Consider the following 113980-nt stretch of genomic DNA (forward strand, 5'->3'; position numbering starts at 1 on the left):
GGTTGCTCGCGCAGTTCCCCCGCCCCTTTTGTGCCCGCAGCGGCCGGCACCGGGCAACAGCGCCCCCGTCGGAAACGGACGGCCGGACCGAGGACGGACACCCCCCACCCCGGCCCCGACCCACAACGAACCGCAGACGCGACGCACGCCACGACGCAACCGCAACGGGCCGCCGCAGGCACAAAAGGGGCGGGGGAACTGCGCGAGCAACCACAACGCACCCGCACCCGAAACACGCCCCCGCGCCGCAGGCACCGTCACCCCCGGATGATCCCCAGCACCTCGTCCCGTACCTTCGTCATCAGCCCCCCGTCACGCGCCTCCGCGTTCAGCCGCAGCAGCGGTTCCGTGTTGGACGGGCGGACGTTGAACCACCAGTCGGCGGCGCTCACCGTGAGGCCGTCGAGCGTGTCCAGGGTCACGTCCTCGCGCCCCTCGTACGCCGCGCGGATCGCCGCGACGCGGGCCCCCTGGTCGGCGACGGTGGAGTTGATCTCCCCGGAGCCGACGTACCGGTCGTACTGCGCCACCAGGGCCGACAGCGGACCGTCCTGCTCCCCGAGGGCCGCGAGGACGTGCAGCGCCGCCAGCATCCCCGTGTCCGCGTTCCAGAAGTCCCGGAAGTAGTAGTGCGCGGAGTGCTCGCCGCCGAAGATCGCCCCCGTACGCGCCATCTCCGCCTTGATGAAGGAGTGGCCGACACGGGTGCGCACCGGCGTGCCCCCGTGCTCGGTGACGACCTCCGGCACCGACCAGGAGGTGATCAGGTTGTGGATGATCATGCCCTTGCCGCCGTTGCGCGCCAGTTCCCGCGAGGCGACCAGCGCGGTGATGGCCGACGGCGACACCGGCTCGCCCCGCTCGTCGACGACGAAGCAGCGGTCGGCGTCGCCGTCGAAGGCGAGGCCGAGGTCGGCACCCTCCTCGCGCACCCGCAGCTGAAGGTCGACGAGGTTGGCCGGGTCCAGGGGATTGGCCTCGTGGTTGGGGAAGGTGCCGTCCAGCTCGAAGTACATCGGGACCAGCTGCACGGGCAGGCCGTCCAGCACGGTGGGCACGGTGTGACCGCCCATGCCGTTGCCCGCGTCGACGACGACCTTCAGGGGCCGGATGGAGGTGAGGTCGACCAGCGACTTCAGATGGGCCGCGTAATCCCCCAACGTCTCACGCGCACCCAGGGTTCCCGGCTTCGCGGCCGGCTCGGGGGCACCCGAGACGCTCCACTGCTCGACCAGCGCGCGGATCTCGGCCAGCCCCGTGTCCTGGCCGACGGGCGCGGCGCCCGCCCGGCACATCTTGATGCCGTTGTACTGGGCCGGGTTGTGCGAGGCGGTGAACATGGCGCCGGGCAGGTCCAGCGCGCCGGAGGCGTAGTACAGCTGGTCCGTGGAGCACAGGCCGATCTCGGTGACGTCCACGCCGCGTGCCGCGGCGCCGCGCGCGAAGGCGCGGGACAGGCCGGGCGAGGAGGGCCGCATGTCGTGGCCGACGACGATTGCGTCGGCACCGGTCACCTGGGCGAAGGCCATGCCGAACAGTTCGGCCAGCGACTCGTCCCACTGGTCCGGAACCACCCCGCGCACGTCGTACGCCTTCACGAGCTGCGACAGATCACCAGCCACGGTCACTTCCTCCTGAACGTCCCCGTCGGTCGCCCCAACCTACCCGCACGTAGCGGCCGCGGAAGGGGCGGACACCGAGTGGACGGCAAGCCGTAACCTCAGGTCAAGCGGGAGATCCCGGGACGACGGGGCGAGTGCCGTGCGGCTCAGTTGTCGGGGGAGCGCAGGACCCGCAGATGGCCGCGGCGGGCGACCTCCATCGGGTCCGCCGAGCGTGCCCCGCCGCCGGCCCCGGCCGCCCGCTCCTGCGGACGGGCCGCCTCGCGGACCGCGTTGGCAAGGGCTTCCAGGTCGTCCCCGCTGGGCCGCGCGGGAGCGGAGCCGTCCAGCAGGCGTACGACTTCCCAGCCGCGCGGGGCGGTGAGGCGCTCGGAATGCTCGGCGCACAGGTCGTAGCAGTGGGGTTCGGCGTAGGTGGCGAGCGGGCCGAGGACCGCGGTCGAGTCGGCGTAGACGTACGTCAGCGTCGCGACGGCGGGTCGGCCGCAGGCGGTGCGCGAACAGCGACGTACAGGGCTCACGATGTTGGACGGTACCGCACTCTTGAGCGGGCCGCGACGACTCTCCACCAGGTCACTCCCCCGTGTCGTGCTGTGAAACGTCCCACACACCCTTCCAGAGGGACCTCGCTGACCTGCGCCGACGTCTGTCTTCCCGGCGTGCGTCGGATGGCGATCCGGTCATTTCTCCATACAAACACCACCAATCGGCTTGAGGTCCGCGGTCACGTAGAGATACGGAAACGAGCCGAAGTTGGCTGGAATGGTCAGCCTGTGACACGGCGTGCACCGCCGACTCCCCGTGGCCGAACCGTCACCCGCAGGTCGGGCGAGCGAGGGCGCCGAGGACTACGCTGCACCAGTGATGGACAACGCCGTACCGCCCCGTGCCACGGGCCCCGGGCCCCGCCGCCGTGATCGCCACGGCCGGGGGATGCGCGGGCCGATCGCGCCGCCGCAGGTGCCGCTCGCGGCGAGCCGCGCCGAGGTGTTCGCGGACCTGGTGCAGGACTCCGTGGACCGTCTCGAGCGGCACTGGCCGCAGCTCGCCGACATCGATTTCCTCGTGCTGGAGGTGCCGCGGCTGGACGGCCCGGGGCAGCCGTGGAACGACGAGGCCGTGCCGCTGGGCGGGATCATCCCGGCGCGTGACGGCCGGCGGGCGCGCGTGGTGGTGTACCGGCGGCCGGTGGAGATCCGCACCAAGGGACGCGACGAGCGGGCGGCGCTGGTGCACGAGATCGTCGTGGAACAGGTCGCCGAGCTGCTCGGGCTGACCCCGGAGACGGTGGACCCCCGCTACGGCGAGGACTGAGCCGGACGCCGCAACGGCGGGTCTTGGCTGCCGCGAGGACTGAGCCCGACGCCGCAACGGCGGATCTCGGCTGCCGCGAGGACTGAGCCGGACGCCGTACGAGCGTCCGGTCCCGCCTGCGTCGCCGCCCTACTTCTGCAGTACCGCCAGGTCCTCGTCCGCCTCGGGCACCGCCACCGTGCCGCGGTCGTTCGGCAGGGTCTGGATCGTGAAGCCCGGAACGCCGTCCTCCGTCGCCGCGAGCATGCGGGAGGCGTAGACGGGACCGCCCGAGACCTGCTCGACCGTCAGCGCGTACGTCCCCTTCAGACCGCTGGGGACGGGAATCTGCACGTCCTGCGTGGTGCCCGCCTTGATCGTGTACGTCTGGGTGGCCGCCGCGCCGCCCTGGCTGCCGGCCGACGCCGTGACCTTGACCTGGGCGCTCGCCGTCGGCGCGGTGAGGGAGAGCGTGGTGCCCTTATCGCTGTTGTCGGCGACCGTCGCGCGTGTGCCCACGGCCGCGGTCGCCGGGATGAACGCCGTCTCCTGCTGGTCGCCCTTGCCGCGGACGACCCGCAGCGCGGCCACCACCGGCACGGCACGGTCCGTCGGCGTCAGCACGAGCGATCCGGCCTCGCCGCGGGTGACGTCGCCGAGGTCGAGGACGCTGGTCAGGCCGGACTTCACGTGCAGCGTCTCGTTGCCGGCCGGGGTGATCAGCCCCGCGGGTGAGGCGAGACGCACCTTCAGGTCGGCGTCGGACCCACCGGGCGTGAAGGCGACCAGGCGGACGGACACCGCGTCCTTGGGGATGCCGGGCAGCACCAGGCTCGGTGCCGGGTCGGCGGCAGCGGGCAGCCAGTCGCCGCCGAGCTTCTGGTCGAGGGCCTGGACGGCGGCGCCGACCCGGCCGCTGCGGACGGTGACGTGGACGGTGAGGTTGTCCTGCCGGTCGTCGGTGAGCGTGGAGAGCAGGATCGGCTCGCCGGCGTGCGGCGGGACGGTGATGCCCTCGCCGACCGTCGACTTCACCGCGCCGTCCTTGCCGTACAGCTCGATGTCGGCGACGGCGGCGGAGTCGTCGGGGTTGGTCAGATGCACGTAGTCGGTGCGGTCGGCGGCGGTGCTGGCGCCCGGGAACCAGAACTCGGTGTCGGGGGCCGTGCAGTCGACGCCCTGCAGGCCGCGCCCGTTGCCGGCGGCGACCTCGGTGGTCTGCTGGACGGTCCAGCCGGGCGCGAACGTGCCCTGGGCGGTGCCGATCAGCGCGGGCGCGTCCGCGCCGGAGGCCTCCGCGGTGGCGGGGGTGCCGGGCTTCTTAGGCGTGAGGCCGGGTGTGCCGCTCTTCGCGGACGCCTTCTTGCCCTTCTTGCCCTTCTTGTCCTTGCCGCTCGCGCCGCTCTCCGACTGCTCGGCGGCGGCCTTGAGTTCGGCCGAGCCGGTGCCCGACACGCCCTGGGTGACGGGCGTGAAGGACGTGTACGCCGTGTCGGCGAGGTCGGACTGGCTGGGTGCCGGGCAGAGCAGCGTGGTGCGCTCCACGGGCCGCTGGGCGGCGGCCTTGGCGGGGTCCGCGCCGGAGGCGTCCGGGGAGCTGAGGGCGGCGAAGCCGGTCACCGCGGCGAGCGCGGTCGCGCCGGCGATCAGGGACAGGGTCGTGCGGTTCACTGCTGGCTCCCGTCGGGGCGCTCATGGCCGCCGTCGTGCGGTTGCGGCTGTGCCTGGCCGTACGCCGTCGCGTCGTACCCCTGGTCGTACGGCTGCTGATAGGCCGTCGGGTCGTAGGCATCGGCCGGGCTCTGGCCGCCGTACCCGTAGGGGTCGTAGCCGCCGGCCTGGTAGGGGTCGGCCGGATACGCCTGCTCGTAGCCGCCGCCCGCCGGGTACGGCTGCCCGCCTGCCTGGTACGGGTCGTAGCCGCCGTATTCCGCGACGGCCGGGGCGGGTGTGTCCCACTGGTCGTAGGACTGCTGCTGCGGGACCGGCACCGGGGGCTGATCGGTGGGAGCGGGCACGGGCTGCTCCTCCCCGGCCGCGGCCTCCGCCTCGGCCTGGGCGCGCAGGCGGCGGGCGCGGCGGCCCTCGCCGGCGACCGGCTGGGCCGGGATCACGGGCTCGTCGGGCAGGTCGTCGTCGACGTCGCGGCGCCGCCCGGGCAGGGCGAGGACGACGAGGACGACGGCGAGGGCGCCCTGGGCCCACAGCCAGGCGGTGTGGCCGAACGGGTCCTCGTAGACGACGTCGAGCTTTCCGCCCGAGGCGGGCAGTTCGAAGCCCTGGGCCCAGCCGCCGACGGTGGTGGCCTTGAGCGGCTTGCCGTCCAGGGTGGCGCTCCAGCCGTCGGCGGCGGCGTCGGCCAGGCGCAGCACGCGCGTGCCCTGGCCGGCCGGGACGGTGGTGTGGATCTCCACGGGGCCGGCCGCGACGGGCTGGGGTGTGCCGGTGCCGGAGGCGGGGACGACTGCGGCGCGGGAGACCTCGCGGTCCACCCGCCACAGCCCGCTGCCGTTCTGCTCGCTGAGCCGGCTCAGACCGGGGGTGGCGTCCAGGACGCGGGTGACGTCGCGGGGCGCGCCCTTGTGGACGAGGACGTAGCGCACGGCGAACGCGCCGAGCTGGTCGGCCTGGTCGGCGCCGGAGCCGGCCACGAGGTTGGCGACGGTCTTGCCGAGCCGGTCGTTCTCGCCGTCGGCGGCGGCGAGTTCGGCGTCGCCGAGGCGGGCGCCGGAGCCGCGGACCAGCATGTAGCTCACATGGGCGGCGGAGTCGCTGTCCAGGACGAGGGTGCGGGCCTGGTCGCGGGTGTTGCTCTCCTCGGCGACGAACGCGGGCACCTGCACCGGGTCGCGGCGCTCCAGCGGCCCGTCGGCGCCGCCGATCATCCAGCCGACGGCGACGAGCAGCGGGCCCGCGGCGGACGCGAACGCGATCAGCGCGGCGACCGGCTGGCGCCAGCCGAAGCTCTGCTCGGCCACGCGCGTGCGTGCGCCGTCGGCGCCGAGCACGGCGGCGGCGAGGAGGGCGAGGCCGTAGACGAGGGTGGCGGGGCCGGCCCAGGTGGAGCTGTTGAACAGGACGGCGAAGACGAGGGCGACGAGAGCGACGGCCCAGGCGGTCCAGATGCCCCGCTGGCGCTCGGAGCGCATCAGGGCGGCGAGCGCTGCCAGCACGATGCCGATGAGCATCAGCCCGTCGACGGTGCCGGGGCCGCCCGGGCTCGCGCCGAGCAGGTCGAGCGCGGTGGCGGAGGACCGGCCGTAGTCCAGGCCGGCCTCGGTGAAGAAGCCGAACGGCAGCAGGGACAGCGACCAGGGCGCGAGGACGAGCAGCGGTGTGCCCAGCTGGGCCAGGAAGCGCAGGCCCTGGGCGATGAGGTCGCCGCGGCGCAGGGCCAGGACCGCGAGGCCGAGGATCAGCGCGAGGGGCCACACGATCGGCGTGAACGCCGTGGTCAGGGTCAGCAGCAGGGCGTAGGCCCAGGTGGCGCGCCAACTGCCCCGTGCGCCGGAGGGGTTCGCGAGGCCGCTTGCGGCGATGCCCGCGCGGGCGATCAGCGGCAGCAGGACGGCGAGGACGGCGGTGCCGATGCGGCCGCCGGCCAGGGCGCCGGTGGCGGCGGGCAGGAAGGCGTACGCGATGGCCGCCCAGGCGCGCAGCAGCCGGGACTCGACGAGCGGGCGGGAGGCGAAGTACGCGGTGAAGCCGGCCAGCGGGACGGAGCAGACCAGCAGGACGGTGACGGCCAGGCCGGTCGAGCCGAACAGCACCGACGCCAGCAGTGCGACGATCGCCAGGTAGGGCGGCGCGGAGGGGGCGCCGCCGGCGCCGACCGGGTGCCAGGCGTCGAGGTAGCGGGACCACAGCTCGGAGGCGTCGGCGGGGGCGGGCAGCAGCGCGCCGCCGGCGAGGGCGCCGCCGCCGAGCAGGTTGCGGCAGGCGACCAGGGAGACGGCCAGCAGCACCAGGAAGAGCACCGGACCCGGCTTGCGGGCGATGCGCTTCAGGCGCGCGAACTGCTCGATCTCCAGGAAGTCGGCGTCGTCTCCGCCGGGGCCGGACTCGACGGCGCCGCCGTGCCGGCCGACCGAGGAGGTCTCCTGGTCGGAGCCGCCGAAGAGGTTGCCCGCGACCTGTTCGAAGGTGGCCCGCACGGTTGCTCCGGGCGGCGGGAACAAGGGCCGTAGTTCGCCCTTGTCGACCGCGGGGCGTCCGCGCCTGCGCCGGCCGGCGATGATCCGCTCGGGCCGCAGCAGGGTGCCCAGCAGGCCGCGGATCTCGTCGACGGCCTGTCCGGGGACCTTGCCGACGAGGTAGGCGGCGGTGCGCAGCAGGGTGCCGAGGACGATGCGCAGCACGATCCAGGGCAGCACGGCGGTGCGGGCGTTGACGAGGAGGGTGTAGACGGCACCGGCCTTGTCGACCTTGTGCGGGGAGGCGGTGGTGCGGCCGGCGCAGTCGACGGCGCGGCGCTCGCGGGAGGCGGCCTCGGCGTGCCGCACGACGGCTTCGGGGGCGATCAGGACGCGGTGGCCGGCGGCGTGCGCGCGCCAGCACAGGTCGACGTCGTCGCGCATGAGGGGCAGGCGGCGGTCGAAGCCGCCGAGGTGCTCGAAGACGTCACGGCGGACGAGCATGCCGGCGCTGGACACCGACAGCACGTCACGCACGTGGTCGTGCTGGCCCTGATCCTGTTCGCGGCGGTCCAGGCCTGTCCAGCGGCGGCCGGAGTTGGCGATGGAGACGCCGACCTCGAGCAGCTGGCGCCGGTCGTACCAGCCGCGCAGCTTGGGGCCGACGACGGCCACGTCGTCGCGGCCGAGCTCCAGTTCGCGGTCGACGACGCGCAGCAGCTCGGCGAGCGCGTCGGGCTCGGGGGCGCAGTCGTCGTGCAGCAGCCACAGCCACTGGACGGGTGCACCGTGCGGCAGGTCGGGCAGGTCGTAGGCGTCGTCGCGCCACGTGCGCGTGACGGGGTCCCAGCCGCTGGGCCGCTTGAGGTAGGGCAGTTCCTCGGGGGTGAGGTGCGGGGCGGTGCGGGTGGCCTCCTCGACGGCCTGGCCGAAGCCGGTGCGGCGGGCCAGGTGGAGCACGCGGTCGGCCCCGAGGGCGGCCGTGACCAGCTCGGCGGAGGCGTCGGCGCTGCCGGTGTCGGCGGCGACGGCGTACTGCACGGGGCGCTCCTGGCCGAGCAGCCCGGCGAGCGCGTCGGGCAGCCAGCGGGCGCCGTCGTGGGAGACGAGGACCGCGGTCACCACGTGACGCGGGAACTCAGGTGTCGCAGCCCCGTCTTGCTGGGCTGCGGTGTGGCTGTGCACGGTCATCGAGGTACGGGCCCCGGTTCGGTGGACTGCGGTGGACGCCTGTGCCGCCTGCGGGCGGTGGGGCGTCTCGGACGAGCGACCACACTATCGGCTGGGCACGACCGCGGCCCGCCGCCTGTGGATAACCCACCCGCGACGGGCCGTTCGACACGTTTGTGCGGAACAGTCCGCGGTTGTTCGGTCAGTAGCCGGTCATACGGCGGTCACACCGCGGCCTTCTTCAGCCGTCGGCGCTCCCGCTCGGACAGGCCGCCCCAGATGCCGAACCGTTCGTCGTTGGCGAGGGCGTACTCCAGGCACTCGGAGCGGACTTCGCACGCGAGGCAGACCTTCTTGGCCTCTCTCGTGGAGCCGCCCTTCTCGGGGAAGAAGGACTCGGGGTCGGTCTGGGCGCACAGCGCGCGCTCCTGCCAGCCGAGTTCCTCGCCCGCGTCGTCGACCAGCAGTTGCTGCACCGTCTCGGTCATGTGCGCCCCTCGTCTGTCTTTCCGCGTCCCCGTGATGTAGCCGTTACCGATTTCGGCTGAACGACACGAGTGAAATTACAAGTGTGCTGCTCCGGGCGAGTCAAGCCGAGATCTGCTATTGGGCCCCTTATTCACTCTGCGGAACCAAGGAGGCGCAGAAAGTGTTCAAATCGGCATAAACCTTGACACGCCGACGGGACCCGGAAGGCTGCCTTCCGCCTCAAGGGCCCCTCGCAGGGCCTGTACGGAGAAAGACGCCCGTGCGTTCGATCCCGTTCCTGTGTGCTCGACGAAGCGAACAAGATCACAGTCGGATCACGAGATCACAACGCGGCTTGCGCACCCGGATGTGCCGCATGTGTCCCGGTGAACGGGTGAGCAAACCTTTCACCTCACACATGCACCGGATGAGGTGAAGCTTGTCCCACATACCGGTCGTCGAGTTGACAGTGAAGGTGTGAACCGCTGTCCTTGGGGGCATGCTCGCGAACTTGGCATCCGTGACGACCCGCGCCGCCGGGTCCCTCGGTGCTGTGCGCGTTCGCTGTAGCTGTTGCTGTCCCAGCTGTTGAGCCGACCGTAGCTCCAGCTGCCCGCCGGGACTTCCGTCCCCGGGCCGCCGTTCCCTCCCCGCCCTCTCCCACGGGGCACCCGTTCCGCACCCTTCGCCAAGGAACCCCCACCCCATGAACAGCGACAGCGACCTCCAGATCGCCGGTGACCTCCTCGAAGTCCCGCATCTGCTGCAGCCCCCGCGTGAGCACCCGGCCACCGTCGCCGACTTCGTCGGCCTGGCCCGCTCGATCGCCGCCGACCGCGCCCAGTGGGAGCACCTGGTCCGGTACGACGCCACCACCCGCTGGTACCACCGGCTGCGCACCGGCCCCGGATACGAGGTCTGGCTGCTGTCCTGGGTGCCCGGACAGGGCAGCGGACGGCACGACCACGGCCCCTCCTCCGGTGTGCTGACCGTGCTGGACGGCACCCTGACCGAGCGCACCGAACGCGGCACGCGCGCGTTGGCCTCCGGCGCCCAGCGCGTCTTCGCCCCGGGCTACGCGCACGAGGTCGTCAACGACACCCTCGAGCCGGCGGTCAGCCTGCACGTGTACTTCCCGGGCCTGACCGAGATGCCGATGCACGCCACCCCCCACTGCGAGGCACGCGAACGGCCGCGTTCCGTGACCGTCTGACGCGTTGTCGTACCCGCCTGCCAGACTTGGCGCATGCGCATTGTGGTTCTGGCAGGCGGCATCGGCGGTGCCCGTTTCCTGCGCGGTCTGAAGCAGGCCGCGCCGGACGCGGACATCACGGTCATCGGCAACACCGGCGACGACATCCACCTCTTCGGGCTGAAGGTCTGCCCGGACCTCGACACGGTGATGTACACGCTCGGCGGCGGCATCAACGAGGAGCAGGGCTGGGGAAGAGCCGACGAGACCTTCCACCTCAAGGAGGAGCTCGCCGCCTACGGCGTCGGGCCCGAGTGGTTCGGGCTCGGCGACCGGGACTTCGCCACACACATCGTGCGGACGCAGATGATCGGCGCCGGGTATCCGCTCAGCGCGGTCACCGAGGCGCTGTGCGACCGCTGGCAGCCGGGCGTGAAGCTGATCCCGATGACCGACGACCGGGTCGAGACCCACGTGGCCGTCGAGATCGACGGCGAGCGCAAGGCGATCCACTTCCAGGAGTACTGGGTGAAGCTGCGCGCGTCGGTCCCGGCCGCGGCCGTCGTGCCGGTCGGCGCCGAGCAGGCCAAGCCGGCGCCGGGCGTGCTGGAGGCCATCGCCGAGGCGGACGTCATCCTCTTCCCGCCGTCCAACCCCGTCGTCTCCGTCGGCACCATCCTTGCCGTGCCCGGCATCCGCGAGGCCATCGCCGAGGCGGGCGTGCCGGTGGTGGGCCTGTCCCCGATCGTCGGGGACGCGCCCGTGCGCGGGATGGCGGACAAGGTGCTCGCGGCGGTCGGCGTCGAGTCCACCGCCACCGCGGTCGCCGAGCACTACGGCTCCGGGCTGCTGGACGGCTGGCTCGTCGACATCGTCGACGCGGGCACCGTCGAGCAGGTCGAGGCGGCGGGCATCCGCTGCAGGGCCGTACCGCTGATGATGACGGACCTCGACGCCACCGCGCGGATGGCCCGCGAGGCGCTGGACCTGGCGGAGGAGGTGCGGGGGCGATGAGCGCGGCGCCCGAAGAGGGCTACCGGGTGTGGGCGCTGCCCGGCATCCCCGAGGTCCGGCCCGGTGACGACCTCGCCAAGCTGATCGCCGCCGCCGAGCCGGGCCTGGCCGACGGGGACGTCGTCCTCGTGACGTCCAAGATCGTCTCCAAGGCGGAGGGCCGGATCACCGAGGCCGCCGACCGGGAGGCCGCGATCGACGCGGAGACGGTCCGGGTGGTGGCCCGGCGTGGCGCCCTGCGCATCGTGGAGAACCGGCAGGGCCTGGTCATGGCCGCGGCCGGGGTGGACGCGTCGAACACCCCCGCGGGCACGGTGCTGCTGCTCCCCGAGGACCCGGACGCCTCCGCCCGCACGATCCGCTCCGGCCTGCGCGACACGCTCGGCGTCAGCGTCGGCGTCGTCGTCACCGACACCTTCGGGCGGCCCTGGCGCGCGGGGCTCACGGACGTCGCGATCGGCGCCGCCGGAGTGCGCGTGCTGGACGATCTGCGCGGCGGCACGGACGCGTACGGCAACCCGCTCAGCGCGACCGTCGTGGCGACCGCGGACGAGCTGGCCGCCGCCGGCGACCTGGTCAAGGGCAAGGCCGCCGGGCTGCCGGTGGCCGTCGTGCGCGGACTGCCCGAGGTGGTGGCGGACGACGACACGGACGGGGCCCGGGCCCTGGTGCGCGGCGCGCGCGACGACATGTTCCGCCTCGGCACCTCCGAGGCGATCCGGCAGGCTGTCACCCAGCGCCGCACGGTACGGGCGTTCACCGACGAACCCGTCGACCCGGGGGCGGTCCGCAGGGCGGTGGCGGCCGCGGTGACGGCTCCGGCGCCGCACCACACCACGCCCTGGCGCTTCGTCCTGCTGGAGTCGCCGGAGTCCCGCACCCGACTGCTGGACGCGATGCGCGACGCGTGGGTCGCGGACCTGCGAGGCGACGGCAAGAGCGAGGAGTCCATCGCCAAGCGGGTGCGCCGCGGCGACGTCCTGCGCAACGCCCCCTGTCTGGTCGTCCCCTGCCTGGTGATGGACGGCTCCCACACCTACGGCGACGAGCGGCGGGACGCGGCCGAGCGGGAGATGTTCGTCGTCGCCGCAGGCGCCGGTGTGCAGAACCTCCTCGTCGCGCTGGCCGGGGAGCGGCTCGGATCGGCGTGGGTGTCCTCGACGATGTTCTGCCGGGACGTCGTCCGGGAGGTGCTGGACCTGCCCGCGCACTGGGACCCGATGGGCGCGGTGGCCGTCGGCCACCCGGCCGAGGAGCCCCGGCCGCGGCCGGAGCGGGACGCGGGGGGCTTCATCGAGGTGCGCTGACCGTAGGCTCGTAGCGTCTTCCTTCCCTCCTCACCCCGGGACCTCGATCGTGGCTGGACGGTTCGCCCCCCGCCCGACGCGCACGACCATGCGCGGCGGCGAGGTCGCCGTACCCCTGGGAGCGGTGCCGCGGCCGGCGCCGGCGCCCGGGCGGGTGCGGACCTGGACCCCGGACGGGCCGCTCGACCTCGGCCTCGTCCTCGGTCCGCTGCGGCGCGGGCCCGGCGACCCGACCTTCCGGGCGATGCCCGACGGGTCGGTGTGGCGGACCAGCCGGACGCCGGGCGGGCCGGGGACGCTGCGCGTGACCGTGCGGGGCGGGGTGGTGCGCGGGGACGCGTGGGGGCCCGGGGCCGAGTGGCTGCTGGAGCAGCTGCCGCGGCTGTGCGGCGCCGAGGACGATCCGTCGGCCTTCGCGCCCCGCCACAAGATCGTGGCGCTGGCCCGGCACCGGCGGCCCGGACTGCGGCTCGGGCGCACCGGGCTGGTGCTGGAGTCGTTGATTCCGTCGGTGCTGGAGCAGAAGGTCACGACGGTCGAGGCGTACCGGGCGTGGCGGCTGCTGGTACGGCGGTTCGGCGAACCGGCGCCGGGTCCCGCGCCCGGAGGGATGCACGTCATGCCCTCCGCGCGGGACTGGGCGCTGATCCCCTCCTGGGAGTGGCACCGCGCCGGGGTCGACGACAAGAGGGCGTCGACGATCCTGCGGGCCGTGCGGGTCGCCGCGCGGCTGGAGGAGGCGACGCGGATGCCTCCGGCGGCGGCGCAGGCCCGGCTGGAGGTGGTGCCGGGGATCGGTCCGTGGACGTCGGCGGAGACCGTGCAGCGCAGTCATGGAGCGGCGGACGCGGTGACCGTGGGGGATCTGCATCTGCCGGGGATCGTGGGGTGGGCGCTGGCGGGGGACCGGCATGCCGATGACACGGAGATGCTGCGCCTGCTGGAGCCGTATGCGGGGCAGCGGCATCGGGCGGCGCGGCTGATCCTGCTGAGCGGGCGGGTACCGGCGCGGCGTGCGCCTCGCTTCCCTGTGGGGGACATCCGCGGGTTGTAGGCGGCGGTACGTCGAGCTGCCCGGTGTTGCAGGTGTGGGGCCGGGTGACCGCAGCCGGCCCAGGGGCGCGGGGAACTGCGCGACCGGCCCCCACCTACCCGCAGACGGCGCACCGGCAGCTGTTACTGGTCGGAAGAGAAGCGCACCGCTCCCGCCGGGATGTGGGCGTCGCACCACACCCGTACGCCCTCGCGGAGTTCGTTGTCGGGGCCGACGGTCGCGCCGTCGCCGATCACCGCGCCCGTCAGAACGGTGCGCTCGCCGACGCGGGCGCGGGTGCCGACGAGGGAGTCGGTGATGACCGCGCCCGGTTCGACGACGGCGCCCGGCAGGATCGTGCTGCCGAAGATGCGGGCGCCCTCCGCGATGAAGGCGCCCTCGCCGATGACCGTGCCGCCGGTGAGCTTGGCGTCGGGGGCGACCGTGGCCGTGGGGAGAATGAGGCGGTCGCCGCAGCGGCCGGGGACGGCCGGGGACGGGGCCCGGCCCAGCACCAGGTCCGCCGAGCCGCGGACGAACGCGGCGGGGGTGCCGAGGTCGAGCCAGTACGTGGAGTCGACCATGCCCTGGAGGTGGGCGCCGGCGGCGAGCAGGTCGGGGAACGTCTCGCGCTCCACCGACACCGGCCGGCCCGCCGGGATCGTGTCGATGACCGAGCGGCGGAAGACGTACGCACCGGCGTTGATCTGGTCGGTGACGATCTCCTCCGGCGTCTGCGGCTTCTCCAGGAAGGCCAGGACCCGGCCGGTGTCGTCCGTGGGGACGAGACCGTAGGCGCGCGGGTCCGTGACCTTCGTCAGGTGCAGGGAGACGTCCGCGCCCGTCGTCTCGTGGGTGCGGACCAGGGCCGGGATGTCCAGGCCGGTCAGGATGTCGCCGTTGAAGATGAGGACGGGGTCGTCGGGGCCGGAGTGGAGCCGCGAGGCCACGTTGCGGATGGCGCCGCCCGTGCCGAGGGGCTCCTCCTCCGTGACGTACTCCAGGTGCAGTCCCAGCGACGAGCCGTCGCCGAAGTACGGCTCGAACACCTCCGCCAGATACGACGTGGCGAGGACGATGTGCTCCACGCCCGCCGCCCTCGCGCGCGCCAGCTGGTGGGTGAGGAACGGCACGCCCGCCGCCGGGACCATGGGCTTGGGGGTGTGGACCGTGAGCGGGCGCAGCCGGGTTCCCTTGCCGCCGACCAGAAGGATCGCTTCTGTCACCTGTCGTCTCTGCTTCCTGCCGGGACCGGCCGAACTCTCTTTCGATCAGCCAGTGTATGTCCCGGCCTCAGCGCCCCTGGTAGCCCGCCGCCTTTGAACGGGCCGTGCCGAGCTTGCCGTAGAGCTGCTTGCCCGGGCAGTCGGTGGCGAAGCCGTCGCGGTGACCGGAGATCACGTTCAGGCGAACGCTCGCGCCCTTGGCGTAGAGGTTGCCACCGCCGGACTTCAGGTATGTCTTGGCGGTCGGATTCATCCCGTACAGACCGAGCTTCCAGGCCGCCAGCCGGGCGACGGCCGTCACCGCGGCCGACGCGGGCTTGGTGGAGCCGAAGGAGCCGATGACGGCGACACCCATGCTGTTGGAGTTGAACCCGAGGGTGTGGGCGCCGAGGACCGGCTTGGCCACGCCGCCGGCCCGGCCCTCGTAGATGGTGCCGCACTTGTCGACGAGGAAGTTGTAGCCGATGTCCCGCCAGCCCATGCTCTTGACGTGGTAGCGGTAGATGCCGCGGATGACCGACGGGGCCTGGGCGCAGGAGTAGTTGTTGCCGGTGGCCGTGTGGTGCACGAAGGCCGCCTTGACCGACTTCGTGTACACGAAGCCCCTCTCGCGGAGGTTCTCGTCCGCACCCCAGCCGGCCCGGGTGACGATACGCGGGCGCGGTCCGATGTACGGCTTCGCGCGCTCCTGCTGGCTCATCCCGGCGCCGCGCAGAGCGGTCATCTCCTGCTCGGTCCCCGCGCGGTCGAGGGCCGGGATCTCGGCGGCGCCCGGGGCCACACCGGTCAGGCCGGTGTTGGCGTCGGCGACCTCCCGTACCTCGGTGGTGTCCTCGCTCTCCTCCTCCTGCTCGTCGAAGGCGCCTGGGCGGGGGGCGGCGACCGGGGCGCGCCGGGGCGGGACGGTGTCACGGCCGGGGTCGACCAGCTCCAGGCGCATTCCGCCGGGCAGCGGGGAGGAGGTGACGGTGACGTTCCTGACGCCGCGTCCGGTCTCCTCGACGTGGCTGCTGGAGACGGTCTCGGCCCGTACCCGGACCTCGACGCCGTCGGAGTCGCCCACCCACAGCGGGGCGGTGGCGCCGTGGACATGGCCGGAGGTGCGTTCGGTGGTGCCAGGGTCCGCGCCGTGGTCGGCGTTGTGCGTGTCGAGGTCCTGCCAGTCGGACCAGATGTGGCTGCCGGCGGTGCGGGTCCGGACCTGCACACGACCGTTCAGCACGGCGTCCGGGTCGTCCCAGACGACGCCGACGAGGGAGAAGTGCCCGGTGTCCCGGCGGGGCACGCCTTGCAGGGCGGAGCCGGGGGCTCGGTCACTGCCGAGCGGGACGAGGGGCAGCGACGCGGTGCTGCCCGGGATCTCGGCGGCCGCCGGGGCCCCGGCCGGTGCCGGGGCCGCCGCGGCGGGCGGGGTCAGCGGAAGGGCGAGTGCGGCTGCGCATGTGACGCCGATCGAAGAAGCAAGCAATCCACGCATGCCAACGATCCTGGACATAGTCAGACATATCTGTCCATCGGGGAATTGACGGGCCGTCGGCTGCCGTTGCGCCAAACCGGTGGCGTACGGCACGCCTCGGGGCCGGGGCGGCGACGGGTGCGCGGGAGGGGACGCGCGTACGCTGATGCGGGTGAACGCCACCGATCGCACCCCTGCCGACCTGCTGAGTTCCGCGCTCGCCGCGGATGCCGCGCGCCCGCTGGTGACCTTCTACGACGACGCCACGGGCGAACGTGTCGAATTGTCCGTGGCCACCTTCGCCAATTGGGTGGCCAAGACCGCGAACCTCCTCCAGGACGGGTGGTCCGCCGAGCCCGGCGACCGGGTCGCCCTCCTGCTGCCCGCCCACTGGCAGACGGCGGTGTGGCTGCTGGCGTGCGCCTCGGTCGGAGTCGTCGCGGACGTGGACGGCGACCCGGCACGGGCGGACTTCGTCGTGGCCGGCCCTGGCGAGTTCGAACGGGGCCTGGCATGCAGCGGCGACCGCTACGCCCTGTCCCTCGCCCCCCTGGGCCGGCGTTTCGTCCCGGCTCCGCCGGAGGGATACGCCGACTACGCCGTCGACGTGCCGACCTTCGCCGACCGCTTCGTGCCGTACGCGCCGGTGAATCCGGAGGAGCCGGCGCTGATCGTGGCGGGGGCGGAGCTGACGGGCGCGGAGATCGTGGAGCGGGCGGTCGGGGACGCGGCGGGGCTGGGCCTGACGGGACCGGGCTCCCGGCTGCTGTCCGGCCTCCCCTACGACACGTGGGAGGGCCTGAGCGCGGGCCTGTACGCGCCGCTCGCCTCCGGCGGCTCGGTGGTTCTGTGCCGGAATCTTTCCCTGCTCGGGGAGGAAGAACTGGCGAAGCGGATCGACACGGAACGGGTGTCTTCTACGGCACGGTGACTCGACCCCGCCGTCACGGCTGACCGGCGTTGCGGCCGGGGGTGGGTGGCGCTGGCCGGGTGCCCGCTGCGCCCACCCGTGCCGCCCTGGGGGTCCCCCCTGCTCGAAGAGCTTGGGGGAGGCACGACTGCGCGCAGCTATGTCGGCATGGCGACCACCCGCAGCTGTGCGCGCACGCGCGGCGCCCGACGGGCAGCTACGACGGCCGGCACCCGCCGACGGCGGGAAGGGGACGGGGTGGGGGGTGTCCGCCCGCAGCGGCCGGCACCGGGCAAGGGCGCGCTCGTCGGAAACGGGCGGCCGGACCGAGGACGGACACCCCCCGCCCCGGCCCCGACCCACAACGCACCGCAGGCGCTAGGCACGCCACGACGCACCGCAACGGGCCGCCGCAGGCATATAAGGGGCGCGGGGAACGGCGCGAGCAACCACAACGACACCCGCACCGTCCCCCATTCGGCCCACCACCCCCCACCCCCCGACCCCCACCCACGGCATCGTCGTAAGCAGGAGCAACGACACAAAGGGGGGTGACAGCAACATGACGCCCATCACCCGCCGCCGCTGGGCACTGCGCACCGGCGTCGGCCTCACCGCCGCCCTCCTCGCCGCCGCCGTCACCGTCGCCGTCCTCTACGCCAAGCTCGACGGCAACATCACCGCCGACGAGGCCGCCGCCCGCGAACTCGCCCGGTACGAAAAGGAGCGCCCCACCGCCCTGAGCAAGGACGCGCAGAACATCCTTCTCATCGGCTCCGACTCCCGCGCCGGCGCGGGCAACGACCGGTACGGCCACGACTCCGGCACCGAGCGCTCCGACACCACGATCCTGCTGCACCTCTCCACCGGCAGGCACAGCGCCACCGCCGTCTCCCTCCCTCGCGACCTCATGGTGGACATCCCCGCCTGCCTACGCCGGGACGGCAACGGCAACGGCACCGCCAACGACACCAGCGCCGACACCACGAAAGACACCGCCGGAGGCACCCGCAGCGAACCCGCGTTCGCCATGTTCAACCACGCCTTCGAAACGGGCGGCTCCGCCTGCACCATCCGCACGGTGGAAAAGCTGACCGGCATCCGCGTCGACCACCACGTCGTCATCGACTTCGGCGGCTTCAAGGAGATGGTGGACGCCGTCGACGGCGTGGAGATCTGCCTGACCCGGCCCATCCACGACACGGCGGCCAAGCTCCACCTCCCCGCCGGCCGCGTCACCCTGAACGGCGAGCAGGCCCTCGGCTACGTCCGCGCCCGCAAGTCCCTGGGCGACGGCAGCGACACCGACCGCATGCACCGGCAGCAGCGATTCCTCGCGGCGCTCGTCAACAAGGTCCGCAGCAACGGCGTACTGCTGAATCCGGTGAAGCTCTACCCCGTGCTGGACGCGGCGACGTCCTCGCTCACCACCGACCCCGCCCTGGCGAATCTGCGCGGTTTGTACCAACTTGTGCGCGGACTGCGAGACATCCCCACCGAACACGTCCAATTCTTGACCGTTCCACGGGAGTCGTATGTCTACAACGCCAATCGCGACCAGTTGGTGGAGCCCGAGGCGGAAAGGCTGTTCGCCCTCCTGCGTAGGGACAAGCCGGTACAAGTCGCCGAGAGTGTCACCGAGAACGCCCCCTCCGACTACACCCCGTCCGGAACGCGCGACGGAAAGCCGTCCGACTCCCCCACCGGCTCCCCCTCCCCCGGCCCCGCCTCCCCCGATCCCACGTTCCGCGGGAACACCGCGGCCCATGACACCTGCGAGTAAAGCGATCGCCAAAGCGGCGAACTCCCGTTCCGGAAATTGAGGCAATTGCCCGCTTGTAGGGAAGTGGAATGTGTCACCGCCGTCGCCCGATGCCGAACGGTGCGGATAGGGTGAGCGATCCGGTGCACCCAACCACGAGGTCCCTCCTGGGGTCGTGCAGGTCGTGCACTGTGAGACCGAGACCGGAGCGCCTCGAGGGGGAAAGGCGCGGCGTGGCCCCGACGGAGGATTCGAGCAACCGTGGACGCGCAAGGCCGTGGGCGGGCGGACAATATCGATCCCGCAGACCAGTGGGTGCTCAACCCGAGCACCGGCGAATACGAACTGCGACTGACCCCTTCCGCAGCGCAGTCGACGGTCGCGCCGCAGTCGGGAGTTCCCTCGCCTCGCAGGCCCCGCACCCCGCAGGGGGGCCGCACGGGCGGCGCCCCGGCATCCGACGCAGCGCGCGCCGCGGCACCGGACACCGCGGCGCGCTCCCGTACCCGCACCCTGTCGGCGCCCGGCCGGGACACCCCGGAACGTGACGTCCCGTCACCCCGCCGGCGTCGCGGCGCTCCGCCGGAGCCGGTGCCGGGCCGGCGCGGACGGCGCCCGGCGAAGAAGAAATCGAAGGCGAAGAAGGCCCTGATCTGGACCGGCGGGACGATGGCGTTCCTGCTGCTCGTCGTCGGCACCGCGGGCTATCTCTTCATCAAGCATCTCGAGGGCAACGTCAGCACCACCGACGTCGGTGACGCCGGTTCGAAGGGCTTCAGCAAGGACGAGGCCTTCAACATCCTGATCATCGGCACGGACAAGCGCACCGGCAAGGGCAACGAGGGCTACGGCGACAAGGGCAGCGTCGGCCACGCCGACACCAACATCCTGCTGCACGTGGCCAAGGACCGCACGAACGCGACCGCAATGAGCATCCCGCGCGACATGATCGTCGACGTCCCGGACTGCCCGACCAAGCAGTCCGACGGCTCCGAGAGGGTCATCTCCGGCACGGAGCGCGTCCGTTTCAACACCAGCCTCGGCCAGGACGGCCGTGACCCCGGCTGCACCATGCGCACGGTGCAGGCGGTCACCGGCATCCACGTCGACCACTTCATGATGGCGGACTTCAACGCGGTCAAGACGCTGTCGAGCGCGGTCGGCGGCGTCGACGTGTGTCTCAAGCACGCTGTCGACGACCCGAAGTCGCACCTCAAACTGCCCGCGGGCGAGAGCAAGATCGAGGGCGAGCAGGCCCTCGCCTTCGTCCGCACCCGGCACAGCTTCGGCAACGCGGGCGACCTGGACCGCATCAAGGTGCAGCAGCAGTTCCTCGGCTCGCTGGCCCGCAAGATGTCCTCCAGCGACACACTGACCAACCCGACCAAGCTGTACAAGCTGGCGAACGCGGCGACCAAGGCGCTCACCGTCGACACCGGCATCGGTGACGTCTCCACCCTCAAGGACGTCGCCCTGGAGCTGAACAAGGTCCCGACCAAGAACATCACCTTCCTCACCCTCCCGGTGATCGACAACCCCGCCGAGAAGGTGGTGCACGCGACGGTGGTCCCGGACCCGAACAAGGCGCCGGCGGTCTTCGACGCCATCAAGAACGACGTCTCCTTCACCGCGGTGAAGGAGAAGGAGAAGGCCGCCAAGGACGCCGAGGCGGCCCGGCTGCAGGGCTCGCAGGCTCCCGCCGACGAGGTGCGGGTGCGCATCCTCAACGGCGGTGCCCAGGCCGGCTCCGCCTCTCAGACGCTGAACTGGCTGCAGAACGACCAGGGCGTGCTGAAGTCGGAGAACGCCGGCAACGCGCCCGCCGCGGCGGCGAAGACGACCCTGGAGTACGCCCCCGACCAGGCGGCCCAGGCCCGCAAGCTGGCCGCGCTGATGGGCCTGCCGGGCTCGGCGCTCAAGCCGGGCCACAGCGTCACCAACGCCCAGGGACTGCCCACGATGACGCTGACCCTGGGCAAGGACTTCAAGGGCGCGGGGGTGTCCCTGACGGCACCGGCGAAGGCACCGGAGGTGGACAACCAGTCCACGGCCGACAAGGTTCAGTGCGCGAGTTGAGCACAGCGGGGCCACCGAACGGGCCTGTCGTACGTCTAACAGGGCGGGCGACAGGCCCGTTCGGCTGACCGGACGGGCTGACACATGCCCCGTTCGATCGACCGGACGGGGCGGACGGGCCCGTTCGATGACCGACGAGGGTGGGGAGGGCAGCTGTGGCGCGCAGCGGCGTCAGGGGGGAGGTGCCGGCGGTCGAGGACACGATGTCCCTGACCCCGCGGACCGGGACCGCGGAAAGCGGCTCCGGCGGCGGCCACGGCGCGAGACGCGGACGGCCCAGGCGGCGCGTGCTGCGCTGGTCGGCGACCGTGCTGGCGGTGGTGATACTCGGCACGGCCTGCGCCGGTTACCTCTACTACGAGCACCTCAACGAAAACCTCCGCAGCGGTGAGCGCAGCAGCGGCGACTCCAAGGCCCGCAAGGCCGATCCGAACGCCGCCGGGCAAACCCCCCTGAACATCCTGCTGATCGGCTCCGACAGCCGTAACTCCGACGCGAACGTCGCGCTCGGCGGCGGCCGGGACGACCGCGGCAACCCGCCACTGGGCGATGTGCAGATGCTGATCCATCTCTCCGCGGACCGGGAGAGCGCGTCCGTGGTGAGCATTCCGCGCGACACCCGCGTCGACATCCCCAAGTGCACGGACCCGGAGACCGGCCGGCAGTTCCCGGCGACGAACAAGATCATCAACGAGTCGCTGGCCCGCGGCGGCCCCGGCTGCACGCTCGCCACCTGGCAGAACCTCACCGGTGTCTACATCGACCACTGGATGATGATCGACTTTGCCGGTGTGGTGCGCATGGCGGACGCGATCGGCGGCGTCGAGGTGTGCGTCAGCCAGAACGTCTGGGACCGCCCGCTGCCGGCCCAGAAGGGCGGCTCGGGACTGAAGCTGACGGCCGGCAGGCACAAGGTGAAGGGCGTCCAGGCCCTGCAGTGGCTGCGCACCCGGCACGCCTGGGGCAGCGACCCGCTGCGCGCCCGCGCCCAGCACATGTACATGAACTCGATGATCCGTACGCTGCGGGAGCAGAACGTCTTCACCGACACCGGCCGGCTGATGGACCTGGCCGAGGCGGCGACCAAGTCGTTGCAGGTGTCGGAGGAGATCGGCACGGTCAAGAAGCTGTACGACCTCGGTATGCAGCTCAAGACGGTGCCGCCGGACCGCATCACCATGACGACGCTGCCCACGGTGCAGGACACGCAGAACTCCGAGCACCTGCTCCCGGCCGGGGACGGGGCGGAGAAGATCTGGCGGATGATCCGCGAGGACGTGCCCTTCGACAAGAAGGGCCCGCAGAGCGGCGCCGGGAAGCCGAAGGCCCCTGAGAAGACGTCCGCCGATCCCGCCGCGCCGGACGCGCAGATCGGGGTCGTCGTGCGCAACGGCACACGGTCCGGCGCGCAGGCCGCGGTCCGTGGCCGGGCGGGTACGATCGCGCAGGCGCTTGTGGACAAGGGCTTCGTGCGCGCGGCGAAGGACAGCGCGCCGCCGGTCGCCGAGTCCGCCACCGTGGTCCGCTATCCGACCGCCGATCTGGAGGGCGACGCCCAGCAGGTCGCCAGGGCGCTGGGGATCCCGCTGAGCGCGGTGAAGAAGTCCACGGACGTCTCCGGCGTCACCGTCGTCGTCGGCGCGGACTGGCGCACCGGCACGGCGTATCCGGTGCCGGCGCCGCCGGAGGCCGGGGACCTGCCCGCGGACGCGGACGCGCTGAGCGGCTCCGACAGCGCCAAGTGCATGGACGTGTACAAGCCGTACCGCTGGTAGCGCGCGGCCTCGACGGCGGGCCGGCACGCGCCGGTGACACACAGAGAACTCTTACCGGACTGCACGATGATGTGGCGGAAACCGGCCGAGGGGGGCCGGTCGGGTGCTCGGCCCAGGGGTGGGGAGGACGGGGAAGTGACACAGAACGACGTGCAGGGGGACGGCACGCTCACGGACATACGTGAGCGTCGGCGACCGGACCCCGACGAGGACGCTCGGGAGCCGGACGACGGCGCGCGGGAGATCGACGAGGACGCGCGGGAGCCCGGATCCGCCGTACCGGAGGAGAGACATACCGTCGCCCGCCCGGGCCGGCGGCGGCGAGCCCTGCGCTGGACCGCGACGGCCCTCGCGCTGCTGCTGCTCTCCACCGCGGGCGCCGGTTACCTCTACTACCGGCACCTGAACGACAACATCAAGAAGGACTACCTCAACCTCGGCGACGCCAAGGACCGGGCGAGTGTGCCGACGGCCAACGCGGCCGGGCAGAAGCCGCTGAACATCCTGCTGATCGGCTCGGACGCCCGGGACACCAAGGAGAACCAGGAGCTGGGCGGCGCGAAGGAGACCTTCGGCGGCCTCCCGCTCGCGGACGTCCAGATGCTCGTCCACGTCTCCGCCGACCGCTCCAACATGTCGGTCGTCAGCATGCCGCGCGACACGCTGCTGCAACTGCCCAAGTGCACCGACCCCGACGGCACGGTCTACCCGGCCACCACCGGCCGGGTGATGACGAACACCACCCTCGGCCGCGGCGGACCGGGCTGCGCGGTGGCGACCTGGGAGAAGCTCACCGACATCCACATCGACCACTTCATGATGATCGACTTCGCCGGTGTGGTGCGCATGGCGGACGCCGTCGGCGGTGTCCCGGTGTGCGTGGACGCCAACGTCTACTCCCACACCCCGGACGGTCACGGCTCCGGCCTGAGGCTCCCCGAGGGCACCACACCGGTCAAGGGCGAGCAGGCCCTGCAGTGGCTGCGCACCCGCTACGGCTTCGAGGACGGCAGCGACCTCGCCCGTGCCAAGGCGCAGCACATGTACATGAACGCGATGGTGCGTCAGCTGCGCCAGAACGCCACCCTCGGCAACCCGGGCGCCCTGCGCGCCCTCGCCGAGGCGGCCACGAAGGCCATCACGGTCGACGACGGGCTGGGCACCATCAAGAGGATGTACGACCTGGCGGTCGAGCTGCGGAAGGTGCCCACCGACCGGATCACCATGACGACGATGCCCAACCGCTATGTCGGCGCCCGGGTGGAGCCCACCTCGGACGCGGCGAAGCTGTTCCGCATGGTCCGCGACGACGTGGCCCTCGACGGCAAGGACACCCAGAAGCCCGCCGCCGCGACGCCGAGTGTTCAGGCGACGGCGGACCAGGCTGCGCCGGATGGAGAGATCGCCGTCCAGGTGCTGAACGGCACCCGCACCGACGACCTCGGCCCGGCGCGCGGCCGGGCGTCCACGGTGGCGGGGCTGCTGAAGGACAAGGGCTTCACCGGGGCCCTCGCGGACTCCTCAGCGGCCACGTCCGAGGAGAACACGGTCGTGCGCTACCCGAGTGCCGATCTGGAGGGCGACGCCCGCCGGGTCGCGCAGGTGCTGGGCCTGCCGGCGAGCGCGGTGCAGAAGTCGACCGACGTGTCCGGCATCACGCTCGTGGTGGGCGCGGACTGGCGCACGGGTACGGCGTATCAGGCGCCGAAGGACGACGGGAAGACGCCGGAGTCGGCGCAGGCGATGAACGCGTCCGACGACAGCCAGTGCATGCACGTGAACCCGGCCTTCACCTGGTGAGGCCGGGTCCGCGGGTGGTGCTCAGCGCTGCGGTTCGCCGCTGAGCACCGCCGGGCGGCGGGAGGCGATGACCCGCTTCGCCAGCGACTTCGGGCTGGTCAGGAAGCCCCAGCCCCACGACATGTGCATGGTGGCGAGCGCGAGGGGGATCTGCAGCCGCGCCTTGAGCGGCAGCCCCTTGCCGGCCGGCAGCGACCCGGCGGCGATCGCCGCGAGATAGCCGCCCGGGACGACGAAGCCCCACGGCGTCAGGACCGCCCCGACCACGATGCCGGCGGCGATGACGCACACCGCCGTCGGCGGGGCGAGGTAGCGCAGGTTGATCGAGCCGGCGTGGTAGCGGGCCACGACGTGCCGCCAACGGCCGTAGTCCTTGTACTGCTTGGCGAGCGCGCGCACCGAGGGACGCGGCCGGTACGACACCCGCAGCTCGGGCGAGAACCAGATCAGGCCGCCCGCCTCACGGATGCGGAAGTTCAGCTCCCAGTCCTGGGCGCGGATGAACTCCTCGTTGTAGCCGCCCTGTTGCTCCAGCGCCTCGCGGCGGAAGACCCCGAGGTAGACGGTCTCGGCGGGGCCGGCCTCGCCTCCGGTGTGGAAGGCGGCGTTGCCCACGCCGATCTTCGAGGTCATCGCGGCGGCGACGGCGTGCTCCCAGTCGTTCTCGCCCTCGGCGTGCATGATGCCGCCGACGTTCTGCGCGCCGGTCTCCTCAAGCAGCCGTACGGCGGTGGCGATGTAGTTCGGCGAGAGCATGCCGTGCCCGTCGACGCGGACCACGATCGGATGCCGGGACGCCTTGATCGCCGCGTTGAGGGCGGCGGGCGTACGGCCCGTCGGGTTGGGCACGGTGTGCACGCGGGGGTGTTCCGCGACGAGCTCGGCGGCGATCTCGTCCGTGCGGTCCGTGGACGGACCGAGGGCGATCACGACCTCCATCTCGCCGGCGTACTCCTGCGCGAGGATCGCTTGGACGGCCCCGCGCAGATGCCGCTCCTCGTTGAGGACGGGCATGATCACGGACACGGCGGGGAGCTGCACGTCGGACTTGGCGTTCATCGGTGCTCACGTTACCGCGAACGGGGGACACCTTTGCGCGCCGCGTGAGCGGGTGACCGGGCTGCAGATCGTATGGACCTACCGTGCTCACGGATCCCGCGTACGGCCTCGTCCGGAGGTGTCCTTCTTGTCCACGCCGCCCCGCTCCACCCCGTCCCGGCCGCAGCGCCGCCCGCAGCCGCCCCGCAGGCCCCGGCAGCCCGTCGGGCGCCGCAGGCCGGGCTGGGCCATGCGGGCGGTGACGACGCTGTCCGTCGTCGTCCTCGCCTCCGCGGGGATCGGGCACGCCGTGATCTCCAGCCTGGACGCGGACATCGCGCGGGTGGACCCCTTCAAGGACATGAAGAACCGGCCCCGCGCGGGCCACGGCATGAACGTGCTGCTGGTCGGCACCGACGGCCGCGACAAGATCACGCCGGAGGAGCGGAAGAAGTACCACCTCGGCGGCGCGCCCTGCCACTGCACCGACACGATCATGATCGTGCACATCTCGGAGGACCGGGACCGGGCCAGCGTGGTCAGCCTCCCCCGCGACTCCTACGCCGAGACGCCCGAGCACGCCGACGCCACCACCGGCGAGCGGCACAGCGGGCACCCGATCAAGCTGAACGCGGCGTACGCGGAGGGCGGGCCGCAGCTGACCGTGCGTACGGTCGAGCAGATGACCCATGTGAAGATCGACCACTACCTGGAGGTCGACTTCACCAGTTTCATGAAGACCGTCGACGAGCTGGGCGGGGTGCGGATCTGCACCGCCGAGCCGCTGAAGGACTCCTACACCGGCCTCGATCTGCCGGCCGGCACGCACATCCTCACCGGCGGCCAGGCCCTGCAGTACGTGCGCTCCCGGCACATCGACGGCGCCTCGGACCTCGGCCGGATGAAGCGCCAGCAGCGTTTCCTGGCCTCGCTGGTGGACCGGGCGACCTCCTCCGGGGTGCTGCTGAACCCGCTGAAGTTCCGCGACGTGACCCGGGCGGTGCTCGGCTCGGTGCGGGCGGACAAGGGCTTCGGCGCGGACGAGCTGCTGGACCTGGGCCGCGCGATGCGCACCTTCTCGCCGTCGTCCTCGGAGTTCACCACGGTCCCCGTCGGGCAGCTGGGCTACCAGGTCAAGGGCATCGGCTCGACGCTGAAGTGGGACGACGCGAAGGCCGCGAAGCTGTTCGAGGCGCTGCGCGAGGACAAGCCGCTCGCCGTGCAGCGGCCGCGCGGCGCGGCCCCGGTGCTGGTCGAGGTCGCCCCGCAGCAGATCCAGGTGCAGGTGGAGAACGGCACCACGACGTCCGGCCTCGGCCGCCGCGTCGACGCCGCCCTCGCGGCGGCCGGCTTCCGCACCACCGGCACGCCCGGCACCGCGCCCCAGCCCGTCACACGCCAGACGGTCATCCTGTACGACCCGCGCTGGGACCGCTCCGCCCGGTCGCTGGCCGCCGCGCTGCCCGGCAGCCGGCTGCGCGCGGCGCCCGGCCGGGGCCCGCTGATGAAGGTGATCGCCGGCACCGATTTCCACCAGGTCCGCACGGTACGCGCCGAACAGCCGGATCAGGCGCAGACGTCGGTGGTGCGGGGCAACGAGGTGGGCTGCGCGTAGGGCGGGGCCGGGGTGTCGTAGGGACCTCCGATGGACGCGGGGCCCTGGGAGGCGTACGACGGAAGGGCACGCACGGGGCCCCGCCCCCGGGGCCCCTCGCACCCCCAGGAGGAGCCATGACCGAGTCCGCCGCGACCCCCATGAGCAAGGAGATGCAGGACTGCGTCGAGGCGTGCATGTCCTGCCACACCGTGTGCGAGGAGACCATGAGCTCGTGCCTGCAGATGGGCGGGCCGGCCCAGATGCAGGTCATGCGGGCGCTCATGGACTGCTCGGAGATGACGCGGATGTGCGCCGACATGATGATGCGGCGCTCGCCGCTGTCGGCCGAGATGTGCGCGATGTGCGCCCGCGCGTGCGACATGTGCGCCGAGGCGTGTATGAGCATGCCGGACGACCCGCAGATGATGCGCTGCGCCGAGTCCTGTCGCCACTGCGCCGAGATGTGCCGCACGATGGCGGGCGCCACGATGTGACACCCCAGGGCACCCCACGGGGGTGCCCTGCGTGGCGGCGACTTCGACGTTCTCGGCGCTGTCGTCGCCACGCTCTCCCGTGCGGGGAGCGGGGCGGCGGCGTATCGCGTCGGACCGGGCGAGCGGGGTCAGTTGCCCGCGACCGTGACCTTCTCGTCGTTGTTCAGTTCGTTGACCAGGGTTTTCACCTTGGTCTTGTCCCAGACCAGGTTGCCGCCGCGGGAGCCCGAGATCGGCATGTTCATGGACGTGCCGTCGCCGCCGTTGACGCCCTTCATCGCGAAGAACATCGAGCCCAGGTCGTACAGGCCCATGTCCTTGTCGACTATCAGGGAGTCCAGGCCCGCGCCCATCGTCGGGTAGAGCTTGAACGGGTTGAGGACCGTGGACGGGGTGGCGACCTGGTGGGCCAGGGCGGCGAGGAACTTCTGCTGGTTCTTCGTGCGCTCCAGGTCGGAGGCGGCGAAGGCGTGCCGGGTGCGGACGAAGGCGAGGGCCTGCTCGCCGTTGAGGGTCTGCTTGCCGGCCTGGAAGTCGGCGCCCGAGTACTTGTCCTTGAACGGCTTGTCGATGGTGATCTCGACACCGCCCACCGCGTCGACGATGTTCGCGAAGCCGGCGAAGCCGATCTCCACGTAGTGGTCGATGTGCAGGCCGGTGTTGTACTCGACGGTCCGCACCAGCAGCTCGGGGCCGTCCTCGGCGTAGGCGGCGTTGAGCTTGGTGTGCCGGCCCGTGGCCGGGTAGGTCTTGCCGGACTGGGACCCCTTGTACGAGGGGATCTCCACGTCGGAGTCACGGGGCAGCGAGATCAGCGTGTCGCCGCTGCTGCCGACGTGCAGGATCATCATCGAGTCCGTGCGCTTGCCCTCGGCGGAGCCGGTGTGCAGCTTCTTCTTGTCCTCCTTGGACATGCCCTCACGGCTGTCCGAACCGACGATCAGGTAGTTCGTTCCCTCGCCGGAGGAGGGCCGGTCGATGACCTTGGACAGGTCGACCTCGCGGCGCAGCTTGGAGTCGGCCCAGAAGTACGTGACGACGGTGGTGACCACGAGCACGGTGGCGAGCGTGATCGCCGTCCACTTGATCGGGCGGCGCCAGTTCGGAGCCGGTCTCGGCCCACCACCGCCCGGGCCCGCGGGGCCGCGGCCGGCGGGGCTGCCGTAGACGTGGCCGGTGTTGTAGCCGGAGTCGTACCCGTCGTCGTAGCCGCCGGGGGCCTCGCCGCCGTCCACGTATGACGGCTGCTGCGGCACCGCGCCGTACTGCGGCGCGGACGGGCCCGGGCGGGCGCCCGGCGCGGGCCGGCGCACCTGCCGCATGACGCGGGCACCCTCCGGCGTCGCGCCGGAGCTGCCGCGTCCGTAGCGGGTGCCGCGGTTGTCGTCGGACCATCCCTCGGGCCAGTCATTCATGCGCCCCAGTGTGCCGGGCCGGACGGTATGCCTTACAAGGGCCGTCGGAAAATAAGGTCAGCGCTGTTGCGAAGCTGACACAAATCCCCCGGATGTCAGCTCGGCATAAGGTGGACGCCATGACAGACCAGGCCCCCGCCGCAGACACGGACACTCCGGAGATCCCGGGCAAGCCGACGTCGGCGTCCCGCACCACGCTGAGCCACATCATGACCCACGCCGACACCAACCTCCTGGGCACGGTGCACGGTGGCGTGATCATGAAGCTGGTCGACGACGCCGCGGGCGCGGTCGCCGGCCGCCACTCGGGCGGGCCCGCGGTCACCGCGTCCATGGACGAGATGGCGTTCCTGGAGCCGGTGCGGGTCGGTGACCTGGTCCATGTGAAGGCGCAGGTCAACTGGACCGGCCGGAGCTCGATGGAGGTCGGCGTGCGCGTCCTTGCCGAACGCTGGAACGAGTCCACGCCTCCCACCCAGGTCGGCTCGGCCTACCTGGTCTTCGCCGCGGTCGACGCCGACGGCAAGCCGCGCTCGGTCCCCCCGGTGATCCCGGAGACGGAACGGGACAAGCGCCGCTACCAGGAGGCCCAGATCCGCCGCACCCACCGCCTGGCCCGCCGCCGGGCGATCATGGAACTCCGCGAGAAGCGTGCGGCGGAGGGCTTCGAGGACTGACGTACAGCGCACCGGCCCCCGGCGCGCGGTGCGCCAGGGGCCGTCATGTCAGCGTTCTCTGTGGAGCGTTACGGCAGGTTGCGGGCCATCACGATGCGCTGGACCTGGTTGGTGCCCTCGTAGATCTGGGTGATCTTCGCGTCGCGCATCATGCGCTCCACCGGGTAGTCGCGGGTGTAGCCGTAGCCGCCGAGGAGCTGGACCGCGTCCGTGGTGACCTCCATCGCCACGTCCGAGGCGAAGCACTTGGCGGCGGCGCCCAGGTAGGTGAGGTCGGCGTCGCCGCGCTCGGAGGCGGCGGCGGCCTGGTAGGTCAGGGCGCGGGCGGCGGAGATCTTCATCGCCATGTCGGCCAGCATGAACTGGATGCCCTGGAAGTCGGCGATCGGCTTGCCGAACTGCTTGCGCTCCTGGACGTAGCCCTTGGCGTAGTCCAGCGCACCCTGGGCGATGCCGAGGGCCTGCGCGGCGATGGTGATGCGGGTGTGGTCCAGGGTCTTCATGGCCGTCATGAAGCCCGTGCCCTCCTCGCCTATCATGCGGTCGGCGGGGATGCGGACGTTGTCGAGGTAGACCTCACGGGTCGGCGAGCCCTTGATGCCGAGCTTCTTCTCCGGCGCGCCGAAGGAGACACCCTCGTCGGACTTCTCGACGACGAACGCGGAGATGCCCTTCGAGCGCTTGGCGGGATCCGTGACCGCCATCACCGTGTAGTACTCCGACACGCCCGCGTTGGTGATCCAGCGCTTCACGCCGTTGAGGATCCAGTGGTCTCCGTCACGGACCGCGCGCGTCTTCATGCCGGCCGCGTCCGAGCCCGCGTCCGGCTCGGAGAGGCAGTAGGAGAACATGCCGTCGCCCTTGGCGAGCGGGGTCATGTACTTCTTCTTCAGCTCCTCGGAGCCGGACAGGATCACCGGCAGCGAGCCCAGCTTGTTCACGGCCGGGATCAGCGAGGAGGAGGCGCAGACGCGGGCCACCTCCTCGATCACGATGACCGTCGCGAGCGCGTCGGCGCCCGCGCCGCCGTAGCTCTCGGGTACGTGCACCGCGTGCAGGTCGTTGGCCACGAGCGCGTCGTGCGCCTCCTGCGGGAAGCGCGCTTCCTCGTCCACCGCGGCGGCGTGGGGCGCGATCTTCGCCTCGGCCAGCGCGCGGACGGCGTCGCGGAGCATGTCGTGCTCCTCGGACGGGCGGTACAGGTCGAAGTCAGCCGATCCGGCCAAGGTCTCTCACGCTCCAAGATGCAGTGATACCGACGCGATACCAACGCTAATTACCGTTAAGTAACTCAAATTTTAGAGCTCTGGACGCCCCATGGGTACGTGACCTGGACGACAGAGGGAAAACCGCCCGGTGAGGGCCACGGGCGCGCCCCGGCTATGCTCGGCACGCGCACCGAACGACCTCGACCCGGGAGCACGCATGGCCCTCAAGATCACCGTGATCGGCACCGGTTATCTCGGTGCCACGCACGCGGCGGCCATGGCGGAACTGGGATTCGAGGTGCTCGGCCTCGACGTCGTCCCGGAGAAGATCGACAAGCTCCAGCGGGGCGAGGTCCCGATGTACGAGCCGGGACTCGAGGACCTGCTGCGCAAGCACGTCGCCGGGATCGAGGGATCCTCCGGCCGGCTGCGCTTCACCCAGGACTGGGCCGAGGTCGGCGCGTTCGGCGAGGTGCACTTCCTGTGCGTGAACACCCCGCAGCGGCACGGCGAGTACGCCTGTGACATGAGTTACGTCGACTCCGCGATCGCCTCCCTCGCCCCGCATCTGCGCGGTCCCGCCCTCGTCGTCGGCAAGTCGACCGTGCCCGTCGGCTCCGCCGACCGTCTCGCCTCCTACCTCGTCGAGCACGCGCCGGCCGGCGGGGACGCCGAGCTGGCCTGGAACCCGGAGTTCCTGCGCGAGGGCTTCGCCGTGCAGGACACGCTGCACCCCGACCGGATCGTGGTCGGTGTGCGCAGCGAGCGCGCGGAGAAGTTGCTGCGCGAGGTGTACGCCACGCCGATCTCCCAGGGTTCGCCGTTCGTGGTCACCGACTTCCCGACCGCCGAGCTGGTGAAGACCTCCGCGAACTCCTTCCTTGCCACCAAGATCTCCTTCATCAACGCCATGGCCGAGGTGTGCGAGGCCGCGGGCGGCGACGTGGCGAAGCTGGCCGAGGCGATCGGGTACGACGACCGGATCGGGCGGAAGTTCCTGCGCGCCGGGATCGGCTTCGGCGGTGGCTGCCTGCCCAAGGACATCCGGGCGTTCATGGCGCGCGCCGGTGAGCTGGGCGCGGACCAGGCGCTGACGTTCCTGCGCGAGATCGACTCGATCAACATGCGCCAGCGCGGGCAGATGGTGGAACTGGCCCGGCAGGCACTGGGCGGCGGCCCCTTCCTGGGCAAGCGGGTCGCGGTGCTCGGCGCCACCTTCAAGCCCGACTCGGACGACGTCCGTGACTCGCCCGCGCTCAATGTCGCCGGGCAGATCCACCTCCAGGGCGGCCAGGTGACCGTCTACGACCCGAAGGGCATGGACAATGCCCGCCGGATCTTCCCCACCCTGGGGTACGCCGACACCGCGCTGGACGCCGTGCGCGGCGCCGACGTGGTGCTGCACCTCACGGAGTGGAAGGAGTTCCGGGAGCTGGACCCGGCCGAGCTCGGCTCGGTCGCGGCGGACCGGCTGATCCTGGACGGCCGCAACGCCCTCGACCCGGAGCTGTGGCGACGGGCGGGCTGGACGTACCGGGCGATGGGCCGCCCCACGGCGTAGACGCCGGCAGACGTATCCGCGCAGACGTATCCGCAGGCGTGTCGAGGACGCCGGTTCGGCCGAGGCTCAGTCGGCCGAACCGGCGTCTGTCGCATTCTGCACCACCACGGCGCCCGCTCACGCCCCCTTCGCCCGGTAGCGCCGCATCTTCGCGCGTGCCCCGCACAGCTGCATCGAGCACCAGCGTCCGCGTCCGGCGGGGCTGCGGTCGTAGTACGCCCAGTGGCAGGTGGCGGACTCGCAGGCCTTGAGACGGTCCCAGGTGCCCGCGACGAGGGCCTCGGCGACGGCGGCGGCGATCCGGGAGAGCAGCGGGCCGGAGTCGGCCGGGGCGAGACGGGCCGAGCCGTCGCCCTCGTCCACGGCGACCAGCAGCGGGGCGGCGGCGAGCAGCTCGCCGAGCGGGGTGACCTCGCGGTGCGGGGGGTGCCCGGCGTGGGCGAGGAGGGTCGCGCGCAGGGACTCGCGCAGTTCGCGGGAGCGCGGCAGGTCGTCCTCGGTGAGTCCGAAGCGGGCCCGGCCCTCGGCGGTGTCGAGCGTGTCGCCGCCCGATTCGAGGTCCAGGGTGTTGACCAGGGACTCCACCAGGGCGAGTCCTCCGGGCGCGACCGATCTCCCACTCATGCTTGCGACGTTACCCCCAATGCGGGAGCATGCAGTAACCGTTACCGGTTACCCGCCCCTACGGGTAACCGCCCGGGTAACGTCACCGATGCCGAGGAGGACGTCATGGCCGTCGCCGAACTGGGAGTCGTCGTTCTGGACTGCCCCGATCCCCGCGCCCTGGCCGGCTTCTACGCCGCCGTGCTGGGCGGCGCCATCGAGGACCAGGGCGAGTGGGTGGACCTGAAGCTGCCGGGCGGGCAGCAGCTGGCGTTCCAGGAAGCGCCCGGTTTCGTCCCGCCGCGGTGGCCGTCCGCCGACCACTCGCAGCAGTTCCACCTGGACCTGAACGTGCCGGACCTGGACGCGGCCGAGAAGGCCGTACTGGAGCTGGGCGCGCGGCCGCTGGACACCGAGGACCGGGCGCGCACCTTCCGGGTTTACGCCGATCCGGCCGGGCACCCGTTCTGCCTGTGCGCCTGCTGAAGGCACCACCGACCAGGGAGGTCTCCATGCCCCGTGTGGCACGTGTGCGATCCGTCGTCGTCGACTGTCCCGACCCACGGGCACTGGCCCGCTTCTACGCCGAGATCGTGGGCGGCGAGCCCGAGAGCGAGGACGCCGACTGGGTCGTGCTCCAGGTGCCCGGCGGGCCCCGGCTGGCGTTCCAGCGCTCGGAGGGCCACACCCCGCCGGAGTGGCCGCGCTCCGACCGCAACGCCCAGCAGTTCCACCTGGACCTGGACGCCGGGTCCACCTGGGACGAGGTCGACCAGGTGGAGAAGCGGGTCCTGAACCTGGGGGCGCGGCTGCTGAAGCGGGAGGAGGGCGACGAGGACTTCCGGGTCTACGCCGACCCGGCGGGCCACCCCTTCTGCCTGTGCGTGATCCCCGAGGGCTGACGCCCGTACATGACCCTGCGAGAGCTGCCTACCCGTCCAGCTCCTCGATCGTCGCCGCCGACGGCCCCCGGCGCTCCTGTGCGGTCCGCGCGGCGAAGTCGGCGCTGCGCAGCACGCGCTGGACGTTGCCCCAGGTCAGCAGGGCGAGATCGGCCTCCGGCCAGCCGCGGCGAAGGAGTTCGGCGATGAGCCGGGGGTAGCAGGAGGGGTCGGCGAGATCCTGCGGGTGGTCGGCGCCGGAGTCGTACGTGCCGGCCAGGGCGACGCAGTCCGGGCCGGCGAGGTTGCGGACGTGGTCGAGGTGGTCGGCGACGTCCTTCAGCCTCGGCCCGGTCCGGTCGGCGGCCAGCGGCACCATGCACAGCCCCTTGGCCGCGCCGAGCCCGCCGAGCAGCTCGTCGGGCAGGTTGTCGGGATGCGGGCACAGGGCGCGGGCGCCGGAGCGGGTGCACAGCACCGGCGTACGGGACAGCCTGAGGGCGCGGGCGATGGTCGCGTCGGAGGCGCCGGAGAGGTCGGCGAGCACGCCGAGCCGGTTCATCTCGCGGACGACCTCCTCGCCGAACCGGCTCAGGCCCGCCTCGCTGGCCCAGCTGGTGCCGGCCAGGGTGACGACGCGGACGCCGAGGGAGTGCAGCACGCGCAGGATGGCGACGGAGTCACCGAGGGCGGCGGCCGGGGCCGGGCCGGGGATCACGGCGACCCGGCCGCAGTTGCGGGCGTCGATGACCTGCCCGGCGGTGCGGGCCAGCCGCAGGCCCTCGGGGTGGCCGCGGACGACGGAGCGGATCAGGTCGAGCTGCTCCAGCGTGCTGACCAGCGCCCGGCCGGCGGCCGGCTCCCCCGGCAGGTGCAGGGACCACAGCAGGGCACCGACGTGCCCCTCGCGCAGCCGGGGCACGTCCGTGTCGACGGAGCTGTCGCCGAGTTCGAGGTCGTACCAGGACAGCTTGCGCAGGGCCCACGACAGCGCGCTGTAGCCGTCGGCGACGGGGTGCTCGGCGAGCAGCGCGCGCACCCGGTCGACGGCGTCCAGCGCGGCGGCGTACGCCTGGGGAAAGGGGTCGTCGACGGGGTCTTCGACAGGCAGGCCGCCGATCTCACTCGTGTCGTGCAGTTCGTCCTGGAGGTCGGCCATGACGGTCTCCGTACGTCGTGATCGGCGGCAGAACGGCAGTACCGTCACGGTGGCACGGAGCGGGAGGTCCTTCCTGGTGGACGGGGCGTTCGGGGGTACCCCGGTCAGCCGCGCGCGGCCGTGTCGATGACCTCGTCCAGGGTGTCGCGGGAACGGACCAGGTCGCGGATCATGCGGTCGATGCGCTCGCGTTCGGCGGTGAGGTCCCGCACCAGCTTCGGTGTGGCGACGGCGGAGGGGCCGCCGTCGCTGTCGCGCATACAGGGCAGCAGCTGGGCGATCTTCGCGCTGCACAGCCCGGCCGCGAACAGCTCCTGGATCCGGATGACCCGGTCCACGGCCGCCTCCGGATAGTTCCGGTGCCCGCCCGCGGTACGGTCCGGGGCGAGCAGCCCCTGCTTCTCGTAGTAGCGCAGCGAGCGCTCGCTGACACCGGTGCGCCGGGCCAGTTCACCGATCCGCATGTCCACCCTCGCGGGACTTGAATCTGACATCAGTGTCAGGTTCTAGCGTACGGACATGACGAACACAACGGCCTGCACATCGTGTACGCCGACCCCGACTCCCCCGTGTTCCGGCGGATCCGCGCCGACTGGCCGGGCACGCTGATCGCCGACCCGCGGCTGACGGCGCTGACGACCGAGGAGGTCACGCGGGCGAGCGAGCGGCTGCTGGACGCCGGTGCGGACCTCGTCGCGCTCGGCCGCCCGTTCCTCGCCAACCCGGACCTGGTCGAGCGGCTGCGCCGGGGCGCCCCGCTCAACGAGGTCCGGGACCGGTACCTGATGTACGTGGGCGGGGCGGACGGCTACACCGACTACCCCACCCTGTCCGGCCAGGCTCAGCCGTCCAGTGACTCGATCGTCGCGTGGGACGGCGCGCGGGTCGCCTGAAGGCCGCGGGCCACGTCTTCCGCCGCGCCCAGCACCCGGACCGCGTTCTGCCAGGTCAGCTTGGCCAGGTCGGACCTGGACCAGCCGCGGTCGAGCAGTTCGGCGATCAGGTTCGGGTAGCCGGAGACGTCGTCGAGGCCCTCGGGGGTGAACGCCGTGCCGTCGTAGTCGCCGCCGATGCCGAGATGGTCGATGCCGGCCACCTCGCGCATGTGGTCCAGGTGGTCGGCGACGGTCGCGACCGTGGCGACCGGGCGCGGGTTGCGCTCCTCGAAGGCGCGGTGGATCTTCATCGCCTCGGGGCTGGTGTCCAGGTGGTGCAGCCCGTGCGCGCGCATGTTCTCGTCGGCGGCGGCCGTCCAGTCCACCGCCGCCTGGAGCACGAACTTCGGCACGAACGTCACCATCGCCACGCCGCCGTTGGCCGGGAGGCGCTCCAGGACATCGTCGGGGATGTTGCGCGGGTGGTCGCACACCGCCCGCGAGGACGAGTGCGAGAAGATCACCGGCGCCTCGGTGGCGTCCAGCGCGTCCCGCATGGTCGTCGCCGCCACATGGGAGAGGTCGACGAGCATGCCCAGCCGGTTCATCTCCCGCACCACCTCGCGGCCGAAGGCCGTCAGGCCGCCCGCCCTCGGCTCGTCGGTCGCGGAGTCCGCCCAGTCCACGTTGTCGTTGTGGGTGAGCGTCATGTACCGCACCCCGAGCGCGTACAGGCCGCGCAGGGTGCCGAGCGAGTTGGCGATGGAGTGCCCGCCCTCCGCGCCCATCAGCGAGGCGATACGGCCCTCACCGCGCGCCGCTTCAAGATCGGCCGCCGTCGTCGCCAGGCGCAGCTCCGCGGGGTGGCGGTCGACCAGCCGCCGTACGCAGTCGATCTGCTCCAGCGTGGCCGGCACCGCGTCCGGCAGGTCGGAGCGGACGTACACCGACCAGTACTGCGCGCCGACACCGCCCGCGCGCAGGCGGGCGAGGTCGGTGTGCAGGTGGGCGGACTGGTCGGCGGCGATGTCGCGGGCGTCGAGGTCGTAGCGGACCTGTTCGCGCAGCGCCCACGGCAGGTCGTTGTGGCCGTCGACGACCGGGAACTCGGCGAGGAGTTCGCGGGCTGTCTCCAGGGACGTCATCGCGTCACTTCCCGAAGCCGAAGCCGTTGCTTCCCTCGACCTTGGTGCGCAGGCGCTTGCCCTTCTCGGTGGCCTGGTCGTTGAGGTCCTGCTGGAAGTCGCGCATCCGGCCCAGCAGATCCTCGTCGTGCGCGGCGAGGATGCGGGTGGCCAGCAGACCGGCGTTGCGGGCACCGCCGACGGAGACCGTGGCGACCGGCACCCCGGCCGGCATCTGCACGATCGACAGCAGGGAGTCCATGCCGTCGAGGTACTTCAGCGGAACGGGGACACCGATGACCGGCAGCAGGGTGACCGAGGCGAGCATGCCCGGCAGGTGGGCGGCGCCGCCCGCACCGGCGATGATCACCTTCAGGCCGCGGTCGGCGGCCTGCTCGCCGTACGCGATCATCTCGCGGGGCATGCGGTGCGCGGAGACGACGTCGACCTCGTAGGCGATCTCGAACTCGTCGAGGGCCTTCGCGGCGGCCTCCATGACGGGCCAGTCGCTGTCCGACCCCATGACGATGCCAACAACAGGGCTCATTCGGTGATGGTGCCTCTCAGGTAGCCGGCAGCGTGACGGGCGCGCTCCAGCACGTCGTCCAGGTCGTCGCCGTAGGTGTTCACGTGGCCGACCTTGCGGCCGGGCTTCACGTCCTTGCCGTACATGTGGATCTTCAGCTGCGGGTCACGGGCCATGCAGTGCAGGTACGCCGAGTACATGTCCGGGTAGTCGCCGCCGAGGACGTTGACCATCACCGTCCACTTGGCACGTGGGCGCGGGTCGCCGAGAGGGAGGTCCAGCACGGCGCGGACGTGGTTGGCGAACTGCGAGGTGATCGCGCCGTCCATGGACCAGTGGCCGGAGTTGTGCGGGCGCATCGCCAGCTCGTTGACGAGGATGCGGCCGTCACGGGTCTGGAACAGCTCGACGGCGAGGTGACCGACGACACCGAGTTCCTTGGCGATGGTCAGCGCCATCTCCTCGGCCTTCAGCGCCAGCTCCTCGTCGAGGTCGGGCGCCGGGGCTATGACGGTGTCGCACACGCCGTTCACCTGCCGCGACTCGACCACCGGGTAGGCGACGGCCTGGCCGTGCGGGGAGCGCACGACGTTGGCGGCCAGCTCACGAACGTAGTCGACCTTCTCCTCGGCGAGGACCGGGACGCCCGCCTTGAAGGGATCCTCCGCCTCCTCGACGCTGCCGACGACCCACACGCCCTTGCCGTCGTAGCCACCGCGGACCGTCTTCAGGACGACGGGGAAACCGCCCGCCCGTCGCCCACCACCACCCTTGCCGGAGGGCACTTCGTGCCCGCCCCTTTCGAGCTCGGCCGCGAAGGCCGCCACGTCCTGCGGATCGCTGACGATCCTGTGCCGTGGGCAGGGGATGCCGATCGCGTCGAGCCTGGCTCGCATCACCCCCTTGTCCTGGGCGTGCACCAGCGCGTCGGGACCCGGGCGCACGGGAATGCCGTCCGCCTCCAGGGCCCTGAGGTGCTCGGTGGGTACATGTTCGTGATCGAAGGTGATCACATCGCACCCGCGCGCGAACTCGCGCAGCGTGTCGAGGTCGCGATAGTCGCCGATGACGACATCGCTCACGACCTGCGCCGCGGAATCCTGAGGGGTGTCACTGAGGAGCTTGAACCTGATGCCCAGCGGGATGCCCGACTCGTGTGTCATACGAGCCAGCTGGCCCCCGCCGACCATGCCGACTACCGGGAACGTCACACCCCTAGGGTATCGGCCACCGGACGGCGGCCGGATCGGGCGCCTCCCACCCGGCCCTCACCGGTGCGTCAGGCCTCACACCGGCCTCCTCGGGTACTCGGCAGGCATCCGCCGTTAGGGGTGGTTAGCATGGCTGGGTTGACGAAACCGTAACGACTGGGGGCCTGCTCGACCATGGGAAGCGGTACCTCGGGAGTTCAACGGCTCGTCCGCGAGATCGCCAAGTTCGGCGCCGTGGGCGGCGCGGGCGTGCTCGTCAATCTGGGTGTGTTCAACCTCGTACGGCATGTGACCGATCTGCAGGTGGTCCGGGCCAGCGTCATCGCTACGGCGGTGTCGATCGTCTTCAACTACGTCGGCTTCCGGTACTTCACCTACCGCGACGCCGACAAGAACGGGCGCACCAAGGAACTGACCTTGTTCCTGCTGTTCAGCCTGGTCGGCCTGGTGATCGAGAACGGTGTGCTGTACGCGGCGACCTACGGTTTCGGCTGGGACACCCCGCTGCAGAGCAACATCTTCAAGTTCCTCGGCATCGGCGTCGCGACCCTGTTCCGCTTCTGGTCCTACCGCACCTGGGTCTTCCGCGCTCTTCCGGCCGGCGAGGCGGTCGCGGACGCGCAGGCCCTCCTGGAACAGGCCGGGCCGCCGCCGCGTCCCCGCCAGCGGGTCTGACCCGCGTCCGGTACGTCACCGGTCAGCGGACCGTCGGCTCCTCGTCGGGGATCGGCTTCTTGACGGGCTGGCTGCGGGAGAGGAACAGGCCGAAGACCGGTGGGGCCGCCTGCAGCATCTCCAGACGGCCGCCGTCGGCCTCCGCGAGGTCGCGGGCGACGGCCAGGCCGATGCCGGTGGAGTTGCGACCGCTGATCGTGCGCTCGAAGATGCGCGCGCCCAGCTCCGGCGGAACACCGGGACCCTCGTCCGTCACCTCGATCACCGCCTGGTTGCCGGTGACCCGCGTGCGCAGCGCGACCGTGCCGCCGCCGTGCATCAGGGAGTTCTCGATCAGCGCCGCCAGCACCTGCGCCACCGCGCCCGGCGTGCCCACCGCCCGCAGATGCCGCTTGCCCGAGCTGACGATCGCCCGGCCGGCGCTGCGGTAGGCGGGGCGCCACTCGGCGACCTGCTGCTGGATGACCTCGTCCAGGTCGAAGGCGACGGCGGAGCCGGTGCGCGGGTCCCGGGAGTTCGTCAGCAGCCGCTCGACCACGTCCGTCAGGCGCTCGACCTGGGTCAGCGCGACGTTCGCCTCCTCCTTCACCGTGTCCAGGTCGTCGGTGAGGGTGATCTCCTCCAGCCGCATCGACAGCGCGGTCAGCGGCGTACGCAGCTGGTGGGAGGCGTCCGCGGCCAGTCGCCGCTCGGCGGTGAGCATCCGGGCGATGCGTTCGGCGGAGGAGTCCAGCACATCGGCGACCCGGTCCAGCTCGGGCACGGAGTACCGCTTGTGCCGCGGGCGCGGGTCGCCGGAGCCGAGCCGCTCGGCGGTCTCGGCGAGGTCGGTCAGCGGAGAGGCGAGCCGGTTGGCCTGGCGGATCGCCAGCAGCACCGCGGCCACCACCGCCAGCAGCGCGACCAGCCCGATGATCAGCAGGGTCCGGCCGACCTCCCGGGTCACCGTGGAGCGCGGCTCCTCCACGACGACGGTCTCGCCCTCCTCGCCCCGGTGCTCCTTGGAGCGGATGACGTCGCCCTCGGGCTTGGTGCCGACCTCGATCGGCGCCCGCCCGGGGATGCGGACCACGGCATAACGGTCCTGCATGCCCGGGACCTGAAGGATCTCCGGGGTGACGCCCGCCGAGCTCAGCAGCCGGCTGTCCACCACACTGGCCAGCCGCAGCGCCTCGGAGTCCACCCGCTCCTGCGCGGTGTTGCTGATCGTCCGCGTCTCGACGATCACGAGGGACACGCCGAAGACGGCGATCACGACGAGCACCACGGCGAGGGTGGACTGGATCAGTCGACGGCGCATGTCCTCTTGTCCTGAACGTGCCTGGTGCGGTCCGGCTCCGGCTCGGCTGCCGCCGAGCCCGGCTCAGCTCTTCTCGAAGCGGAAGCCGACGCCCCGAACCGTCGCGATGTACCGCGGGTTCGCCGCGTCGTCGCCGAGCTTCTTGCGCAGCCAGGAGATGTGCATGTCGAGGGTCTTGGTGGAGGACCACCACGTGGTGTCCCAGACCTCGCGCATCAGCTGGTCACGCGTGACGACCCGGCCCGCGTCGCGCACCAGGACCCGCAGCAGGTCGAACTCCTTCGCCGTGAGCTGCAGCTCCTCGTCGCCCATCCACGCGCGGTGCGACTCCACGTCGATGCGCACGCCGTGCGTGGCGGGCGGCTGCTGCGGCTCCGCGGCGCCGCGCCGCAGCAGGGCACGGACCCGGGCGAGCAGCTCGGCGAGGCGGAACGGCTTGGTGACGTAGTCGTCGGCGCCCGCGTCCAGACCGACGACCGTGTCGACCTCGTCGGCGCGCGCCGTCAGGATCAGGATCGGCACGGTGTGGCCGTCGGCGCGCAGTCTGCGCGCGACCTCCAGGCCGTCCATGCCGGGCAGCCCGAGGTCCAGCACGACCAGATCGACGCCGCCCTGCATTCCGGCGTCGAGCGCGGTGGGTCCGTCCTCGCGCACCTCGACCTCGTACCCTTCCCGGCGCAGTGCGCGGGCCAGCGGCTCCGAGATGGACGCGTCGTCCTCGGCGAGCAGTACACGGGTCATGAGGTGATGGTAGTCCGCCCGGTGCAACGCCCGAGGTGAGATCGCCACAGGGGGCTCTTACCTTCGGACAACCCGGACAGCGGCCGTCTCCGGCTCTCTGCGGACAGCCGGACCCCGTGCCGGCGCCCGGGCCGGCGGATGCCATCCTGGTATCGACTGCCGAGACGGGGCTTGCGGTTCCTCGGCCATCTGTGATCCGCGTCTCAAGTCCTTCCATACCGGGCGGTGTCCTGCCGTATGGTGAATCAACGCCTGTAGCACCGCGGGGACCTTCGGCGAGCAATGACGCTGAAGGTCTTCTTTGTGTGCGGGCCGGCTGCGGCCGGCCTTGAAAGGAATGACCTGTGGCCGGGCCTCGAGCGCTACGACGCGCGCAGAGGCGTGGATCCCGGTGGTCGCCGTCCCCCGCTCCGCGATCCGGAGCGGACTCCCCCTGGGCGTGGTGGGTGGGCGTGCCGACGTGCCGGTGCCGGCCTGCCCCCCACCGGGCGCGCAACTCCCCCTTGCTCGGCGTCGCCGAGCAAGGGGGATACCGACCGCGCGTCCCGACCAGCAAGGAACGACCATGGCGTCCAGCCTGACGAAGGCCTCGGTCCAACCGGGCACCCCCGGTTCCGGGAAGACCTTCTTCGGCCATCCCCGCGGACTGGCCACTCTCTTCATGACCGAGATGTGGGAGCGATTCAGCTTCTACGGCATGAGGGCTCTGCTCGTCGTCTACCTGCTCTCCGGCGGCCCCGACGCCAAGAAGGGCAGCATGGGCGGTGGCCTGGGCATGGACCTGGCCACGACGACGGCGATCTACTCCGTCTACCTGTCGATGGTGTACCTGCTCGCCATGCCCGGCGGCTGGCTCGGCGACCGCGTCTGGGGCCCCCGCAAGACGGTGGCCATCGCGGCGATCACGATCATGGCCGGTCACCTCGTCCTGGCGCTGCCCGGCGGCCAGGCGCCGTTCTTCGCGGGTCTCGCGCTGGTGGCGCTCGGTTCCGGTCTGCTGAAGGCCAACATCTCCACGATGGTCGGCCACCTGTACGACGGTCCGGACGACCCGCGCCGTGACGGTGGCTTCACGATCTTCTACATGGGCATCAACATGGGTGCCTTCTTCGCGCCGCTGATCATCGGCACGGTCGGCCAGGAAGTGAACTGGCACCTCGGCTTCGGCCTCGCCGCCGTCGGCATGGCCATCGGCCTCGCCGCCTTCCTGCTCGGCACGCGCAACCTCAGCCCGGAGAGCAACGTCGTCCCGAAGCCGCTCGCGGCCGAGGAGCGCGCCACGTGGCTGCGCAAGGGCCTGATGTGGCTGGCCATCGCGGCCGTCTTCTACGGCGTCGTCGGCTTCACCGGCCACTTCACGCTGAACTGGGCGATGATCCCGCTCACCGTCATCGGTCTGGTCATCCCGGCGGGTGTGCTGCTGCGCATCAAGCGGGACAAGGAGCTGTCGGCCGTCGAGCAGTCGAAGATGACCGGGTACATCTGGTTCTTCGTCGCGGCCGCCGCGTTCTGGATGATCTACGACCAGGGTGGCTCCACGGTCCAGGCCTTCGGTGAGACCAAGGCCGCGGACTCGCTGTTCGGCTTCAGCTTCCCGTCGTCCTGGTACCAGTCGCTGAACCCGGTGTTCATCATGGCGCTGGCGCCGGTCATCGCCTGGTTCTGGCTGTGGCTGAACCGCAAGGGCCAGGAGCCCAGCACGGTCGCGAAGTTCGCGGCGGGGCTGTTCTTCATCGGTGTGTCGTTCTTCTTCTTCCTGCTGCCGCTGGGCATGGCGTCCGACGGCACCAAGGTCACGCCGATGTGGCTGGTCGGGATCTACCTGATCCAGACGGTCGGTGAGCTGTGCATCTCGCCGGTCGGCCTGTCGGTCACCACGAAGATGGCGCCAGCGAAGTACGCCAGCCAGATGATGGGCGTGTGGTTCCTCGCGGTCACCGCGGGCGACTCGATCACCTCGCTGCTGTCCAACCCGGCGATCGCCGGGGTCGACCTCAGCGGCAAGGGCGCGGTGCTCGGCGAGGCGGTTCTCGCTGCGCTGGCCGGGTTCGCGGTGTACATGTACCGGCGCAAGGTGAAGGCGCTGATGGGGGACGTTCACTGACGTTGCCCGCGCGGGGCCGTCGTATCCCTCGGGGGGTGCGGCGGCTTCGGCGTTTTGGTGCGTGTTCGTCTGCGGGTTGCGTTGTGGCTGGTCGCGCAGTTCCCCGCGCCCCTCATATGCCTGCGGCGGCCCGTTGCGGTGCGTCGTGGCGTGCCTGGCGCCTGCGGTTCGTTGTGAGTCGGGGCCGGGGTGCGGGGCGTCCGTCCTCGGTCCGGCCGCCCGTTCCCGACGGTCTCACTGTGTCCCGGTGCCGGCCGCTGCGGGCGGACACCCCCCACCCCGTCCCCTTCCCGCCGTCGGCGACTGCGACAACGCCGTGGCGCGCGCCAACGGCTGGCATAGCTGCGGGCAGTCGTGCCCCCCAAGCTTTTCGAGCAGGGGGGACCCCAGGGCGGGGACCCCCAGGGCGGCACGGTGAGCGCAGCCGCACCCCGTCGTGCCGGGCTGCGCACCCGCGGCGGTCAGCACAACGCCGGGCAGCACGAAACGCCGGGCACGCAGCCAACGGCGGTCAGGACAATGCCGGGCGCAGCCCAAACGGTGCCGTCGGGAGGGATACCGGTTACGCCGGCGCGCCCAGTTCTGCCCAGACTCTCTTGCCGGCGAGGCCCGGGAGTCGTACGACGCCCCAGTCCAGGCACAGGCGCTGGACGATGAACATGCCGTGGCCGCCGGGGCGTCCGGCGCGGTGGGGGGTGCGGGGGGCCGGCTGGCCCGTGCCGCGGTCGGCCACCTCGATGCGGATCACCTTGTTGTCGCAGGTGAGTTCCATCCGGTCCGGCCCCTCCGCGTGCAGGCACGCGTTCGTGACCAGCTCGGACACGACGAGCAGCACATCCTCGGCCGCGGCCCGCTGATCCGCGGAGTCGGCCGGCAGCCACCCCCACGCGTACAGCGCCTGCCGGGCGAAATCGCGGGCGAGCGGAACGACACCGCTTTGGTCGTCGAAGCTCAGCGTGCGGACCTGACGGCCCGCCGACGCCCCGGAAGCGCCGCTGGGCTCCGGGCCGCGGTCGCCCGGCGAACAAGGCCGGGTGGTGCTCATCAGCGCTTCACCTCACCGATTCACCAGTTCAGGATTCAAGACTTCGGTTCACGACTCACTACGTGGCTCGACGGGGGATGGTTCCGTCGATGGCTCGACAGGTTCAGGATGTCTCCTGCCCGACCCGGCGGACGGAACACCCCCCGGTTCGGCGCGGCGGGTGTGACGTACACATACCTCGGGGCGCGGCCCGGACGGCATCCCACGGGCGGGCAGGTCAGTCGGCGGCGCCCGGCGGTCCGGAACCGCTGTCACCTGCGAGGGCGTCCTCGACCGAGTCGTGCACGGTGAAGACCGCCTCAGCGCCTGTGATCTCGAACACACGGGCCACCACCGGCTGCATCCCGGCGAGATGCACCCCACCCCCGGCGGCCTCCGCCTTCAGGCGGGCGCCGAGCAGTACGTTGAGGCCCGTGGAGTCGCAGAACTCCAGACGCGAGCAGTCGACGACGAGCTTGCTGAAGCCCTTGCCGAGGCAGTCCTCAAGGGGCTCGCGCAGCAGTTCGGCGGTGTGGTGGTCCAGTTCACCCGCCGCCGTCACGACGGCACTGGAGCCCTCTTCCCGCACCTCCACCAGAAGCCGGCCCGACTGTGCGCTGCCGACCGTCCCGCGGTCCATGCCGTGTTACTCCCGAGGTCGTGGCTGCTGACTGACGACCTCGAACACTACGCCTTCTCCACGGGACCCGACACCCGAACAACCGCACACAAACGGACATACCCGAACGAAACGCACTTGCGATCGTTCCCTGCGAGCGGGTAGGCCTAGTAGGAACCCGTAACCGACACGGCCGGCTTTGGAGGCGCCGCACACCGCAGTGCACGTACTGGCTTCGGCAGCCATATGCCGAGAACGATGGAGGACCTCATGTCACCCCGGCTCGACGCCTCGCATACCCGGACGACGACGTCGACACCCCCTCCGGAGGACATCCTTTCCGGACTCCCGGACATCCCCCCTTACGACGAGGTGGGTCCCGTCGACGCGCGGGCCCTGTCCAAGACTCTGTTCGAGCGGCTCGAGTCCCTCGAAGAAGGCACGTACGAGTACTCGTACGTGCGCAACACCCTCGTGGAGCTGAACCTCGCGCTCGTCAAGTTCGCCGCCTCCCGTTTCCGCTCCCGCAGTGAGCCGATGGAGGACATCATCCAGGTCGGCACCATCGGCCTGATCAAGGCGATCGACCGCTTCGAACTGTCCCGGGGCGTCGAGTTCCCGACCTTCGCGATGCCAACCATCATCGGGGAGATCAAGCGTTTCTTCCGCGACACGTCCTGGTCCGTGCGCGTCCCGCGCCGGCTGCAGGAGCTGCGCCTGGACCTCGCCAAGGCGGGCGACGAGCTGGCCCAGAAGCTGGACCGCGCCCCGACGGTCGCGGAGCTGGCCGAGCGCCTCGGCCTGAGCAACGACGAGGTCGTCGAGGGCATGGCCGCCTCAAACGCGTACACCGCCTCCTCGCTGGACGCCCAGCCGGAGGACGACGACGCCGAGGGCGCGCTCGCGGACCGTATCGGCTACGAGGACCACGGGCTCGAGGGCATCGAGTACGTCGAGTCGCTGAAGCCGCTGATCGCCGAGCTCGCGCCGCGCGACCGGCAGATCCTCTCCCTGCGGTTCGTCGCCGGCCTGACCCAGTCGGAGATCGGCGAGGAGCTCGGCATCTCCCAGATGCACGTCTCGCGCCTGCTGTCGCGCACGCTGGTGCGGCTGCGCAAGGGCCTCACCGTCGAGGACTGACAGGACCCTCCACGGCGTTCACAGGGGTTACCCGGGGAAACTTTCGCTCCCCGGGTCCCCTGCGCCTTCCCCATGCACTACGGTCACCCCCCAACCGGACGGTATGCCGGGGGACGCGTGCGCGAGGAGGCGGCGGATGGCCCGGGCGGAGGCGGAGTGGTACGCGGATGCGTCCGACGCACGTCTGACGGAGCTGCTGCGCACGGGGACCGCGACCGCCTACCCCGCCTTGCAGGAGCTGCGCCGCCGCCACCTGAGCCGCGTCCTGGACTACGCGCGCCTGTGTGCCGCCGGTGACGCGGCGGCCCGGCAACTGGCGGCGGAGGCGTTCGCGCACGCGGCCCGTGAGGTCGCCCGCGGGATCGACCCCGCCGTACCGTGGCGGCACCACCTGCTGCTGCTCACCGTCCAGCTCGCGGGCGCCTGGTCCGCCGACGAGCGCGCGGGCGGCCTCGACCCCTCTTTTCTGCTCGTGATGAGCAGCGCCGGCCCGCACGGGCCGGCCCCCGCGATGCTCCCCGCCTTCCGCTCCCTGCCCCCGCGCGCCCAGGGCCTGATCTGGTACGGCGTCCTGGAAGGGGAGACGGCCGAGCGCACCGCCGCCCTTGTCGGCGTGAGCCCCGCGGACGTCGCCCACGGCACCGGCCCCGCGCTGAAGGCCCTGGCCCAGGCCTGCCTGCGGCAGCGCCTGGCCGCCTCGCCCGACCCGGACTGCGGTGACTTCCGCCGTCTGATCGAGGAGTCGGTACGGCCCGACGGCCCCCGCGACAGCGCCGATCTGCGGGCCCACATGACGCACTGCGCCTCCTGCACGGCCGCCCGCGAGGAGCTGACCGCGCTGTACGACACGCCCGCCGCGGTGCTGGCCGAGGGACTGCTGGCGTGGGGCGGCACCGCATATCTACGGCAGGAGGCCGCCGACACCGGTCCGCTTCTCCCGCCCGAACAGCCGGCCTGGCGGCCCGCCCGCCGGGTCGCGCTCGCCTCCGCCGCGCTCGGCGTCGCGCTGGTCCCGCTGCTGGTGCTGCTGCTGGAGCCCGCCGAGCAGCCCGCCCAGGACCGGGCCAGCGCGGTCACCACCCCGACGATCGCCCCGCCCGTGACGGTGACGGCCACGACGACCGTCCCGGCGTCCCCCTCACCGTCCCGCACGTCGGCGTCCCCCTCGCCGTCGCCTTCGACGTCACCGTCCGCCGCGCCGTCGTCCACGCACGCCGCGCCGAAGCCGGCTCCCACCCGGCGGCCTCCTGCCCCGCCCTCTCCCGCGCCGCGGCCGCCGGGCGGCACGTACGCGCAGGTGGTGAACGCAGCGTCGGGCCTGTGCCTGGACGTGCGCGACGGCGCCTTCGAGGAGGGCAACGACGTCGTCACCGCCCCGTGCGACTCCTCCCCCACCCAGCGCTGGCGCTACGACGACGAGCGCGGCGCGCTGCAGTCGTACGCCGATCCCGGCTTCTGCCTGGACAGCCGCGGCGACGTGGACCGCGGGGTCGGGATCTGGGAGTGCGGTTCGCTGTACGGGCGCAACGGGGACAATCTGCGGTTCGTGGTGGACGGCGACGGGGCGATCCGCCCGGTGATCGACCTCGGCAGTGCCCTCACCCCGGAGTGGGGCGGCGACGGGTTGTCCCTGGACCGCCTCGACGGGAGCGCCCGCCAGCGGTGGCGGGCCGGGGCGCGCTGACGCCGCACGGCCGGCTGCCGCGCCGGCCCGCTCAGGCCACGCGCGTGCCGCGGCGCCAGACCTCCGTGACCAGCGGGACACCCGGCCGGTACGCCAGGTGGACGTGGCTGGGGGCGTCGAGGACGGCGAGATCGGCATAGGCGCCCGGGGTGAGGCGGCCGATGTCGTCGCGGCGCAGGGCGGCCGCGCCGCCCGCGGTGGCCGACCACACCGCCTCGTCGGGGGTCATGCCCATGTCCCGGACGGCGAGCGCGATGCAGAAGGGCACCGAGGAGGTGAAGGACGAGCCCGGGTTGCAGTCCGTGGACAGGGCGACCGTGGCGCCGGCGTCGAGCAGCCGGCGCGCGTCGGGCCACTCGGCGCGGGTGGAGAACTCGGCCCCGGGCAGCAGCGTGGCGACCGTGGAGCTGTTGGCGAGGGCGTCGACGTCGGCGTCCGTGAGGTGGGTGCAGTGGTCGGCGCTGGCCGCGTCGAGTTCGACGGCGAGCTGCACGCCGGGGCCGTGGGAGAGCTGGTTGGCGTGGATGCGCGGGAGCAGGCCCCTGGCCTTGCCGGCGGTGAGGATCGCGCGGGCCTGGTCGCCGTCGAAGGCGCCCTTCTCGCAGAAGACGTCGATCCAGCGGGCGTGCGGCGCGCAGGCGTCCAGCATCGCGCCGGTGACCACGTCGACGTAGGCGGCCGGGTCGTCGGCGTGGTCCGGGGAGACGATGTGCGCGCCGAGGTAGGTGACCTCGTCGGTGTGGCGTGCGGCGATGCGCAGGGCGCGGGCCTCGTCCTCGACGGTCAGGCCGTAACCGGACTTGGTCTCGAACGTCGTGGTGCCCTGGCGCAGGGCCTCGGCGAGGTAACGGGTGAGGTTGGCCTCGAGTTCCGCGTCGCTCGCGGCACGGGTGGCGGCGACCGTGGTGCGGATGCCGCCGGCGCTGTAGGCGCGGCCGGACATACGGGCGTTGAACTCCGCCGTGCGGTCGCCCGCGAAGACCAGGTGGGAGTGGGAGTCGACGAAGCCCGGGAGCACCGCCCGGCCGCCTGCGTCGACCCGGTTGTCAGTGGCGGGTGCTTTGCTTGACGTACCGATCCAGGCGACGCGGTCGCCGTCGACGACGACGGCCGCGTCCTGGATCAGACCGAGGGGGGAGCCGTCACCGAGGGAGGGGTCGTTGGTGACCAGCGCGGCGATGTTGGTGATGACGGTGCTCATGGTGTCCTCGTGGTGGGCCTGGATGGGTGACGGCCGGGTCAGCCGCGCAGGGCTTCGACGGCGCTCGCGAGTGCCTGCGGCACGTCCGGTACGAGTGAGTGGTGACCGTCGCGCACGACGTGCCGGCCGCCCACGACCGTGTGCCGTACGTCCGCTGCCGTCGCGGCGAATACGGCCGTCTCGGCGCCGAGCCGGGGCAGCGGTCCCGCTGTCCTGACCGAGTCCAGCGCGATCGTCGTGAAGTCGGCGAGGGCGCCGGGGGCGAGGGTGCCCGCGTCGGACCAGCCGAGGGCGGCGTGGCCGTCGGCGGTGGCGGCGCGCAGCAGGGCGGCGGCCGTCCAGTGGCCGCGGGTGCGGGTGCGCAGCCGCTCGTTCAGCTCCATCGCGCGGGCCTCTTCGAGCAGGTCGACGACGGCGTGGCTGTCGGAGCCGAGGGAGAGCGGGGAGCCGGCGCGCTGCAGGGCGGCGGCGGGTCCGATGCCGTCGGCCAGGTCGCGTTCGGTGGTGGGGCACATGCAGGTGCCGGTGGAGGAGCCGCCGAGCAGCGCGATGTCCTCGTCGGTGAGGTGGGTGTTGTGCACGCCGGTGGTGCGCGGGCCGAGCACGCCGTGGTCGGCGAGGAGCCGGGTGGGGGTGCAGCCGTGTGCCTGAAGGCAGGCGTCGTTCTCGGCGGTCTGCTCCGAGAGGTGCACATGCAGCGGGGCCCGCCGCTCCTCGGCCCAGGCGGCGACGGTGGCCAGCTGTTCGGCGGGCACGGCCCGCACCGAGTGGATCGCCGCTCCGATCCGTGCGTGATCGCGTTCCTTGAGAAGTGAAGAGCGTTCGGCCCAGGCCGCGGCGGTGCCGTCGGAGAAGCGCAACTGGTGGGCGTCGGGCGCGGCGCCGAAGCCGGCGGAGAGGTAGCAGGTGTCCAGGAGGGTGATGCGGATGCCGGCCTCGGCGGCGGCCGCGATCAGCGCCTCGCCCATCGCGTTGGGGTCGGCGTAGGGGGTGCCGCCGGGGGCGTGGTGGACGTAGTGGAACTCGCCGACGGCGGTGATGCCGGCCAGCGCCATCTCGGCGTACACCGCGCGGGCGAGGGCGTGGTAGCTGTCGGGGGTGAGCCGGTCGGCGACGGAGTACATCACCTCGCGCCAGGTCCAGAAGGTGCCGGAGCCGACCTGGACGGTGCCGCGCAGGGCCCGGTGGAAGGCGTGGCTGTGCGCGTTGGCCAGTCCGGGCAGGGTCAGTCCGCGCAGCACCTCGGCGCCGGGCGGCGGGGTGGTGACGCCGGTGCGGACGGCGGTGATGCGGCCGCCCGTGATGTCGAGGGCGACGCCCGGCTCGACGTAGGTGCCGAGCCAGGCGTGTTCGAGCCAGTACGTCCTGTGGGTCACCGGCAGGCCAGTCCTTCCAGTACGTCGGCGAGGGCGTGCACTCCGGCCACACAGTCGTCCTCGGCGGCGGACTCGGCCGGGGAGTGCGAGACGCCCGTGGGGTTGCGTACGAACAGCATGGCGGTCGGGATGCTCCCGGACAGGATCCCGGCGTCGTGTCCCGCGCCCGTGCCGAGGACGGGCACGGTGAGCTCGCCGTCGTGGCCCAGGAGGCGGGCGAGTTCGTCGCGCAGGGCGTGGTCGAACTCGACGACGGGCGTGAAGGACTCGCGGACCACGTCCAGGTCGACGCCGTGGGCGTCGGCGTACTCCCGGGCCGCCTTCTCGATGCCGGCGAGCACGGTGTCGAGGGTGTCCTGGGCGGGGGCGCGGGAGTCGAGCCAGCCGCGCACCAGGGAGGGGATGGCGTTGACGCCGTTCGGCTCCACGGCGATCTTGCCGAAGGTGGCCACGGCACCGGCGAGTTCGGCCTCGCGGCGGGCGGCGAGGACGGTCTGGGCGTAGGGCAGCATCGGGTCGCTCCGGTCCACCAGCCGGGTGGTGCCGGCGTGGTTGGCCTCGCCGCGGAAGTCGAACCGCCAGCGGCCGTGCGGCCAGATGGCGCTGGCCACGCCGACGGCGTCCCCGGTCAGGTCGAGGGCGCGGCCCTGCTCGACGTGCAGTTCGACGAAGGCGCCGATGCGGGCGAGCCGTTCGGGGTCCGCTCCGATGGCGTCGGGGTCGTGGCCGGCGGCTTCCATGGCCTTGGCCAGGGTGACGCCGTCGCCGTCGGTGAGGCGGTGGGCCTGCTCGCGGGTGAGCTGCCCGGCGGTGAGCCGGGAGCCGACGCAGGCGAGCCCGAAGCGGGCGCCCTCCTCGTCGCCGAAGTTGACCAGGGCGAGCGGCTTGGTGAACTCCGCTCCCCGCTCGCGCAGTTCGTCCAGGGCGGCGAAGGAGGACACCACCCCCAGGGGGCCGTCGAAGGCGCCGCCGTCCGGCACGGAGTCCAGGTGGGAGCCGGTGACGACGGCGTCCCCGGCGTGCGGGTCGCCGAGCCAGGCCCACTGGTTGCCGTTGCGGTCCACCTCGTAGGTGAGCCCGCGGTCCTCGGCCTGCTGCCGGAACCAGGCCCGGCAGTCGGCGTCGGCGCCGGTCCAGGCGTAGCGCCGGTAGCCGCCGGAGGCGGAGTCGCGGCCGATCGGCAGCAACTCCGCCCACATGCTGTGGAAGCTCACGCCCCGTCACCCTCACGCATCGGCACCCGCACCCCGCGCTCGGCCGCGACGGACTCGGCGATGTCGTAGCCGGCGTCGACGTGCCGGATGACGCCCATGCCGGGGTCGTTGGTCAGCACCCGGCGGATCTTCTCGCCGGCGAGCGGGGTGCCGTCGGCGACGGTGACCTGGCCGGCGTGGATGGAGCGGCCCATGCCGACGCCGCCGCCGTGGTGCAGGGACACCCAGGAGGCGCCGGAGGCCACGTTGACCATGGCGTTGAGCAGCGGCCAGTCGGCGATGGCGTCGGAGCCGTCGAGCATGGCCTCGGTCTCGCGGTAGGGGGAGGCGACGGAGCCGCAGTCGAGGTGGTCGCGGCCGATGACGATCGGTGCGGCCAGCTCCCCGGAGGCGACCATGTCGTTGAAGCGCTCACCGGCCTTGTCGCGCTCGCCGTAGCCGAGCCAGCAGATGCGGGCGGGCAGGCCCTGGAAGTGGACCCGCTCACCGGCCATCTTGATCCAGCGGGCCAGGGACTCGTTCTGCGGGAACAGGTCGAGGATCGCCTTGTCCGTCTTGGCGATGTCGGCCGGGTCGCCGGACAGGGCGGCCCAGCGGAAGGGGCCCTTGCCCTCGCAGAACAGGGGACGGATGTAGGCGGGGACGAAGCCGGGGAAGGCGAAGGCGCGGTCGTAGCCCGCGAGCTGGGCCTCGCCGCGGATGGAGTTGCCGTAGTCGAAGACCTCGGCGCCCGCGTCCAGGAAGCCGACCATCGCCTCGACGTGCCGCGCCATGGACTCGCGGGCGCGGGTGGTGAAGCCGGCCGGGTCCTTGGCGGCGGCGTCGGCCATGTCCTCGAAGGCGATGCCGACGGGCAGGTAGGCCAGGGGGTCGTGGGCGGAGGTCTGGTCGGTGACGATGTCGATGGGGGCGCCCATCGCGAGCAGCTGCGGGACCAGCTCGGCGGCGTTGCCGAGGACGCCGATGGACAGCGGCTTGCGCTGGTCGCGGGCCTCGGTGGCGAGCTGCAGGGCGTGGTCGAGGGAATCGGCCCTGACGTCGAGGTAGCGGTGCTCGATGCGGCGGTCGATGGCGCGCGGGTCGCAGTCGATGCAGATGGCCACGCCGTCGTTCATCGTGACGGCGAGGGGCTGGGCGCCACCCATGCCGCCGAGGCCGGCGGTGAGGGTGATGGTCCCGGCGAGGGTGCCGTTGAACTTCTTCGCGGCGACGGCGGCGAAGGTCTCGTAGGTGCCCTGGAGGATGCCCTGGGTGCCGATGTAGATCCAGGAGCCGGCGGTCATCTGGCCGTACATGGTCAGGCCGAGGGCCTCCAGGCGGCGGAACTCCTCCCAGTTGGCCCAGTCGCCGACCAGGTTGGAGTTGGCGATGAGGACACGCGGCGCCCACTCGTGGGTCTGCATGACGCCGACCGGGCGGCCGGACTGGACCAGCATGGTCTCGTCCGCCTTGAGGCCCTGCAGGGTGCGGACCATCGCGTCGAAGGAGCGCCAGTCACGGGCGGCCTTGCCGGTGCCGCCGTAGACGACGAGCTTGTCGGGGTGCTCGGCGACCTCGGGGTCGAGGTTGTTCTGCAGCATCCGCAGCGCGGCTTCCTGCTGCCAGCCCTGCGCGCTGAGCTCGGTGCCGCGGGGTGCTCGTACGGGGCGGGGTCCCGACATCGTCTGCCTCCTGCTGTTACTACGACTATTCACATCCTGACTTCCTGAATAGAACTAGTCAACACGGGGGAGCGGCCACGTCCGCGCGCCGCGGGTGTTTGGCTGGATGCGGACAAGGCGGCACGGCAGGCACAGACACGGGGCGACAGGAGGGGCGATTCGTGGAGCACGACATCGACACGGAGGCGCACCAGCGCGCGGCGCGGCGGGACGAGGCGGTGCGGGCCGCGGTGGAACAGGGCCTGCTGGGCCCTGACGCGCCGCTGGTCGGGCTGCTCGACGTGACCGGCATCCGGGAGTCGGCGGCAGCGCTGCGGGCGGCGTTCGAGGCGGTGGCCGCGCCGGGCACACCGGTGCTGCACGCCTTCGCGGTGAAGGCGACCCCGCTGGTGCCGGTGATGCGGCTGCTGTGGGAGGAGGGCATCGGCGCCGAGGTGGCGAGCCCGGGTGAGCTGGCGCTGGCGCGGGCGGCCGGGGTGCCGGCCGCGGCGACGGTGCTGGACTCGCCGGCCAAGACACCGGCCGAGCTGCGCGAGGCGCTGGCACTGGGCGTCGCGGTCAACGCCGACAACCCGCAGGAGCTGGACCGGCTGGATGCCCTGATGCGGACCACCTCCAGCGCATCACCCCTCGGCATCCGGGTGAACCCGCAGGTCGGAGGCGGTTCCATCGAGGCCCTGTCGACCGCGACGGCCACCTCGAAGTTCGGCGTGGCGCTGCGCGACGAGGGTGCCCGGGAGTGGGTGGTGCGGGCGTATCTGGAGCGGCCGTGGCTGACCCGGCTGCACGCGCACACCGGGTCGCAGGGGATCCCGCTGTCCCTGATGGCCCAGGGCGTGACGCAGGCCTACGAGCTTGCGGAGGAGATCAACGCGCGGGCCGGGCGGCGCCGGATCGACACCCTCGACATCGGTGGCGGACTGCCGGTGAACTTCGCCTCCGACGCGACGACGCCGACGTACGCGCAGTACGCACGGCTGCTGCGGGAGACCGTGCCGGGGCTGTTCGACGGGCGGTACGGGCTGGTCACCGAGTTCGGCCGGTCGCTGCTGGCCAAGCACGGCACGGTGGTGGCGCGCGTGGAGTACGCCAAGAGCGCGGGCGGTCGGGCGGTGGCGGTCACGCACGCGGGCGTGCAGGTGGCCACGCGCACGGTGTACGCGCCGGGCGCCTGGCCGCTCAGGATCGCCGCGTACGACGCGAAGGGGCGGCCGAAGGAGGGGCCGGCCGTGGTGCAGGACGTGGCGGGGCCGGCGTGCTTCGCGGGGGACCTGCTGGCCCGCGAGCAGGCACTGCCGCTGCTGCAGCAGGGGGACCACGCGGCGGCGCTGGACACGGGCGCGTACTACTTCGCGCACCACTACGCCTACAACTCGCTGGCGCGGCCCGGCGTCTACGGCTTCGCACCGGACGGGGAAGGCGGCGTGGCCTTCGCGGTCGTGCGGGAGCCGCAGACGCTCGCCGAGATCGTCGCCGAGTCCGGCGGGGCGCACGCCGGGGCGCTCACCACCCTGCCCGCTTCCGGGCGCGGGTGAGCATCCCTCCCCCGAACGGGTCAACAGACCCGAACATGTGCTCAGTTGACCCACACTAGTCCGCGCTCCGCATGTTCCGCTGGAAAATGCCAGAAGCCTCACCGGCCCTCCGTACGGTGCGTAGTGTCGTCGTCACTCGCCCGGACCCGAGGCGGAGGGGAGCGACGTGCCCGGAATCGACGAGTGCTTACTGGAGGCCATGCGGCTGCCCGGCGCGCGCGGCGCGGCCCTGGTCGACTGGACCAGCGGGCTGGCGCTGGGCGTCGTCGGGGAGTGCCCCGGCGGCGATCCCGAGGCGGCCGCCGCCGAGGTGGCGGAGCTGGCCCGGCTGGCGGCCGAACAGCCGGCCTTCGCCGCCGAGGACACCTCCGGCGGCGGGCCGGACGACGCCGACCCGCCGGTGGAGGACGTGATCGTCAGCAACCGGGACGGCTACCACCTGCTGCGGTTCGTCCCGGCGCCGTTCGACAGCGGTGCGGTGCTGCACCTGTGGCTGGGCCGCGCCGACGGCAATCTCGCTCTGGCCCGCATCCGGCTGGGCGAGATGGCCGGGCGGCTGGTGCTGGGATGACCGTGGTCGAGGCCCCTCCCCCGCTGCCGGTGCGGGACAAGGCGCTGCGCGAGCCGGCGGGCGGGGTGTCCCCGATGCTGAACCGGCTCGCCGCGGAGCACGCCACCGGCGTCCTGGTCCGCGAGGGCGGCACCCTGTACCTCACCGACGGTGTGGTGGTGCACGCCGAGAGCCCGTACGCCCCGGGCCCGGGCGCGCTGCTCACCGCGCAGGGCGCGCTCAGCGCCGAGCAGTGGTGGGCGGCGGCCGGCGCGGCGGGCGATCCGGAGGGCACCGCGCGGCTGCTGGTGGACGCCGGGCACCTGTCCTGGGCCGGGATGGAGATCTGCCACCTGCAAGCGCTGTACGACGCCGCGTACTTCGCCCTCGCGCCGAGCAGCAGCCCGGGCCGCTTCCACTACGCGGCCGAGGCGCAACCCGGCGGCGCGCTGCCGGCGGTGCCGGTCGCCGCCGTGGAGCGGGAGGTGCTGCGCCGGCGGGAGGTGCTGCACCGGCTGTGGCCCGATCCGCTCACCGACAGCGCGCCGCTGACGCGCACCGACCCGGTCGCGGCACCGGCGGTCACCGCCCGCCAGGCGGCGGTCCTGGCCCTGGTCGACGGGGTGCGCACGGCCCCGGACATCGCCCTGGCGCAGGGCCGGCGGTCCTTTCCCACGCTGGTGGAGGTGCGCCGGCTGGCCGCCGCGGGACTGCTCGCGACGCCGCGCCCGCACCCGCCGCCCGCGGCCGCGGCCACGCAGCCGCCCGCCGCCCTGCCCGACGACTTCGATCCCCACATCGCCTTGCTGAAGAGGGTCAGGGATGCGCTGGAGGCCCTTTGACCGGCCACGCCCCCGTGCCGAGCCCCCCACCGACTCACTCACCTCACTCACCGAGAGGAGACACCTGATGGCGGCCGAGCCAGAGATCCTCGCCGAGCTCCACCGGCTGCGCGCCCGCCTCCCCCAGCTCACCGGCGCGATCGCCGCCAGGCGCGACGGCCTGGTCCTCGCCCACGACGCCCCCGGCGTCGAGCCGGACGGCCTGTCCGCGCTCACCGCCACCACGCTCGCGGTCGCGATCCGGATGACCGACGCGACCGGCCGGGGCGAGTTCCGCGAACTGCTGATCCGCGGCGCGCAGGGCTACGTCGCGACCTATGCCGCGGGCCGCACCGCCGTGCTGACCCTGCTCACCGAGGACCGCGTCAACGTCGGCCGGCTCCATCTGGAGGGCCGCCGCGCCGGCGCCCGCATCGGCGAGCTGGTCGACGCCCACGAGGCGCTGGCACAGGCGCCCGCCCGTCCCTCGATCCCACCCCAGGAAACCGCGCGTGCGCTGCCCGTCAGGGCAGTGGGGGCGCGCACCACCGACAGCTGAAAGGCAATCACCGTCATGGCCACCACTGAGACCGCGCTGAAGGAAGCCCTCGCCTCGATCGAAGGCGCGACCGGCGTCGCCCTGGTCGACTACACCAGCGGCATGGCACTGGGCACGATGGGCGGCAGCAAGACGTTCGACCTCAACGTCGCCGCCGCCGGCAACACCGACGTGATCCGCGCCAAGATGCGCACCATGGAGATGCTCGGCCTCAAAACGGAGATCGAGGACATCCTGATCACGCTCACCGACCAGTACCACCTGATCCGCCTGCTGAGCGGCCGAAGCGGCAACGGGCTCTTCCTCTATCTGGTCCTGGACGCCAAGCGGGCCAACCTGGCGATGGCCCGCCACCAGCTGAAGAAGATCGAGCAGGAGCTCGAGGTCTGACAGACACCCGGTCGGTCAGACCAGCGCCGCGGGGCGGCGGCGGGCCCCGCCCGGGGCCGCGTCGCCCGCCGCGATACCCGTGCCGCGCCAGGCCCTGACCGCCGGGCCGGCGGGACGCCCGCGGCGCCCGTCGAGCCGGTCGACGCGCACCCACAGCAGCGCGTCCCCGGCCCGCTCCCGCCGCCCGAGCCACGCGGCCTTCAGCCACAGCCCGGTGCCGCACCCGGCGAGCAGCAGCCCGCCGGCCACCGGCACGGCGAACGCCGAGGCAAGGGCGGCGGCGAAGGCGAGCAGCAGCCACCAGCGGTGACCCCGGCGCCAGGCGCGCACAGTCACCGCGCGGTCCTGAAGGATGTCGTACTTGCCCGCGCGGGCGGCCCCGCGGGCAAGGGCGGCGTACCGCCCACGGCGGGCGAGCGCCACCGCGGCCGCGGCGAGCAGATACAGCGCCGCCCCCGCGAACACGCCGATCCGGCGCCCGGTCAGCCCCTGCGGCACCACTCCGATCCCGGCCGCGACCAGTCCGAGCCACCACAGCGGTGCCGCCCCCGCCCGTACGACGACGGCGACCCGAGCGAGTCCCTGCCCTCCGCGCGCCACGTCAGCCTCCCCGTGTCACGTGTCCATCGAGCCGTCCATGAAGCCGCCGGGAAAGCTAGCGGCAGAACCTGAGACGAATCTGAGAACGCCGGAGGTGTCCGGCTGTCACTCCACGAACAGCCCGCGCGCGGCAGCCTTGGCGTCGAAGTCCTCCAGGCGGGCCTGCGCGTCCGGCAGTTCGTCGGCCATCGCCTCCAGCAGCACCCGCCCGAGCAGCATCGGCGCGCAGGCGGTGTCGAAGGCGAGTCCGGTGCCGACGGCGGCGGGCAGCAGCAGGTCGGAGACCTTGGCGACCGGCGCGAACGCGGAGTCGGCGACCGTGACCACGGTCAGTCCGGCCTCCTTGGCGTACTCCAGGGACTCGATGACCTCGCGCGGGTGGCGCGGCAGCGCGAAGCACAGCAGGGCGGTGGCGCCGGCGCGCACGGCGGCGTCCACGCGGTCGTGGATCATCGTGCCGCCCTCGTTGAGCAGCCGGACGTCCGGGTGGACCTTGGCGGCGAAGTAGGAGAAGCCGTAGGCCTGGGAGGCGGCAGCGCGCATCCCCAGCACCAGCAGGGGCCGGGACGCGGCGAGGATGCGGCCGGCTTTGTGCACCGGGCGCGGGTCGGCGAGCAGGTCGGCGAGGTGCCGGAGGTTCTCGATCTCGGCCTCGACGGCCTGCTGGTACTCGTTGTACGACGCGGAGTCCGCGGCCGGTTCGGCGGGGACGACCTCGCGCAGGTGCCGCCGCAGCGCCGGATAGCCGTCGAAGCCGAGGGCGACCGCGAAGCGGGTCACCGACGGCTGGCTGACCCCGGCCAGCTCGGCCAGCTCCACGCTGGACAGAAAGGGCACGTCGGAGGCGCGGCGGACCATGCTGTGCGCGATGCGCCGCTGGGTCGGCGTGAGCCGGTGCCCCTCGAAGAGGGCCTGCAACCGGCTCGCCGGGCTGTCGGTCGCGCTCATGACGTACTCCCCCTCCAGTTGTCCTCGCCGCCCCGGGAGAGTACAGCGCCGAGGCATTGACAATTTATTCAGTCTACGTGAACCCTGCATACGGTTATACAGCCCGACCGGGGAGTACGCATGGCTCAACTCGTCGAACTGCGCTCCATCGACGTCGTACCGGACGAGGAACGGCACGGCACCGCCTTCAGCCAGTTCACCCTCTGGCTCGGCGCCAACCTGCAGATCACCGCCGTCGTCACCGGCGCCCTCGCGGTCGTCTTCGGCGGCGATGTCGTGTGGTCCGTCGTGGGCCTGCTGCTCGGCAACCTGCTCGGCGGCGCGGTGATGGCGCTGCACTCCGCGCAGGGCCCGAAGCTGGGCCTGCCGCAGATGATCCAGTCGCGGGCCCAGTTCGGGGTGCGCGGCGCGGTGGTTCCGCTGCTGTTGGTGATCGTGATGTACATCGGCTTCTTCGCCTCCGGCAGTGTGCTCGCCGGGCAGGCGGTGGGCGAGCTGACGCACACCGACGACACCACCGGCATCATCGTGTTCGCCCTGGTCACCGCGGTCATGGCGACCGTCGGCTACCGGGTCATCCACACCCTGGGGCGTATCGCGAGCGCGATCTGCGCGCTCGCCTTCGTCTACCTCGGCATCCGGCTGCTGGACCGCGCCGACGTGACGGCCCTGCTGCACGACGCGCACTTCTCGCTGCCGGTGTTCCTGCTGGCGATGTCCCTGTCGGCGTCCTGGCAGCTGGCGTTCGGCCCGTATGTGGCGGACTACTCCCGCTATCTGCCGCGCACGACCTCCACGAAGGCCACCTTCTGGTGGACCCTGTCCGGCTCGGCGCTGGGCAGCCAGTGGTCGATGACGTTCGGGGTGCTGGTCGCGGCGACGGCGGGCGAGAAGTTCCTGGACGGCCAGGTCGGCTATGTCGTCGCGCTCGGCGGCACCGGCCTCGTGGCCTCCTTCTTCTACTTCGTCATCGCGCTCGGCAAGCTCACCATCAACGTGCTCAACACCTACGGCGGCTTCATGTCGATGGTGACCAGTGTCAGCGGCTTCAGCGGCAAGGCGGTGCTGTCGCGGCGCGGCCGGGCCGCCTACATCGCGCTGATCATGGTGGCGGGCACCGCGGTGGCCCTCGCCGGCAAGGACAGCTTCCTGTCGTCCTTCAAGGACTTCCTGCTGTTCCTGCTGACCTTCTTCACCCCGTGGTCGGCGATCAACCTCGCCGACTACTACCTCGTCTCCCGCGAGCGCTACGACATCCCCGCCCTGTTCGACGCGCGGGGCCGCTACGGCGCCTGGCGCTGGGGCACCCTCGCCGTGTACGGGGTGGGGCTGCTGGCGCAGCTGCCGTTCCTGGCCACCGGCTTCTACACCGGCCCGCTGGTCGAGCCGCTCGGCGGTGCCGACATCTCCTGGATCGTCGGCCTGGTCGTCCCGGCCGTGCTCTTCCTGCTGATCTCCCGGCGCCCGGCGGACCCCCGGAACGACACGGGGGTTGTCCCCAGTGCGGAGGCGGCCCGCACTCCCTAGCGTGGACGCCGGACCACGGGACGGGAGACGGTGATGGACGCCCACGACACGGAGCTGAAGAGGGAACTCGACGCCACCCTGCACGCCCGCAGGGAGCTGGGTGAGGAGTACGAGTCGGCGCTGGTCGACTCCTTCCTGGAGAAGGTCGACCAGCGGGTCGACGCGGTCGTGGACCGCCGGGTGCGCCGGCAGCTGGCCGAGCAGCAGATGGCACAGGCGCGCGGCGCCCGGTCCACGCGAGGGTCGGACTCCTGGGCGGAGCGGTTCGGCTTCGGGATCATCTCGCTCGTGCTCGCCATCCCGCTGTCCGCGATCGCGGTGACCCAGGCGGGGCTGAGCGGCCTGGTCGTCGCCTGGGCGGGCATCGTCGGCGTCAACATGGTCCAGGCCGCCCGCTCGAACGCCGCCCTGTTCGGCCGCCGCCGTGCCGAGCGGGACTCCGACTGGCAGGAGTGAGGACGCCGCGCCCGCCTCACGCCTGCCGGGTCGGCAGCACCATGATCTGGCGGAGGTTGATGTGCCGGGCGCGGCTGGTGACGTAGGCGACGACGTCGGCGACCTCCTCGGCCGCCAGCCCGCCGAGCGCCTCGAACATGCCGTCCAGCTGCGTGGCCAGCTCACCGCCCGCGACGTGGTCCTTCAGCTCGGTGTCCGTCAGCCCCGGCTCGATGTTGGTCACCCGCACGTCGCGCGGCCCGAACTCGGTGCGCAGGGACTGCGAGAGGTAGGTGACCGCGGCCTTGGTGGCGCCGTAGACGGCGTAGTTGGGGAAGGGGACGTGCGCGCCGATGGAGGAGATGTTCACCAGGTCCGCCGCGCCGCCCTCTGCGGCCGCGGCGACCAGGTCGCCGGTGAAGGCGCGGATCACCCGCAGCACGCCGGTGACGTTGGTGTCGAGCATGCGCTGCCACTCGTCGGTCCGGCCCTCGTCGATGGGTCCGGGCAGCATGACGCCGGCGTTGTTCACGACCAGGTCGACCCGGCCGTAGGCGGCGCGCACGGCGTCGGCGGCGCGCGCCACGGACTCCTCGTCGGTGACGTCGGCGACGACGGCGAGGGCCTCACCCCCGTCGGCGCGGATCTTCTCCACGACCGTCTCCAGCCGGTCCCCGCGCCGGGCCAGCAGCGCGACCCGCGCACCCCGCGCGGCCAGCAGCGCGGCGACGGCCCGCCCGATCCCGCTGGCGGCCCCGGTGACGACGGCGGTACGGCCGGAAAGGTTCTCGTACGACATGCGGTGCTCCTCGTGATCCGCGGCCGGGGCGTCTCCCGGCGGCACGTGATCACTGTGGCGGCCCGCGCCCGCCCCACCCAGGGCTGCGCTTTTCCTGGGTCTGCCAGTACCAGGTTCCCACGGCCCCGCGCGCCTAGGATCGGGGTCATGACCGGGGACCGGAACACTGCCGACATCGGTGACTTCCTGCGCTCGCGCCGCGCCCGCATCCGGCCGGAGGAGGTGGGACTGCCCACGCACGGCCGGCGCCGCGTGCCCGGTCTGCGCCGCGAGGAGGTGGCGCAGCTCGCCGGGGTGAGCGTCGACTACTACATCCGGCTGGAACAGGGCCGCGGCAGTGGGGGCACCTCCCGGACGAAGTCCGGGGGAGTGAGCGACGCGGTGCTCGACGCCGTCGCGCGGGTGCTGCGCCTGGACGAGACCGAACACGCCTATCTGCGCACCCTCGCCCGCCCGCACGACCGGCGCACCGCCGTCCGGCCGGCGGCGCCCCGCGTGCGCCGTGGCGTACAGCTGCTGCTGGACGGCATGGAACGCAGCCCCGCCTTCATCCTGAACCAGCGGATGGAGGTACTGGCCTGGAACGTCCTCGGTGACGCCCTGAACGGCTTCAGCCGCACGGCCCCCGAGGAGCGCTGCGTCCCGCGGCAGGTCTTCCTCGACCCGGCCGGCCGCGAGCTGTACCCGGAGTGGCACGCGGTCGCCGCGCAGACCGTGGCGCATCTGCGGCTGAGCGCCGGGCTGCACGCGGACGACCCCGAGCTGTGCGCACTGGTCGGTGAACTCTCCGTCAAGAGCGAGGACTTCCGCCGGCTGTGGGCCGATCACGAGGTCGCGGAGTGCGCGCGGGGCGTGAAGAAGGTCCACCATCCGGTCACGGGTCTGCTCACCCTGCCGTACGAGACCCTGTCCCTGCCCGGGGACCCGGACCTGACGATCGTCGTCTACACGCCCGAGCCGGGCTCGGAGACGGCCGAACGCCTGGCGCTGCTGGGCAGTTGGGCCTCAGCCGCCCCCGAAGCCACGGAACGTGCCTGAGGGGTCGGCCGCGTCGGCGTAGTCGGCGAAGTCGAGGTTGGCGATCGAGAGGTTGGCGGCGAGCTCCGGGTACCAGCGCACCGGGACCCGGAAGGTGCGGCCGGGCTCGTCGTAGAGGTCGACGGCGAGCAGCGGAAGTTCGGGATCGGTGAGGGTCGTGGCGTCGGCGAGGAACACCTCGCAGATCCGCTCGTCCTCCTCGGCCGCCAGCTCCTCGTCGAGCAGCGCCTGGACGCTCGCCCCGGAGAACCGGGGGTCGCTGACGCGGCTCGCGCCGTCGGCGGAGTCGAGCGCCGTGCACAGGGCGTCCCAGGCGGTGTCGTCGGTGAAGTCGGTGCGCAGGACGAGCGTGGCGAGGTCGTCGGGCTGGGGAAGGGCCATGCCGGTGATCCTCTCACCCGGCACCGACACCGACCGACGGGTAATGGGCACGGAAGAGTCGCGGATCCGTTCCGAAAACGTCATGCGCGGCGACGGAAGCATCGTGCTCGGGGACGGAAACATCCCGGGCGGGACGGAAACACCGTACGCGGCGAAATGGTGACGCGCCGGGGGAAGTTGTGCGCGGGGACCGCCGCACCCCCGTTGCCGGGGGGCGGGACGACGGCGGTCCCCGCGTGGGGACGCGGGCCGGGTCAGGACCGGGCTCCTGCGTCCGTGGCGTCCATGGGAGGTCCGGGAGCCGCTCCGGAGGTCCGTGACGCCGTTACGCCGCCGGCGAGGACGGGGAGCCGCTCCCGCCCCCTGCCGACACCCACTACTGTGCCGGGCGCGTGTTAAGCCGGTGCTGCGCGGACGTGACACCCTCGTACCACTTCCGCGTCAGCCCGATCGGCCCAGGTCACCGCGAGTTCGCCGCCGCAAGCGGCGGTTCACCCCGGGTTCACCGTCTCGTTCAGCCCTTGGCGAGGAAGGCCAGCAGGTCCTGCCGGGAGACGACCCCGGTCGGCTTGCCCTCGACCAGGACGATCGCCGCGTCGGCCTTGCCGAGCACGGCCATCAGGTCCGCGACGGGCTCGCCGGAGCCGACCTGCGGCAGCGGCGCCGACATGTGCTTCTCCAGCGGGTCCTCCAGCGAGGCCCGCTTGCTGAACAGGGCGTCCAGGAGCTCGCGTTCGACGACGGAGCCGACGACCTCGGCGGCCATCACGTCCGGGTGGCCGGCGCCCGGCTTGACCACCGGCATCTGCGAGACGCCGTACTCGCGCAGCACCTCGATGGCCTGTCCGACGGTCTCCTCGGGGTGCATGTGCACCAGGGACGGGATGGCGCCGTGCTCCTTGTCGTTGAGCACGTCGGCGACGCGGGCGCTCGGCCCCTCGTCCTCCAGGAAGCCGTAGTCGGCCATCCACTCGTCGTTGAAGATCTTGCTGAGGTAGCCGCGCCCGCTGTCCGGCAGCAGGACGACGACGACGTCGTCCTCGGTGAGCCGCTCGGCCACCTCCAGCGCGGCGACGACCGCCATGCCGCAGGAACCGCCGACGAGGAGGCCCTCCTCCTTGGCGAGGCGGCGGGTCATCTGGAAGGAGTCCTTGTCGGACACGGCGACGATCTCGTCGGCGACGTCACGGTCGTAGGCGGTCGGCCAGAAGTCCTCACCGACGCCCTCGACGAGATACGGCCGGCCGGAGCCGCCGGAGTAGACGGACCCCTCGGGGTCGGCGCCGACGACCTTCACCCGGCCGTCGCTGGCCTCCTTCAGGTAGCGCCCGGTGCCGGAGATGGTGCCGCCGGTGCCGACGCCCGCCACGAAGTGGGTGATCTTCCCCTCGGTCTGCTCCCACAGCTCGGGGCCGGTGGAGTGGTAGTGGGAGAGCGGGTTGTTGGGGTTGGAGTACTGGTCGGGCTTCCAGGCCCCCGGCGTCTCCCGCACGAGCCGGTCGGAGACGTTGTAGTAGGAATCGGGGTGCTCCGGCGCCACGGCGGTCGGGCACACCACGACCTCCGCGCCGTAGGCCCGCAGCACGTTGATCTTGTCGGTGCTCACCTTGTCGGGGCACACGAAGATGCACTTGTAGCCCTTCTGCTGGGCCACGATGGCGAGCCCGACGCCGGTGTTGCCGCTGGTCGGCTCGACGATCGTGCCGCCCGGCTCGAGCTCGCCGCTCTGCTCGGCCGCCTCGATCATGCGCAGGGCGATGCGGTCCTTCACCGACCCGCCCGGGTTGAAGTACTCCACCTTGGCAAGGACGGTCGCCCTGATGCCCTTGGTCACGCTGTTGAGCCGCACCAGCGGGGTGTTGCCGACGAGGCTGATCATCGAGTCGTGGAATTGCACCGTTGTCTCCGGATGCTGCAAAAGATGTGGTCGTAGTGGTTCCGCCAGCCTAGGCCCTGTCGCCGGATTCACGGCGGACGGCGGGAATCGCACGACGGGGCCCGCCTTCTGCCGCGCGTCCGCGACGGGCGTTCACTCTTCGTTGAGATTGGGCAACGGTCCGTACGGGGCATTGAGTGGGTGAGGGCGGTTCGAGGAGGTGGCGGCGACGCATGACGAGCATGTCGAGGGCGCGGGTGGCCCGTCGCATCGCGGCGGGCGCCGCCTACGGCGGTGGCGGGATCGGACTGGCGGGCGCGGCACTGGTCGGTCTGCTGGTGGCCGAGGCGCAGATGGCCCGCCGTCAGGTGAGCAACGGCACCACCCACCATGTGCCGAACGCCGAGGGCCTGTACGGCCTGTCCTACGACACCCCGGGTGAACCCCCGCTGCGGCTGCTGATGCTGGGCGACTCCACCGCCGCCGGGCAGGGCGTCCACCGGGCCGGGCAGACACCGGGCGCGCTGCTGGCGTCCGGGCTCGCGGCGGTCGCCGAACGCCCGGTGCAGCTGCGCAACGTCGCCCTGCCCGGCGCCCGCTCCGACGACCTGGAGCGCCAGGTGAGCGTGGCCCTGGCGGACCCCGGCCTGCTCCCCGACATCTGCGTGATCATGATCGGCGCGAACGACGTCACCCACCGGATGCCACCGACCCGCTCGGTGCGCCACCTGTCGACGGCGGTACGGCGGCTGCGCACCGCCGGCGCGGAGGTGGTGGTCGGCACGTGCCCTGATCTCGGCACCATCGAGCCGGTGCAGCAGCCACTGCGCTGGCTGGCCCGGCGCGCCTCACGGCAGCTGGCGGCGGCGCAGACGATCGGGGCGGTGGAGCAGGGCGGCCGCACGGTGTCGCTGGGCGATCTGCTGGGCCCGGAGTTCGCGGCGAACCCGCGTGAGCTGTTCGGCCCCGACAGCTACCACCCCTCCGCCGAGGGGTACGCCACCGCCGCGATGGCGGTGCTGCCGACCGTCTGCGCGACGCTGGGGCTGTGGCCGGCGGAGGAGGATCGGCCGGACGTCAGCCGCCGCGAGGGCTTCCTGCCGGTCGCGAAGGCGGCGGCGGAAGCGGCGTCGGAGGCCGGCACCGAGGTGGCGGCGGCACGGGGCCCCTGGGCCCTGCTGAAGCGCCGCCGCCGGCGCCGGGTCCCGGAAACGGAGCCGGCTGCGGCACCGTCGCCGTAGGCCGTGGGTGCGGCTGGGCCGCGCGACGGGGGTACTCGGTACTGCGGTGGAGGCACGACTGCCCGCGGCTGTGCCGACCCGAAGGGGCGCGGGGAACTGCGCGACCGGCCCACCACTCACCCGTAGACGACACACGAGCCCGGCCCCCCGCACTCCTCCCGCCCCAGCCGTCGGCCAGACAAAAGCAAGCGCTTAGAAAGTTGCGGTCAAGGTCACACCTCGCCGCCCGTGACCTGAACCATACGGAGGGGTAACTTCCCAGGAAGTCCGCCCGACCCCCGCAAGCCCATGGAGCCGTGATGCCCGAAGCCGTCATCGTCTCGACCGCCCGCTCCCCCATCGGCCGCGCCTTCAAGGGCTCCCTGAAGGACCTGCGCCCGGACGACCTGACCGCCACCATCATCCAGGCGGCCCTCGCCAAGGTCCCCGAGCTGGACCCCAAGGACATCGACGACCTCATGCTCGGCTGCGGCCTCCCCGGCGGCGAGCAGGGCAACAACCTCGGCCGTATCGTCGCCGTACAGATGGGCATGGACCACCTGCCCGGCTGTACGGTCACCCGCTACTGCTCCTCGTCGCTGCAGACCTCCCGCATGGCCCTGCACGCCATCAAGGCCGGCGAGGGCGATGTCTTCATCTCGGCCGGCGTCGAAATGGTCTCCCGGTTCACCAAGGGCAACTCCGACAGCCTCCCGGACACGCACAACCCGCTCTTCACCGAGGCCGAGGCCCGCACCGCCGAGGTCGCCCAGCAGGAGGGCACGACCTGGCACGACCCGCGTGAGGACGGCCTGCTGCCCGACGCGTACATCGCGATGGGCCAGACCGCCGAGAACCTCGCCCGCTGGAAGGGCGTCAGCCGCCAGGAGATGGACGAGTTCGGCGTCCGCTCGCAGAACCTCGCCGAGGAGGCCATCAAGAACGGCTTCTGGGAGCGCGAGATCACCCCGGTCGCCCTCCCGGACGGCACGGTCGTCTCCAAGGACGACGGCCCCCGCGCCGGCGTCACCCTGGAGGCCGTCCAGGGCCTGAAGCCGGTCTTCCGCCCCGACGGCATGGTCACCGCCGCCAACTGCTGCCCGCTGAACGACGGCGCCGCCGCGCTCGTCATCATGTCGGACACCAAGGCCCGCGAGCTGGGCCTGACCCCGCTCGCCCGGATCGTCTCCACCGGCGTCTCCGGCCTGTCCCCGGAGATCATGGGCCTCGGCCCGGTCGAGGCGAGCAAGCAGGCGCTGCAGCGCGCCGGTCTGACCATCGGCGACATCGATCTGGTCGAGATCAACGAGGCGTTCGCCGCCCAGGTGATCCCGTCCTACCAGGACCTCGGCATCGACCTGGACAAGCTGAACGTCAACGGCGGTGCCATCGCCGTCGGCCACCCCTTCGGCATGACCGGCGCCCGCATCACCGGCACGCTCATCAACTCCCTGCAGTGGCACGACAAGCAGTTCGGCCTGGAGACGATGTGCGTCGGCGGCGGCCAGGGCATGGCGATGGTCATCGAGCGCCTCAGCTGACCCCTGCGTAACCGGCGGGACACCTTGTGTGAGCCCTTGGCCCGGAGTCCGCGAACTCACGCGGCTCCGGGCCGTTTTGTGATCCAATCTCCCCCATGATGTGACCTATATCCCTCACCCAGGGGAAACTCGCAGGTCATCGTGGTCACACCAACCACCGACGACACAACACCCTGTCCGTTTCGTGACGTTACGCACTGACAACTTGATGGTCCACCCTTCAAGCTGATGTAGGAAGTCGGGGGTCGACTTTGAACCTGGGAGTACGTCAGTGAGCGCCATGCCGATCGCGTTGCTGGTCACCACGGCCGCCACGGGCGCCGTGGGCCTCGCCGTCCTGCGCACCCTCGTCCTGCTGCGCAGGCAGGTGACGGCCCTGCAGACTCAGCTGGCCGTGAACCACTCCGCGACCCACGGGCTGCTGCCCGCGGCGCGCGCCGCGGCCGACGCGGACGAGATACGCGCCGCCGTGGCCGACGCCCTCGCCGAGGAGCGCGAGCGTGAACTCGCCGAGGCACGGGCGTTCTGGGCGGCCCAGGAGGCCCGCGACGCCTCCGACACGCCCTCTTTGCTGGGCCTGGCCGACGGTGAGCTGTTCCTGCCCCGCCAGGCCGACTTCGTAGGCCTGGAGCCGGTGACCGAGCACGGCCCGGAGGCCGACGAGTTCTCGGGCGAGTCCCCCGAGCTGGCCGCGGCCCGCCGCCGCCACCCCTCGCACCCGGACTTCGTACCGATGCAGTCACCGGTCGTGAACGACCATGAGCGCACGGTCGCCATTCTGGACGAACTGGCCGCGGACCGCGTCCAGCTGACCGACGTCCGCCCCGGCCCGCTCGGCACGCTCGACGTCTACGTCTTCGCCGACGGCACCACGCTGTGCATGACCCCGGGCCACCGCGACACCGCGGACCGTCTGGCGGCCGCCCTGCGCGCCGGCGACACCCCGTACCTGCTCGGCGGCTCCGGCATCTCGGGCGCGTACACCCTGACGTTCTCCTGCGGCGAGGACAACGTCTACATCCTGGCGGACCGGGTCATAGCGAGCCTGTGACGGACGGGCTCGGACCCTCACGAGGGCGGGATCAGACTCCCGCCCTCTTCTGCGCCTCCTCGACCAACCGCACGGCCTTCTCCACGTCGGCCTGCGACGGGAGCACCACCGCGAGATCCCGTCCCGCGACGGTCACCTGATCGGCCACCGCGAACATCCCCGCGTCGGGCATCTCCCGCACCACACCCCCCGGCGACTCAAGATCCTGCGCCCACCGGGCCAGCTCTCTGGCCAGCCCCAGCGCCTCCGCGGCAGCCCCCCGTTGCAGTCGGGACTGCGGTGCTGCCCGCAACCGATCGGCGAAGTGATCAACAGCTCGGGTCAGAGACGTCGTATCCACCACGCCGTGAGCCTACGCGCCCGCTCGGGACTGTTGCCAACGAGCGAACACTCAGGCACGGTGACCTGAAGGACCGGCTTACATCCCATGCGTCCGGAGGCGCCGATGTCCCATGTCCTCTCCGAGGAGACCCACCGCAACATTCTCGCCCGCATCCCCCACTGCACCGGTCGTGAGATCGCCGACTGGCTGCGCACCGTCGAAGAAGGCCCGGCCCTCCGTTTCGAGGAGAAGGTCAGCTGGCTGCGGCACGAGCACAATCTCGCGTACGGCCACGCCAAGGCGATCATCCATGAGTACGAACTGAGGAGGGCCGCGCGGAAGCTGCGCTGACCGCTCCGCCTCCCGCGAACGAGCGTCGCGCGCACCCGCCGACAAACGCCGAAGGGCCCCGGGACACTCGTCCCGGGGCCCTTCCCGACGGGGGGCCGGCAACCGCCGGCCCGCGTCAGTCGTTGCTGCTGAAGATCGCCACCAGACGCAGCATCTCCAGGTAGATCCACACCAGGGTCATGGTGAGACCGAACGCGGCCAGCCACGCCTCGTTGCGCGGGGCACCGTAGGCGATGCCGTCCTCGATCTGCTTGAAGTCGAGGGTCAGGAAGAACGCGCCGATCAGGATCGCGATGATGCCCACGACCGCGCCCAGCGGGCCCATGCTGCGCAGACCGCCGTCCCCGGCGACGCCGAACGCCACCAGCAGCAGGTTGACCGCCATGACCACCACGAACGCGATGGCGATGGCCATGCCGATGCGGGCGTAGCGGGCCGTGACGCGGATCCAGCCGGCCTTGTAGACGAGCAGCGTGGCGCCGGAGACCGCCATGGTGCCGAGCACCGCCTGGAACGGGGCGCCGCTCCACGCGCTGTTGTACATCTCGCTGATCACGCCGAGGAAGATGCCCTCGAACGCGGCGTAGCCCAGGATCAGCGCGGGCGACGGGGTGCGCTTGAAGCTCTGCACCATCGCCAGGACGAAGGCGACCAGCGCCGAGCCGATGGCGAGGCCGTAGGAACCGGGCGAGACCGGCAGGACGGCCCAGGCGAGGATCGCGCCGAGGACGACCACGCCGAGCGTGGTGGCCGAGCGCGTGACGACGTCGTCCATCGTCATCCGGCCGGTGGTGGCCGGGGCCTGCGGGGCGCCGTACTGCGTGTCCTGCTGGGCGTACGGGTTGGTCGCGTACGGGTTCTGCGCGTAGGGGTTGCCGCCCTGGGCGTACTGGCCTCCCTGGGCGTAGGGGTTGCCCTGGGCGTACCCGGCCTGCGGTGCGGTGTTGAAGCCCGCGTAGCCGTTGTCGCGGCTGAACCCCCGTCGCGAGAAGACCGGGTTACTGCTCCTCATCTCACTCCTCCATGGCCATCGAGCGTGGCCTTGGCTCAAGAGTAATGGAAAGGCAAAGGATCGACCCTAATACCTGGGAAGGATCTTTCCCGCCCTGTGCTGCGCAACACGCTACGCGTCGGCGTGATTCCCGCCACCGCCGGGCTCGATTCATCACCAAGCCGGTACACGTCCGGAATCGGCCGGAGATCCACTCGCGTCCGGGGCTCAGTCGAGCGGGAAACCGGTGTAGGCCTCGGCGAGGTCGGTCTCGGCGGCGCGGTGGCCGGTGATGCGCTCCAGGCGGGCGAGCTGGAGGCGGTCGTCGAAGGGGGTGGCGTCGGGGGCGCGGTGCAGCAGGGTCGTCATGTCGTAGGAAAAGCGCTCGGCCTGCCACACCCGGCGCAGGCAGGTCTGCGCGTAGGAGTCGAGCAGGTCGGGGGAGCCGGTCTCGCGCTCATGGACCAGGGCGCGGGCGAAGGTGACGACGTCGCCGACGGCGAGGTTCAGGCCCTTGGCGCCGGTGGGCGGCACGATGTGCGCGGCGTCCCCGGCGAGGAAGAGGCGGCCGTACCGCATGGGCTCGTGGACGAAGGAGCGCATCGGTGTGACGGACTTATGGGTGATCGGGCCGCGCCGAAGGCGCCAGTCGTCGGCGGTCGCGAAGCGGCGCTCCAGCTCGTCCCAGATCGCCTGGTCACTCCAGGACTCCGCGTCGGTGTCCGCGGGCACCTGGAGGTAGAGACGGGAGACGGACGGGGAGCGCATCGAGAGCAGGGCGAAGCCGCGGTCGTGGCGGGCGTAGACCAGCTCGTCGTGCGAGGGGGCGACGTCGGCGAGGACGCCGAGCCAGCCGAAGGGGTACGTCCGCTCGAAGACGCGGGACAGCGCGGTGGGGATCGCCTTGCGCGCCACGCCCCAGAAGCCGTCGCAGCCGACGACGTAGTCGCACGCGAGGACGTCCTCGTGACCCTCGTACCGGAACCGCACGCGGGGCTGGTCGGTGCCGGCGTCCTCCACGGCGAGGGCCTCGGCCTCGAACAGCAGCGGGCCGCCCTCCTTGAGCTGGAGCGCGATGAGGTCCTTGCACACCTCGGTCTGGGCGTAGACCATCACCGACTTCCCGCCGGTCAGGGCCGGGAAGTCGACGCGGTGACGCTTCTTGTCGAAGCGCAGCTCGATGCCGTCGTGGCGCAGGCCCTCGCGGTCCATGCGCTCGGCGGCGCCGGCCGCGCGCAGGACGTCCACGGTGCCCTGTTCCAGGATCCCGGCGCGCTGGCGCTGTTCGACATAGGCGCGGTCGCGGCTCTCCAGGACGACCGAGTCGATGCCGGCGGTGTGGAGCAGCCGGGCCAGGACGAGGCCGGCCGGACCCGCGCCGATGATGCCGACGGTGGTGCGCATCGGGCGTTCCCTTCGCGTGGGCGACACGGCCCGCCGAGCGGCGTGTTCGCGTGGTGAAATATCCTTCACTGACTTTCGGGCGCGAGTCTGCGCCCGTCGTCACCCGCTGTCAACGGGTGCGCGGTGACGCATCGGGAAGGGTGCGGCCGGCGGCCGAGGGTCGGAGGTGCCCGGAGCCGGACTTGAACCGGCACGCCCGCGAAGGGGCAGCGAGGTTTAAGCTCGCCGTGTCTGCATTCCACCATCCGGGCAGGCCATGGGCTCCGCATCGAGACTCCTGACCCTATCGGGAGACGTCCCCCGAACAGCGGTCGGGTGACCCGATGTTGTCTTATTTTATTGGCGCCTGAGGGAGCATCAGCCACCGGAACAGGCCGTCCGCACTTGCCAACAGCCTTGCGTGCGGCGCTCTGCCGCGTACGCGAAATGACGGAATTTCACCGTCCGAACGAGGGTGCGCCACCGGTTCTCACCATCGCCCTCCCACCCCGCGTCCTCAGGGACGGCCGTCATCCCCAGGTATGACACGGCCGCCCGGAGTCCGACCCCAGTCGGCCCCGGGAACCGGAACAGCGGGTGACTACAGGGGGTCAAGGCGCCGCAACGATGGAACACGTCCCTCGAACATCGTCGTTTCCGTGAGGAGAGCCTTCCCGTGACCACCACATCCGTCGCCGGCCGGACCAGCGCCGCCGTGGCCGCACGCGCCACGGACCTGTCGAAGATCTACGGCCAGGGCGAGACCCAGGTGGTCGCCCTCGACCGGGTCTCGGTCGACTTCCACCAGGCCCAGTTCACCGCCATCATGGGCCCCTCGGGCTCCGGCAAGTCCACGCTGATGCACTGCGTCGCGGGTCTGGACACCTTCTCCTCCGGCTCCGTGCGCATCGGCGACACCGAGCTGGGTTCCCTGAAGGACAAGCAGCTGACCAAGCTGCGCCGCGACAAGATCGGCTTCATCTTCCAGGCGTTCAACCTGCTGCCGACCCTGACCGCGCTGGAGAACATCACGCTGCCGATGGACATCGCCGGCCGCAAGCCCGACCGGCAGTGGCTGGACGCGGTGATCGGGATGGTCGGTCTTGCGGACCGGCTCGGGCACCGCCCCTCGCAGCTCTCCGGCGGCCAGCAGCAGCGCGTCGCCGTCGCCCGCGCGCTCGCCTCCAAGCCGGACATCATCTTCGGTGACGAGCCGACCGGAAACCTGGACTCCCGCTCCGGCGCCGAGGTGCTCGGCTTCCTGCGCAACTCCGTGCGGGAGCTGGGCCAGACCGTCGTGATGGTCACCCACGACCCGGTCGCCGCCGCCTACGCGGACCGCGTCGTCTTCCTCGCCGACGGCCGCATCGTCGACGAGATGATCCACCCCACGGCCGACGCGGTCCTCGACTTCCTGAAGCAGTTCGACGCGAAGGGCCGCACCAGCTGATGTTCCGCACCGCGCTGCGCAACGTCCTCGCGCACAAGGCCCGTCTGCTGATGACCGTGCTCGCCGTGATGCTCGGCGTCGCGTTCGTCTCCGGCACCCTCGTCTTCACCAACACCATCTCCGGCGCCTACGAGAAGAGCTCCGCCAAGGGCTTCGACCACGTCGACGTCGCAGTGCGGCCCCACTACCGCGCCGACACCGGAAACACCGTCAGCAAGCGGGCCGAGCTGACCCAGGCGCAGCTGGACACCAGCGCCAAGGTGCCCGGCGCTTCCTCGGCGATCGGTGTCGTCCAGGGCTTCACCGCCATCGCCGACCGGCACGGCAAGCTCATCGGCGGCGGCTTCCGCTCCGAGGGCGGCAACTACTGGGGCGCCAAGGACCCGCGCTACCCGCTCGTCGAGGGCCACGCGCCCACCGGGAAGAACCAGGTCCTCATCGACGCCAAGACCGCCGAGCGGGCCGGCTACGAAGTCGGCGACACCGTGCGCATCTCGGTCGACGGCCCCGTGCTGACCCCGGCCATCACCGGCATCTTCACCACCGACGACGGCAACGTCGCCGCCGGCGGCAGCCTCGCCCTGTTCGACACGGCGACCGCGCAGCGGCTGTTCGGCACGGCGGGCGCCTTCGACGAGATCGACGTCAAGGCCGCGCCCGGCACCTCCCAGGCCGCGCTGCGGGCCGCGCTGGACAAGGCGCTGCCGAAGGACGCCGTGGAGACCACCACCGGCAAGCAGCTCGCCGACGACCAGGCACAGATGATCTCCGCGCAGATGAGCGGGATGCAGCAGGCGCTGCTGGTCTTCGCCGGCATCGCCCTGTTCGTCGGCACCTTCATCATCGCCAACACCTTCACCATGCTGGTCGCCCAGCGCACCAAGGAACTCGCGCTGCTGCGCGCCGTCGGCGCCTCCCGCCGGCAGGTCACGCGCTCGGTGCTGATCGAGGCACTGGTGGTCGGCGCGGTGGCCGGTGTGGCCGGCCTCGTCGCGGGCATCGGCATCGGCGCCGGACTCAGGTCCCTGATGGGCACCTTCGACGCGACCGTCCCGGACGGCCCGCTGGTGATCTCCCCCACCACCGTCGTCACCGCGCTCGTCGTCGGCGTCCTGGTGACGATGCTGGCCGCCTGGCTTCCCGCCCGGCGCGCCGCGAAGATCCCGCCGGTGGCGGCGATGAGCAGCGTGCACGCCAAGGCGACCACCAAGTCCCTGGTGCTGCGCAACACCATCGGCGCCCTGTTCGCCGCGGCCGGCGTCGCGGTGGTGCTCGCCGCCACCTCGATGGACGCCGACGCCGCCCAGGCGCCCATGGGCCTCGGCGCGGTGCTGCTGATCATCGGCGTGTTCGTGCTCACCCCGCTGCTGTCCCGCCCGCTGATCGCGGCCGCGGCGCCGGTGCTGCGCGCCTTCGGGGTGTCGGGCCTGCTCGCGCGGCAGAACTCGGTGCGCAACCCGCGCCGTACCGCCGCCACGGCCTCCGCGCTGATGATCGGGCTCACCCTGATCACCGGCCTGACGGTGATGGCGGGCAGCCTGCAGACGTCCATCGACAAGATGGCCTCGGCGGCGATCCGCGCCGACTACGTCGTCTCCATGGCGAACGGCAACGAACTCTCCCCGGCCGTCGAGAAGAAGCTGCGTACGACCGAGGGCGTCACGGACGTCAGCCCGCTGCGCAACGCGCCCTCGCGCATCGACGGGCAGACCGAGTACCTGACCGGCGTCGACGGCGCCGCGATCGGCAAGCTCACCGATCTGAAGACCGACGACGGCTCCTTCACCGTCGGCGGCGACAAGGTCGTCGTCGACAAGGACACCGCGACCTCGCACGGCTGGCACGCCGGTTCGGGCTTCACCGTGCACTACGAGGACGGCAAGGCGCAGCGGCTGACGGTCGTCGGGGTGTACGAGGGCAACGACATGATCCGCGGGATCCTGCTCGACACCGCCGCCCTCACCCCGCACCAGCCGGCCGACGCCGGTGACATGCAGGTCATGGTGAAGACCGCCGACGGCGCGTCGGGCACGGCCAAGGACACCCTGGTGAAGGCGCTGGGCGACAACCCGGCGATCAGGATCCAGGACAAGCAGGACGTCTCCGACGAGATCGCGCAGATCTTCACGCTGATGCTGAACATGCTCTACGGCCTGCTCGGCATGGCGGTGATCGTCGCGGTGCTCGGGGTCATCAACACCCTGGCGATGAGCGTCTTCGAGCGGGCGCAGGAGATCGGCATGCTGCGCGCGATCGGCCTGGACCGCTCGGGCATCAAGCGGATGGTCCGCCTGGAGTCCCTGGTGATCTCCCTGTTCGGCGGCGTGCTCGGCATCGGCCTCGGCGTGTTCTTCGGCTGGGCGGCCGGTGAGCTGCTCGGCACCAAGATGCCGACGTACGAGCTGGTTCTGCCGTGGGCGCGGATGGCGCTGTTCCTGGCGGGAGCCGCCCTGGTGGGCGTCCTGGCGGCCCTGTGGCCGGCCCGCCGCGCGGCCCGCCTGAACATGCTGCAGGCCATCAAGGCGGAGTAGCCGCTACGACACTGACGGGCCCCGCTTCCTTCCGGCAGCGGGGCCCTTGTGCCGTGTCAGTTCCAGGTGCGGGCGCGCAGCGGCATCCCGGATGCGCCGGAGCCGGGGGTCTTCACGGCGAGGACCTGGTTGACGCTGATGCGGTTGTGTTCGAAGGACAGGGCCGAGGCGGCCATGTACAGGCGCCACACGCGGGCCCGCCCGGGGCTGGTCAGCCGGACCGCGCGGTCCCACTGTGCCTCCAGGTTGGCGACCCAGCTGCGCAGGGTGAGCGCGTAGTGCTCGCGGATCGACTCCACGTCGCGCACCTCGAACCCGGCCCGCTCCAGCTGGGAGACCGTGATGCCGATGGGCTGCAGCTCGCCGTCGGGGAAGACATAGGCGTCGATGAAGGCGTCCACGTCGTACGCGCCCTCGTCACGCTGCGGGCGGCGGGCGATCTGGTGATTGAGCAGCCGGCCGCCGGGCTTGAGCAGGGCGTGCAGATTCTGCGCGTACTCCAGATAGCGCTCGGCGCCGACGTGCTCCGCCATGCCGATGGAGGAGATCGCGTCGTAGGGCCCGTCCTGCACGTCCCGGTAGTCCTGCACCCGGATCTCGACCTTGTCGGTCAGGCCCTCGTCGGCGGCCCGCTTGCGGGCGTAGGCCGCCTGCTCGTGGGAGAGCGTGATGCCGACGACGCTCACACCGTGCTCGCGGGCGGCGTGGATCGCCATGGAACCCCAGCCGCAGCCGACGTCGAGCAGCCGCTGACCCGGCTTCAGGGCGAGCTTGCGGCAGACCAGTTCGAGCTTGTCGCGCTGGGCGGTCTCCAGCGTCGCGTCCGGGGCGGGCCAGTAGGCGCAGGAGTACACCATGGACGGGCCGAGGACCAGCTCGTAGAAGTCGTTGCCGACGTCGTAGTGGTGGCTGATGGCCTTCTTGTCGGTGCGGCGGGTGTGCAGATGGCCGCGGCGCCGGCGGACCTCCTCGGCGGGCGGGGCGGGCGGCAGCGGCGGCCCCGCGAGCTTCAGCAGGCCGCGCACGGCCTGGCGTACGGTCGGGTCGCGCAGGGCCTCGCCGAGGGTTCTGGCGTCCTCGCCGCGGTCCCAGATCAGGTCGGCGAGCAGATCCAGCGCGGCGTACAGGTCGCCCTCGATCTCCACGTCACCGGCCACCCAGGCGCGGGCCAGGCCCAGTTCGCCCGGTTTGAACAGCAGCCGGCGCAGCGCGCGACGGTTGCGTACGATCAGCGTCGGTGCGCCGGGGGGACCGGCCTGTGAGCCGTCCCAGGCGCGGATACGGACCGGGAGCGGCACTCCCAGCAACTGCTCGAGCAGGCGCGTGAGCCGCAGCGCGGCGTCGGCCATGTGCAACACCTCCGTGACCGGTCATCCCGGATGTCTGTCACCACGTAAACACTCACGGGGCCTGGCCGCAGTCCCCCACGCGCGTCACGTCTCGGCAAACCCTCGGGCGGAGGCGTCGGTTCAGAGGTCCCTCAGCGTTTCGAGGGTGATGTCGATCCCGATGTCGTACGGCACCGACAACTTGAGCTGGTCGCGGTGGGTTCCGGTCAGGGAGTACGTCTTGGACACCGGGTCGAGCTCGTAGCTGCGGACCACGGGACGCTTGGGCGACCCGTCGGCTTCGACCAGCCAGAAGTGCTGGATGCCCGCGGCGGCGTACTTGTGGGGCTTGGTGTCGCGGTCACGGGCCTCGGAGTCCGGGGAGACGACCTCGACGGCGAGGACGACGTCGGCGGCCTCGAAGCGGGTCTGGTCCAGGTCGTCGACGACGGCCTGCGCGCGCACGACGCAGAGGTCGGGCTCGGGGCCGTTGCGGCGGTCCAGGACGACGGTCATCTCCCGCTCGACCTTCAGGTCGTCCGGGACCGTGCGGCGCAGACCGTTCAGCAGCAGTTCGATCATCTTGGCGTGGAAACGCCGCTGCGGACTCACGAAGACCAGGCTCCCGTCGATCAGCTCGGTGTGCGGCGGGAGGTCGGGCAACGTGAACAGGTCGTCCACGGTGTATCCGTCCCGGGGCGGCACCGGCCAGCGGCGGCCGGGCGCGGAGGTCGGCTCGGCTACGGGCTCGGCGGTCATGATTCCTCCCATGGACGGGATTCTCGGCCTTCCCGTCCACGGTAGCCGCGGAGATCGACCGACGTCATCACAAAGGGTGATCATGGCCCGGAGGAACGCCGAAGGGGCCGCCCGCACCACGGATGGCGGGCGGCCCCTTCGGGCGTCGAAGCAGGTGACCGGGAGGGTCAGGAGGCCTTGGCCTTCTCCCCGGTCTTCACGGCGGCCGGGGCGGGAGCCGGGGCCGGCTTGGCGGCCTCGTAGAACTCCTCGCGCGGGGACTCCAGCGCGCCGAGGGAGACGACCTCGCGCTTGAGGAACATGCCGAGCGTCCAGTCGGCGAAGACCCGGATCTTGCGGTTCCAGGTCGGCATCGCCAGACCGTGGTAGCCGCGGTGCATGTACCAGGCGAGACGGCCCTTGAGCTTGATCTTCATCTTGCCCATGACGATCATCGCGACGCCCTTGTGCAGGCCGAGGCCCGCCACCGCGCCCTTGTTGGCGTGGCTGTACTCCTTCTGCGGGAAGCCCCGCAGGCCGGAGAGGACGTTGTCACCGAGCACCCGGGCCTGGCGCAGCGCGTGCTGGGCGTTCGGCGGGCACCAGGCGTTCTCGTTGCCGGCCTTGCGGCCCACCAGGTCCGGGACCTGGGCGTTGTCGCCGGCGGCCCAGATGTAGTCGGTGCCCTGCACCTGGAGCGTGGGCGCGCAGTCGACGTGACCGCGCGGGCCCAGCGGCAGGCCGTAACGGGCCAGCACCGGGTTGGGCTTGACGCCGGCGGTCCACACGATGGTGTTGGCGTCGACCTCGAGGCCGTTCTTCAGCACCACGTGGCCGTCGACGCAGGAGTCCATGGAGGTGGACAGGTAGACCTCGACACCGCGGGACTCGAGGTGCTCCTTGCCGTACTGGCCGAGCTTCGGGCCGACCTCGGGCAGGATCTTGTCGGCGGCGTCGACGAGGATGAACCGCATGTCCTCGCGGGACACGTTGTTGTAGTACTTGGCCGCGTCCCGGGCCATGTCCTCGACCTCGCCGATGGTCTCGGCGCCGGCGAAGCCACCACCGACGAAGACGAAGGTGAGCGCCTTGCGGCGGATCTCCTCGTCGGTCGTGGAGTCGGCCTTGTCGAGCTGCTCCAGCACGTGGTTGCGCAGGCCGATGGCCTCCTCGATGCCCTTCATACCGATGCCCTGCTCGGCGAGGCCGGGGATCGGGAAGGTGCGGGAGACCGCGCCGAGCGCGATGACCAGGTAGTCGAAGGGCAGCTCGTACGCCTCGCCGACCAGCGGGGCGATCGTGGCGACCTTGCGGTCCTGATCGATGGTGGTGACCCGGCCGGTGAGGACCTCCGCCTTGGGAAGCACACGCCGCAGCGGGACGACGACGTGGCGCGGGGAGATGCTGCCGGCGGCGGTTTCGGGGAGGAAGGGCTGGTAGGTCATGTACGACCGGGGGTCGACGACCGTGACGGTCGCCTCTCCGTAACGCATCTTCTTCAGAATGCGTCGAGCTGCGTACAGGCCTACGTACCCACCGCCTACTACGAGGATCCTGGGACGCTCCGTGGTGCTCATGGCATCGAGTATCCACCCGGATGGAGGGGGTGGCTCGTGCGCCCCTTCACAAGGTCCGACACCACCTGTGCTACACTCCGCGGCCCGCGTGACGCAGGTCATGGCGGGCGACGGGAACCGTTGCCCGGTACAACCCGTTGTCAATGCCGCGTGAGCTGCCTCTCTGGGCGGTGGAGGGCACGGTGAGCGAGCCGTGAGGCCCTGCGGAACGCGTGATCCGAAGGCGCGCCATCCACCCCTTCTGAACATGTTCAAAGGCGAGTTCGGCCCCCGGAGGGGTGATCCGAAGGCGTTCGGGGGGCCTGCGGAACGGAATTCCTTGTGAAGAACTTCACGAACTTTCCCGACGCGGCGTCATCGGACCGTTCGCCGAGCCCGCTCAGGCGTGTTCACGGGTACTCAGGGGAGGACGCTGACCAGGGTCTATCGGGTCCTGCGGCGGGCCTCCGGAGCGGGATGCCGGCGGTCGTTGTCCGCCGGCACCCGGGGTTCCCGTGGCCGGATCCCTACCGGTCGCTCCTCCTCCTCGGTGACGACGTACTTGCGCAGCCGGGCACGGCCCGCCTCACGGCGCTCGACACCCACGTGCATGCGCTCCCCGGAGCGCGTCATCGCGTCGTCGTCCGAGCCCCGGCGCGCGCCGGCGGCCGCATGGCCTTCCGCCGTACCCGCGGCGTCGGCCGTCCCCGCGGCACCCGCCATGCCCGCGGCGCCTGCCGCACCGGCCGCCCCCGCCGTGCCCGCCTGGTGGGCCCAGCCGCCTTCGCCGGGCCGTCTTCGCCGAGGACCGGGTGGTCCAGGACTGCCGGGTCCCACCGCCCTCAGTGCACTGCCGTCACGGCAGGGCTGTCACACCAGCGACCAGGCGATGCCGTCCAGGATGTCGTGCTCGCTCACCACGACCTCCTCGGCGCCGGTCCGCTCCATGATCGACAGCAGCACCAAGGAGCCCGCCGCGATCACGTCGACCCGGCCGGGGTGCATCGACGGCACCGCCGCGCGCTCGGCGTGCGTGGAGTGCAGCAGCCACTCGGTGATCTCGCGGACCTTGTCCCGGGAGATCCGGGAGTGGTGGATGCGCGCCGAGTCGTACTCGGGCAGTTCCTGGGCGATCGCCGACACGGTCGTCACCGACCCGGCGAGCCCGACCAGCGTGCGGGCCTGACGCAGCGGAACGCTCTGCTCGGCGAGGTCCAGGGCGGCCTCGATGTCGGCCCTCATGGCCGCGATCTGCTCCTCGGTGGGCGGGTCCGTGACCGCCCCGCCGGCCACCAGGTGACGCTCGGTCATCCGTACGCAGCCGACGTCCACCGAGCGGGCCGCGCGCACGTGTTCCTCGCCGACGACGAACTCCGTGGAGCCGCCGCCGATGTCCACCACCAGGAACGGCCGCTGAAGGTGCTCGTGCCCGGCCAGCTCCCTGGTCGCGCCGGTGAAGGAGAACTCCGCCTCCTGGTCACCGGTGATGACCTCCGGCTCCACGCCGAGGATGTCCAGCACGCCGCGCACGAACTCGTCGCGGTTCTCCGCGTCCCGGGAGGCGGACGTGGCCACGAAGCGCAGCCGCTCGGCGCCGTGCTCCTTGATGATCTCCGCGTACTCCCGGCAGGCGGCGAAGGTGCGCTCGAGCGCCTCGGGAGCGAGACGCCCGGTGCGGTCGACGCCCTGCCCGAGCCGCACGATCGTCATACGGCGGTCCAGCTCGACGAGTTCACCCGTGGCCCCCGCGCCGGAGGCGCTGTCGGGCATGGCCACGTCGGCGACCAGCAGACGGATGGAGTTCGTACCGCAGTCGATGGCGGCGACCCGGGTCACTTGGCGTCCTCCTCGGTCCCGGCGCCCGCGCCCTCGCCGGCCGGCGTGACACAGGGACCCTTGCGCCACCACTCGGGCAGCATCGCGATCGCCTCGTCGCCGAGCGGGTTGACGCCCGGTCCGGCGGCCAGCGAGTGGGCGACCAGCACGTGCAGGCACTTCACGCGGTCCGGCATGCCGCCGGCGCTCGGGAAGCCGGTCAGCTCCTCGATCTCGTCGCGGCGCCGGATGTAGTCCTCGTGCGCGGCGCGGTAGGCGGCGGCCAGCTCCGGGTCGGTTCCCAGCCGCTCGGTCATCTCCTTCATCACGCCCTCGGCCTCCAGGGTGCCGATCGCGGAGGAGGCGCGGGGGCAGGTGAGGTAGTACAGCGTCGGGAAGGGCGTGCCGTCCGGCAGGCGCGGGGCGGTCTCCACGACGTCGGGCTGCCCGCAGGGGCACCGGTGGGCGATCGCGCGCAGCCCGCGCGGCGGCCGGCCCAGCTGCTGCTCGAAGGCCGCCACATCCGCGTCGGTGGGCTCGGTGCGCGGGGTGGACGGCGGGGGCGTTTCCACTACGAAGTTCTCTCTTGTCGAATTACTGGTCGGAGGCGTCGGCCTTGTCGACCCCGTCCCAGACGTTGGAGTACCAGGGGCGGTCCGCCGAGCCGAGTTCGGTGTGCGCCTGCTTGGCGGCGTCCGGGTCGACCACGACGTAACCGGTCTCCCCCGGCATCACATAGTGCAGCCGCTGCCGGATCTGCTGCGCTGCGAAGGAGTCGTCCTGCCAGCGCGCCTTGAGGTCGCGCAGCTGCTCCACGCGCTGCCTGGCCTGCTGCTTCTGCCGTTGCAGATCGGCGATCTCGGCGCGCTGCGAGACGTACTGGCGCATGGGGTAGGCGAGCGCCACGATCAGTGAGCACACCACCAGCGCGAGCAGTGCCGCGCGGCCGGTGAGCCGGGAGCGGCGGGCCTGCCGTTTGGTCTGGGAACGGTAGACGCGGGCCGCGGTCTGCTCGCCGAGCAGCCGGATCCTGGTCGCCGTGGAGAAACGGTCCCGGTCCTTCACGGCCATGCCGGCCTCCCCTTTCACACGCGCGTACGTCCCCGGACACGGTACGGGACCGAGTACGGGGACGTACGTACGACTGGCTAAGCCTTACGCCAGGATGGGTCAGCCCTTGGAGACCGCGCCCCGGAAGCGGGGGAACGCGCTGCGGCCGGCGTACACCGCGGCGTCGTCGAGGATCTCCTCGATGCGCAGCAGCTGGTTGTACTTGGCGACGCGCTCGGAGCGGGCCGGGGCGCCGGTCTTGATCTGGCCGCAGTTGGTGGCGACGGCGAGGTCGGCGATGGTGACGTCCTCGGTCTCGCCGGAGCGGTGGGACATCATGCACTTGTAGCCGTTGCGCTGGGCCAGCTCGACGGCGTCCAGGGTCTCGGTGAGCGAGCCGATCTGGTTGACCTTGACCAGCAGGGCGTTGGCGGCGCCCTCCTCGATGCCGCGGGCCAGGCGCTCGGGGTTGGTGACGAACAGGTCGTCACCGACGAGCTGGACCTTGTCACCGAGCTTGGCGGTGATGGTCTTCCAGCCCTCCCAGTCGTCCTCGAACAGCGGGTCCTCGATGGAGACCAGCGGGTACGCCTCGACCAGCTCGGCGTAGTACTCGGTCATCTCCTCGGCGGAGCGGTTCTTGCCCTCGAAGACGTAGGAGCCGTCCTTGTAGAACTCGGACGCGGCCACGTCGAGGGCGAGGGCGATCTGCTCGCCGGGGGTGTAGCCGGCCTCCTTGATCGCCTCGAGGATGAGGTCGAGGGCCTCGCGGTTGGAGCCGAGGTTCGGGGCGAAGCCGCCCTCGTCGCCGAGGCCGGTGGCCAGGCCCTTGGACTTCAGGACCTTCTTCAGGGTGTGGTAGACCTCGGCGCCCCAGCGCAGGGCCTCGGAGAAGGACTCCGCGCCGATCGGGGCGATCATGAACTCCTGGATGTCCACGTTGGAGTCGGCGTGCGAGCCGCCGTTCAGGATGTTCATCATCGGCACCGGCAGCAGGTGCGCGTTCGGGCCGCCCAGGTAGCGGAACAGCGGCAGGTCGCTGGCCTCGGAGGCGGCGTGGGCGACGGCGAGGGAGACGCCGAGGATGGCGTTGGCGCCCAGCGAGCCCTTGTTGTCGGTGGCGTCCAGGTCGAACATGGCCTGGTCGATCAGACGCTGCTCGGTGGCGTCGTAGCCGACCAGCTCCGGGCCGATCTGCTCGATGACGGCCAGCACGGCCTTCTCGACACCCTTGCCCTGGTAACGGCTGGCGTCGCCGTCACGCAGCTCGATGGCCTCGAAGGCGCCCGTCGAGGCGCCGGACGGAACGGCGGCACGCCCGGTGCTGCCGTCGTCGAGGCCGACCTCGACCTCGACCGTGGGGTTGCCTCGGGAGTCCAGGATTTCCCGGGCTACGACGACGTCGATGGACGGCACGAGCATCTCCTTCGTGGATGTGACGCTGAAAGTGCGGGGCTGGTGAGCCTTGCGACTAGAGCCTAACCGCCCCGGGGCCATCGGCCAGCCGACCGCCCGGCCCGTGGACAGACAGACCGTACCCATTGTTCACCGTCGGAACAAAGGGGGGTGGCGTTCTGGCTGAATATCCGGCGAACCAGCGGCAGACAAAACCCCGCCCCGGTGCGTACGGGGGAACACGCACCGGGGCGGGGAGCCCGTGGGGACGGGGAGCGGCCCTTGGTCTGCCGGCTGCCGCTTACTTCAGGTGCAGCTGCTGGCCCGGGTAGATCAGGTCGGCGTCCTGGACGATGTCCTTGTTCAGGTCGAACAGCTTCTTCCAGCCGCCGGCGACCTTGTGCTTCTCGGCGATGGAGCTGAGGGTGTCGCCCTTGACGACCTTGTACTCGCCGTCGCCCTTCTTGACCTTCTTGCCGGTCGGGGTGGTGACGGTCTTCGAGCTCTGCTTCTTCTGCGACTGCGCCGGGCGCTCGCTGGAGCGGGAGGCGCTCTGCTGCTCGGTGGAGCGCGTCGTGGTGGCGCCCTGGGAGGACGAGCCGCTGCTCTGGGAGGAGCTCGAGGAGGCGCCGCCTTCGTTGGGGGTGCTCGACAGGCCCGTGCCGCAGACCGGCCAGGCGCCCTTGCCCTGGGAGGCGAGGACCTTCTCGGCGACCTGGATCTGCTGCGCCTTGCTGGCCTGGTTGGCCTGCGGGGCGTAGGCGGTACCGCCGTACGCGGCCCAGGTGGAGGCGGAGAACTGCAGGCCGCCGTAGTAACCGTTGCCGGTGTTGATGGACCAGTTGCCGCCGGACTCGCACTGGGCGACCGCGTCCCACTCGGAGGTGGTGGCGGCGGAGGCGTTGCCGGCCGCCATCAGCGGAGCGGCGACGGCGGCACCGGTGACACCGGCGATCGCGATGGCGCGGGTGGCCTTGGAGGGACGACGGTGCTTGCCCTTGCCGGAAAACAGCATGGTGGATCCCCTCACCGACGCCTGCGAGGTGAGCTGTCGGGTTCGGGCCGGTTGAGTTGCCCGGCCACCCCTCCCCTGGAGGAGGTGTGGCTTCACCCCTAGCCGCTCCGGCTCAACTGCCGGGCACGGCACTTACCTTGGGTCCCCCGCTCCTGCCTGCGGCGCGTTAAGCGACGACTGTTCCCGTGCGGCCGCTGGCAGGATTCGGCGTTGCGGCCGGCCGGGGCTCGCGGTGGCGAGCGGTCATGACCGTAGACAGGCGATCGGCCGAATTTCAAAGACGATCACGGCTTCTGAGACTCATCCCACACTTTCACCAAAGCGGACATTAGTCTCGAAACGGGGCGTCAACTCCCGCTACTTTTCGCCCGTTTCGCCACCGACAAGCAGTGTCTGACCGGGCACGATGTGGCTCGGGTCGGCACCGATCGCGTCCTGGTTCTCCGCGTACAGAGCGCGCCACCCGCCCGCGACGCCAAGGGAGTCGGCGATGGACGTGAGGCTGTCCCCGTCGCGCACGGTGTAGCGCGAGGCGTGCCGGCCCGAGGCGGGCGCCGCGCTCGCTTCGGTCGCGTCCTCCTGTGCGCTGACGCCGCGGTGGCGGCCACCGCCGTCGAGGGCGCCGGTGTCGACGAGCCCCGAATCCCCGACGATCTGACGCAGGTTGTCCGGATCGTCGCCGTTTGCGGCACCGGTGGAGGCACTGTCGGACGGCTGCGAGGTGCCGGGCTCCGCACTTCCGGACGCACCGGCCTTGCCGGCACCGCCCGCGGACGGGGTGGTGGACGACAGGCCGTCAGAGGGCTGCGCGGGGCTGCCCGCGGAGGGAGCACCGGCCGCCGTACCGGAGGGCGTACCGGAGGAGTCGGGCAAGCCGGGCGAGTCCACCGAACCGGAGGTTCCGGATGATCCGGAGGTATCGGTGGATCCGGAGGTACCGGCCGAACCGGAGGAGTCGGGCGAACCGGTGGACCCGCTGGAGCCGGAGGAGTCCGAGCCGGAGGAGTCCGATCCGGCGGTAGCGCCGGCGGAGGCCGAGCCGCCGCCCGACGTGTCGCCCGGTACGCCCGTGTCGACGTCGGGTGCGGAGGTGTCGGCGGACAGGCCCGACGTCAGCCCGCACAGCGTCCAGTGGCCGACGCCCTGGTCGGCGAGGACCTTCTCGGCGACGGCTATCTGCTGCGAGCGGCTGGCGAGGTCGGGGCGGGCCGCGTACTCCAGGCCGCCGTGGCCCTCCCAGTCCTCCTGCGACAGGTGCAGGCCGCCGTACAGCCCGATTCCGGGGTTGTCGCTCCAGCGGCCGCCGCTCTCGCACTCGGCCACCTTGTCCCACGTCGTGCCGTCGGCCGCGTGGGCGCTCGCCGCGCCGAGCAGCGGGATGGCGATGGCGGAGCCGGTCACTCCGGCCGCGACGAGGAGTGCCGGAGCCTGACGGGGGCGACGGTGTCGACCGTTCCCGGGGAGCATGCGGTGACCTTTCGCGAGACAGCAGTGACCGGCGCGGCGCCTTGAGTCAATGGCGTCGCGCTGACGAGTGAACGTATCGGCAGACGATCGTCAGTCACAAGTTCATGCCGCGCAGATCACGTGAAGATCACAAAGTTGAAGAGGTGTCATTTTCCTGTGTGCCCTCGGGCGTGAACACCACGGGCAATTGCCGCAGCCCCCGCATGATGAGACCGCCACGCCAGCGCAAGTCGGCCGGTTCCGCGCCCAGTTGGAGGTCGGGCAGCCGGGTGAGCAGGGTGGCGAGGGCGGCCTGGCCCTCCAGGCGGGCCAGCGGGGCGCCCAGGCAGTAGTGGATGCCGTGGCCGTAGCCGAGGTGCTGGTTGTCACGCCGGGCGAGGTCCAGCACGTCCGGCCCGGGGAAGCGCTCCGGATCGCGGTCGGCGGCGGCCAGGACGACGAGGACGGGGTCACCGGGGGCGATGGCCTGCCCGCCGATGCTCAGCGGCTCGGTGGCGAACCGCCAGGTCGCCAGCTCCACCGGGCCGTCGAAGCGCAGGAGTTCCTCCACGCCGGTCTCCAGCAGCGCGCGTTCGCCCCGGGCGAGGGAGTCCTGCAGCCGGTGCCGCTGCTCGGGGTGGGTGAGCAGGGCGTAGGTGCCGTTGCCGATGAGGTTGACGGTCGTCTCGAAACCGGCGAACAGCAGGATGAACGCCATCGCCGCGGCCTCGTTCTCGGTGAGGTGCTCGCCGTGGTCCGAGGCGCGGATCAGGCCGGAGATCAGATCTTCGCCGGGGGCGGCTTCGGCGGGCAGGGCCTGCCGCTTCCTGTGGATCAGCTCGGCGAGGTAGCCGCGCATCTTCTTCACCGACCGGGCGACCCCGCCCCGCGGCCCTCCCCCGTGCCGGATCATCATCCCGGCCCAGTCCCGGAAGTCGTCCTGGTCCTCACGGGGGACGCCGAGCAGGTCGCAGATGGCGTAGATGGGCAGCGGGAAGGCGAACTCGTGGATGAGGTCGGCGGATCCCTTGTGCGCGAACTGGTCGATGAGGTGGTCGGTGAGCTCCTGCACGCGCGGCGCGAACTCCGCGACCCGGCGGGGCGTGAACGCCTTGCTGACCAGGCGCCGCAGCCGGGTGTGGTCCGGCGGGTCGATGTTCAGCAGGTGCGTCATCAGCTCCGCCTTGCGCTCCCCGGGGATGCCGGTCTTGCCCTTGGCGTGCGCCGGCTCGTCGTGGTGCGCCGGGTTCTTGCTCAGGCGCGGGTCGGCCAGGGCTTGGCGGGCGTCGGCGTACCGGGTGACCAGCCAGGCCTCCACCCCGCTGGGCAGCCGGGTGCGATGCACGGGCGCGTGCTCGCGCAGCCAGGCGTACGCGGGGTAGGGGTCGGCCGCGAACTCCCAGGTGAAGAGTTCGGGAGCGGTGTCGTCGGGGCGGAGCTGCTCGGTCACTCCTCGACCGTATCCGGATCCGGGTGGGCCTCGGCGTCGCGGTGTTCGGCGGGCGCCGCGGCGAGCGCGCCGGGGGCGACGCCCTCGGCCTCGCGGATCGCGTCCCGGTAGGCGCGGGCCGCCGCGCGCAGCGACGTCTCCGGGTCGACGCCGTCCGCCTCGGCGCGCGCGGCGAGCGCGAGCAGCTGGTAGCCGATGCCGTCGCCCTGCGGCAGCTCGACGTCCAGGCCGGCCGTGCGGGTGCGGGCGGCGAGCTTGGCGGCGAGGGAGAGGGCGGGCTGGTGGAGCGGGACGCCCTCGGTGACGGAGGCGCGCCGCTTCTCCTGCGCCTTGGTGCGCAGCCAGTGCGCCTTGACCTCCTCGGGGGTGGTGGCGGTGGCGTCCCCGAAGACATGCGGGTGGCGGTGGATGAGCTTGGCGACGATGCCGCCGGCCACGTCGTCGATCGAGAAGGGGGCGTCGGTGTCCTCCTCGGCGATGCGGGCGTGGAAGACCACCTGGAGCAGCACGTCGCCCAGCTCCTCGCGCAGTTCGTCGCGGTCGCCGTCCTCGATGGCCTCGACCAGCTCGTACGCCTCCTCCATGGCGTACTTTGCCAGGCCCTCGTGGGTCTGCCGCGAGGACCACGGGCAGGCGACGCGGATGCGGTCCATGACCTGGACGAGGTCCAGCAGGCGGGCGCCGGGCAGGTCGTAGGAGGCGGGCAGCAGCTCCAGCTCCGGCATGGTGACGCGGCCGGAGCCGGCCAGCCGGGCGAGGCCGTCGGTCAGCGCCGGCTCGCCCTCGCCGCTCGCCACGACCACGACGGTGCGGGCGCCTTCGCAGGCGGCGAGGAGTTCCTCGGCGGTCACGGCGGTCACCTCGACGTCGACGCCGGCGTCACGGAGGTAGGGGAGCTGGGGGTGGGCGTCGTCGGCGCACAGCACCCTGCCGGCCGTGCGGAGTGCCTTCCAGGCGGGCCAGGAGAGGAGGCCGGGGGCGACTCTGTGGCTGGTGGTGAGCAGAACGATGCGGCCGGGGTTCTCTGGGCGAGGTGCGTTCACGGTTCGAACGTACCGCCCACCAGCTCGGGAGGTGTCTGTGGGCGGGCGGGCGCGGGCGGTCTGTGGCTGGTCGCGCCCACGCGGCGGAGCCGCATATCAAAAACAGCCCCGCGCCCCTCGGGTGGGACACCTCGCCGTCGGCCGGGAGGTCCCGTTACGCCGGCTGCTGTGACGCCGCCGTCACGTCCTTCACCCACGGGGTCGTCGCGTCCACCCGGCCGACCTTCCGGGCGTCCCAGGTGCCGTAGCGCGGGTTGAGGTCGACGCCCAGTTCCTGCGACGCCGTGGACAGGGCCTTCCAGAACGCCGGCTGGTTGGTGTCGGTGCCCAGCTTCGCGGCGAGCTTCTGGGCCTCGACCTGCAGGCGCAGGTTGTCGTCGACGCGCTGCGGCGGGATGCCGTACTCGCGCAGCCAGGTCGTCTCCAGGGCCTTGGCCCCGCCGAGCTGCTGCTCCACGCCCGCGCGCAGCTGCTGCACGTCGCGGGGGGTGACGGCGACGTGCGCGTCCTGAGCTGCGCGGTGCAGCACCTGGTCCAGGACCATGCTGTGCAGCGTCTGCCGGGTGAGGTTGCCGGAGCCGGAGACCGCGCGCGCGTAGTTCGCCTGGTCTCCGGCTGCCGCGCGCTGCGCCGCGCGGACCTCGTTCACCCGGTCCTGAAGCTGGGAGACCGTGATCTTCTGGCCGCCGACGACGGCCGCCGCACCCGGATGCGTGTCACTTCCGCAGGCGGTGAGCAGGGGAGCTGCGACGATCGCGGCGGACAGCAGGAGCGCGGTGCGACGGCGGCGGTGCAAGGGGAACCTCCCGAGGAGATTGTGCGACGGTGCACAAGGTCTTGCGGTGATCGATGGTAGGCAGTGGGCAGGCTGAGGCCAACCCATTCGACCAACGATTCACCGCCACTTCCGGCACCGCCGCGCGCCCTCCTGACGAAGAACGTCAGCCGACGATGGCCACCGGCGCGTCCCACGCGTCGCGGTCCACGGTGATCGTGTAACCGCCCCGGGTCTCCTTGCTGTTCACCAGGTACTGGTGGCCACGGCTGTGGTTGGTGAACTGCGACACGCCCCACGGCCAGTCCGCGGTGGTGGTCTCCTTCTTGTCCCACAGCGCGTACCAGAGGTTGCCCGGCAGGTCCGTCTTGTTGGTGGCCGTGGCGATCGCCTTGGCGCTGGAGCTGCTGAAACCGTAGAAACCGGCCCGGTAGGTCTTGGCCCGCAGCCCCTTTGTGAACGCGCGCACGTACGTCAGCACGGCGTCGTTGCACGACTTGTTCGTGATGTCGTACGGCTCCATGTCGAGGTAGATCGCGCTGCCGGCCTTCATGCCGAGCGCCGCGGCCTTGGCCACGGCGTCGCTCGCGTCGCTCGCGCCGAGGGAGGCGGCCGTGGCGGCGGTCAGCTTCTCGGGGTTGCGGCTGGTCTGGCAGGGCGGCTGCGCGCCGACGTAGAGCGGGACGAGCTTCCAGCCCTGGGCGTTCACCGACTTCACCCAGGACGCGGTGAGGTTGGGCTGGCTGCAGCCGCGGTTCTTGCCGCCGATGTAGACGGCCGCGCCGCCGTAGTAGCCGTCGGCGCGCCAGGCCTTCATGGCGCTGAGCGAGGGCGCGGTGCAGGTGTCGAAGGCCCGGCCGGTGTACGTCTTCTGGGCGGGCCAGGTGGTGGCCGCCATGGACTGCTGTGCGGCTATCCCGCCCCCGGCGACGACGGCGGCGCCCGCCACCGCCCAGGTGATGTATCTGCGTTTCTTGGACTGACGATGGCTGGACACGGCTGACCCCACCCCTTCGATGTATGTGACCGCTCGGTGTCCGCGACAACCACGAGCGGCTCGTACGTTAGCCCGTGCCGTGCCTAGCCCCGCACCTGCCCCAGCCATTGCAGGGTGCGGCGCACGTCCGCGGCCAGCGGGTGCCCGGGGCCGTGGAGCCGTTCCACGTCGTGCAGCAGGCGCATCAGCGTGTCGTGCGCGGCGGGCCGGTCGCCGAGGGCGAGCAGCAGCAGACCGATGCGGCGGCGCAGCTCGTGGGCGAGCGCGGGATCGCCGGAGACGTACTGGTTCTCGTAGTACGGCAGCAGCGCGCGGTACTCGGCGAGCGCGGCCCCCGGCTCGCCGAGCTGCTCCAGGCACTGGGCGGCGTCGTAGCGGAAGCGCAGGGACTGCGGGTCGGAGACTCCGGCCTCGGCGGCGCGTTCGTCGGCCAGGCGGCGCAGTTCGGGCAGCGCACGCCGGTACTGGCCGTCGTCCATGAGCGTGGCGGCGTACTGCTTGCGCAGGGTCCGTACGACCGGGGAGTGCTCGCCGTGTTCCCCGGCGGCGACGGGCAGGATCGCGCCGAGGATGTCGACGGCCTGCGTGATGCTGCCCTGCCCGAGCAGGCGCTTGACCTCGTCCACGGCGGCGGCCACATCGGGTTTCCCCGCGGCGGGCGGATGGGCGGCGGGGGACGGCTGCGGCGCGGGGGTGCGGGCGCGGTCCGGCCAGGGGGCGTGCGGACGCAGGAAGGGGCGCGTGGGGTCCAGCGGCGCCCCGCTCGGTATGCCGCGCCCGGGCAGCAGCGGCACCAGCTGCTCGTACACCTCCTGCGCGGACGCGGGCCGGTGCAGGGGATCCTTGGCGAGCAGACGCAGCACCAGCGTCTCCAGCGCCTCGGGGACCTCGGGGCGGAACCGGCGCACCGGCACCGGCGGCTCGTACAGATGCCGGTGCAGCACGCCGAGCGCGGTGGAACCGGCGAACGGGACGTTCCCGCTGAGCAGTTCGTGCAGCAGCACACCGAGCGCGTACAGGTCGGTGTACGGCCCGACCGCGCCGCCCATCGCCTGCTCCGGGGCCATGTAGGCGGGCGAGCCGATGGGTGAGCCGGTGTGGGTCAGGCGGGTGGTGTCGCTGTCCATCACGGAGGCCACGCCCAGGTCGAGCACGGTGACCGTGCCGTCCTGCTTGACCATCACGTTGCGCGGCTTGAGGTCGCGGTGGACGATCGGCACCGCGTGCACGGCGCTCAGCACGGCGCACAGCTGCGCCGCCACGGCGACCGCCCACGGCCACGGGTACGGGTCGTGCTCGGCGAGGTGGTCCGACAGGTCGGCGCCGTCGACGTACTGCATGACGAGGAACAGCTCCTCGCCCTCGCTGCCCGCGTCGTGCACGGTCACCAGGCCCGGGTGGTCGACCTGCGCGGTCACCCGGCACTCGCGCAGGAACCGGCGGCGCAGCTCGTCGGCCTCCTGCCCGGCCACCTTGTCGGGGCGCAGCAGCTTCACCGCCACGCGCCGGTCGAGCCTGCGGTCGTAGGCCGTCCACACCTGGCCCATGCCGCCCTGGCCGAGGAGGGAGGCCAGTTCGTAACGGCCGGCGATCATTCGCCCCGTCGTCACGGTCACCTTCCGCCCTCGCCGTGACCCTCGTGGCCGTCACCGCGCCGCAGGTAGTCGCTGAGCTCGTCGAGTTCGGCCCGCACCTGATCGATCCGCGCGGGCGCGGGGCGGTGCGGGGGCGGCGGGGTGGGGGTCGCGAGCGGCTGGGGTATCGGTGTGGGGTGGACCGGGGCCACGGGGGGCACCGGTCCGGGTGGCGGGTACGCCGGTCCCGGCTGGGGGTAGCCGTAGGAGCCGTGGACGGTCGGGGCCTGCGCGTGGGCGTACCCGGTGGCCCGAAGCCGCCGTGCGCGGTCCAGCTGAATGTCCACGACCAGGAAGTACGCCGTGGCGACGGCCCCCAGGATCAGCACCAGCGCCAGCGCGACGTCGCCGCGCGAGTCGCCCTCGGGGACCGAACCGACCACCGCGAAGGCGGTGATGGACAGCGGCAGGCTCACCCAGGCCGCGGCCCAGTCGAGCCGGCGGCCGCGCACGAAGGCGATCCGGAACAGTGGAAGGCAGGCCAGCAGCCCGCACGAGAGGAAACCGGCGGCGGCGAACAGCACGCGCAGGGTGATGACGGTTCCCGCGCTGCGGGAGGGCGGCGCCGCGCCGTGGCCGTACATGACTGCTCCTGGACCGGGTGGGACCGATGGGACGGACGTCCGACAGGACCGTGTCCGCGTCGGAGTTCGAGCGTATAGGCCGCCACGGACAACACGGCACGGGTTGTACCGAACCGTTGTCACACTGATCACTCCGGCGCGACCGTGCCGTCCGTCAGCCCGTCGTACATCCCGCGCACGAGCTGCTCACCGAGCAGGCTCGTCCGCCGGAGCGCCCGCTCGAACTCCTCGAGGGCGCGGAACCGTTCGCCGTAGCGCCGCTGTTCCTCCAGCGGCAGCCGGGGCAGGTGCAGACGGCGCACGTCGAGCCGGGTGGCGGTGGAGGCGTAGCTGCTGGCCTGGCGGTTGTTGGCGGTGCCGCGCAGGAAGCCGGCGAGGAACCACGGGTCGAGCGCCTGCCGGTCGGGGCGCAGCAGAACGAGGTTGCGGCCGAGGGCGGCGTCCCGGGTCGTCTCGTCGATGACGCGCGCCACCGCGCCGCCGCCGACCACCGGCACCACCACGTCGCCCGGCCGCGTCAGCACCGCCTCCTCCTCGCTCTCCGGCAGCGAGCCCGACGGTGCCGTCCCGGCGAGCACGTCGTGGTCGGTGAGCACCCGCACGCGCGTGGGGCCTCCGTTGCCGCCGGTCCGCATTTCCAGGGCGCCGCCGCGGGCGAGTTCCCCGACGGTGGTGAGCGGCCAGCGCTCACGCCGGGGCGCGTCCACGGGCGCCGGCGTGAGCTCCCCGGTCAGGCGCAGGGTCTCGCCGAGGCGTTCACGCACCACTGTGAGCGCCCCCGTGCCGTCGGCCGGCGCCGCGGGCGGCAGGTGGCGGGCGGGCGCCAGGTCGACGTCGTCGTCCAGGAGGTCGATGACGGGCAGGGAGCGGGCCAGACCGGGCCGTTCCTCGAAGCCGCCCGCGCGGTCGAAGGCGGACCAGGCGTCCAGCACCGCCTCGCGCACGGCCTGCCAGTCGGGCCCGCCGCGCCCCTCCCCCGCGAACTGCCCGGCGTCGGCGAGCAGCACCTCGGGCTGCGCGGCCACGCCGGCGGGCCGGCGCAGCAGCCACAGATGCAGCGGGATGTTGTACGGCGGTGCCGCGCCCACCGGCAGGGCGATCACGGCCCGCAGCGCGCCCCGCCGCAGCAGGTCGGCGCGGATACGGCGGCCGGAGCGGCGGGAGGCGGTGGCGGGCGGCATCAGCAGCACCGCGGTGCCGCCGTCGCGCAGGCGGGCCAGCGCGTGCTGCACCCAGGCCAGCTCGGACTCGGCGCGGGCCGGAAAGCCGTACTCCCAGCGCGGGTCGTAGGCGAGTTCGTCGTGGCCCCAGTTGCGTTCGTTGAACGGCGGGTGGCAGAGCACCGCGTCGGCGCGCACCGCCCGGTGGGCGTCGGCGCGCAGGGTGTCACAGGCGGCGGCGTGCACGGCGGCCGGGGAGTGCAGGGCGAGCCGGAGCGCGGTGAGCGCGGCCAGGTCGGGCGCGCTGTCCTGGGCGTACAGCTCCTGGCCGGGGCGTGGGGCGACGGCGCGCAGCAGGGCGCCGGTGCCGCAGGCCGGGTCCAGGACGGTGCGGGCGCCGCCGGCCAGGTCGGCCATGAGGGAGGCCAGTTCGGCGGGGGTGAGCGTGTACTGGCGCGGGTTGGCGTCGAGGTGCCGGCCGAGCAGGAACTCGAAGGTCTGCCGGGCGCCGAGTTCGGCGGCGAGTTCCGCGGCGCCGCGCAACAGGGGTGCGGACGGGAGCAGTTGGGGGCCGGTGGGGGTGCGCACGGCGGGCGCGGGGGCGTGCGGGCCGCCGAAGCGCGGGGTGAGGACCTGCTCCAGGGCGGACGGCGCCATCGCGGCCAGGCGTTCGTCGGAGCCGGCGCTGATGTCCAGCCAGACGGTGGGGCGGTCGTGGATGAGGAGCAGGACGCAGCCGGCGTGGGTGAGGGCGGTGACGGGGCCCTCGGGGTGGCCCGCGAGCTGCTGCCAGACGCGTTCGCGCAGCGGGACCTCGGCGAGCTTGCCCTGACGGCGCAGCCAGTCCTCGACCTCAGCGAGCGCGAAGGAGGGGCTGGTCTCGGTGCCGCCGACGGGCTTGGGGAAGTCGGCGTGCCGGCGGCGCCAGTTGCTGACGGCGGCGCGGCCGACGCCGGCGAGGCGCGCGATACCGGCGGCGGTCACCTCGGTGGCGTTGTCGGCGGCGGGTGCGGTTCCCGCGCCGGTGCCGGTGGTCGTGCCGGTGCCGGCGCCGTTGGTCGTGCCCGCGCCGGTGCCGGTGGTGGTCCCGCTGCCGGTGACCCCGCCGACCGCTTTCGTCGTCGCGCGCGTGACCGCCCTGCTCGTCGCCGCCTGCTCTGCCGCCTCGTCCTGCACGGGCCGCGCTCCCCTCGTCCGCGCTGTGCGACCGCCCCGTACGGCCGCACCTGTGACGCCGAGGATACCGGCGAACACAAGATCCGAGGCTTAACAGTCGTGTGCTCAACTCTTGCCGTGAATCGTGTTGACTCGGTTCACAGTGCATGCTCTTATTGACCCAGCGAACGAACGGCCGCTTCAGAAGAGGCGGTCACACCGTCCGAGGGGGGACACAGCCATGGGCACGAAGGTCAAGGTCGCGCTGGGCGCCGTCGTGGGGATCGTCGTCATAGGTGCCGTGTCGGCGAACGCCGGCAGCGACGGCGGATCCGGCAGCTCCGGCGGCAAGGACAAGGGGTCGTCGGCCTCCGCCGGCCAGAGCGCGGGGGGCAAGGGCTCCGGTGCGCAGAAACCGGGGGCGGAGGCGGCCGAGGAGAAGAAGGCCGCGTTCGACGGCGACGGCGACTTCCAGGTCGGCTCGGACATCAAGCCCGGCACCTACCGCACCTCCGGCAACACCGAGGGCATGTGTTACTGGGAGCGGGCCAAGGACGCCTCCGGCGAGACCGACGCGATCCTGGCCAACGACAACGTCACCGGCACCAGCTACGTGACGATCAAGCCCGGCGACAAGCTGTTCAAGTCCACCGGCTGCCACGACTGGGAGGCGGTCGGCGCGGGGGCCAAGGGCACGCCCGCCTCCGCGATGAAGGGCGACGGCGGCATGTTCAAGGTCGGCGTCGACATCGCTCCCGGCACCTATCGCTCCACCGGCAACGCCGACGACTCCTGCTACTGGGAGCGCACCAAGGACGCCGGGCACTCCGTCGAGTCGATCATCGCGAACAACAACGTGAGCGGCTCGGCCGTGGTGACCATCAGCGCCTCGGACGCCTACTTCAAGACCGCCGGCTGCAAGGACTGGAAGAAGACCGGCTGACCGGCCGCCCCGGCCTCAAGCCCCTGCGGCGTGATTCCCGGCCCCCCACCCGGGACCGCGCTCATCCACCGGGCCCGCCCGCACTCGGCGGGCCCCACCCGCACTCACCCTCTCCACCAAGGAACCCCCATGCGTCGCACCGCTCTCGCCGCCACCACCCTCTGCCTGGTCACCGCGACCGCCGCGGTCCTGACCGGCTGCCAGTCCGGCCAGGACACGGCCGACGGCAAGCCGGCCGCCGCCTCCGGCGCGCCGGCGAAGGCCCAGAACCCCAACGCCGGTCTGCTCACGGGCACGCAGCTCAAGCAGGCGCTGGCCCCGGCGTCGGTCTTCCCGGCAGGGCTGACCCCGGTCGCCGACGGAGCGACGGACAGCGGCGACGACTTCCTCGCGCCGAGCAGCCGGAACACGGCCAAGACGGACTGCACCAAGCTGGAGAACACGGCCTGGCTCGACGTCACCGGCTACAAGGGCGGCGTGTCGTTCGCCCAGGACGACCGCGCCGACCAGGACCGGACCGAGGAGATGACCCAGGAGATCGACGCCTTCCAGGGCACGACCGCGCAGGCGGTGATGCAGCGGATCCGCGGCGTGGCGGCCGAGTGCGCGACGTTCACGGACACCGCCGACCACGTCAAGGTGCGGGTGAAGGGCAAGTCCGCGGACGGGCTCGGCAACGAGGCCTACACGCTCACGCTCACCAGCGCCACCTGGGAGAACGGCACCACGCTGATCGCCAGCCGGGTCGGGAAGTCGGTCATCACCGTCATGTCCACCGCCGGCTCCGAGAACGGCGCAGCCTCGGCGAAGAAGCTCACGACGCACCTGGTGGAGTCGCTGCGCAAGGCGGCACCGACCTCCTGACCGACGGCCCGAGGGGGGCGAGGGGACCAGGGGACGAGGGGGCGAGGGGGCGAGGGGGCGCAGGTTCATGCCTGCGCCCCCTTAGTTGCCTGCGCCCCTCAGTCGCACTGACGCAGCATCATCTGCTTGTCGGCGGTGGTGACGGGCAGGGCGTACTTGAGCGACACCTGTGCGAAGCGCACCGCGTAGGCGCACCGGATCCGCTTGTCCGGCGGCAGCCATGTCGCCGGGCCTGAGTCGCTCTTGGCGCCGTTGGCGGGCCCGTCCACCGGAACGAGATTGAGCGGGTCGTTGGCGATGGCCTCACGCTTGTCCTTGGCCCAGCGCGAGGCGCCCATCTGCCAGTCGTACGACAGCGGCATGACGTGGTCGATCTGCACCGTGGTGGCACGGGACTTGGTCCACGCGATGCTCTTGCCGGTGTAGGGGTCGTGCAGCGTCATGGAGACGACCACGCAGTTGGAGCCCTTGCGGAAGCGGACGTCCTGACCGTCGCGCTTGAGCAGGTCGTTGCGGGTGTCGCAGCCGTTGTGGGCGTAGGGCACGTCACCGGGGACCGAGTCCATCCAGGCGTAGCCGAACTTGTCGCGCGCGTACCCGGTCTTCGGGCCGCGCCCCTTGGTCGCCACCTTCTGGATGAGCGCCCTGGCCTCGGCGCGGTCGGCCGCGTCGGTGAGGGGCGCCAGCCCGGGTTTCGTCCCGTCGGGGTTGGCCAGCGGACTGACCGCGTGCCCGTCTCCGGCCGACCGCTCCGGCCCCGATGACCCCGGCGTCTGCGGCGTGCAGCCGGTGATGCCCAGCAACAGCACGGCGGCGACCGTGACCCCGCCCCTCGCACACCTCACGGTGCGTCCCTCCCCTTGCTCGACCGGTTCCACCCCGCACCCGCGAGTCTTCCCCCACGGCCTCTGTGTACACACCGTAACCGCACAGAGGTTCAGACCATCTCTGCCCATACTTGGGCATCCCGCTCATCCCCGGCGTATCGTCGGAAGGGAGTTCTCACCGGAAGGAGCTTCCGCATGGGCCTCTTGGACAGGTTCCGCCAGAACAAGCAGGCGCAGGACAAGGGCAAGCAGATGTCCGACGCCGGCGAAAAAATGGTCAACGACAAGACTGGCGGGAAATACGAGGACCAGGTCGACACCGCGCAGCGCCAGGCCGAGCAGCGCCTCGGCATGGACCGCGACCGCCCCGACCAGCAGTAGGCCCCCGACCGAGGCCGAAGCCGCCCACGGATCGCGCATCCGGAGGGCGGCTTCGCCCGTTCCCCCGGCCTCGGGCCGAAACGGGCCCGCGCAGGAACGGCGAACCGTCCCTTACGAGTCCAGCACCGACGTCAGGAACTCGCCCACCCACGCCAGCAGTTCGCGTCCGATCAGCGGCTTGCCGCCGACCTTGGCCGTCTTCGGGCGCGGGACCAGCACCTGGTGCGTGGCCGGCTTGATGACGCTGCCGGGGTACAGGCGCTTCAGGCGCAGCTCCTGCGACTCGCGCAACTCCACCGGCGCGAACCGGATGTTGGTGCCCTGGAGCACGATCTCGCCGACCCCGCAGGCCCGCGCGAGCATCCGCAGCCCGGCGACCAGCAGCAGGTTCTCCACCGGCTCGGGCAGTTTGCCGTAGCGGTCGGTGAGTTCCTCGCGGACGTGCCGGACGTCCTCCTCGCTGTTGGCGGAGGCGATCGACCGGTAGGCCTGCAGGCGCAGCCGCTCGCCGGGCGCGTAGTCGTGCGGGACGTGCGCGTCGACCGGCAGCTCGATCTTGACCTCCAGCGGCGCCTCTTCCTGGATCTCGCCCGTCTCCAGCTGCCTGCGGTAGTCCGCGACCGCCTCGCCGACCATCCGCACGTACAGGTCGAAGCCGACGCCCGCGATGTGCCCGGACTGCTCGCCGCCGAGCAGGTTGCCCGCGCCGCGGATCTCCAGGTCCTTCATCGCCACGTACATGCCCGCGCCCATCTCGGTGTGCTGCGCGATGGTCGCCAGGCGCTCGTGCGCGGTCTCCGTCAGCGGCTTCTCCGGCGGGTACAGGAAGTAGGCGTAACCGCGCTCCCGGCCACGGCCGACGCGGCCGCGCAGCTGGTGCAGCTGGGACAGGCCGAAGGTGTCGCCGCGCTCCACGATCAGGGTGTTGGCGTTGGCGATGTCGATGCCGGACTCGACGATCGTCGTGGAGACCAGCACGTCGAACTTCTTCTCCCAGAAGTCGACGACGACCTGCTCCAGGGCCGACTCCGACATCTGGCCGTGCGCGGTGGCGATGCGCGCCTCGGGGACGATCTCGCGCAGCCGCGCCGCCGCCTTGTCGATGGACTCCACCCGGTTGTGGATGTAGAAGACCTGGCCCTCGCGCAGCAGCTCGCGCCGGATCGCCGCGCCGATCTGCTTCTCCTCGTACGGCCCGACGAAGGTGAGCACCGGGTGCCTCTCCTCCGGCGGCGTGGTGATCGTCGACATCTCGCGGATGCCGGTGACCGCCATCTCCAGGGTGCGCGGGATCGGCGTCGCGGACATCGTGAGCACGTCGACGTTGGCGCGCAGCTTCTTCAGCTGCTCCTTGTGCTCGACGCCGAAGCGCTGCTCCTCGTCGACGATGACCAGACCGAGGTCCTTGAACTTGGTCTCGGAGGAGAACAGCCGGTGCGTGCCGATGACGATGTCCACCGAGCCGTCCCTCAGGCCCTCCAGGGTCGCCTTCGCCTCGGTGTCGCTCTGGAAGCGGGAGAGCGCCCGCACGTTCACCGGGAACTGCGCGTACCGCTCGGAGAACGTTCCGAAGTGCTGCTGCACCAGCAGCGTCGTCGGTACGAGGACGGCGGCCTGCTTGCCGTCCTGCACCGCCTTGAACGCGGCCCGCACCGCGATCTCGGTCTTGCCGTAACCGACGTCGCCGCAGATCAGGCGGTCCATCGGGACCGTCTTCTCCATGTCCTCCTTGACCTCGGCGATCGTGGTGAGCTGGTCCGGGGTCTCCGCGTAGGGGAAGGCGTCCTCCAGCTCGCGCTGCCAGGGCGTGTCGGAGCCGAAGGCGTGGCCGGGGGCGGCCATGCGGGCGCTGTAGAGCTTGATCAGGTCGGCGGCGATCTCCTTGACGGCCTTCTTCGCGCGCGCCTTGGTCTTGGTCCAGTCGGCGCCGCCCAGGCGGTGCAGCGTGGGTGCCTCGCCGCCGACGTACTTGGTGATCTGCTCCAGCTGGTCTGTGGGGATGTACAGCCGGTCGCCGGGCTGGCCGCGCTTGGCGGGCGCGTACTCCACGACCAGGTACTCGCGCGTGGCGCCCTGCACCGTGCGCTGCACCATCTCGATGTAGCGGCCGACGCCGTGCTGCTCGTGGACGATGTAGTCGCCCGCCTCCAGGGTGAGCGGGTCGATCGTCTTGCGGCGCCGCGCCGGCATGCGGGCGCCGTCCTTGCCGGCCGCCTTCTGCCCGGTCAGGTCGGTCTCGGTGAGCACCGCCAGCTTCAGGCCCGGGTCGACGAAGCCGTTGTCGATGGAGCCGCACGCCACGTGCACCAGGGACGGGGACAGCTCGCCGAGGTCGGCGTCGAGGCGGGCGGCGATGCCCTCCCCGCCGAGCACCTCGACCGTACGGGCGGCGGGGCCGTGGCCCTCGGTGACGTACACCGTGCGCCAGCCGTCGGCGAGCCAGCCCTTGGTGTCGGCGAGCGCCCGCGCGGTGTCGCCGCGGTAGGCCTCGGGGGCGTGCATGCCGAGCTTGAGGGTGTCGCCCGCCGCGTCAGCGGCAAATGAATCCGTCAGCTCGTCGTCGGCGGCGAACGGCGACACCGACCACCACATCATGTCCAGCTCGCGGGCCCGGTCGCGGACGTCGGCGATGGACCACAGGGAGGCCGCGCCGACGTCGATGGGCGCCTCGCCGCCGCCGGCGGTGGCGGCCCAGGACGCCTGCAGGAACTCCTGGCTGGTGGCCACCAGGTCGGCGGCGCGGGTACGGACCCGCTCGGGGTCGCAGACGACGGCCATCGAGCCCTTGGGCAGGACGTCGAGCAGCAGTTCCATGTCGTCGACGAGGACCGGAGCGAGGGACTCCATGCCCTCGACCGCGATCCCCTCGGCGATCTTGTTCAGGAGTTCGCCCAGCTCCGGGTGGTCCTCGGCGAGGGCACGCGCGCGTGCGCGGACGTCCTCGGTGAGCAGCAGCTCGCGGCAGGGCGGCGCCCACAGGCCGTGCTCGGCGACCTCCAGGGAGCGCTGGTCGGCGACCTTGAAGTAGCGGATCTCCTCGACGTCGTCACCCCAGAACTCCACGCGCAGGGGGTGTTCCTCGGTGGGCGGGAAGACGTCCAGGATGCCGCCGCGCACGGCGAACTCGCCGCGCTTCTCCACCAGCTCCACGCGCGCGTACGCCGCCGCGGCGAGCGCCTCGACGACGCTGTTGAGGTCGGCGCTCCGGCCGGTGCGCAGGGCCACCGGCTCGAGGTCGCCGAGACCCTTGACCTGCGGTTGCAGCACCGAGCGCACGGGGGCGACGACGACGGAGACCGGGCCGGTCTCGGGGTCGTCGGGGCGGGGGTGGGCGAGGCGGCGTAGGACGGCGAGGCGACGGCCGACGGTGTCGCTGCGCGGGCTGAGCCGCTCGTGCGGGAGGGTCTCCCAGGAGGGATACTCCACGACACCCTCGGACGGCAGCAGGGAGCGCAGCGCCGCCGCCAGGTCCTCCGCCTCACGCCCGGTCGCGGTCACCGCGAGCACGGGGCGTGCGGCCTCGCGGGCGAGCGCGGCGATCGTGAAGGGGCGGGCGGCCGGCGGGCCCACCAGGTCGAGGTGCATGCGGTTGCCGTCGGTGGCGGCCGAGATCGCTTCCGCGAGGGCGGGGTCCTTGACGGCGGCGTCGAGCAGACCGTGCAGGCTCATGGAGGGCTGTTCCGTCCCTGGTGACGAGGGTGGGCAACACGAAAGGCCCGACGCGAGATGCGGCCGGGGGTGTCCAGCGTACGACTTGTCCGCGGCGGCTGCCGGAGGCTGTGGACAACCCCGCTCGCCCCGTGCCCTGCGCGAAGGCGGCCCCGCCGGCGGACACACCACGGCGCCGGGAAGCCCCCAAGGCTTCCCGGCGCCGGGCCTCGCCCCCGTGACCCCCGTCCACGGTGGCCGTCTGTGTCAGTCCGTCGCGATGGCGTTCAGGACGTTCATGCGGCCCGCCCGGAACGCCGGGACCAGGGCGGCGAACAGGCCCACGAAGGCCGAGCCGATGAAGACCGCGGTGATCGTCGGCCAGGGGATCTCCAGGACCTTCAGCCCCTCCAGGGCGAGCAGCTTCTGGGCCGTGGCGCCCCAGCCCATGCCCAGCCCCAGGCCGAGCAGCGCGCCGAAGAGGGCGATCACCACCGACTCCAGGCGGATCATGCGTCGCAGCTGCCGGCGGGAGAGACCGATGGCCCGCATCAGGCCGATCTCCCGGGTCCGCTCGACCACCGACAGGGCCAGGGTGTTCACGACGCCCAGGACCGCGACCACGATCGCCAGGGCCAGCAGGCCGTAGATCATGTTCAGCAGCTGCCCGATCTGGTCCTTCAGCGCCTGCTTGTAGTCGGTCTGGTCGCGCACGGTGTACTGCGGGTAGTCGTGCAGCTGCGCCTTGAGCGCCTTGTACGCGCTGTCCTGCTGTCCGTCCTTGGCGGTGGCGAAGAGCAGCATGTCCAGCGGCATCTTCTCGGCCGGCACGTACTTCGTCACCGTCGCGATCGACGCGTACATCGCGCCCTTGTCGATCACCACGTCGTCGCTGGTGATCGCGCGGACCGTGAGCCGGGCCGTCGTACCGTCCTTGAAGGCGACCGCGACCGTGGAGCCGAGCTTGATGCCGTGGTCCTTGGCGAAGCCCTCGAAGACGGACATCGAGTCGGGCCGGTAGGCGTCCGCGAGGCGGCCCGCGACGGTCTCGGTGCGCACGTCCTGCGCATAGGCCGGGTCGGCGGCGTTGATGGTCTCCTTCTTCGTGGTGCGCCCGTCGGGCGTGGTCAGTGTGGCGCCGAGGACCTTGTACTCGGTGACGCGCTCGAGACCCTGCACGGACTTCGCCGCCTCGACGGCCTGCGGAGTGATCAGCTGCCCGCTGTCGGACTGGACGATGAAGTCCGTGCCGACGCTCTTGTCCAGTTCGTCCGTCGCGGAGGCGACCATGGAGGAGCCGACCACCGACAGGCAGGCGACCAGCGCGAGCCCGATCATCAGCGCGGCGCCCGTCGCCCCGGTGCGCCGCGGGTTGCGCAGCGCGTTGCGCTCGGCCATCCGCCCGACCGGCCCGAAGACCCGCAGCAGGACCGCGCCGAGGACCCGGACCACGCCACCGGCGAGCAGCGGGCCGACGACCACGAATCCGATCAGGCTCAGCACCACGCCGAGCCCCAGCCACAGCGAGCCCTCGCTCGCCTTGACCGCGTTCGCCGCGACGAACAGGCTCGCCCCGCCGGCCCCCGTCAGCACCAGACCCAGCAGAGCGCGCACCCAGCCGGCCTTCACGTCGGCCGGGGTGCCCGCGTCGCGCAGTGCGGCCATGGGCGAGATCTTCCCGGCGCGCCGGGCCGGGACGTACGCGGCCAGGACCGTCACCACGACGCCCAGCACCAGGCCGGCCACCGGCGTGGTCCAGGCGACCGTGAGGTCGTCGGTGGACAGGTTCATGCCCATCTGGCCCATGAGCTTCATCAGCCCGACGGCGATGCCCACACCCGCCGCCACGCCGAGCAACGAGCCGACGACGCCCAGCATCAGCGCCTCGATCAGCACCGAACGGTTGACCTGCTTGCGGGAGGAGCCGATGGCCCGCATCAGGCCGATCTCCCGGGTGCGCTGGGCGACCAGCATGGAGAAGGTGTTGATGATCAGGAAGATGCCGACGAGGAAGGCGATCCCGGCGAAGCCGAGCATCGCGTACTTCATGACGTCGAGGAAGCTCGCGACGCTCTTCTGGTTGGCGTCGGCGACCTCCTTGGCGGTCTGCACCTTGTAGCCGCCGCCGAGCCCGGCGACGACGTCCTTCTTCAGCTGGTCGTCGCTGATGCCGGGCGCGGCGGTGACGTTGACGTTGGTGTAGACGCCGCTTCGCCCAACGAGGGTGTCCTGCGCGGTCCTGGTGTCCAGGTAGAAGATCGCGGCACCGGGGTTGGTGACCTGGAAGGCGGCGACGCCGGAGATCTTCGCGGTGTGCGTGCCGATCGCGCTGATGACGCCGATCTCGTCGCCGAGCTTCAGGTGGTGCTTGCCGGCGGTGTCCTCGTCGACCATGACCTGGCCGGGTCCGTGGGGCGCCGCACCCTCGGTGATCTTCATGGTGCGGGCGTCCTGGCCGTTCCAGCTGCCGACGATGGTCGGGGCGCCGGAGGACGGTGACAGGTTCTCCTTGCCGGCGTCGACGACGGTCACCGAGGTGGAGAACACCGTGCCCTCGGCGCCCTTGACGCCGTGGACGCGGCGCACCTTGTCGATCACGGAGGCCGGCATGACCGGCGGCTTGCCGTTGTCGGAGGTGGTCTCGCCGGTGTCCGAGGCGCTCTGGGCGGTGACGGTGACGTCCGAGGAGGTGGCGGCGAACAGCTTGTCGAAGGTGGTGTTCATCGTGTCGGTGAACACCAGCGTCCCGCAGACGAACGCCACCGACAGCAGCACGGCGACCGCCGACAGCGCCATGCGGCCCTTGTGCGCGAAGAAGTTGCGCAGGGAGGTCTTCAGCACGGTCATGACGTGCGCCCCCGCGCGTCGAAGTCCTTCATGCGGTCCAGGACCTGCTCGGCGGTCGGCTGGTACATCTCGTCGACGATGCGGCCGTCGGCGAGGTACAGCACCCGGTCCGCGTACGAGGCGGCGACCGGGTCGTGGGTGACCATCACGATGGTCTGCCCCAGCTCGGTGACCGACCGCCGCAGGAAGCCGAGCACCTCCGCCCCGGCACGCGAGTCGAGGTTGCCGGTCGGCTCGTCACCGAAGATGATCTCCGGCCGGGCCGCCAGCGCCCGCGCGACGGCGACGCGCTGCTGCTGACCGCCGGAGAGCTGGTTGGGCCGGTGCTTGAGCCGCCCGGCGAGCCCGACGGTGTCCACCACGCGCGCCAGCCACTGCTGGTCCGGCTTGCGGCCGGCGATGTCCATCGGCAGCGTGATGTTCTCCAGCGCGCTGAGCGTCGGCAGCAGGTTGAACGCCTGGAAGATGAACCCGATGCGGTCCCGGCGCAGTTGGGTGAGCTTCTTGTCCTTCAGGCCGGTGATCTCGGTCTCGTCGAGATGGATCCGGCCGCTCGTCACGGTGTCGAGCCCGGCGAGGCAGTGCATCAGCGTGGACTTGCCGGACCCCGACGGGCCCATGATCGCGGTGAACTGCCCGCGGGCGATGTCCACGTCGACGTGGTCCAGCGCGACGACGCGGGTCTCCCCCGCCCCGTACGCCTTGACGACCTGCCGCGCCCGCGCGGCAACGGCCGTTGTCCCTCCAGTGCCCCCGTGCCTGGGAATGGTCACAGCCGAAGTCACGGTATGTCTCCTATATCGGTTGGCAGAGTCGAAAGGTGTCCGGTACGTCGCGTCCGGTCCTGTGTGGTTACGGCCTTGAGTCTCGCGGGCGGCAGGGGTGCCGCGCGCTGGTGTGGGACCCCGTCTTCGGGCGGGGGAAAACCCCACCCCGACGGTTCGGCCGGCCGCCCCCCAGCGGCGTAAAGCCAGCCTAAGGACGGCAGCCCCGCCCGCTCGTCCTCCAAGGGGACGAACCCTCCCCGGGCCGTAGTGCGGAGGAACCCCTAGGGGCCCTCCACCGCCGGGTGGAGGGCCCCTAGGGGTTCCTCTCCACCCTCCGGTGCACCCAGGCTGCGCCCTCCCGTTGCGTGAGGGTCAAGTGGGAAGCTGTCCCCGGCAGATAGCTGCAAGGGGCACGGACACGTGGCACGGCGAAGGGGCACCCGGTGGACACTGCGAGACCTGTGATACGCGACGGCGTCGTCCGGCGGCCGGGCACCCGGCAACGGGCGGCGGTGGTCGCGGCGCTGATGCTGGCGATGGCGCTGGCCGCCCTGGACTCCACCGTCGTCGCCACCGCCGTACCGCAGATCGTCGGCGACCTCGGCGGCTTCTCCGTCTTCTCCTGGCTGTTCTCCGGCTATCTGCTCGCCGTGACGGTCACGCTGCCGGTGTACGGCAAGCTGTCCGACACCTTCGGCCGCAAGCCCGTCCTGGTCGCCGGCGCCGTGGTGTTCCTGCTCGGCTCCCTGCTGTGCGCGTTCGCCTGGAACATGGGAGCCCTGATCGCCTTCCGTATCGTGCAGGGCCTGGGCGGCGGTGCCCTGCAGGGCACCGTGCAGACGCTCGCCGCCGATCTGTACCCCCTGAAGGAGCGCCCGAAGATCCAGTCCAAGCTGTCCACGGTGTGGGCGGTGTCGGCGATCGCCGGACCGGGTCTGGGCGGTGTGCTCGCCGCGTACGCCGACTGGCGGTGGATCTTCCTGATCAATCTGCCCATCGGCGCTGTCGCGTTGTGGCTGATCGTCCGTCATCTGCACGAGCCGCAGCGCGAGACGCGGCCACGCGCGCGTGTCGACTGGGCGGGCGCCCTCGCCGTCTTCGCGTGCGGCGGTGTGCTGCTGACCGCGCTGGTGCAGGGCGGCGTGGCCTGGCCGTGGCTGTCGCCGCCGTCGGTCGCCCTGTTCGCGGCCGGGCTCGCGCTCGCCGTGGTCGTCGTCCTCGTCGAACGCCGTGCCGCCGAGCCGATCATCCCCGGCTGGGTGTGGCGGCGGCGCACCATCGCCGCGGTCAACCTCGCGCTCGGCGGACTGGGTCTGCTGATGGTCGCCCCGTCCGTCTTCCTGCCCACCTACGCCCAGTCGGTGCTCGGGCTCGGCCCGGTCGCCGCCGGGTTCGTGCTCTCCGTGTGGACGCTGACCTGGCCGATCTCGGCGGCCGTCAGCCAGCACGTGTACCGGCGGATCGGCTTCCGCAACACCGCGATGCTCGGCATCGGCGCCGCCACGCTGATCCTGCTGGCGTTCCCGCTGCTGCCGTATCCCGGTGCCGCCTGGCAGCCGACCCTGCTCATGCTGACCCTCGGCGCGGCCCTCGGCCTGTTCCAGCTGCCGCTCATCGTCGGCGTGCAGTCCACCGTGGGCTGGGCGGAGCGCGGCACCACCACCGCCTCCGTGCTGTTCTGCCGGCAGACCGGCCAGACCATCGGCGCCTCCCTCTTCGGCGCGGTCGCCAACGGTGTGCTGGCCGCGCGCCTCGGTGGCGCGGGCGACCTGGACTCCGTCACGCGCGCGTGGGAGGCCGGCCGGGCACCGGAGGCGGTACGGCACGCCATCGCCGACGCCGTCCACGCCGTGTACGTGGGCGCGGCGTGCGCGGCGGCGCTGGCGTTCCTGGTGCTGCTGTTCGTCGCGCCGCGCCGCTTCCCGGTCCTGACGGACTGAGCGCGCACAGGGAAACGAAGCAGGCAGCGGCGACCGCCGAAGTCGCCGCTGCCCGTCTGCCGTTCAGCACCGTCAGGCGCCGAGGTGGACCCCCGGGGCCTGCTGGGCAGCACCCACGACGTGGTTGCTGAACGTGCCGTCGCCGTTCAGCACGACGATCGTGTCGCCGTCCTGCGCGGCCGTGGCGGGGCTGCCGTCCGGGACGGAGCGCACCGGGCCGGGGTGGCCGGCCCGCACCAGCTGGACGGCCCACACGCTGCCCTTCTTGGACAGCTTGGCGAGAACGCCGTTGGGCAGCTTGTAGGTGCCGGTCTTCTTCTGGGTGTTGACGTTGCCGGTCCAGCTGTAGGCCTGGCCGGCCGGGGTGAGGGCGACGTAGACGCCGTTGTGCTGGCCGCCGGCGGTGGCGCCCTTGGCGTGCAGCGTGCCGAAGGAGTCCTGGCGGTAGACGTTCTCGCCGCGGTAGTCGCGGTCGGCGATGCGGTAGATCTTGACGGAGGAGCCGTCGACGGCCTTCACCGTGCGGACGAGGGTGCCGACCTGGCCCTTCTCGGGCAGCAGGTGCTTGTCGACGCCGCCCTTGGTCGTGATCTCCAGCATCGGCCGGGCAGTGGCGACGCCGGTGAGCCGGTAGGTGCGGCCGCCCACGGTGGCGGTGGTGTGACCCCGGTCGAGCAGGGCCAGGACGCGGCCGCCCCAGCCGTCGGTCTGCTGCCACCTGGTGGACACCGCGCGCAGCCAGACCTGCGGGCCGCCGTCGGAGGGGACGTTGCGCAGGACGGCGAGGGTGCCGGGCGCGACGTACAGCTTGTAGCCGTCGTACCGGGCGTCGGCGCCGGCGGGAGTGGCGGCCCGCGCCGACGCGGTGGTGACGGCGTGGGAGCCGGCCGCGAAGGCGGCGGAGGCGGGCAGCGCGACCGCGCCGAGGAGGGCGACGGTGGCGACGGCGGTGCGGAGGGCGGTGCGCATGACGACTCCTGTGGAGCTGGGGCGCGAAGGGCGCCGGGTGGGAGGTTCAGGAAGAGCCGAATGCCGCCTGCTCGGTCGGGTGAGGCCGCTGCGAACGGGGTGGCAGTGCCCCCACATTACGGATCATGAGGCTGTGGAGGTGTCCGCTCCCTGTCACAGGTCCGTGACAGAGCGTGAAAAGACGAAAAAAACCGCATACCGACCGCCCAGTTTGGCGAAAAGGCAGCGCTCCGGGCTACGCGCTAGTAGCGTGCGACCCCCGCTCAACCCCGCTCACCCCTCTCCCTGCGGTCCGCCGCCCGGACCCGAACCGCGCAAGGAGCACCGGGATGTCCTACGACCCGTCCCCGTCGTACACCCCCCACCCCTGGCGGTCCGCCCCGCCACCGTCCCAGCACACCCCGCACCGCCCCCTCGGCCACCACAGCGACCTGCGGATACTGCGCAGCGCCTACCGCTGGCAGCGGCGCACGGCCACCCTGACCGCGCTCGGCTACTTCTCGCTCTTCCTCCTGCTGTCGGCGTTCGCGCCCTCGTTCATGACGCGCACCGTCGCCGGCGGCCTGCCCGCCGGACTGCTGCTCGCCCTGGTCCAGCTCCCTGTCACCTGGCTGGCGGTGGCCGTCTACGAGCACACCGCCCGCCGTCATGTCGACCCGCTCGTGGACCGCATCCGCCGGCAGGCCGAGGTGGACACCAAGCGGGAGGCGGCGTGAAGACCGACTTCAGCAGCAACGCGCAGACGATGTCCCTGCTGGCCTTCACGGCCGTCGCCACCGTCACGCTCCTGCTGTGCGTGATGACCGGCCCCGACGGCGACGACCTCGACGAGTTCTACACCGGCTACGGCTCGCTCTCCCCGCTGCGCAACGGCCTCGCCATCGCCGGTGACTACATCTCCGCGGCGAGCGTGCTCGGCACCGGCGGCGTGATCGCACTGTGCGGCTACGACGGCATCGTCCTCGCCCTCGCCACGGCGCTGTCACTGATGCTGCTGATGTTCCTGCTGGCCGAACCGCTGCGCAACGCGGGCCGGTTCACCATGGGCGACGCGCTCGCCCGCCGTATGCCGGGCCGCGCGGTGCGGGTCACGGCGAGCCTGGTGACCCTGGCCGCGCTGCTGCCGCTGATGCTGGTGCAGCTCGCCGGCACCGGGCAGCTGCTGGCGTTCATCCTGGGCTTCTCCAGTGACGCGCTGAAGACCGGCGTGATCATCGGACTGGGCGCGCTGATGATCAGCTACGCGGCGATCGGCGGGATGAAGGGCACCGCCCTGATCCAGATCCTGAAGATCGTGATGCTGCTCGGCTCCGGCGCGGTGGTGGCCGTACTGGTCCTGAACCGCTTCGGCTGGGACCTGGGCGCGCTGTTCGACGCGGCGGCCGCCAAGAGCGGGGCGGGCCCGGCCTTCCTGCACTCAGGGCTGGAGTTCGCGGGCGGGGCGAGCCCCCGGCTCGACATGATCACCTCGGAGCTGACGGTCGTCCTCGGCGGGGCGTGCCTGCCGCACATCACCATGCGCATGTACACCGCCTCCAGCGCCCGCCAGGTGCGCCGTTCGATGTCCTGGGCGGTGTCGTGCGTGGTGCTGTTCGTGGCCGTGGTCACGGTCGTCGGGGTCGGCGCGACCGCGCTGCTCGGCCGTGCGGCGATCGCCGGGGCCGACCCGCGCGGCAACACCGCCTATCTGCTGGGCTCGCGCGCGGTGTTCGGCGCGGACGTGTCGTACGCCGAGACCCTGCTCTTCACGACCGTCACCACGGCGATCTTCCTGACCGTGCTCGCCTCGGTCGCCGGGATGATCCTCGCCTGCGCCAACTCCCTCGCGCACGACGTCTTCGCCACGCGCGTGCGGGAGATGTCACCGCGCCGCGAGATGCTGCTGGCCCGCCTGTCCGCACTCGGCGTCGGCATCCCGGCGATCCTGCTCGCCGCCCAGGTCCAGCACCGCAGCCTGCAGCCGCTGGTCACCCTGTCCTTCTGCATCGGCGCCTCCGCGCTCGCCCCGGCGCTGGTGTACGGCCTCTTCTGGCGCCGCTACACCCGCGCCGGACTGCTCGCCACCCTCATCGGCGGCACCCTGTCGGTGCTGCTGCTGATGCCCGGCACCAACCTGGTCTCCGGCTCGCCCGCGGCCGCCTTCCCCGAGGCGGACTTCAACTGGTTCCCGTTCACCACGACCGGCCTGGTGACCATCCCCCTGGGCTTCGCCCTCGGCTGGGCCGGCACGCTCCTGTCCGGCCGCGGCACGGCACAGGAACAGCGCCGGCAGTACGAGGCCGTGGAGGGCTGGATCCTGGCGGGTGCGGTGCGCCGGGGCGGGTGAGGGACCCTCAGGCGGCCGCCGGCCGGCCCTCGGTCGCCTTACGGCGCTGCATCGCCGTCAGCTGGACGGCGAAGTACACGGCGGCGACCGCGGCGGCGACGTTCAGCACGTCGCCGATCATGTACTGCCCGACCGCGCCCCGCAGCTCCGCCAGGTTCTCGGTCCGGTGGTACCGCGTGGCGGAGAACCGGTCGAGGAGGATGCCGCACACGAACAGGCTCCACCACAGGGTCACCGGCCAGGTCCGGACCGCGCGGTAGGGCTCATCGTCGGCCGGCAGCCGCGTGGCGGCGTACCACATGTCGATGGCGACCTGGTACGGCAGCCACAGGTTGCCCACCGGCACCGCCCACGCCCCGATCGCCCAGCCCGGACCGTTGCGGAAGCGGTCCGGGCCCAGCGGGGCCGTGGCCCGGCGCATCAGGAAGAACCACACCACGAACGCGACGGCACAGGGCAGGTAGGCCCCGACCTGCCACCGGTGGGCCGTCTCGTAGAGGTCGTAGGCGTCCAGCAGGCCCTGCCGGTCGGCGAAGCGGAAGCCGTCGTCGCCCTTGATCAGGCCACGCAGGCGGGCGGCGGCGAACAGGCTGAACAGATCGCACAGGGCGACGGCGCCCAGCCCCGCCACGGCGGCGATCAGCGGGCCGCGCGAGGACGGGCGCGCGCCTTGGGGCAGCGGTGGACGCAGGCGCAGCTCGTTGGCAGCGGACATGGTGGAAGGCCCCCCGGGCGAGATGTCGACGGAACGTGCCGCGACACGACGCGGCCGGGGAACGATACCCGCTACAGGCGTCCGGTGCATGACAATCAGGTAGGTGAAGTGCGGTGCCCGCCGGCCCGGCCCCACCCGGCCTCCCGTGGGCGCCCGCCCGCGGCCTACTCCACGAGCCGGCCCGTCAAGTCGCTGAGGCTGTCGCGCATACGGTCCACGTGGGCGCACACCTCGTCCCAGCGCTCCCCGTGCTCACGCAGGATCTGTTCGGTCTCCTGCGCGATGCGCTCCTCCTCCAGGCGGGCCTCGGCCAGCAGTTCCGCCGCACGCACGCGGGCCGCCTCCTGGCAGCGGCGCCCCGCGGGCTCGGCGTCGGCGAGCGCCTGGCGGGCCTCCTCCAGCGCCTCCTCGGCGCGCGCCCTGAGGGTCGCGTGATGGGCGTCCAGCGCCGCCGCCCGCTCGACGGCCTCCCGCTCGGCCCGCTCCCAGCGTTCGATGTGCCCCTGCTCCTGCTCGGCGAGCAGGCCGGCGGCGCGCTGCCGTCGCTCGCGCAGCGCGGACAGCTCCCCGCCACGGGCGGACTTCATCGTGCGGCGGGCCAGCACACGGATCTCCCCGGCCTGGGCCCGGGCCGCGAGAAGGTGCTGCCGGGCCTGCTCGTCGGCGTCCTCGCGCACCACCTCCGCCGCTTCCCGCGCCGCCCCGAGCACCTCCTCGGCGTGCGCCTCGGCCCGTGCCACCTCCTCCTGCGCCGCCTGCCGCGCGACCTCCCGCACGGCCGCCGCCTCCTCGGTCGCGAGCTGGAACAGCCGCCGTGCGCGCTCCCCCAGAACGTCGTACGTCTGCGGCTCGAGCACGGCGACCGTCTCGCGCAGCCGCAGCGCCTCACCCTCCATCTCCTTGGCGAGCACGGTGAGCCGGGCCGCCCGCTCCCACGCGGCGTCCCGGTCCTCGGCGATCGCCGCGACGACGGTGTCGACCTGTTCGGGGCGGTAGCCACGCCCCTTGACGGTCACGAAGCCGTACGGCGTCGACGATGTGCTGCTCATCCCGGAACCTCTCTCCGCCGAACAGACCCGGAAAATGATGATGTGGCGCACATCTTGAGGGATTGCACAGAAATGTTCATAACGCGACACTCCGGACGAACGTCACGGTCACCGGAGCAACAGAAAAAGGGGCCGGTCCCGATCTTTCGATCAGAACCGGCCCCTTCGGCCCCAGGCCGCGGGTCACTGACGACAGGTCAGAGCAACCCGTCCCACATCTGCTCCAGCAGCACCGACCACCAGCTCTCCGGCGACGCCAGCGCCGCCGGGTCCAGCGCCGCCAACTGCGCCTGGAAGTCGACCGTCCAGCGGCCCGCCTGTTCCTGGTTCAGGCCGAACCGAAGACGCCACATCCGCCCCAGCAGCGCAAGGCACCGCTGGAACTCCGGCAGCCCCGAGTTCACGAACTGCGGCGGCACCGGCGCCCCGCCCGGTCCCGCCTCCACCGGCACGGCCACGATGTGCGCGGTGCCGTACTGCACACACAGCGCCCTGCCGAAATCGGTGCCCATCACCAGGTACGAGCCCGCGTCCGACGCCGGCTGCACCCCGCGCTCGGCCGCCAGCTCCGCCAGCGTCGGCACCGGCCGCCCCGGCTGGGCCTGCGCCCAGAAGAACGGACTCACATCCACCGGCAGGCCCGCCACCACCAGCGAGTGGGCCACGATCGGCGGCACCCCCTGCCGGGACACCGCCTGCTGCTCGAACCGGAAGATCCCCGGCCCGAACGCCACCGCAAGCTCCTGCGCGATCCCCTCCGGCGGGATCGGCGGCACCGGCTGCACCGGCGGCAGCGGAGCCCGCACCGGCGCCGGACGCGCCGGGCCGTCCGCGACCTGGTGCAACTCACCCTGATGGGCGATCAGCTGCTGCATGCCCTGCTGCCGGCTCGCGTGATCCGTGCCGTACGGCGCGATCGACGTGATCCGCGCCTGCGGCCACTGCTCCCGGATCATCCGCGCGCAGTACGCGCCCGGCAGCTCGCACGACTCCAGCTCCGTGTGCAGCTCCAGCACGTTCGCCGGCGGCACGTTCATGGCGCGCAGCTCGTGGAAGATCTGCCACTCCGGGTGCGGGGTGCCCGGCGCCGAACGCCGGATCAGCTGCTGCTCCGAGCCGTCCGGCGCCCGGTAGCGCAGAACGGCCTGGTAGCCGGGGCCGACGGTCGGCTGACCGGGGACCGGCTGCGGGAAGCCGGGCACGGGCCCGCCGGCCGGCGGGGGCATCGCACCGGGCGGCATCGGCTGCGGCACCCCGGGCGGCATGCCGGGGGCACCCGGGGCGGGCGGCGGCACAGGCGCGCCGGGGCCGCCCACCGGGGGCGCGGCCAGCACGGTCTCCGCATGGTGCACGGCACCGCGCGCGCCACCCGCCGAGGGATGGGCGCCGGGGGCACCGGGCGGAGTCGGCGCACCCGGAACACCCGGTGCGCCCGGAACCCCGGGTGCGCCCGGCGCGCCGGGAGGCTGCGGGGCACCCGGACGTCCCGGATCGGCGAACATCGTCGCCGCGTGGTGGACACCACCGGGGGGCGTACCGCCCGGAGCACCCGGTGCGCCCGGAGGCTGCGGGGCACCCGGACGTCCCGGATCGGCGAACATCGTCGCCGCATGGTGGACACCACCCGGCGGAGTGCCGCCGGGCGTCCCCGGAGCGGCAGGGGGCTGCGGGATGCCGGGAGCGTTCGGCGTGCCGGGCGCGGCCGGAGCCGGCTGCGGGCCCTCCGGGCCGAGCGAGGACATCATCTGCGTCGGCACATAACCGCCCGCCGCGGGCGCGGACGGCGGCACGGGCGCGGCGCCCGCTCGCGCGCCCGGAGCCCCGGGAGCACCCGGCGGAGGCGGCGGGGTCGCACCCCGCCCACGCCGCGGAGGCGGCGCCGCCTTGCTGGTCGCGGCGTCCGCGATGTCACCGGGGCT

Annotated in this window: 98 protein-coding genes, 1 tRNA gene, 1 pseudogene and 1 riboswitch (1 of these 101 cut by a window edge); of the genes and pseudogenes, 42 read left to right on the plus strand and 58 right to left on the minus strand. The window is 72.0% G+C overall.

The features are described 5' to 3' along the window. Nucleotides 1-257 precede the first annotated feature (257 nt). Together AB0J12_RS07325 and AB0J12_RS07330 are read right to left on the minus strand one after the other, a co-directional pair. Nucleotides 258-1622, minus strand: a complete 1365-nt coding sequence (locus tag AB0J12_RS07325) for a phosphomannomutase/phosphoglucomutase (RefSeq protein ID WP_363263238.1) — start codon at nucleotides 1620-1622, stop codon at nucleotides 258-260. A gap of 146 nt (nucleotides 1623-1768) precedes the next feature. After that, nucleotides 1769-2191 (minus strand): DUF3499 domain-containing protein, encoded by a 423-nt coding sequence (locus tag AB0J12_RS07330; protein ID WP_363263239.1) that lies wholly within the window; start codon nucleotides 2189-2191, stop codon nucleotides 1769-1771. Nucleotides 2192-2486: 295 nt separating this feature from the next. Between AB0J12_RS07330 and AB0J12_RS07335 the strand changes: the two genes are divergently transcribed. After that, complete coding sequence (locus tag AB0J12_RS07335) at nucleotides 2487-2936, plus strand: metallopeptidase family protein (protein ID WP_361639057.1); 450 nt, start codon at nucleotides 2487-2489, stop codon at nucleotides 2934-2936. Nucleotides 2937-3065: 129 nt separating this feature from the next. Here AB0J12_RS07335 and AB0J12_RS07340 read toward each other — a convergent pair whose 3' ends face one another. The 3 genes from AB0J12_RS07340 to AB0J12_RS07350 all read right to left on the minus strand — a co-directional run bounded on the left by AB0J12_RS07340 (nucleotide 3066) and on the right by AB0J12_RS07350 (nucleotide 8706). Continuing rightward, the gene (locus AB0J12_RS07340; protein WP_363263240.1) at nucleotides 3066-4586 is read right to left on the minus strand and encodes a DUF5719 family protein; all 1521 of its coding nucleotides are present in this window, start codon (nucleotides 4584-4586) and stop codon (nucleotides 3066-3068) included. Beyond that, a complete protein-coding gene (locus AB0J12_RS07345) occupies nucleotides 4583-8239 on the minus strand; it encodes a glycosyltransferase family 2 protein (protein ID WP_363263241.1) in 3657 nt (1218 codons plus the stop codon). The genes AB0J12_RS07340 and AB0J12_RS07345 overlap by 4 nt, the downstream gene beginning before the upstream one ends. 203 nt (nucleotides 8240-8442) lie before the next feature. Continuing rightward, the gene (locus AB0J12_RS07350) at nucleotides 8443-8706 is read right to left on the minus strand and encodes a WhiB family transcriptional regulator (RefSeq protein WP_361639037.1); all 264 of its coding nucleotides are present in this window, start codon (nucleotides 8704-8706) and stop codon (nucleotides 8443-8445) included. 686 nt (nucleotides 8707-9392) lie between these two features. Between AB0J12_RS07350 and AB0J12_RS07355 the strand changes: the two genes are divergently transcribed. Genes AB0J12_RS07355 through AB0J12_RS07370 form a run of 4 tightly spaced genes read left to right on the plus strand, consistent with a single transcriptional unit; the run spans nucleotide 9393 to nucleotide 13253 of the window. Continuing rightward, nucleotides 9393-9899 carry a cysteine dioxygenase family protein gene (locus AB0J12_RS07355; RefSeq protein WP_363263242.1) on the plus strand — a complete coding sequence of 169 codons (507 nt, stop codon included), beginning with the start codon at nucleotides 9393-9395 and terminating at the stop codon, nucleotides 9897-9899. Between the two features lie 33 nt (nucleotides 9900-9932). After that, entirely contained in the window at nucleotides 9933-10892 is a 960-nt protein-coding gene (gene cofD / locus AB0J12_RS07360; protein WP_363263243.1) for a 2-phospho-L-lactate transferase, read from the plus strand. Beyond that, a complete protein-coding gene (locus AB0J12_RS07365; RefSeq protein ID WP_363263244.1) occupies nucleotides 10889-12199 on the plus strand; it encodes a coenzyme F420-0:L-glutamate ligase in 1311 nt (436 codons plus the stop codon). Before cofD ends, AB0J12_RS07365 begins: the two co-directional genes overlap by 4 nt. 49 nt (nucleotides 12200-12248) lie before the next feature. Then, a complete protein-coding gene (locus tag AB0J12_RS07370; RefSeq protein WP_363263245.1) occupies nucleotides 12249-13253 on the plus strand; it encodes a DNA-3-methyladenine glycosylase 2 family protein in 1005 nt (334 codons plus the stop codon). 122 nt (nucleotides 13254-13375) lie between these two features. Here the strand turns inward: AB0J12_RS07370 and AB0J12_RS07375 are convergent, their stop codons facing one another. Next, complete coding sequence (locus tag AB0J12_RS07375; protein ID WP_363263246.1) at nucleotides 13376-14458, minus strand: NDP-sugar synthase; 1083 nt, start codon at nucleotides 14456-14458, stop codon at nucleotides 13376-13378. Nucleotides 14459-14525: 67 nt separating this feature from the next. Further along, complete coding sequence (locus AB0J12_RS07380) at nucleotides 14526-15935, minus strand: N-acetylmuramoyl-L-alanine amidase (RefSeq protein WP_363263247.1); 1410 nt, start codon at nucleotides 15933-15935, stop codon at nucleotides 14526-14528. A gap of 151 nt (nucleotides 15936-16086) precedes the next feature. Here AB0J12_RS07380 and AB0J12_RS07385 point away from each other — a divergent pair, with 151 nt between their 5' ends. The 5 genes from AB0J12_RS07385 (at nucleotide 16087) to AB0J12_RS07405 (ending at nucleotide 24237) form a co-directional block, all read left to right on the plus strand. Beyond that, nucleotides 16087-16845, plus strand: coding sequence for a TIGR03089 family protein (locus AB0J12_RS07385; RefSeq protein WP_363263248.1), 759 nt, complete (start codon nucleotides 16087-16089; stop codon nucleotides 16843-16845). A 541-nt stretch (nucleotides 16846-17386) separates the two neighbouring features. Next, nucleotides 17387-18607, plus strand: coding sequence for an LCP family protein (locus tag AB0J12_RS07390; RefSeq protein ID WP_363263249.1), 1221 nt, complete (start codon nucleotides 17387-17389; stop codon nucleotides 18605-18607). Between the two features lie 240 nt (nucleotides 18608-18847). Then, nucleotides 18848-20662 carry an LCP family protein gene (locus tag AB0J12_RS07395; protein ID WP_363263250.1) on the plus strand — a complete coding sequence of 605 codons (1815 nt, stop codon included), beginning with the start codon at nucleotides 18848-18850 and terminating at the stop codon, nucleotides 20660-20662. 203 nt (nucleotides 20663-20865) lie between these two features. Further along, entirely contained in the window at nucleotides 20866-22437 is a 1572-nt protein-coding gene (locus AB0J12_RS07400) for an LCP family protein (RefSeq protein WP_363263709.1), read from the plus strand. Nucleotides 22438-22506: 69 nt separating this feature from the next. Beyond that, entirely contained in the window at nucleotides 22507-24237 is a 1731-nt protein-coding gene (locus AB0J12_RS07405) for an LCP family protein (RefSeq protein ID WP_363263710.1), read from the plus strand. Nucleotides 24238-24258: 21 nt separating this feature from the next. On the opposite strand, the gene AB0J12_RS07410 is transcribed toward AB0J12_RS07405, so the two are convergent. Then, nucleotides 24259-25296, minus strand: coding sequence for a glycosyltransferase family 2 protein (locus AB0J12_RS07410; RefSeq protein WP_363263251.1), 1038 nt, complete (start codon nucleotides 25294-25296; stop codon nucleotides 24259-24261). 229 nt (nucleotides 25297-25525) lie between these two features. Here AB0J12_RS07410 and AB0J12_RS07415 point away from each other — a divergent pair, with 229 nt between their 5' ends. Together AB0J12_RS07415 and AB0J12_RS07420 are read left to right on the plus strand one after the other, a co-directional pair. Beyond that, nucleotides 25526-26890, plus strand: a complete 1365-nt coding sequence (locus tag AB0J12_RS07415) for an LCP family protein (RefSeq protein WP_363263711.1) — start codon at nucleotides 25526-25528, stop codon at nucleotides 26888-26890. Nucleotides 26891-27006: 116 nt separating this feature from the next. Beyond that, complete coding sequence (locus tag AB0J12_RS07420; protein ID WP_363263252.1) at nucleotides 27007-27366, plus strand: four-helix bundle copper-binding protein; 360 nt, start codon at nucleotides 27007-27009, stop codon at nucleotides 27364-27366. Between the two features lie 128 nt (nucleotides 27367-27494). On the opposite strand, the gene AB0J12_RS07425 is transcribed toward AB0J12_RS07420, so the two are convergent. After that, nucleotides 27495-28781, minus strand: coding sequence for an LCP family protein (locus tag AB0J12_RS07425; protein WP_363263253.1), 1287 nt, complete (start codon nucleotides 28779-28781; stop codon nucleotides 27495-27497). Between the two features lie 119 nt (nucleotides 28782-28900). Between AB0J12_RS07425 and AB0J12_RS07430 the strand changes: the two genes are divergently transcribed. Then, a complete protein-coding gene (locus AB0J12_RS07430) occupies nucleotides 28901-29458 on the plus strand; it encodes an acyl-CoA thioesterase (RefSeq protein WP_363263254.1) in 558 nt (185 codons plus the stop codon). A 68-nt stretch (nucleotides 29459-29526) separates the two neighbouring features. Here the strand turns inward: AB0J12_RS07430 and AB0J12_RS07435 are convergent, their stop codons facing one another. Then, a complete protein-coding gene (locus AB0J12_RS07435; protein ID WP_363263255.1) occupies nucleotides 29527-30684 on the minus strand; it encodes an acyl-CoA dehydrogenase family protein in 1158 nt (385 codons plus the stop codon). A 199-nt stretch (nucleotides 30685-30883) separates the two neighbouring features. Here AB0J12_RS07435 and AB0J12_RS07440 point away from each other — a divergent pair, with 199 nt between their 5' ends. Next, on the plus strand, nucleotides 30884-32227 hold the full coding sequence (locus AB0J12_RS07440; RefSeq protein WP_363263256.1) for a UDP-glucose/GDP-mannose dehydrogenase family protein: 1344 nt from the start codon (nucleotides 30884-30886) through the stop codon (nucleotides 32225-32227). Between the two features lie 117 nt (nucleotides 32228-32344). Here the strand turns inward: AB0J12_RS07440 and AB0J12_RS07445 are convergent, their stop codons facing one another. Continuing rightward, nucleotides 32345-32851: a CGNR zinc finger domain-containing protein gene (locus tag AB0J12_RS07445; RefSeq protein ID WP_363263257.1), complete on the minus strand. Its 507-nt coding sequence runs from the start codon at nucleotides 32849-32851 to the stop codon at nucleotides 32345-32347. 105 nt (nucleotides 32852-32956) lie between these two features. Between AB0J12_RS07445 and AB0J12_RS07450 the strand changes: the two genes are divergently transcribed. Further along, nucleotides 32957-33316, plus strand: coding sequence for a VOC family protein (locus AB0J12_RS07450; RefSeq protein WP_363263258.1), 360 nt, complete (start codon nucleotides 32957-32959; stop codon nucleotides 33314-33316). Nucleotides 33317-33342: 26 nt separating this feature from the next. Continuing rightward, nucleotides 33343-33732 carry a VOC family protein gene (locus AB0J12_RS07455; protein WP_363263259.1) on the plus strand — a complete coding sequence of 130 codons (390 nt, stop codon included), beginning with the start codon at nucleotides 33343-33345 and terminating at the stop codon, nucleotides 33730-33732. A 28-nt stretch (nucleotides 33733-33760) separates the two neighbouring features. On the opposite strand, the gene AB0J12_RS07460 is transcribed toward AB0J12_RS07455, so the two are convergent. Both AB0J12_RS07460 and AB0J12_RS07465 read right to left on the minus strand, forming a co-directional pair. Further along, nucleotides 33761-34870, minus strand: a complete 1110-nt coding sequence (locus AB0J12_RS07460; protein WP_363263260.1) for a dipeptidase — start codon at nucleotides 34868-34870, stop codon at nucleotides 33761-33763. Nucleotides 34871-34974: 104 nt separating this feature from the next. Further along, nucleotides 34975-35334 carry a MerR family transcriptional regulator gene (locus AB0J12_RS07465; protein ID WP_363263712.1) on the minus strand — a complete coding sequence of 120 codons (360 nt, stop codon included), beginning with the start codon at nucleotides 35332-35334 and terminating at the stop codon, nucleotides 34975-34977. Between the two features lie 72 nt (nucleotides 35335-35406). On the opposite strand from AB0J12_RS07465, the pseudogene AB0J12_RS07470 reads away from it, so the two are divergent. Then, nucleotides 35407-35763: pseudogene (locus tag AB0J12_RS07470) on the plus strand (alkene reductase); the annotation flags it as partial. On the opposite strand, the gene AB0J12_RS07475 reads toward AB0J12_RS07470, so the two are convergent. The 3 genes from AB0J12_RS07475 to AB0J12_RS07485 are packed head-to-tail and all read right to left on the minus strand — an operon-like array spanning nucleotide 35712 to nucleotide 38606. Then, a complete protein-coding gene (locus AB0J12_RS07475; RefSeq protein WP_363263261.1) occupies nucleotides 35712-36890 on the minus strand; it encodes a dipeptidase in 1179 nt (392 codons plus the stop codon). The pseudogene AB0J12_RS07470 and the gene AB0J12_RS07475 sit on opposite strands and share 52 nt — an antisense overlap. Nucleotides 36891-36894: 4 nt before the next feature. After that, complete coding sequence (gene purE / locus AB0J12_RS07480; RefSeq protein WP_363263713.1) at nucleotides 36895-37392, minus strand: 5-(carboxyamino)imidazole ribonucleotide mutase; 498 nt, start codon at nucleotides 37390-37392, stop codon at nucleotides 36895-36897. A gap of 20 nt (nucleotides 37393-37412) precedes the next feature. Beyond that, on the minus strand, nucleotides 37413-38606 hold the full coding sequence (locus AB0J12_RS07485) for a 5-(carboxyamino)imidazole ribonucleotide synthase (RefSeq protein WP_363263262.1): 1194 nt from the start codon (nucleotides 38604-38606) through the stop codon (nucleotides 37413-37415). A gap of 174 nt (nucleotides 38607-38780) precedes the next feature. Between AB0J12_RS07485 and AB0J12_RS07490 the strand changes: the two genes are divergently transcribed. Further along, a complete protein-coding gene (locus AB0J12_RS07490; protein WP_363263263.1) occupies nucleotides 38781-39281 on the plus strand; it encodes a GtrA family protein in 501 nt (166 codons plus the stop codon). Nucleotides 39282-39303: 22 nt separating this feature from the next. Here AB0J12_RS07490 and AB0J12_RS07495 read toward each other — a convergent pair whose 3' ends face one another. Together AB0J12_RS07495 and AB0J12_RS07500 are read right to left on the minus strand one after the other, a co-directional pair. Beyond that, the gene (locus AB0J12_RS07495) at nucleotides 39304-40581 is read right to left on the minus strand and encodes an ATP-binding protein (protein WP_363263264.1); all 1278 of its coding nucleotides are present in this window, start codon (nucleotides 40579-40581) and stop codon (nucleotides 39304-39306) included. Nucleotides 40582-40644: 63 nt separating this feature from the next. Then, nucleotides 40645-41322, minus strand: a complete 678-nt coding sequence (locus AB0J12_RS07500) for a response regulator transcription factor (RefSeq protein WP_020940464.1) — start codon at nucleotides 41320-41322, stop codon at nucleotides 40645-40647. Between the two features lie 565 nt (nucleotides 41323-41887). Between AB0J12_RS07500 and AB0J12_RS07505 the strand changes: the two genes are divergently transcribed. Next, nucleotides 41888-43426, plus strand: a complete 1539-nt coding sequence (locus tag AB0J12_RS07505) for an oligopeptide:H+ symporter (RefSeq protein ID WP_363263265.1) — start codon at nucleotides 41888-41890, stop codon at nucleotides 43424-43426. Between the two features lie 562 nt (nucleotides 43427-43988). Here AB0J12_RS07505 and AB0J12_RS07510 read toward each other — a convergent pair. Then, complete coding sequence (locus AB0J12_RS07510) at nucleotides 43989-44471, minus strand: ATP-binding protein (RefSeq protein WP_363263267.1); 483 nt, start codon at nucleotides 44469-44471, stop codon at nucleotides 43989-43991. Between the two features lie 217 nt (nucleotides 44472-44688). Continuing rightward, nucleotides 44689-45090, minus strand: coding sequence for an STAS domain-containing protein (locus AB0J12_RS07515; RefSeq protein ID WP_363263268.1), 402 nt, complete (start codon nucleotides 45088-45090; stop codon nucleotides 44689-44691). Between the two features lie 249 nt (nucleotides 45091-45339). On the opposite strand from AB0J12_RS07515, the gene AB0J12_RS07520 reads away from it, so the two are divergent. Continuing rightward, nucleotides 45340-46209, plus strand: a complete 870-nt coding sequence (locus AB0J12_RS07520; RefSeq protein ID WP_363263269.1) for an RNA polymerase sigma factor SigF — start codon at nucleotides 45340-45342, stop codon at nucleotides 46207-46209. 136 nt (nucleotides 46210-46345) lie between these two features. Further along, on the plus strand, nucleotides 46346-47893 hold the full coding sequence (locus AB0J12_RS07525) for an RICIN domain-containing protein (RefSeq protein ID WP_363263270.1): 1548 nt from the start codon (nucleotides 46346-46348) through the stop codon (nucleotides 47891-47893). Between the two features lie 31 nt (nucleotides 47894-47924). Here AB0J12_RS07525 and hutI read toward each other — a convergent pair whose 3' ends face one another. Genes hutI through hutU form a run of 4 tightly spaced genes read right to left on the minus strand, consistent with a single transcriptional unit; the run spans nucleotide 47925 to nucleotide 53345 of the window. Continuing rightward, complete coding sequence (gene hutI, locus AB0J12_RS07530) at nucleotides 47925-49094, minus strand: imidazolonepropionase (RefSeq protein WP_363263271.1); 1170 nt, start codon at nucleotides 49092-49094, stop codon at nucleotides 47925-47927. Between the two features lie 38 nt (nucleotides 49095-49132). Then, nucleotides 49133-50470 carry a formimidoylglutamate deiminase gene (locus tag AB0J12_RS07535; protein WP_363263272.1) on the minus strand — a complete coding sequence of 446 codons (1338 nt, stop codon included), beginning with the start codon at nucleotides 50468-50470 and terminating at the stop codon, nucleotides 49133-49135. Next, nucleotides 50467-51684: an allantoate amidohydrolase gene (locus AB0J12_RS07540; protein ID WP_363263273.1), complete on the minus strand. Its 1218-nt coding sequence runs from the start codon at nucleotides 51682-51684 to the stop codon at nucleotides 50467-50469. The genes AB0J12_RS07535 and AB0J12_RS07540 overlap by 4 nt, the downstream gene beginning before the upstream one ends. Next, nucleotides 51681-53345 carry a urocanate hydratase gene (hutU, locus tag AB0J12_RS07545; RefSeq protein WP_363263274.1) on the minus strand — a complete coding sequence of 555 codons (1665 nt, stop codon included), beginning with the start codon at nucleotides 53343-53345 and terminating at the stop codon, nucleotides 51681-51683. Before hutU ends, AB0J12_RS07540 begins: the two co-directional genes overlap by 4 nt. A 161-nt stretch (nucleotides 53346-53506) precedes the next feature. Between hutU and AB0J12_RS07550 the strand changes: the two genes are divergently transcribed. From AB0J12_RS07550 to AB0J12_RS07570, 5 genes are all read left to right on the plus strand, one after another. Beyond that, the gene (locus tag AB0J12_RS07550) at nucleotides 53507-54880 is read left to right on the plus strand and encodes a diaminopimelate decarboxylase (protein WP_363263275.1); all 1374 of its coding nucleotides are present in this window, start codon (nucleotides 53507-53509) and stop codon (nucleotides 54878-54880) included. Between the two features lie 166 nt (nucleotides 54881-55046). Further along, complete coding sequence (locus AB0J12_RS07555) at nucleotides 55047-55451, plus strand: hypothetical protein (protein ID WP_363263276.1); 405 nt, start codon at nucleotides 55047-55049, stop codon at nucleotides 55449-55451. Further along, nucleotides 55448-56272: a transcriptional regulator gene (locus AB0J12_RS07560; RefSeq protein WP_363263277.1), complete on the plus strand. Its 825-nt coding sequence runs from the start codon at nucleotides 55448-55450 to the stop codon at nucleotides 56270-56272. The genes AB0J12_RS07555 and AB0J12_RS07560 overlap by 4 nt, the downstream gene beginning before the upstream one ends. Before the next feature lie 67 nt (nucleotides 56273-56339). Continuing rightward, nucleotides 56340-56810 (plus strand): roadblock/LC7 domain-containing protein, encoded by a 471-nt coding sequence (locus tag AB0J12_RS07565; RefSeq protein WP_363263279.1) that lies wholly within the window; start codon nucleotides 56340-56342, stop codon nucleotides 56808-56810. A gap of 15 nt (nucleotides 56811-56825) precedes the next feature. Beyond that, nucleotides 56826-57200, plus strand: a complete 375-nt coding sequence (locus AB0J12_RS07570; RefSeq protein ID WP_363263280.1) for a hypothetical protein — start codon at nucleotides 56826-56828, stop codon at nucleotides 57198-57200. A 15-nt stretch (nucleotides 57201-57215) separates the two neighbouring features. On the opposite strand, the gene AB0J12_RS07575 is transcribed toward AB0J12_RS07570, so the two are convergent. Together AB0J12_RS07575 and AB0J12_RS07580 are read right to left on the minus strand one after the other, a co-directional pair. Further along, the gene (locus tag AB0J12_RS07575) at nucleotides 57216-57800 is read right to left on the minus strand and encodes a hypothetical protein (RefSeq protein WP_363263281.1); all 585 of its coding nucleotides are present in this window, start codon (nucleotides 57798-57800) and stop codon (nucleotides 57216-57218) included. A 105-nt stretch (nucleotides 57801-57905) separates the two neighbouring features. Beyond that, the gene (locus tag AB0J12_RS07580; protein WP_363263282.1) at nucleotides 57906-58748 is read right to left on the minus strand and encodes a MurR/RpiR family transcriptional regulator; all 843 of its coding nucleotides are present in this window, start codon (nucleotides 58746-58748) and stop codon (nucleotides 57906-57908) included. Between the two features lie 120 nt (nucleotides 58749-58868). Between AB0J12_RS07580 and AB0J12_RS07585 the strand changes: the two genes are divergently transcribed. Together AB0J12_RS07585 and AB0J12_RS07590 are read left to right on the plus strand one after the other, a co-directional pair. Next, on the plus strand, nucleotides 58869-60275 hold the full coding sequence (locus AB0J12_RS07585) for a cytosine permease (RefSeq protein ID WP_363263283.1): 1407 nt from the start codon (nucleotides 58869-58871) through the stop codon (nucleotides 60273-60275). A 33-nt stretch (nucleotides 60276-60308) separates the two neighbouring features. Then, entirely contained in the window at nucleotides 60309-60731 is a 423-nt protein-coding gene (locus AB0J12_RS07590) for a hypothetical protein (RefSeq protein WP_363263285.1), read from the plus strand. Nucleotides 60732-60747: 16 nt separating this feature from the next. Here the strand turns inward: AB0J12_RS07590 and AB0J12_RS07595 are convergent, their stop codons facing one another. Further along, the gene (locus AB0J12_RS07595) at nucleotides 60748-61509 is read right to left on the minus strand and encodes an SDR family oxidoreductase (RefSeq protein ID WP_363263286.1); all 762 of its coding nucleotides are present in this window, start codon (nucleotides 61507-61509) and stop codon (nucleotides 60748-60750) included. Nucleotides 61510-61656: 147 nt separating this feature from the next. On the opposite strand from AB0J12_RS07595, the gene AB0J12_RS07600 reads away from it, so the two are divergent. Next, nucleotides 61657-62547 carry a helix-turn-helix transcriptional regulator gene (locus AB0J12_RS07600; protein WP_363263287.1) on the plus strand — a complete coding sequence of 297 codons (891 nt, stop codon included), beginning with the start codon at nucleotides 61657-61659 and terminating at the stop codon, nucleotides 62545-62547. Here the strand turns inward: AB0J12_RS07600 and AB0J12_RS07605 are convergent. Continuing rightward, nucleotides 62515-62928, minus strand: a complete 414-nt coding sequence (locus tag AB0J12_RS07605) for a hypothetical protein (RefSeq protein WP_363263288.1) — start codon at nucleotides 62926-62928, stop codon at nucleotides 62515-62517. The genes AB0J12_RS07600 and AB0J12_RS07605 overlap by 33 nt on opposite strands. Between AB0J12_RS07605 and AB0J12_RS07610 the strand changes: the two genes are divergently transcribed. Beyond that, on the plus strand, nucleotides 62927-63091 hold the full coding sequence (locus AB0J12_RS07610) for a hypothetical protein (RefSeq protein ID WP_363263289.1): 165 nt from the start codon (nucleotides 62927-62929) through the stop codon (nucleotides 63089-63091). The two genes, AB0J12_RS07605 and AB0J12_RS07610, sit on opposite strands and share 2 nt — an antisense overlap. A gap of 351 nt (nucleotides 63092-63442) precedes the next feature. Here the strand turns inward: AB0J12_RS07610 and AB0J12_RS07615 are convergent, their stop codons facing one another. Then, a complete protein-coding gene (locus AB0J12_RS07615) occupies nucleotides 63443-64825 on the minus strand; it encodes a cystathionine beta-synthase (RefSeq protein ID WP_363263290.1) in 1383 nt (460 codons plus the stop codon). 212 nt (nucleotides 64826-65037) lie between these two features. Between AB0J12_RS07615 and AB0J12_RS07620 the strand changes: the two genes are divergently transcribed. From AB0J12_RS07620 to AB0J12_RS07630, 3 genes are all read left to right on the plus strand, one after another. Beyond that, nucleotides 65038-66045 (plus strand): SGNH/GDSL hydrolase family protein, encoded by a 1008-nt coding sequence (locus tag AB0J12_RS07620; protein WP_363263291.1) that lies wholly within the window; start codon nucleotides 65038-65040, stop codon nucleotides 66043-66045. Between the two features lie 299 nt (nucleotides 66046-66344). Further along, nucleotides 66345-67565 (plus strand): acetyl-CoA C-acetyltransferase, encoded by a 1221-nt coding sequence (locus AB0J12_RS07625; RefSeq protein WP_363263292.1) that lies wholly within the window; start codon nucleotides 66345-66347, stop codon nucleotides 67563-67565. 271 nt (nucleotides 67566-67836) lie between these two features. After that, on the plus strand, nucleotides 67837-68616 hold the full coding sequence (locus tag AB0J12_RS07630; protein ID WP_363263293.1) for a hypothetical protein: 780 nt from the start codon (nucleotides 67837-67839) through the stop codon (nucleotides 68614-68616). Nucleotides 68617-68647: 31 nt separating this feature from the next. Here AB0J12_RS07630 and AB0J12_RS07635 read toward each other — a convergent pair whose 3' ends face one another. Continuing rightward, the gene (locus tag AB0J12_RS07635; RefSeq protein ID WP_363263295.1) at nucleotides 68648-68959 is read right to left on the minus strand and encodes a hypothetical protein; all 312 of its coding nucleotides are present in this window, start codon (nucleotides 68957-68959) and stop codon (nucleotides 68648-68650) included. A gap of 102 nt (nucleotides 68960-69061) precedes the next feature. Between AB0J12_RS07635 and AB0J12_RS07640 the strand changes: the two genes are divergently transcribed. After that, nucleotides 69062-69289: a DUF4287 domain-containing protein gene (locus tag AB0J12_RS07640; RefSeq protein ID WP_361628545.1), complete on the plus strand. Its 228-nt coding sequence runs from the start codon at nucleotides 69062-69064 to the stop codon at nucleotides 69287-69289. A gap of 115 nt (nucleotides 69290-69404) precedes the next feature. Here the strand turns inward: AB0J12_RS07640 and AB0J12_RS07645 are convergent, their stop codons facing one another. From AB0J12_RS07645 to AB0J12_RS07655, 3 genes are all read right to left on the minus strand, one after another. Next, entirely contained in the window at nucleotides 69405-70301 is an 897-nt protein-coding gene (locus AB0J12_RS07645; RefSeq protein WP_363263296.1) for a Bax inhibitor-1/YccA family protein, read from the minus strand. Between the two features lie 207 nt (nucleotides 70302-70508). Beyond that, entirely contained in the window at nucleotides 70509-71684 is a 1176-nt protein-coding gene (locus AB0J12_RS07650) for a 4-hydroxybenzoate 3-monooxygenase (RefSeq protein ID WP_363263297.1), read from the minus strand. Between the two features lie 167 nt (nucleotides 71685-71851). Beyond that, nucleotides 71852-71935 (minus strand) — tRNA-Leu (locus tag AB0J12_RS07655). 404 nt (nucleotides 71936-72339) lie between these two features. Here AB0J12_RS07655 and AB0J12_RS07660 point away from each other — a divergent pair. Both AB0J12_RS07660 and AB0J12_RS07665 read left to right on the plus strand, forming a co-directional pair. Further along, nucleotides 72340-73113 (plus strand): ABC transporter ATP-binding protein, encoded by a 774-nt coding sequence (locus AB0J12_RS07660; RefSeq protein ID WP_363263299.1) that lies wholly within the window; start codon nucleotides 72340-72342, stop codon nucleotides 73111-73113. Further along, on the plus strand, nucleotides 73113-75644 hold the full coding sequence (locus tag AB0J12_RS07665) for an ABC transporter permease (protein WP_363263300.1): 2532 nt from the start codon (nucleotides 73113-73115) through the stop codon (nucleotides 75642-75644). Before AB0J12_RS07660 ends, AB0J12_RS07665 begins: the two co-directional genes overlap by 1 nt. A gap of 56 nt (nucleotides 75645-75700) precedes the next feature. Here AB0J12_RS07665 and AB0J12_RS07670 read toward each other — a convergent pair whose 3' ends face one another. From AB0J12_RS07670 to AB0J12_RS07750, 17 genes are all read right to left on the minus strand, one after another. After that, nucleotides 75701-76993 (minus strand): cyclopropane-fatty-acyl-phospholipid synthase family protein, encoded by a 1293-nt coding sequence (locus AB0J12_RS07670; protein ID WP_363263301.1) that lies wholly within the window; start codon nucleotides 76991-76993, stop codon nucleotides 75701-75703. A gap of 120 nt (nucleotides 76994-77113) precedes the next feature. Further along, entirely contained in the window at nucleotides 77114-77731 is a 618-nt protein-coding gene (locus AB0J12_RS07675; RefSeq protein WP_363263302.1) for a Uma2 family endonuclease, read from the minus strand. 167 nt (nucleotides 77732-77898) lie between these two features. Next, nucleotides 77899-79287 (minus strand): NAD(P)/FAD-dependent oxidoreductase, encoded by a 1389-nt coding sequence (locus tag AB0J12_RS07680; RefSeq protein ID WP_363263303.1) that lies wholly within the window; start codon nucleotides 79285-79287, stop codon nucleotides 77899-77901. Between the two features lie 423 nt (nucleotides 79288-79710). Continuing rightward, a complete protein-coding gene (locus tag AB0J12_RS07685) occupies nucleotides 79711-79989 on the minus strand; it encodes a DUF2382 domain-containing protein (RefSeq protein ID WP_363263304.1) in 279 nt (92 codons plus the stop codon). 147 nt (nucleotides 79990-80136) lie between these two features. Beyond that, nucleotides 80137-81102: a Ppx/GppA phosphatase family protein gene (locus AB0J12_RS07690; RefSeq protein WP_363263305.1), complete on the minus strand. Its 966-nt coding sequence runs from the start codon at nucleotides 81100-81102 to the stop codon at nucleotides 80137-80139. Continuing rightward, a complete protein-coding gene (locus AB0J12_RS07695) occupies nucleotides 81099-81653 on the minus strand; it encodes a DUF501 domain-containing protein (protein ID WP_363263306.1) in 555 nt (184 codons plus the stop codon). The genes AB0J12_RS07690 and AB0J12_RS07695 overlap by 4 nt, the downstream gene beginning before the upstream one ends. A 22-nt stretch (nucleotides 81654-81675) precedes the next feature. Beyond that, entirely contained in the window at nucleotides 81676-82152 is a 477-nt protein-coding gene (locus AB0J12_RS07700; RefSeq protein WP_363263307.1) for a septum formation initiator family protein, read from the minus strand. A 99-nt stretch (nucleotides 82153-82251) separates the two neighbouring features. Continuing rightward, nucleotides 82252-83547 carry a phosphopyruvate hydratase gene (eno, locus tag AB0J12_RS07705; protein WP_363263308.1) on the minus strand — a complete coding sequence of 432 codons (1296 nt, stop codon included), beginning with the start codon at nucleotides 83545-83547 and terminating at the stop codon, nucleotides 82252-82254. 280 nt (nucleotides 83548-83827) lie between these two features. Continuing rightward, nucleotides 83828-84541, minus strand: a complete 714-nt coding sequence (locus AB0J12_RS07710; protein WP_363263309.1) for a transglycosylase family protein — start codon at nucleotides 84539-84541, stop codon at nucleotides 83828-83830. A 3-nt stretch (nucleotides 84542-84544) separates the two neighbouring features. Beyond that, nucleotides 84545-84715, minus strand: a riboswitch (cyclic di-AMP (ydaO/yuaA leader). Nucleotides 84716-84898: 183 nt separating this feature from the next. Next, entirely contained in the window at nucleotides 84899-86008 is a 1110-nt protein-coding gene (locus tag AB0J12_RS07715; protein WP_363263310.1) for a transglycosylase family protein, read from the minus strand. Nucleotides 86009-86135: 127 nt separating this feature from the next. Then, on the minus strand, nucleotides 86136-87437 hold the full coding sequence (locus tag AB0J12_RS07720; protein ID WP_363263311.1) for a cytochrome P450: 1302 nt from the start codon (nucleotides 87435-87437) through the stop codon (nucleotides 86136-86138). After that, on the minus strand, nucleotides 87434-88480 hold the full coding sequence (locus AB0J12_RS07725; protein ID WP_363263312.1) for a nucleoside triphosphate pyrophosphohydrolase: 1047 nt from the start codon (nucleotides 88478-88480) through the stop codon (nucleotides 87434-87436). The genes AB0J12_RS07720 and AB0J12_RS07725 overlap by 4 nt, the downstream gene beginning before the upstream one ends. A 154-nt stretch (nucleotides 88481-88634) precedes the next feature. Then, entirely contained in the window at nucleotides 88635-89276 is a 642-nt protein-coding gene (locus AB0J12_RS07730; protein ID WP_363263313.1) for a SurA N-terminal domain-containing protein, read from the minus strand. Between the two features lie 145 nt (nucleotides 89277-89421). Then, nucleotides 89422-90252: a glycoside hydrolase domain-containing protein gene (locus AB0J12_RS07735; RefSeq protein WP_363263314.1), complete on the minus strand. Its 831-nt coding sequence runs from the start codon at nucleotides 90250-90252 to the stop codon at nucleotides 89422-89424. Between the two features lie 83 nt (nucleotides 90253-90335). Then, nucleotides 90336-91847, minus strand: coding sequence for a serine/threonine-protein kinase (locus AB0J12_RS07740; RefSeq protein ID WP_363263714.1), 1512 nt, complete (start codon nucleotides 91845-91847; stop codon nucleotides 90336-90338). Nucleotides 91848-91864: 17 nt separating this feature from the next. Further along, nucleotides 91865-92470, minus strand: a complete 606-nt coding sequence (locus AB0J12_RS07745; protein ID WP_363263315.1) for a hypothetical protein — start codon at nucleotides 92468-92470, stop codon at nucleotides 91865-91867. 128 nt (nucleotides 92471-92598) lie between these two features. Beyond that, nucleotides 92599-94614: an N-6 DNA methylase gene (locus AB0J12_RS07750; RefSeq protein ID WP_363263715.1), complete on the minus strand. Its 2016-nt coding sequence runs from the start codon at nucleotides 94612-94614 to the stop codon at nucleotides 92599-92601. 412 nt (nucleotides 94615-95026) lie between these two features. Here AB0J12_RS07750 and AB0J12_RS07755 point away from each other — a divergent pair, with 412 nt between their 5' ends. Continuing rightward, nucleotides 95027-95728 carry a hypothetical protein gene (locus AB0J12_RS07755; protein ID WP_363263316.1) on the plus strand — a complete coding sequence of 234 codons (702 nt, stop codon included), beginning with the start codon at nucleotides 95027-95029 and terminating at the stop codon, nucleotides 95726-95728. Between the two features lie 129 nt (nucleotides 95729-95857). Continuing rightward, nucleotides 95858-96592, plus strand: a complete 735-nt coding sequence (locus AB0J12_RS07760; protein WP_363263317.1) for a hypothetical protein — start codon at nucleotides 95858-95860, stop codon at nucleotides 96590-96592. Nucleotides 96593-96690: 98 nt separating this feature from the next. Here AB0J12_RS07760 and AB0J12_RS07765 read toward each other — a convergent pair whose 3' ends face one another. Continuing rightward, nucleotides 96691-97386 (minus strand): HNH endonuclease family protein, encoded by a 696-nt coding sequence (locus AB0J12_RS07765; protein ID WP_363263716.1) that lies wholly within the window; start codon nucleotides 97384-97386, stop codon nucleotides 96691-96693. A 228-nt stretch (nucleotides 97387-97614) separates the two neighbouring features. Between AB0J12_RS07765 and AB0J12_RS07770 the strand changes: the two genes are divergently transcribed. Then, on the plus strand, nucleotides 97615-97800 hold the full coding sequence (locus tag AB0J12_RS07770) for an antitoxin (RefSeq protein WP_363263318.1): 186 nt from the start codon (nucleotides 97615-97617) through the stop codon (nucleotides 97798-97800). A gap of 111 nt (nucleotides 97801-97911) precedes the next feature. On the opposite strand, the gene mfd is transcribed toward AB0J12_RS07770, so the two are convergent. From mfd to AB0J12_RS07785, 3 genes are all read right to left on the minus strand, one after another. After that, complete coding sequence (mfd, locus tag AB0J12_RS07775) at nucleotides 97912-101469, minus strand: transcription-repair coupling factor (protein ID WP_363263320.1); 3558 nt, start codon at nucleotides 101467-101469, stop codon at nucleotides 97912-97914. 246 nt (nucleotides 101470-101715) lie between these two features. Continuing rightward, complete coding sequence (locus tag AB0J12_RS07780) at nucleotides 101716-104295, minus strand: FtsX-like permease family protein (protein ID WP_363263321.1); 2580 nt, start codon at nucleotides 104293-104295, stop codon at nucleotides 101716-101718. Next, complete coding sequence (locus AB0J12_RS07785; RefSeq protein ID WP_363263322.1) at nucleotides 104292-105080, minus strand: ABC transporter ATP-binding protein; 789 nt, start codon at nucleotides 105078-105080, stop codon at nucleotides 104292-104294. The genes AB0J12_RS07780 and AB0J12_RS07785 overlap by 4 nt, the downstream gene beginning before the upstream one ends. Nucleotides 105081-105505: 425 nt before the next feature. Between AB0J12_RS07785 and AB0J12_RS07790 the strand changes: the two genes are divergently transcribed. Then, entirely contained in the window at nucleotides 105506-107002 is a 1497-nt protein-coding gene (locus AB0J12_RS07790) for an MFS transporter (protein ID WP_363263324.1), read from the plus strand. A gap of 72 nt (nucleotides 107003-107074) precedes the next feature. Here the strand turns inward: AB0J12_RS07790 and AB0J12_RS07795 are convergent, their stop codons facing one another. After that, a complete protein-coding gene (locus AB0J12_RS07795; protein WP_363263325.1) occupies nucleotides 107075-107971 on the minus strand; it encodes a hypothetical protein in 897 nt (298 codons plus the stop codon). 329 nt (nucleotides 107972-108300) lie between these two features. Between AB0J12_RS07795 and AB0J12_RS07800 the strand changes: the two genes are divergently transcribed. Together AB0J12_RS07800 and AB0J12_RS07805 are read left to right on the plus strand one after the other, a co-directional pair. Continuing rightward, entirely contained in the window at nucleotides 108301-108687 is a 387-nt protein-coding gene (locus AB0J12_RS07800) for a DUF485 domain-containing protein (protein ID WP_363263326.1), read from the plus strand. A 29-nt stretch (nucleotides 108688-108716) separates the two neighbouring features. Next, a complete protein-coding gene (locus tag AB0J12_RS07805; RefSeq protein ID WP_363263717.1) occupies nucleotides 108717-110297 on the plus strand; it encodes a cation acetate symporter in 1581 nt (526 codons plus the stop codon). Between the two features lie 7 nt (nucleotides 110298-110304). Here AB0J12_RS07805 and AB0J12_RS07810 read toward each other — a convergent pair whose 3' ends face one another. From AB0J12_RS07810 to AB0J12_RS07820, 3 genes are all read right to left on the minus strand, one after another. Next, nucleotides 110305-111012 (minus strand): DUF4328 domain-containing protein, encoded by a 708-nt coding sequence (locus AB0J12_RS07810; RefSeq protein ID WP_363263327.1) that lies wholly within the window; start codon nucleotides 111010-111012, stop codon nucleotides 110305-110307. A gap of 164 nt (nucleotides 111013-111176) precedes the next feature. Next, nucleotides 111177-112061, minus strand: a complete 885-nt coding sequence (locus AB0J12_RS07815) for a cellulose-binding protein (RefSeq protein ID WP_363263328.1) — start codon at nucleotides 112059-112061, stop codon at nucleotides 111177-111179. 197 nt (nucleotides 112062-112258) lie between these two features. Continuing rightward, nucleotides 112259-113980, minus strand: the 3' portion of a protein-coding gene (locus tag AB0J12_RS07820) for an SUKH-4 family immunity protein (protein ID WP_363263329.1). It continues 1056 nt past the right edge of the window; only the last 1722 of its 2778 coding nucleotides appear in the window; its start codon lies off the right edge, out of view — the gene reads right to left on this strand; the stop codon is at nucleotides 112259-112261.

It is taken from the genome of Streptomyces sp. NPDC049915 (assembly GCF_040656475.1).
Taxonomy (GTDB): domain Bacteria; phylum Actinomycetota; class Actinomycetes; order Streptomycetales; family Streptomycetaceae; genus Streptomyces.

Excerpts from the sequence above, each read along its gene's own strand:
- AB0J12_RS07335 (WP_361639057.1), top strand. The coding sequence starts at position 2,487 with ATGGACAACGCCGTACCGCCCCGTGCCACGGGCCCCGGGCCCCGCCGC.
- AB0J12_RS07345 (WP_363263241.1), bottom strand. The coding sequence starts at position 8,239 with ATGACCGTGCACAGCCACACCGCAGCCCAGCAAGACGGGGCTGCGACA.
- AB0J12_RS07350 (WP_361639037.1), bottom strand. The coding sequence starts at position 8,706 with ATGACCGAGACGGTGCAGCAACTGCTGGTCGACGACGCGGGCGAGGAA.
- AB0J12_RS07355 (WP_363263242.1), top strand. The coding sequence starts at position 9,393 with ATGAACAGCGACAGCGACCTCCAGATCGCCGGTGACCTCCTCGAAGTC.
- cofD (WP_363263243.1), top strand. The coding sequence starts at position 9,933 with ATGCGCATTGTGGTTCTGGCAGGCGGCATCGGCGGTGCCCGTTTCCTG.
- AB0J12_RS07365 (WP_363263244.1), top strand. The coding sequence starts at position 10,889 with ATGAGCGCGGCGCCCGAAGAGGGCTACCGGGTGTGGGCGCTGCCCGGC.
- AB0J12_RS07380 (WP_363263247.1), bottom strand. The coding sequence starts at position 15,935 with ATGCGTGGATTGCTTGCTTCTTCGATCGGCGTCACATGCGCAGCCGCA.
- AB0J12_RS07390 (WP_363263249.1), top strand. The coding sequence starts at position 17,387 with ATGACGCCCATCACCCGCCGCCGCTGGGCACTGCGCACCGGCGTCGGC.
- AB0J12_RS07400 (WP_363263709.1), top strand. The coding sequence starts at position 20,866 with ATGTCCCTGACCCCGCGGACCGGGACCGCGGAAAGCGGCTCCGGCGGC.
- AB0J12_RS07405 (WP_363263710.1), top strand. The coding sequence starts at position 22,507 with ATGTGGCGGAAACCGGCCGAGGGGGGCCGGTCGGGTGCTCGGCCCAGG.
- AB0J12_RS07410 (WP_363263251.1), bottom strand. The coding sequence starts at position 25,296 with ATGAACGCCAAGTCCGACGTGCAGCTCCCCGCCGTGTCCGTGATCATG.
- AB0J12_RS07415 (WP_363263711.1), top strand. The coding sequence starts at position 25,526 with ATGCGGGCGGTGACGACGCTGTCCGTCGTCGTCCTCGCCTCCGCGGGG.
- AB0J12_RS07420 (WP_363263252.1), top strand. The coding sequence starts at position 27,007 with ATGACCGAGTCCGCCGCGACCCCCATGAGCAAGGAGATGCAGGACTGC.
- AB0J12_RS07425 (WP_363263253.1), bottom strand. The coding sequence starts at position 28,781 with ATGAATGACTGGCCCGAGGGATGGTCCGACGACAACCGCGGCACCCGC.
- AB0J12_RS07430 (WP_363263254.1), top strand. The coding sequence starts at position 28,901 with ATGACAGACCAGGCCCCCGCCGCAGACACGGACACTCCGGAGATCCCG.
- AB0J12_RS07440 (WP_363263256.1), top strand. The coding sequence starts at position 30,884 with ATGGCCCTCAAGATCACCGTGATCGGCACCGGTTATCTCGGTGCCACG.
- AB0J12_RS07445 (WP_363263257.1), bottom strand. The coding sequence starts at position 32,851 with ATGAGTGGGAGATCGGTCGCGCCCGGAGGACTCGCCCTGGTGGAGTCC.
- AB0J12_RS07450 (WP_363263258.1), top strand. The coding sequence starts at position 32,957 with ATGGCCGTCGCCGAACTGGGAGTCGTCGTTCTGGACTGCCCCGATCCC.
- AB0J12_RS07455 (WP_363263259.1), top strand. The coding sequence starts at position 33,343 with ATGCCCCGTGTGGCACGTGTGCGATCCGTCGTCGTCGACTGTCCCGAC.
- AB0J12_RS07460 (WP_363263260.1), bottom strand. The coding sequence starts at position 34,870 with ATGGCCGACCTCCAGGACGAACTGCACGACACGAGTGAGATCGGCGGC.
- AB0J12_RS07465 (WP_363263712.1), bottom strand. The coding sequence starts at position 35,334 with ATGCGGATCGGTGAACTGGCCCGGCGCACCGGTGTCAGCGAGCGCTCG.
- AB0J12_RS07475 (WP_363263261.1), bottom strand. The coding sequence starts at position 36,890 with ATGACGTCCCTGGAGACAGCCCGCGAACTCCTCGCCGAGTTCCCGGTC.
- purE (WP_363263713.1), bottom strand. The coding sequence starts at position 37,392 with ATGGGGTCGGACAGCGACTGGCCCGTCATGGAGGCCGCCGCGAAGGCC.
- AB0J12_RS07490 (WP_363263263.1), top strand. The coding sequence starts at position 38,781 with ATGGGAAGCGGTACCTCGGGAGTTCAACGGCTCGTCCGCGAGATCGCC.
- AB0J12_RS07495 (WP_363263264.1), bottom strand. The coding sequence starts at position 40,581 with ATGCGCCGTCGACTGATCCAGTCCACCCTCGCCGTGGTGCTCGTCGTG.
- AB0J12_RS07500 (WP_020940464.1), bottom strand. The coding sequence starts at position 41,322 with ATGACCCGTGTACTGCTCGCCGAGGACGACGCGTCCATCTCGGAGCCG.
- AB0J12_RS07505 (WP_363263265.1), top strand. The coding sequence starts at position 41,888 with ATGGCGTCCAGCCTGACGAAGGCCTCGGTCCAACCGGGCACCCCCGGT.
- AB0J12_RS07510 (WP_363263267.1), bottom strand. The coding sequence starts at position 44,471 with ATGAGCACCACCCGGCCTTGTTCGCCGGGCGACCGCGGCCCGGAGCCC.
- AB0J12_RS07515 (WP_363263268.1), bottom strand. The coding sequence starts at position 45,090 with ATGGACCGCGGGACGGTCGGCAGCGCACAGTCGGGCCGGCTTCTGGTG.
- AB0J12_RS07520 (WP_363263269.1), top strand. The coding sequence starts at position 45,340 with ATGTCACCCCGGCTCGACGCCTCGCATACCCGGACGACGACGTCGACA.
- AB0J12_RS07525 (WP_363263270.1), top strand. The coding sequence starts at position 46,346 with ATGGCCCGGGCGGAGGCGGAGTGGTACGCGGATGCGTCCGACGCACGT.
- hutI (WP_363263271.1), bottom strand. The coding sequence starts at position 49,094 with ATGAGCACCGTCATCACCAACATCGCCGCGCTGGTCACCAACGACCCC.
- hutU (WP_363263274.1), bottom strand. The coding sequence starts at position 53,345 with ATGTCGGGACCCCGCCCCGTACGAGCACCCCGCGGCACCGAGCTCAGC.
- AB0J12_RS07560 (WP_363263277.1), top strand. The coding sequence starts at position 55,448 with ATGACCGTGGTCGAGGCCCCTCCCCCGCTGCCGGTGCGGGACAAGGCG.
- AB0J12_RS07565 (WP_363263279.1), top strand. The coding sequence starts at position 56,340 with ATGGCGGCCGAGCCAGAGATCCTCGCCGAGCTCCACCGGCTGCGCGCC.
- AB0J12_RS07570 (WP_363263280.1), top strand. The coding sequence starts at position 56,826 with ATGGCCACCACTGAGACCGCGCTGAAGGAAGCCCTCGCCTCGATCGAA.
- AB0J12_RS07580 (WP_363263282.1), bottom strand. The coding sequence starts at position 58,748 with ATGAGCGCGACCGACAGCCCGGCGAGCCGGTTGCAGGCCCTCTTCGAG.
- AB0J12_RS07585 (WP_363263283.1), top strand. The coding sequence starts at position 58,869 with ATGGCTCAACTCGTCGAACTGCGCTCCATCGACGTCGTACCGGACGAG.
- AB0J12_RS07590 (WP_363263285.1), top strand. The coding sequence starts at position 60,309 with ATGGACGCCCACGACACGGAGCTGAAGAGGGAACTCGACGCCACCCTG.
- AB0J12_RS07595 (WP_363263286.1), bottom strand. The coding sequence starts at position 61,509 with ATGTCGTACGAGAACCTTTCCGGCCGTACCGCCGTCGTCACCGGGGCC.
- AB0J12_RS07600 (WP_363263287.1), top strand. The coding sequence starts at position 61,657 with ATGACCGGGGACCGGAACACTGCCGACATCGGTGACTTCCTGCGCTCG.
- AB0J12_RS07610 (WP_363263289.1), top strand. The coding sequence starts at position 62,927 with ATGCCGGTGATCCTCTCACCCGGCACCGACACCGACCGACGGGTAATG.
- AB0J12_RS07605 (WP_363263288.1), bottom strand. The coding sequence starts at position 62,928 with ATGGCCCTTCCCCAGCCCGACGACCTCGCCACGCTCGTCCTGCGCACC.
- AB0J12_RS07620 (WP_363263291.1), top strand. The coding sequence starts at position 65,038 with ATGACGAGCATGTCGAGGGCGCGGGTGGCCCGTCGCATCGCGGCGGGC.
- AB0J12_RS07625 (WP_363263292.1), top strand. The coding sequence starts at position 66,345 with ATGCCCGAAGCCGTCATCGTCTCGACCGCCCGCTCCCCCATCGGCCGC.
- AB0J12_RS07640 (WP_361628545.1), top strand. The coding sequence starts at position 69,062 with ATGTCCCATGTCCTCTCCGAGGAGACCCACCGCAACATTCTCGCCCGC.
- AB0J12_RS07645 (WP_363263296.1), bottom strand. The coding sequence starts at position 70,301 with ATGAGGAGCAGTAACCCGGTCTTCTCGCGACGGGGGTTCAGCCGCGAC.
- AB0J12_RS07650 (WP_363263297.1), bottom strand. The coding sequence starts at position 71,684 with ATGCGCACCACCGTCGGCATCATCGGCGCGGGTCCGGCCGGCCTCGTC.
- AB0J12_RS07665 (WP_363263300.1), top strand. The coding sequence starts at position 73,113 with ATGTTCCGCACCGCGCTGCGCAACGTCCTCGCGCACAAGGCCCGTCTG.
- AB0J12_RS07670 (WP_363263301.1), bottom strand. The coding sequence starts at position 76,993 with ATGGCCGACGCCGCGCTGCGGCTCACGCGCCTGCTCGAGCAGTTGCTG.
- AB0J12_RS07675 (WP_363263302.1), bottom strand. The coding sequence starts at position 77,731 with ATGACCGCCGAGCCCGTAGCCGAGCCGACCTCCGCGCCCGGCCGCCGC.
- AB0J12_RS07680 (WP_363263303.1), bottom strand. The coding sequence starts at position 79,287 with ATGAGCACCACGGAGCGTCCCAGGATCCTCGTAGTAGGCGGTGGGTAC.
- AB0J12_RS07685 (WP_363263304.1), bottom strand. The coding sequence starts at position 79,989 with ATGGCGGGTGCCGCGGGGACGGCCGACGCCGCGGGTACGGCGGAAGGC.
- AB0J12_RS07700 (WP_363263307.1), bottom strand. The coding sequence starts at position 82,152 with ATGGCCGTGAAGGACCGGGACCGTTTCTCCACGGCGACCAGGATCCGG.
- AB0J12_RS07710 (WP_363263309.1), bottom strand. The coding sequence starts at position 84,541 with ATGCTGTTTTCCGGCAAGGGCAAGCACCGTCGTCCCTCCAAGGCCACC.
- AB0J12_RS07715 (WP_363263310.1), bottom strand. The coding sequence starts at position 86,008 with ATGCTCCCCGGGAACGGTCGACACCGTCGCCCCCGTCAGGCTCCGGCA.
- AB0J12_RS07740 (WP_363263714.1), bottom strand. The coding sequence starts at position 91,847 with ATGATCGCCGGCCGTTACGAACTGGCCTCCCTCCTCGGCCAGGGCGGC.
- AB0J12_RS07745 (WP_363263315.1), bottom strand. The coding sequence starts at position 92,470 with ATGTACGGCCACGGCGCGGCGCCGCCCTCCCGCAGCGCGGGAACCGTC.
- AB0J12_RS07755 (WP_363263316.1), top strand. The coding sequence starts at position 95,027 with ATGGGCACGAAGGTCAAGGTCGCGCTGGGCGCCGTCGTGGGGATCGTC.
- AB0J12_RS07760 (WP_363263317.1), top strand. The coding sequence starts at position 95,858 with ATGCGTCGCACCGCTCTCGCCGCCACCACCCTCTGCCTGGTCACCGCG.
- AB0J12_RS07770 (WP_363263318.1), top strand. The coding sequence starts at position 97,615 with ATGGGCCTCTTGGACAGGTTCCGCCAGAACAAGCAGGCGCAGGACAAG.
- mfd (WP_363263320.1), bottom strand. The coding sequence starts at position 101,469 with ATGAGCCTGCACGGTCTGCTCGACGCCGCCGTCAAGGACCCCGCCCTC.
- AB0J12_RS07780 (WP_363263321.1), bottom strand. The coding sequence starts at position 104,295 with ATGACCGTGCTGAAGACCTCCCTGCGCAACTTCTTCGCGCACAAGGGC.
- AB0J12_RS07795 (WP_363263325.1), bottom strand. The coding sequence starts at position 107,971 with ATGCGCACCGCCCTCCGCACCGCCGTCGCCACCGTCGCCCTCCTCGGC.
- AB0J12_RS07800 (WP_363263326.1), top strand. The coding sequence starts at position 108,301 with ATGTCCTACGACCCGTCCCCGTCGTACACCCCCCACCCCTGGCGGTCC.
- AB0J12_RS07805 (WP_363263717.1), top strand. The coding sequence starts at position 108,717 with ATGTCCCTGCTGGCCTTCACGGCCGTCGCCACCGTCACGCTCCTGCTG.
- AB0J12_RS07810 (WP_363263327.1), bottom strand. The coding sequence starts at position 111,012 with ATGTCCGCTGCCAACGAGCTGCGCCTGCGTCCACCGCTGCCCCAAGGC.
- AB0J12_RS07815 (WP_363263328.1), bottom strand. The coding sequence starts at position 112,061 with ATGAGCAGCACATCGTCGACGCCGTACGGCTTCGTGACCGTCAAGGGG.